Below are 115,343 nucleotides of genomic sequence, written 5' to 3'. Positions count from 1 at the left end.
AGCGGGTGCCTGAAGCTTCGCAGGGAGATGACTTCCTGGATGGCGAGGAGGGCAACGACAGGCTGATCGGCGGCGCGAAGGACGACCAGCTGTTTGGTGGCACCGGCGACGACGTGATCTGGGCCGACGACGGTGGACACATCGGTGGCGAGCCGGGCTCGTTCGACCCTGCGACGGACGGCAACGACTACGCGGACGGGGAGGAGGGCAATGACGTGTTGCTCGGCGAGGGCGGAAGCGACCAGCTCTTCGGAGGGGAAGGCAACGACACGCTGACGGGCGATGACATCGTGTCCCGCCTGCCGGCTTCGTTCCACGGCGCAGATGCACTGCACGGCGGCGATGGCGATGACAGCATGGTTGGCGGCGGCGGCGCCGACACGCTGACCGGCGGCCTGGGCAATGACAAGCTCTTCGGCGACGCAGACGACGTCCCGGTCCCCAACCAGGGTAACGACGTACTGGACGGCGGCGCAGGCAACGACTCCCTGCGCGGCTTCGGCGGCGACGACCAACTGGCCGGCGGCGAAGGCAACGACACCGTCCAGGGCGAAGCGGGCGACGACGTCGTGGCCGGCGGCGACGGCGACGACGATGTGCAGGGCGGCGACGGCGCTGACATCGTCGCAGGCGACGCGGGCAATGACATCGTCAGCGGCCAGGCCGGCAGCGACACCCTCGCAGGCGGAGACGGCAACGACGAACTGCAGGGCGGCGAGGACGCCGACGTGCTCACCGGCGACGCGGGCAACGACACGCTTTTCGGCCAGGCGGGCGACGACGCGCTGGATGGGGGTGCGGGCAACGACACGCTGCAGGGCGGCGTGGGTAGCGACACACTCACCGGCGACGGCAGCGACCTGCTGCTGGGCGAGGACGGCAACGACGTGCTCATGGCCACGGGCGGCGCGGCGGCCATGGACGGCGGCGCCGGAAACGACTGGCTGCAGGGCGGCGGCATCATGCTCGGCGGCCTGGGCGACGATACGCTGGTGGGCTGGGGCCCCGACGTGCAGGGCGGCGCGGGCAACGACACCTACGTGATCGAGCAGGTCGCGGGTAACGTGTGGCTCACCGACACGCAGGGCGTCTCCGATATCCGCATCACCGGCGCCACCGCGGCGACGATGACGATGGAGCCCTCGATGCCGCTGGACTTCGGCCAGCCCATCGACACGAACCTGCTGCGCCTGACGGTGGGTGGGCTCACGCTGGACACGCAGGGCCTGCTCTCCGGCGCCATCGGGACGATCGAGGTGAATGGCCGCGCCTACCAGGCCGCGGAGCTGTTCGGCCAGACCTTCATCTACGAGATGAGCAAGACCACCGGCGCCGCGGGAGCCGCGCTGCAAGGCGGCCGCGAGGCCGACACGCTCACCTCCACCGGGGGCGGCGCCACCCTCGCCGGCGGCGCGGGGGATGACACGCTCACGGGCAGTGGCGGCAACAACACCTACCGCTACAACGCCAACGACGGCGCGGACACGATGCAGGACGCCGGCGGAGGCACACTCGTGTTCGGTGCCGGCATCGGACAAGGCGACCTCAAGCTCTCCACCGACACCAACGCGATGGTCATCACGGTGGGCGCGGGCGCGGCAAATTCGATTCACCTCATGGGCTTCAATGCGGCCAGCCCCGCGCAGCCCACCGGAGTCTCCACCTTCAAGTTCGCCGACGGCAGCACGTTGACGCAGGCGCAACTGATCGCGCGCGGCTTCGACATCACTGGCACCGCTGCATCGGAGTCCTTGCAAGGCACCAGCCTTGCCGACCGCATGACGGGTGGCGCAGGCGCGGACACGCTCGCGGGCCACGCCGGCGCGGACGTGTACACCTTCAATGTGGGCGACGGTACGGACCTGATCGCCGACGGGGACACGGCGGCAGGCACGGGGGACGCGTTGGTGTTCGGCGCCGGCATCTCGCCCGCGGACATCGTGGGCCTGCGCACAGGCAACGACGTGACCCTGGTCGTCAGCGGAACGAGCGACCAAGTGACACTGCGCGGCTACTTCGCGAGCAACGCGGACACCGTGGAGCAGATCAGGTTCAACGACGGCACGACCTGGACCTCCGCCAACGTGCTGGCGGCCGTGGACGCAGGCAACGCACGCGACTGGACACTGACGGGCGATGCGGGGAGCAACATCCTCATCGGCCTGGGCGGCAACGATGTGCTATCCGGTCTTGGCGGCAACGACACGCTGCTGGGAGGTCCCGGCAACGACACGCTCGACGGAGGCATAGGCGACGACAGCCTGGCAGGTGGTGCGGGCAGCGACCTCTACCTCGTGAGCGGGTTGGGCGAGCAGGATCGCATCGACGAGGCCAACGGCGGAGACGCCGCCGGCGTCGATACGGTGCGCATGGACGCGATCGCCAGCACCCAGGCGAGCTTCTCGATCTACGGCAACGACCTGGGCGTTATGGATGCGACCGGCGTGGTGCGCCTGGTGGTGGCGAACCAGTACCTGGCCGGCAGCGCGGCCAACCAGGTCGAGCGCTTCGAATTCGCCGACGGCGTGGTGCTCACCGCCCAGGACGTTCAGGAGAAGCTGATGACGGGCGGGCGCGGGGCGGACTGGATCACGGGCAGTGCACTCAACGACGCCATGACCGGCGGCTGGGGCGGCGACACGCTCACGGCGGGCGCAGGCGCCGACACCCTGCACGGCAACCAGGGCAGCGACGGGCTGAACGGGGAGGCCGATGACGACCAGCTCTTCGGCGACGAAGCCGACGACACGCTGTTCGGCGGAGATGGCAACGACACGCTGGACGGCGGCACGGGCGCCGACCGCCTGGACGGCGGCCTGGGCAACGACGTGTACAGCTATGCCGCAGGCCAAGGCATGGACATCGTCACCGCGGACGCCGGCGGCGTGGACCGCGTGCAACTGGCGCCAGGCATCACCACGGCCAATGTGACGGTGCACCGCATCTCCTCGCCGCCGGCATCGGACCTTGCCTTCAAGGGCGACTCGCTGGTCGTCCAGCTGAACGGCGGCGGCGACCAACTGTGGATTGCCAACTACTTCGACCTCGCAGCGCCGGGCAACGTGGAAACCATCCGCTTTGCCGACGGCACGAGCTGGGACTACGCGACCGTCACCGCCAAGCTGGGCACGCAGGGCGGCACCGCCAACACGCTCACCGGCACGACGAAGGCCGACACCTTCACGGTCGATCACACCAACGACGTGATCAACGACACCACCACGACCGACGTCGACACGGTCAACGCGTCGGTGGGCTACCGCCTGCCCGCGAGCGGCACGGTCACCAATCTCACGCTCACCGGCTCGCTGGACCTCTTCGCGGTCGGCACCAAGGACAGCGCGGACACCTTGCGCGGCAACACCGGAAGCAACCGCCTCGAGTACCTCGGCGGCCCCTCGCTGCCGGGCGACACCCTGATTGGCGGTGCGGGCGACGATGTGTACGTGCTCAAGGCGGCCAACATGCCGGTGAACTACAACGAGCCGGCGACGATGGGGGGCGTGGTCATCACCGAGCTGGCCGGTGAAGGCGTGGACACGGTGCTCTCGGGTTACTGGTCCAACCAGCTTCCCGCCAACGCGGAAAACCTCATCCTCACCGTTCCCAACACCACCGACCCGCAAAGCTTCGGCTACAACCCCAACGGCGCGGGCGACTACACGCACCGGCAAACCGGCAACGCCCAGGACAACCTGATCGATACGACCGCCTACGAGGAACTGGCGACTTCGCAATCGTGGTACGCCCATCGCACCCGACCGCACTTCATCGGGGTGGCGGAGTTCCGCCTGGACGGCGGGGCGGGGGCGGACACGCTGGTGGGCGGGCGCATGAGCGACACCTACGTGGTGGACAACCCCGGCGACACGGTGGTGGAAACCGGCGTCACCCAGCAGGGGCTGGACTGGTCCAACGACACGGTGGAAACACCATACGCGACCTCCCTGCTTACGCAGTACCCCAACATCGAGAACGTGACGCTTGCGGGCTCCTCGCCCGTCGGCGCCACAGGCAACGCGCGGGCGAATCGACTCGATGGCTCGCAAAACGGCGCCGGCAACGCGTTGACCGGCGGGGCGGGCAACGATACCTACGTCGTCGGGCTGGGCGACACGGTAGTGGAGCGGGCCGGCGAGGGCACCGACACGGTGCTCGTCACCTCGGGCGCCAGCACGCACCTGGCCGACTATGCCAACGTGGAGAGCCTGCGCCTGCAGCCCGGGGCGGACAGCTCCAACGTGTACGGCACCCCCGGCGCGGACACGCTGACCGGCAACACCGCGAACAACCAGATCTGGGGCGACGCGGGCGAAGACTTCCTGGAAGACCAGTCCGACGACGTGCTTTATGTCGGTTGGGGCAGCGTGATCGAGAGCCGCGCGGCGCAGGACGCGGACGTGCTGTTCGGCGGTGCGGGTGACGACTTCCTGAGCAGCCGCGGTGGCGTGGACACGCTCGACGGCGGGGCCGGCGACGACAACCTGCGCGTCTATTACACCGGCCGCAGCGCCGTGCTGCGGTTGGGCCTGGGCGACGGGCACGACACCTTCATGCAGGATGCGGGTGCGCCCGTGGCGGTGACGGTCGAGCTCAAGGCGGGACTGGGTTTGGACGGTGTGCAATTCGCACCCGACGCGGGCCGCATCACCGTCAGCGTGGCGGACGGCTCGTCCGTGAGGATCGCCGACACGAACGCAGTGAGCCTGCGCCTGCCCGACGGCACGACCTTCGGCGCCGCCGAGATCGACATCATGAGCCGCACGAGCGACCGCACGACGCCGACGGCATTGGCGGACCTGCTGTACGGAACGCCCGGTGCGGACACCATCAACGCCTTGGCGGGCAACGACATCATCTACGGCGCGGCCGGAAACGACACGCTGACCGGGGGACAGGGCGCGGACGTGTACCGCTTCGGCAAGGGCTTCGGGCAGGACCTGGTGGACGACGTCGCGCCAGGCGGGGGCGGGACGGATGACGGCGCGATCGACACGATCGAGTTCGATGCGACGGCGGCCGTTGCGGACATTGCGGTGTCGCAGCAACTCACCAGCGGGTCGGCCAACCTGGTGCTGGCCATTGCATCGACCGGCGACACCCTGACGATTCAGCGCGAGTACGCAGCAGGCAACGCAGGCGCCGTCGAGCAAGTCAAATTCGCCGACGGCACGCTGTGGGACCTGGCGACCTTGAAGGGCAAGGTGACGGGCACCATCGGCACCGAAGCGGCGGACACGATGACGGCCCCGGCCACCAGCTACCGGCTCGAAGGCCGTGGCGGGAACGACACCCTCACCGGCGGTGCCGGCAACGACACGCTCGATGGCGGCACCGGCGCAGACAAGCTCACCGGGGGCACCGGCAACGACACGTACTACGTGGACAGCCTCACCGACCAGGTGGTCGAGGTGTCCACCGGCGGCACGCTGGACGTCGTCATCGCGGGCGTGGATGCTTACGTGCTGCCCACGGCCGTGGAGCGCGGGCAGCTTGCGGCGGGTACCGCGAACTGGAGCTTGACGGGATACACCACGGCCAACACTCTGGTGGGGAATGCGGGCGCGAACCGTCTGGACGGCGGCGCGGGTATCGACACGCTGCAAGGCGGCGCGGGCAACGACCTTTACATCGTCGACGTGGCCACCGACATCATCACCGAAGCGAGCGGCGAGGGCATCGACAGCGTGCAGGCGGCCGTCACCTTCACCCTCCCGGTCAACGTGGAAAACCTCACGCTCACCGGTACGGCGACCAAGCTCGTGGCCACCGGCAATGCCGGAGACAACCTCCTCATCGGCAACAGCGTCGCCAACACGCTGTCGGGCCTGGCGGGCAATGACCGGCTCGATGGCGGCGCAGGCAATGACTCGATGACGGGTGGTGCGGGCAACGACACCTTCGTCGTAGACGCGACGGGGGACACGACGGTGGAGGCTGCGGCAGGCGGCCTCGACACTGTCGAAACCAACCTGACCTGGACTCTCGGTACGGAGGTCGAAAAGCTTCTGCTCACCGGCGCCAATGCTGTCAACGGCACAGGCAACGCCTCCATCAACTGGCTCGTAGGAAACACCGCCAACAACACGCTCAACGGCCTTGCCGGCGCGGACGTGCTGCAAGGCGGCGCGGGCACCGACACGCTCACCGACACGGCCGGCAACGGCGCCTTCGACGGCGGGGCCGGCAATGATGTCCTGACGGCGGGCGCGGGCAACGACCTCCTGGCCGGGGGCATTGGCAACGACACCTACACACTCGGCGCCGGCGCGGACATCGTTGCGTTCGACAAGGGCGACGGCGTGGACACGATCAAGGCGCCGCTCTCGGGTGCAGGCCTGGGCGAGCTCAACGACGTGCTGTCGCTGGGCAAGATTCGCCTCGCCGACATCAACTTCTCGCGCGAGACGAACGATCTGGTGCTGCGCGTCACCGGCACAACCGACGCCATCCGCTTCACAAGCTGGTACGCCGCCACGGGAGACCAGACCTTCACCAAGCTGCAGGTGATGGTGGATTCCACCGCCGACTACCAGCCGGGAAGCACCGACGCCCTGTACGCGAGCCGCATCACGGTCCTCGACTTCAAGCAACTCGTGGCAGGCTACGACGCAGCCCGGGCGTCCAACCCGGCACTGGTGAACTGGTCCCCGCAGGAATCTTTGCTGCACACCGCGCGCCTCACGTCCAGCGACTCGCTCGCCCACGGCGGCAACCTCGCCTACCGCTACGCGGAAGACGGCGCGTTGGCCAACGTGCAGTACGAGGGCAGCACCGGCGAGCTCGCAGCCGTGGGCTTCGTCGGCACGCTGCAGGACATCCTGTACGGCTTGGTGAGCTAGCGCAAGAATGCACGCGGCGCGAGTCCGGGGGGCGAGCGGGCTCGCGGCCGCGCTGGTGGGGGCCGTGGTCGGGCCGGCACTGCAGTTGCAGCAGGAAGTGCTGTGGCCTTGGTGGGCCTACGCAGGCCTGGCGCTCGCCGGCGCCTCACTAGCCGCTTTGCGCCTTCGCTGGGCATGGCTCGTGGCCTTCGCGTTGCTGGCTTTCGCCGCCTGCGGCGCACGGTCCATTGCTTTCGAATCGCAAGCGCTGTCGCCCGCGCTCGAGGGCCGCGACATCGCGGTCACCGGCGTCATCGGCGCCATGCCGCAGGTGAACGAGGGTGGCGTTCGCTTCCGCCTCGAGGTGGAGTCCGCACAGGCGGCGGGCGAAGCTGTCCAGGTTCCTGGCGCGATCTTTCTGGGCTGGTACGGCGGGGCGTTCCTGGATGCCAACGGTGCAGCCGAGCAGCAGCGGCAGGCGGGCCCGCTGCGAGCCGGCGAGCGCTGGCGCATGACGGTGCGGCTGAAGGCGCCGCACGGCAACCGCAATCCGCACGGATTCGACTACGAGCTGTGGCTGTGGGAGCAGGGCCTGCAGGCGACAGGCTACGTGCGAGCCGGCCCTCACGACGCCCCTGCGCGGTTGCTGGCGGACACCTGGCGCCATCCCGTGGAGCGGGCGCGGCAGTCGGTGCGGGAGTCGATCTACGCCCATATCGCCGACCGCAAAACCGCGGGCCTGGTCGCCGCGCTGGTCGTCGGCGACCAGAACGCGATCGACCGCGCCGACTGGGACGTGTTCCGCGCGACGGGCGTCGCGCACCTCATGAGCATTTCCGGCCTGCACATCACCATGTTCGCGTGGGTCGCGTCGCTCGCGGTGGGTGGCTTGTGGCGGCGCAGCCTGCGTTTGTGCCTGGCCTGGCCCGCGCCCCACGCGGCGCTCGCCGGCGGCATCGTGCTGGCGACCCTGTACTCGCTGTTCAGCGGCTGGGGTGTTCCAGCGCAGCGCACGGTGTGGATGCTGGCGGCTGTGGGCCTGCTGCGTCTGTCGGGTGCGCGATGGCCCTGGCCGATCGTCTGGCTGCTGGCGGCGGCGGTGGTGATCAATATCGATCCCTGGGCCTTGATGCAGGCGGGGTTCTGGCTGAGCTTCGTCGCGGTCGGCGTCCTCTTCGCCGGCGACGGCGGGCCGCGCGAAGTGTCTCCGGCAACGCGGTGGGCCAGGCTCGGATCCACGGCGCTCGCCTCGCTGCGCGAGCAATGGGTCATCACGTTGGCGCTCACGCCGCTCACGCTGTTGCTCTTCGGACAGGTCTCGGTCGTGGGCCTCCTGGCCAACGCGGTGGCGATTCCCTGGGTGACGATCGTGGTGACGCCGCTCGCGATGGGAGGCGTCGCCGTGCCGGTGTCGTGGGATGCCGCGGCATGGGCCGTGCAGGCGCTCGGGATTTACCTCGCCTGGCTGGCGGCGTTTCCTTTCGCGGCCTGGTCCGCGCCGGCGCCCGCGCTCTGGGCAGCCGTGGCCGGCGTGGCAGGCGGCGGCCTCCTGGCGATGCGCCTGCCGCTGCACGCGCGGCTGCTCGGCGTGCCGCTGTTGCTGCCTGCGCTGCTGTGGCAAGTGGGGCGGCCCGCGGCCGGGCAGTTCGAGTTGCTGGCCGCGGACGTCGGGCAGGGCAACGCGGTCGTGGTTCGCACGGCCTCCCATACGCTGGTCTACGACGCCGGGCCGCGTTACGGCCCGGAAAGCGATGCGGGGCATCGTGTGCTCGTCCCCCTGCTGCGGTCGCTCGACGAGCACGTCGATACCGTGGTCCTCAGCCACCGCGACCTCGACCACACGGGCGGCGCCGCCGCGGTGCTCGCGATGCAACCGCAGGCCGCCCTGCTCAGCTCGATCGAGGACGGGCACGAGTTGCAGTCGCTGCGCCGGGCGATGCGCTGCATCGCCGGCCAGCGCTGGGCGTGGGACGGGGTCGATTTCCAGGTGCTGCATCCCGAGCAGGCGGACTACGACGTCGCCAACAAGTCCAATGCCATGAGCTGCGTGCTGCGCGTTGCGAACGCGGGCGCCAGCGCGCTGCTGGCCGGCGACATCGAGCAGCCGCAGGAGGCGCGCCTGGTGCAGGCGGGCGCCTTGTCTCCCGCGGATGTCTTGCTGGTCCCGCACCACGGCAGCAAGACTTCGTCGAGCGATGCCTTCCTCGAGGCGGTGCATCCGAAGATCGCGCTCGTGCAGGCGGGCTACCGCAACCGCTTCGGCCATCCGGCCGCGCTGGTCTTGCAGCGGTACGCGAAGAACGAGGTGCGCGTCGTCGATTCGCCGCATTGCGGCGCCGCGCTCTGGCGCTCGGCTTCGCCCTCGCGGATCCAGTGCGAGCGACAGGTCGCGCGCCGCTATTGGCACCACCGTCCCGCACCCGCGCCGGATGCAGATTCCTGATCCGCGAGCGAGCCCATCCGGCCTGGAAGTTGCTATCCTGTGGTCTGGAGAAAACGCAGCCCATGCACAAATTCGACGAGATGTTCGCCCAGTTGCCGGCTAGCGGCGGGATGCAGTTCCAGAGCCAGTCCCAGGGGGGGCAAAGCCAGGCGCAGGTGCAGGGCGTGCGCGACCACTACCGCCATTACGCGCAGTGGCTCGCCCGGCAGCCCGGCGACGCCATGCGCGCCCGCCGCGAAGAGGCGGAGATGATCTTTCGCCGCGTCGGCATCACCTTCGCCGTCTACGGCGCCAAGGACGAAGACGGCGCCGGCACCGAGCGCCTGATTCCTTTCGACCTCATTCCGCGCATCATTCCGGCGCACGAGTGGGCCGACATGGAAAAGGGCCTGGTCCAGCGGGTGACCGCGCTCAACCGCTTCCTGCACGACGTCTACCACGACCAGGAGATCCTGAAGGCCGGCGTGGTCCCCACCGAGCAGGTGCTGAACAACGCGCAGTACCGCAAGGAGATGATGGGCGTCTACACGCCGCACCACGTCTACTCGCACATCGCGGGCGTGGACATCGTGCGAGCGCCCAACGCGCAGGGCGAGGGCGAGTACTACGTGCTGGAGGACAACCTGCGCGTGCCCAGCGGCGTGTCGTACATGCTGGAGGACCGCAAGATGATGATGCGGCTCTTCCCCGACCTTTTCAGCTCGCACCGGGTCGCGCCGGTCATGCACTACCCGGACCTGCTGCTGGAAACCCTGCGCGCCTCGGCCCAGCCCGGCGCCGCCGACCCGACCGTCGTGGTGCTGACCCCCGGCATGTACAACAGCGCGTACTTCGAACATGCCTTCCTGGCCCAGCAGATGGGCGTGGAACTGGTCGAGGGGCAGGACCTCTTCGTGAAGGACCGTTTCGTCTACATGCGCACGACACGCGGCCCGAAGCGGGTGGACGTGATCTACCGCCGCGTGGACGACGACTTCCTGGATCCCTCGGTGTTCCGCCCGACATCGACCCTGGGCACCGAAGGCCTGGTCGACGCCTACCGTTCGGGCAACGTCACGATCTGCAATGCGATCGGCACGGGCGTGGCGGACGACAAGTCGATCTATCCCTACGTGCCCAAGATGATCGAGTTCTACCTCGGCGAGAAGCCGATCCTCAAGAACGTGCCCACCTACATGTGCCGCAACAAGGACGACCTTGCCTACACCTTGTCCAACCTGAAGGACCTGGTAGTCAAGGAAGTGCATGGCGCGGGAGGCTACGGGATGCTGGTGGGCCCTGCGGCGACGAACCAGGAGATCGAGGATTTCCGCAAGGCGGTGGAGGCCAACCCGGCCGGCTACATCGCCCAGCCGACGCTGTCGCTCTCCAGTTGCCCCACCTTCGTCGAAAGCGGCGTCGCGCCGCGCCACATCGACCTGCGGCCCTTCGTGCTCTCGGGCAAGGAAGTGCAGATGGTGCCGGGCGGCCTCACGCGCGTGGCGCTGAAGGAAGGCTCGCTGGTGGTGAACTCGTCGCAAGGCGGCGGCACCAAGGACACCTGGATCCTGGAGGTTTGAGGACATGCTTTCGAGAACCGCCGACCACCTCTTCTGGATGTCCCGCTACACCGAGCGCGCGGAAAACACCGCGCGCATGCTGGATGTCAACTACCAGACTTCGCTGCTGCCGCAGTCGGCGGCCGTGGCGCAAGTCGGCTGGCAGGGCCTGCTGTCCATCAGCGAGCTGATGCCGCGCTACACCGAAAAACATGGCGAGATCGACCCGCAGCGCGTGATGACGTTCATGGTCATGGACGAGAGCAATCCGTCGTCCATCGTCTCCTGCCTCAAGGCCGCGCGCGAGAACGCGCGGGCGGTGCGCGGCTCGCTCACCACCGAGGCGTGGGAAACGCAAAACCAGACCTGGCTCGAAGTCAATCGCATGATCCGCGCCGGCGAGTTCGAGCGCGACCCGGGCCAGTTCTTCGAGTGGGTGAAGTTCCGCTCGCACCTGTCGCGCGGCGTGACGGTGGGCACGATGCTGATGGACGAGGCGCTGCACTTCATGCGCCTGGGCACCTTCCTGGAACGCGCGGACAACACGGCGCGGCTGGTGGACGTGAAGTTCCACGCGGTGCAGAGCGACTTCTTCGGCGCGGCCAGCGAGAAGGACCTGGAATACGATTTCTATCACTGGAGCGCGATCCTGCGCAGCGTGTCCGGCTTCGAGATCTACCGCAAGGTGTACCGCGACGTGATCAAGCCCGAGCGCGTGGCCGACCTGCTGATCCTGCGCGCCGACATGCCGCGTTCGCTGCATGCGAGCCTGAACGAGGTGGTGAGCAACCTCGCGATGGTCGCCAACGACCAGTCGTCGGAGACGCTGCGCCGTGCCGGCAAGCTGCGCGCGGACCTGCAGTACGGCGACATCGACGAGATCCTGTCGAACGGGCTGCATGCTTTCCTCACGCAGTTCCTGGATCGCGTGAACGAGCTCGGCGCGCGCATCAGCCGCGACTTCCTGATTCCCGCCACCGCCTGAGCGGGCGGTCGGGGCTCACGCCTCCAGGCGGGCCAGCGCGCGCTGGAGGTTGGCGCGGGCCCGCGCTTCCAGCAGGTTGCGGAAATGTTCGGTACCGTAGAGGTGGGGGCGCGCCAGGAAGCGGCCGAGCACGCGCCTGCGGCCGGCCCGGAAATCGGCGTCCGGCACGTGCGCATATTCCCGGCGGATCTGCACGTCCGATTCGTCGAATCGCACCCGGTCCGCGCCCAGGATCGCCAGGTCGATGTCCACCAGCAGTTTCGCATCGGCGCCCTCGGGGACCGCCTGGTGCGTCGTGGCCATCACCAGCGCAAGCACGCGCGTGGCCAGCGCTTCATCGCCACCGGCGTCCCGCACGGATTGCGCCGCCCACTGCGCGCTGCGCAATTCGTTGTCGTCGCGATGCACGTCATAGAACGCATCGTGGAACCAGAGCCCCAGCGCCACTTCGCCGGGCGCGTGGGCCAGTGCCCGGACGCCATCGAAGAGGGCCATGCATTCGCCCAGGTGCTGCATCGTGTGATAGGCCCGGTGCGGCTCGCTCCAGCAGTCCACCAGCCGGCGGTGCACGGCCTCGTCGGCGGGCAAGCCGAGATCGTGCCATGCGCGCTGCCAGGCGTGCAGGTCCACGCTCACTCGCCGGCTCCGGTTGCCCCGCCGTTCACGGCGGCCTGCACTTCGCGCCCCAGTTCGATGACCGCCATCGCGTAGTAGCTCGACCAGTTGTAGCGCGTGATGACGTAGAAGTTCTCCGTGCCCGCGACGTACTGCGGCGGCGCGTCGCCGTTCTGCAGTTCGACCAGGGCCAGCGGCCCGGGGTGCTGGACCGCGGCGCCCTCGAGCACCGCGCCTTTCGCCATGAAGCTCGCGACGCTGAAGGTCGGCAGGATGTCGGGGGCGAGCAGCGCCTCCTTGTCGAGCCGCGCGGGATCGAACGTCACGGGGTAGTGCGTCGCCATGCCGGTCTGCCAGCCATAGCTCTTGAAGTAGTTGGCCACGGAGCCGATCACGTCGGCGTGGCTGCGCGCGAGGTCGATGCGCCCGTCGCCGTCGAAGTCGACGGCCCATCGCAACAGGCTGCTGGGCATGAACTGGGGCATGCCCATCGCGCCGGCGAAGCTGCCGAGCGGCTGCAGCGGGTCGCCGCCCGCGCGGCTTTGCATGAGGAGGAACTGCTCGAGTTCGCCCCGGAAGTAGGCCGAGCGTTCGGCCGCGCGCGGGTGCGTCGCCGGGAAGTCGAACGCGAGCGTGGCGAGCGCATCGATCACGCGGAAATTGCCCACCTGCTGCCCGTAGATCGTCTCCACGCCGACGATGCCGACGATGATCTCCGCCGGGACGCCGTACTGCCGCTCCGCGCGCTCCAGCGCCTGCTGGTTGTCCTGCCAGAACTTCACGCCCGCGCGGATGCGCGTCGCGTCGATGAAGCGGCTGCGGTACACGCGCCAGTTCTTGGGCGTGCCCACCGGGGGCGGCTGCATCAGGCGGCTCACCAGGGGGAGCATCTGCGCCTGCGCGATGGCCCGTCGCGCCCACTCGCGGTCGAATCCCTGCCGCAGCGCTGCCTCGTCGGCGAAGCGCATGGCATCTTCGTTGCCTTCGTAAGGCGTGCCGCGCGCACTGTTGCGCTCGGTCAGCTGCCGCTTGCGTGCGGACGTCTGCGCGTCCGCGCTGGCGGCGGTGGCCGCAAGGGCGAGCACGATCACTGCGGCGAAAAAGCGCATCAACGGGGCCAGGCGAGTTGTTTGAATTGGCGCTGCAGCGCGGCGAGGCCGGCCTGCGGCGTGCGGGCGTAGCGCTGCATTTCCAGCGCGAGCAGCCAGTCTGCCACGGCTTGCGCGCTCGTGCCGAAACGCGCGGTGACAAGCGTCGCGATTTGCCTCGGGGGCGCGGTGGGGGGAATGTCCAGGCCCGCCTCGTGCAGCCGCCGGCGCGTGCGCGCCAGCAGGCGCAGCCATGGGTCGTGCTGGCGGCGGTCCCAGAGCGTCCACGCGGCGCCGACGAGCGCGGTCGCCACCACCAGCGCGATCAGCACGTAGCTCAGGTCTTCCCAGCTCGGCGACTCGAAGCCGAGGTTCTTCAGCATGTCCAGCTGCTTGCTCTGCGTGTAGTTGAGCACCCACTGGTTCCAGCTGTTGTTCAGGGCGTCCCACGCGGCGCGGAAGTTGATCGCGAGTTCGGGCGTGACGTTGCCGAAGGCCGTCGCGAGCGCGCCGCGCGGCGGCTGCAGGCGCTGGAACGAGCCGGTGCGTCCCGGGGCGACCGCCGACGTGGGGTCGACGCGCACCCAGCCGCGGCCCGCCAGCCAGACCTCCGTCCACGCGTGCGCATCGCTCTGGCGCAGGACCCAGAAGCCATCCACCGAATTGCGCTCGCCGCCCTGGTAGCCGGTGACGACGCGCGCGGGAATGTCCATGGCGCGCATGAGCACGGCGAACGCGGACGCGATGTGTTCGCAAAAGCCTTCCTTGCGGTCGAACCAGAATTCGTCCGCGGTGTCCGCGCCGTAGACGCCGGGATCCAGTGTGTAGCGGTAGCCGCCGGTGCGCAGACGGTTGATGGCGGCCTGCACGAGCGCCGCGTTGCCGGCCCCCGAGAGGGCGGGGTCCTGCCGCATCTGGGCGGCGAGCGCGAGGGTGCGGGGGTTGAAGCCGGGCGGCAGTTCCGTGTATTGCGGCGGCAGCGCCACCGCGCTGACCTGCGGGCCATGGCGGAACACGGGATAGCTTTCCGCGCTGTAGCGCACGAGGTCGGTGATGGGGCGGCTCGCGACCCACTGCAATTCGCTGGTCATCACGCTGGCGAAGCCCGGGGTCACCGGTGGGTTCACCGCCGCGTCCATCACCATCAGCCAGGGACGGTTGCTGGGTTCCATGGTGACTTCGTAGCGCACCGGCGTGCCCGCGACTTCGAGCCGCGCATTGCCCGCCAGCACGGTGCTCGCGAACGAGCCCAGCCGGGGCTGCAGCGCCCGCCATTCGCGGCCGTCGAACGACGACAGCACCGGGCCGCGGAAATAGAGGTCGCTCTGCTGCGGCGTAGGCCCCTGGAACTTCACGCGCATCGCGATGGTTTCGTCGAGCGCGAGGCTCGCGAGGTTGCCGACCTGCATGGTGGCCGACAGGCCGCTGCGCCCGCTCATGGCGTCGCTCGGGATGCCCCACAGGGGCGCCAGGCGCGGGAACAGCACGAAGAGCACGGCCATGATGGGTGCGCCGAGCAGCGCCATCGTCCCCGCCGTGCGCGCGGCCTGCGCGAGCGGGGGCCTGCCGACGGGCATGTGCGCGTTGACCAGCGCGGTGAGCAGGCCCAGCAGCGCGACCAGCATGGCGGCCGCGGTGAGCAGCGACTGCGAGAAGAAGAAGTTCGTGAGCATCGTGAAGAAGCCCAGGAAGAAGATGACGAAAGCGTCGCGCCGCGCGCGCAGCTCCAGCGTCTTGAGCGCGAGCAGCACCACGAGCATGGTCACGCCGGCGTCGCGGCCCAGCACCGTCCGGTGCGTCATGAACGTCCCGGCCACCGCGATGACCAGCAGCGCGGCCAGCCACCACTTGCCTGGCAGCGGACGGCTGTTCACGGCGAGCCAGCCGCGCCACAGCAGCACGCCGGCCGCGAGGACACTGCACCAGACCGGCAGGTTCGCGACCTGCGGCAGCACGACCCAGCCGATCACGAGCAGCAGGAACAGCGTGTCGCGCGCCTCGCGCGGCAGCGCGTCGAGGCGGGCGAACGGGCTGGGCGCCGCGCTCAACATAGGGCGAGCGCCTCCAGGCAGCGCCGCTTGTGCGCCTCGCCGCTCGCGGGCTTGATCTCCTGGCCCGGCAGGCGCAGGCCGAAGTCCAGGCCGATCTTGTCGGCCTGGACCACCCACGCGGCCAGGCGGGAGAGCTTCGCCTCCACGCCCGCGCCGGCCTGCGCGTAGTCCAGCCAGAGCTCGTAGCGCTGGGCCTGCTGGGTGTCGCGGCTCACGAGTTCGTCGGCCTTCGCGGCCTTCTTCCACACCACGAGCTTCAAGGGATCGCCGCGCCGATACGCGCGCACGCCGTCGAATTCGCCGGTGCTGTTCACGCGCATGGCGGCCGCGCCGCCCGCGCGCGGCTCCCCGGGCGGCAGCGGCGGTGGGAAGGCTTCGGGCGCGGGATAGACCAGCACCTGCGCGGCAGGCCGCCAGACCGTCCACACGCGGAAGGTGCCGAGCGGAAAACGCGTCTCCGCCGTGAGCGGCGGCACGCGATGCAGGCCGCGGCGCTCGGGCTTGAAGGCGACGTGCACCGTCGCCATCGCCTGCGCCGGCACGTCCGTCCAGACCCAGCGGTCTTCATGCGTCGCTTCCAGGATGGCCATGCCGATCCCGTAGCGTGTCGTCTTGCGCGTGTTGGTGAGCTGCACGGTCAGCGTCGCGCTGGTGCCGGCGAACTGCGCTTCGGGCGATAGCAGGGACATCGTGAGCCCGCGCAGCGTCGCGTGGCACACGTGCATGCCCACCACCGCGCTGCCCGCGAGCAGGAAGGTGAGCAGGTAGCCCAGATTGAGCTGGTAGTTGATGGAGCCGATGAGCAGCAGCAGCATCGTCGCGCCCAGCATGAAGCCGGGGCGGGTCGGCAGGATGTACACGTTGCGCTGCGTGAGCGTCATGATGTCCGACAGCGGCAGGCGCGACTGCCACCACTGGCGGAAGCGCTGGCGCGTGAAGCGCACGGGATGCAGGACAGCCGTGTCCATGGCGGTCAGGGAAGCGGCACGGCGTCCAGCATGGCGCGCACCTGCTCGATCGGCCCGCGTCCGGCGTCGCCCACGGGCACCATGCGATGCGCCACCGTCTGCGGGAGGATGGACTGGACGTCGTCGGGTGCCACGTAATCACGCCCGCTCAGGAGTGCTTGCGCCTTCGCGGCGCGCACCACGGCGATGCCCGCGCGCGGCGACAGGCCCTGCAGGAACCAGCGGCCCGAGCGGGTGGCCGCGACGAGGTCCTGCACGTAAGTGAGGAGCGGCTCGGCCGCATGCACCTGCAGCACCTTCTGCTGGAGCATCTGCAGGTCCACGGGTGTCAGCGTGGATCGCATCGCTTCCACCATCCCGCGCCTGTCGGCGCCGGCCAGCAGTTCGCGTTCTGCCGCGCGGTCGGGATAGCCCAGCGAGATGCGCATCAGGAAGCGGTCCAGCTGCGACTCGGGCAGGGCGAAGGTGCCGAGCTGGTCGTGCGGGTTCTGCGTGGCGATCACGAAGAAGGGCGAGGGCAGGGCGCGCGTCTCGCCTTCCACCGTGACCTGCTTTTCTTCCATCGCCTCCAGCAGCGCGCTCTGGGTTTTCGGGCTGGCGCGGTTGATTTCGTCGGCCAGGAGGACCTGCGCGAAGACCGGGCCGGGGTGGAAGACGAAGGATTCCTTGGCGCGTTCGTAGATGGACACGCCCGACAGGTCGCTGGGCATCAGGTCGGCGGTGAACTGCACGCGCGAAAAATGCAGCCCGAAGGAGCGGGAGAGGGCGTGCGCCAGGGTGGTCTTGCCGACGCCCGGGACGTCTTCGATCAGGAGGTGCCCGCCGGCCAGCAGGCAGGCCACGCAGTCGCGCACCTGGGCGGGTTTTCCCACGAGCACCGTGTTAAGCTGGTCGAGGAGCGCCTTGAGTTTTTGTTGTGCTTCCATGAGGCATGACGTTATCCGAATTTGGACTGAGGTGAGCGCAGGTCATGAATAAAACCGGGTATTTCACGCACCCCGATTGCAGGCGGCACGAAATGGGCCCGGGTCACCCCGAGTGCCCCGAGCGGCTCGACGCGATCGAGGATAGGCTCCTTGCCAGCGGCGTGGGCGACGCCCTCGACCGCCGCGAGGCCCCCGAAGCTTCCACCGAGATCATCGAGCTCGCGCACAGCAAGATGCTGGTGAACGCGATCCGCGGCCTGCAAATGGAACTCGCGGAGCACATCGCCGCCGGCGGCCGCGGCTACGCCCAGATCGACCCGGACACGGCCATGAACCCCAGCTCCTGGAGCGCGGTGCTGCATGCCTGCGGCGCGGTGCTCGCCGCCACGGACGCGGTGATCGCGGGCGAGGTGCAGAACGCGTTTTGCGCCGTGCGCCCGCCCGGGCACCACGCCTGCCGCGATCGTTCCATGGGTTTCTGCATCTTCAACCAGGTCGCGGTCGGCGCGCTGTATGCATTGGAGCGGCACGGCCTGAAACGCGTCGCGGTGGTGGACTTCGACGTGCATCACGGCAACGGCACGGAGGACATCCTGGCCGGCGATGAACGCGTGCTGATGGTCGGCATCTTCCAGCACCCGTTCTACCCCGGCACCGGCTCACGGCCGCTCGGCGACAACATGGTGAACATCCCGGTGCCCGCCTACACCAAGGGCGACAGGATCCGCCAGATGATCGAGGAACAGTGGCTGCCCCGCCTCGAAGCCTTCAAGCCCGAGATGATCTTCATCAGCGCGGGCTTCGATGCGCACCGCGACGACGACCTCGGCCAGCTCGGGCTCGTGGAAGCCGACTACACGTGGATGACGGAGCGCATCAAGGAGATCGCCGCGAAGTACTCGAACGGGCGCATCGTGTCGTCGCTGGAAGGCGGCTACAACCTCGGCGCGCTGGCGCGCAGCGTCGAGGCGCACGTGCGATCGCTCGCCGACCTGTAGGGAGTCGCACATGGACCCGGCCGTCATCGAACAGAAGGACGCGCGCGGCATCGTGACGCTCACGATGAACCGCCCCTCCAGTTTCAATGCGCTCAGCGAAGAGATGCTGGGCGCCCTGCAGGCCGCGCTGGACCGCGTCGCGGGCGACGACACCGCGCGCGCCGTGGTGATCGCGGCGCACGGCAAGGCGTTTTGCCCAGGCCACAACCTGAAGGAAATGATCGCGCAGCCTTCGCTCGCCTACTACCAGCAGCTCTTCGCGCAATGCAGCCGCATGATGCTCACGATCCTCGCGCTGCCGGTGCCCGTCATCGCGCGCGTGCACGGCATCGCGACGGCGGCCGGCTGCCAGCTCGTGGCGCAGTGCGACCTTGCCGTGGCTTCCACCGAGGCGAAATTCGCGGTGAGCGGCGTGAACCTCGGGCTCTTCTGCTCGACGCCCAGCGTCCCGCTGCTGCGCAACATCCCGGCCAAGCAAGCCATGGAGATGCTGGTCACGGGCGAGTTCATCAGTGCGCGGCAGGCGATGGACCGCGGCCTCGTCAATCGCGTCGCCGCGCCGGACCAGCTCGACGCGGAGGTGGAAAGCCTCATCGCGAGCATCCTGGACAAGCCGCGCGAGGCGCTTGCGATGGGCAAGGAACTGTTCTACCGCCAGCGTGAGATGGGCATCGCGGCCGCCTACCAGCTGGCCAACCAGACCATGGCGGTCAACATGATGGACGCCTGCGCGCAGGAAGGCGTCGGCGCCTTCGCCGAAAAACGCAAGCCCGCCTGGAAGCAATGACGGAAGTCGACCAGTTGCTGCGCGACCTGGGCCACCCGGGCGCGCCGACGGAGCTGTTCGCGCTGGCGGGCTGCCTGCTGCTGGCGTTCGGCCTGTGCTGGCTTGCCGGGCGGCGCCAGCCGCCGGAATCCGTGTGGTTCGGCCGGGGGATCATCGACGGCCTGCTCTTTCCCCTGCTCGCGCTCATCTTCACCTACAGCGCGATCCTGTTGCTGGCGCAGCACCAGAAAATCGTGCTGCTCAAGATCGCGCTGCCGGTGCTGATTTCGCTGGCGGGCATCCGCTTCCTTGCACGTGTATTCACCCTCGTGTTCCCGGGGTCTGCCGTGGCGCGCCTGGTGGAGCGGCTCTTTTCCTGGCTCGCATGGATCGCCGCGGTGCTGTGGATCGTCGGCCTGCTGCCGCTCGTGATGGAGCAGATGGACGACATCCACTTCGCCTTCGGCAAGTCGAAGGTGAGCCTGCTCGTGATCGTGCAGGGCATCCTGTCGGCGGGCGCCGTGCTGGTCGCGACGCTGTGGATTTCGGCGGCGCTGGAGCGCAAGGTGCTGCGCGATGCGGTGCACGACCTGTCGCTGCGCAAGGTCGCGGCCAGCGCGATCCGCGCGGTGCTGCTGCTGGTGGGCCTGCTGTTCGCGCTGTCGGCCGTCGGCGTGGACCTCACGGCGTTGTCCGTGCTGGGCGGCGCCGTCGGCGTGGGGCTCGGGTTCGGCCTGCAGAAACTCGCCGCGAATTACATCAGCGGTTTCGTGATCCTCTTCGAGCGGTCGCTGCGCATCGGCGACACGGTGCGGGTCGACGCCTTCGAAGGCGTGGTGGTGGACATCAAGACGCGCTACACGCTGATCCGTTCGCTGGCGGGACGCGAATCGATCGTGCCGAACGAGAAGCTGATCACCGAGCGCATCGAGAATCTGTCCCTGGCCGATCCGCGCATCCTCGTCACCACGGAAGTGACGGTGGGCTACGACAGCGACGTCGATGCGGTGCAGGCGATCCTGGTCGATGCGGCGCGCACGACGGCGCGGGTCATCGAAGACCCAGCGCCCGCCGCGCGGCTCCTGAAATTCGGCGCGGACGGCCTGGAGTTTGCGTTGCAGTTCTGGATCTCGGACCCGATGAACGGCCAGACCAACGTGAAGTCCGACGTCAACCTCAAGATCCTCAAGGGGCTGCGCGAGGCGGGCATCGACATCCCGTATCCGCAGCGCGTCGTGCGCATCCTGGGCGATGCGGCTATTTCATCAGGGACGGCAGCCACAGGCTGAGCTGCGGGAAGGCGATGAGCATCGCCAGCATGAGCACCAGCACGAACACGAAGGGCCAGCAGCCCCGGTAGATCGCGCCGAGTCCCACCCCGGGCAGGAGGGCATTGAGCACGAACATGTTCATGCCCACGGGAGGCGAAATCAGGCCGATCTGCACCACCATCACGATCAGCACGCCGAACCAGATCGGGTCGAACCCGAGCGCGGTGACGATCGGGAAGAACAGCGGGATGGTGAGCAGCACCATCGTGAGCTCTTCCATCACCGTGCCCAGGACCACGTAGATGCCCATCATCGCGACGATGATCATGGTCGGCGAGAGGCCGCTGGTGGTGATGAGCGACTTCAGGTCGCCGGGCATGGACGTGAAGTTGACGAAGTTCGCAAAGAGCGTCGCCGCGATCAGCAGCGTGAACAGCATGGCGGTGGTGCGGGCCGACTCGACCAGCACTTCGTACAGGATGGCCCAGGTGAGGCGGCGCCGCGCGAGCGCGAAGACGAACGCGCCGAACGCGCCGAAACCCGCGCCTTCGGTGGCCGTGAAGATGCCGCCGTAGATGCCGCCCAGCACCACGATCACCAGCAGCAACACCCCCCAGATGCCGCGCAGCGCGGCCCAGCGCTCTGCCCAGGTGCTGCGCGCGCCGGGAGGCGCATGCTGCGGGTCGCGTGCCGTGATCCAGACGATGCCCAGCATCATCAACGCGGCGGACAGCAGTCCGGGCAGCACACCCGCGGCGAACAGCTTGCCGATGTTGGTTTCGGTGATGATCCCGTAGATCACCATGATGGTGGACGGCGGGATCATGATGCCCAGCGTGCCGCCGGCGGCAATCACGCCCATGGACAGCTCCTTGCTGTAGCCGAGCTTCGCCATCGACGGGTAGGCGACCTTGCCCATCGTGGCGGCCGTCGCGATCGAGGAGCCGCAGATGGCGCCGAAGCCGGCGCAGGCGACCACGGTGGCGTGCGCGAGGCCGCCGCGGCGGTGGCCGATGAAGGCGTACGCCGCCTGGAACAGCTCCTGCGCGAGGCCGGCGCGCGCGACGAAGTTGCCCATCAGGATGAAGAGGGGGATGACCGACAGCGTATAGGCGAAGCCCGTTTCGTAGACGACCTGCGCCGTGCTGGCGAGCGCAGGGTCCCAGCCGCGCGTGAGGCCGATGCCCGCGATGCCGACACCCGCCATGGAGAACGCGAGCGGCACGCGCAGCAGCGCGAGCGCGAAGATGATCGCGAAGCCCAGGAGCGCGGCGATCACAGTGCCGTTCCTTCGCCGTCCGCGAGTTCGGCCGGCGGCCGCACCATCAGGTACAGGTGCACGAGCCCCGAGATCGCGCACAGGATGCCCATGCCGTAGATGAAGGGCGCCTTGGCGAGCTTGAGCTGCGCCGTGGTCTCGCCGTTCTGCGCGAACTGCGCGCCCGTGTTCCACATCAGCCAGCCGAGCGCGAGCAAGGCGAGGGCGGACAGCAGGTGGATCGCGGCCTTCTGGAACTTCAGGACGCGGGGAGGCAGGTAGCTGTCCATCGAATCGAATACGACGTGCTCGCCGCGCAGCGACACGAGCGGGAGGGCCGCGAAGATGACGATCACCATGAGCAATTCCGTCATCTCCAGCGAGCCGGGGATGGAGTTGTCCATCAGCTTGCGGCCGGTGACGTCGGCGAACGTCAGCGCCATGATCGCGAAGAGCGCGGCCCCCGAAAGCAGGCCGCAGGCGAGAGTAAGGAGCTTTTTCAACCGGTCACTTTTCCTGCTTCGCGATTTCCGCGCGGAATTCGGCCAGCACCTTGGCCGGGTCCTTCAAGCCTTTGGCCGCCGCTTCGCTGACCCATTTCTGCTCCAGCGGCGCGGTCTTGGCCTTCACGTCGGCGACGAACTTCGCGTCGGCCTTGGTGATCTGCACCTGGTTGACCTGCATCAGCGCGGTCGCGCGGCGGTCCACGTTGTCCCAGGCGCGGCCGAAGATGCGCGCGGCCGGCTCGCCGGAGATCGCGTCGACCGCCTTCTTCTCGTCGGCCGTGAGCTTGTCGTAGCGGCCCTGGTTCATCATGAAGACGAAGCTGGTGTTGTACAGGCCGCCGGGGAAGGTCGTCGCGTACTTGATGATCTTGTCGATCTTGAAGGACTCGGTCGATTCGGCCGGGAAGAGCGTGCCGTCCATGACGCCGCCGGAGAGCAGTTCGTACGAATCGGGCGCGGGCTTGAGCGTCACGTTCATGCCGAGGTTCTTGGAAATCTCGTTGACCATGCCCCCGCCGACCCGGAACTTCAGGCCCTGCAGGTCTTCCACCTTGGTGATCGCGCGCTTGGTGTTGAACACGATGCCCGGGCCGTGGGTGAAGAAGGAGAGGACTTTCACGCCCTGGTGCTCGGCCATGAACTCCGGGTGCTTCGACGCGACCCGGTTGAAAGCCACCGAGATCGGCTCCGAGGTGTTGCCCAGGAAGGGGAATTCGGCCATCTGCGTGTAGACGAAGCGCCCCGGCGTGTAGCCGTGGACGGTGAACGAGACGTCGGCCAGGCCGTTCTTGATCGCGTCGAAAGTGCCCGGCGGGTTGGCCACGCCGCGCGGCAGGATGTTGCACTTCATCTTGCCCGCGGTGTTCTTCTCGAGCAGGTCGCACCATTCCTTTTGCGCGACGCTCATGCCGTGCGTGGGCGGCAGCCAGCTCGACACGGTGAGCACGGTCTGTGCGGAGGCGGGGCCGGCGAGCGCGGCGGCGGCGGCGAGGAAGAGGAAGGAACGTTTCATGCGAAAGACTCCAGGCGATGGGGTTGCTTTCGAATGTAAGGCCCTGCGGCAACGCCACCGGTCCAGACTTACCCGGATTCACCGACCGTGTGGTCGGGCAATTGTCATGACGCGGACAATCGCGCGGCGGGCACACGCGGAATCCCCACGGGGTCGTCCTATAATTAAAAAAGAACGACCGTTCGTTTTTCGATTTTGCAAATTCATTTGTCGTCCAATCGAACGGTGCGCGGCAGGTGCGCCCACTTAGAATTCCAGTTTACGTAAACGTCAATTCAAAACTCCCAGGAGCTGCAAGCCATGAAGGTTCTCGTACCGGTGAAACGGGTGGTCGACTACAACGTGAAGGTCCGCGTGAAATCGGACGGCACGGGCGTGGACATCGCCAACGTGAAGATGAGCATGAACCCGTTCGACGAGATTGCCGTCGAAGAAGCCGTGCGGCTCAAGGAAAAGGGCGTCGCGACGGAAGTGATCGCCGTGTCCTGCGGCCCGGCGCAATGCCAGGAAACGCTGCGCACCGCGATGGCGATCGGCGCCGACCGCGCGATCCTGGTGGAGACGACGGAGGAGCTTCAGCCGCTGTCCGTGGCCAAGCTGCTCAAGGCCGTGTTCGAGAAGGAACAGCCGGGCCTCGTGATCCTGGGCAAGCAGGCGATCGACGACGATTGCAACCAGACCGGCCAGATGCTCGCCGCGCTGCTGGACCTGCCGCAAGCCACGTTCGCCTCCAAGGTGGAAGTGGCCGACGGCAAGGCCAAGGTCACGCGCGAAGTGGACGGTGGCCTGGAGACCGTGTCCATCACGCTGCCGGCCATCGTCACCACGGACCTGCGCCTGAACGAGCCGCGCTACGTGACGCTGCCCAACATCATGAAGGCCAAGAAGAAGCAACTGGACAACTTCAAGCCGGCGGACCTGGGCGTGGACATCAAGGCCCACCTGAAGACGCTGAAGGTGAGCGAGCCGCCCAAGCGCTCGGCCGGTATCAAGGTGCCCGACGTGGCCACGCTGGTGGCGAAACTCAAGAACGAAGCCAAGGTGATCTGAGATGACTTCCCTCGTAGTAGCAGAACACGACAACGCGTCCATCAAGGGCGCGACCCTCAACACCGTCACCGCCGCCACGCAATGCGGCGGCGACGTGCACGTGCTGGTGGCGGGCCACAACGCCGCCGAAGCCGCGAAGCAGGCCGCGCAGATCGCCGGCGTCTCCAAGGTGATCCATGCCGAGGGCGAGCACTTCGCGCACGGCCTGGCCGAGAACGTTGCGGCGCAGGTGCTCGCGCTCGCCGGCAGCTACAGCCACATCCTCTTCCCTGCGACCGCCAGCGGAAAGAACATCGCGCCGCGCGTGGCGGCCAAGCTGGACGTCGGGCAGATCAGCGACGTGACGAAGATCGACAGCCCCGATACCTTCGAGCGGCCGATCTACGCGGGCAACGCGATCGCCACGGTGCAGAGCCTGGACGAGAAGAAGGTGATCACGGTTCGCACCACGGGCTTCGATCCGGCGGCCGCGACGGGCGGCAGCGGTTCCGTCGAGTCGGCGAGCGCTGTTGCCGACAGCGGCAAGAGCCATTTCGAAGGCAACGAGATCGCGAAGAACGACAGGCCCGAGCTCACCGCCGCGAAGATCATCGTGTCGGGCGGCCGCGCGCTCGGGTCTTCCGAGAAGTTCAATGAAGTGATGACGCCGCTGGCCGACAAGCTCGGCGCGGCCATGGGCGCGAGCCGCGCCGCGGTCGACGCCGGCTATGCCCCCAACGACTGGCAAGTCGGCCAGACGGGCAAGATCGTCGCGCCGCAGCTCTATATCGCCGCCGGCATCTCCGGCGCGATCCAGCACCTGGCCGGCATGAAGGATTCCAAGGTGATCGTCGCGATCAACAAGGATCCGGAAGCGCCGATCTTCAGCGTGGCGGACTACGGGCTGGAAGCGGACCTGTTCACGGCCATTCCGGAGCTGGTCAAGGCGCTGTGATCGCCGGGAGACATCGATGACCTACAAAGCGCCCCTCAAGGACATGCTCTTCGACATCGCGCATCTGGCGAACATCGGGGAGATCGCGAAGATGCCGGGCTTCGAGGAAGCCGGCTTCGACACCGCGCAGGCGGTGCTCGAAGAGTGCGCCAGGTTCAACGAGGGCGTGGTCGCCCCGCTCAACGTGGAGGGCGACCGCAACCCGTCGAGCTGGAAGGACGGCAAGGTCACGACGACACCCGGCTTCAAGGAAGCCTTCAGGCAGTACGCCGAGGGCGGCTGGCAGGGCTTGCAGCATCCGCAGGACTTCGGTGGGCAGGGCCTGCCGAAGACCATCGGCGCCGCCTGCGGCGAGATGATCAACTCCGCGAACCTGAGCTTCGCCCTGTGCCCTCTGCTGACGGACGGCGCGATCGAAGCGCTGATCACCGCCGGCTCCGACGAGCTCAAGGCCATCTACCTGGAAAAGCTCGTGAGCGGCCAGTGGACGGGCACGATGAACCTTACCGAGCCGCAGGCAGGGTCTGACCTCGCGCTCGTGCGCACGCGCGCGGAACCGCAACCCGACGGTTCGTACAAGGTCTTCGGCACGAAGATATTCATCACTTATGGCGAACACGACATGGCCGAGAACATCGTCCATCTCGTGCTCGCCCGTGTGACCGGCGCACCCGAAGGCGTGAAGGGCATCAGCCTCTTCGTGGTGCCGAAGTTCATGGTGGGCAAGGACGGCGCGATCGGCGCGCGCAACGACGTGCACTGCGTGAGCATCGAGCACAAGCTGGGCATCAAGGCTTCGCCTACCGCGGTCCTGCAGTTCGGCGACCATGGAGGCGCCGTCGGCTACCTCGTGGGCCAAGAGAACCGCGGGCTCGAGTACATGTTCATCATGATGAACGCGGCGCGCTATGCGGTGGGCGTGCAGGGCATCGCGATCGCGGAGCGTGCCTACCAGAAGGCGGTGGAATACGCGAAGGACCGCGTGCAGTCGCGCCCGGTGGACGGCTCGATGAGCGCGAGCGCGCCCATCATCCATCACCCCGACGTGAAGCGCATGCTGATGACGATGCGCGCCTCCACCGAGGGCTGCCGCGCGCTCGCGACGGTAGCGGCATCCGCCTATGACGCCGCGCACCACCATCCGGACAAGGAAGTGCGCCAGCAGAACCAGGCCTTCTACGAATTCATGGTGCCGCTGGTCAAGGGCTACAGCACGGAGATGAGCCTGGAAGTCACCTCGCTGGGCGTGCAGGTCCACGGCGGCATGGGCTTCATCGAGGAGACCGGCGCGGCGCAGTACTACCGCGACGCGAAGATCCTCACGATCTACGAAGGCACCACGGCGATCCAGGCCAACGACCTCGTGGGCCGCAAGACGGCGCGCGACGGCGGGCAGACCGCGAAAGCCATTGCCGCGCAGGTCGAGAAGACCGAGAAGGAACTCGCGAAGCGCGACAGCGTCGCCGCGAAGGCCGTGCACAAGCGCCTCGTCGCGGCCCGCACCGCGTTCGTCGAGGTCATCGATTTCGTTGCCGGCAATACCAAGGCTTCGCCCAATGCGGTGTTCGCGGGCTCCGTGCCCTACCTGATGCTGGCAGGAAACCTGATGGCCGGCTGGCAGCTCGCGCGCTCGCTGCTGGTGGCGGAAGACCTGCTGGCCAAAGGCGAGGACGGCGCTTTCATGCAGGCCAAGATCGCGACCGCGCGTTTCTACGCCGACCACGTCCTGGCGAAGGCGCCGGGCATCCGCGATGCGATCGTGGAGGGCGCTGACAGCGTCACCGCGCTCGCCCTCGAATCGTTCTGATCCTCACCCGAGAAAGCCGACATGTCGAAGTTGCCGAAGGCCCTGCAGAACCTCTCCCTTCCCGTGATCGGCTCGCCGCTGTTCATCATCAGCAACCCGAAGCTGGTGATCGAGCAGTGCAAGGCCGGCATCATCGGCTCGATGCCCGCGCTGAACGCGCGGCCCGCCGCGCAGCTGGACGAGTGGCTGCACGAAATCACCGAGACGCTGGCTGCGTACAACCGCGCCCACCCGGACAAGCCCGCGGCGCCGTTCGCGATCAACCAGATCGTGCACAAGAGCAACGACCGGCTGGAACACGACATGGAGATGGTCGTGAAGTACAAGGTGCCGGTGATCATCACCTCGCTGGGCGCACGCACGGACGTGAACGACGCGATCCACAGCTACGGCGGCATCGTGCTGCACGACATCATCAACAACACCTTCGCGAAGAAGGCGATCGAGAAGGGCGCGGATGGCCTGATCGCCGTTGCCGCCGGCGCGGGCGGGCATGCAGGCGTGAAGAGTCCCTTCGCGCTGGTGCAGGAAATCCGCCAGTGGTTCGACGGCCCGATTGCGCTGAGCGGCGCGATCTCCACCGGCGGCGCGGTGCTCGCGTGCCAGGCGATGGGCGCGGACTTCGCGTATATCGGTTCGGCGTTCATCGCCACGCACGAGGCGCGCGCGAGCGACGCGTACAAGCAGGCCATCGTCGACGGGACCTCCGACGACATCGTCTATTCGAGCCTCTTCACCGGCGTGCACGGCAACTACCTCAAGCCGTCCATCATCGCGGCCGGGATGGACCCGGACAACCTGCCCGACGGCGACGTGAAGACGATGAACTTCGCGGGCGGCGAGGGCAGCAAGTCCAAGGCCTGGAAGGACATCTGGGGCTGCGGCCAGGGCATCGGTGCTGTGACGGAAGTGGTGGCTGCCGGGGCGCTGGTGGAGCGCCTGCGCCGCGAGTATGAAGAGGCGAAGCGCCGCCTGCTGCCGCGCGAGCAACTCGCGGCCGCGTGACCGGCCCGCGGCCGCGCTCAGTCGTGCGGCCGGAAGCGGATCGGGAATCGCGGCACGACACTCCCGTCGGTGTCGCGCGGCAGGACTTCCGTCTTGTCGATCGCGCGCAGCACGGCGTCGTCCCATGACTTGACGCCGCTCGATTCGAGCAGCCGCTTTCCGACGATGGTGCCGTCCGGCGCGACGCGGATCTCGACCTCCGTCGCCGGGTTGCCCGAGATCACATCGGTGAACACGATGTTCGGCTTGATACGTGCCGCGATGCGGCCCGCGTAACTCGCGGAAGGCCCGCTGGAGCGCAGCGCAGTGCCGCTCGAAGTGGGGCCGCCCGTCGCGTTGGCGAGGCCCTGCGCGCGCTTGATCTGCTCGTCGCGCCTGGCCTGCCGCTGCTTCTCTTCCTCCTGCTGCAGCTTGCGGGCCTTGGCCTGCTTCTGCTCGTCCTCGCGGCGCTTGCGCTCGTCGGCTTCCTTTTTCGCGGCGAGTTGTTCGCGCTTGAGGTCTTCCTGCCTTTTTCGCGCCTCGATCTTCTTTTGCCGCTCGAGTTCTTCCTGCCGCTCGCGTGCGAGCTCCTGCCGCTTCTTCTCGCGCTCCAGGGCGATGTCGGGCGCCTTGGGCGCGACGACGGGCGGGGGCGGGGGCGTCTCGACTTTCTGCTGCGGCTCGGGCGGCGGTGGAGGCGGCGGCGGCGGCTCGACCAGCTTCGGCGCGGCCTGCTGCGGCGTGCTCGACCAGAGCTCGGCTTCGGCGGACAGGTTCTCGACGTCTCGGTTCCAGCGGATGCCCCAGGTGAGCGCGGCCATGAGCAGCAGGTGCGCGATGACGGCGAGCACGAAGGCGCGGGTGACGCCGGGTTCGTGCGGCGGCGAGAAGTCGATCCGGTCGCTGCTCGCGGGCATCGCTATTTCGCCAGCTGGACGGACAGGCCGACGCGCTGGACGCCGGCGCGCTGCAATGCGTCCATCACCTTGACCACGTTCTCGTATTTCACGTTGCGGTCGGCGCTGATCACGACCGCGCTGCTGCCGGCGGGCTTGCCGGCCTGCGCCTGGAGGATGGTGGGCGCGATCGCTTCGATGGGCACGCGCGTGGTCCTGTCGGCGATCTTGACGTCGAGGCCTTCATCCTTGCCGATGACGACCTGGATCACCTGGTCCGGCTGGCGGGCGCCCTTGCCGACCGTGGGCAGGTCGATCATGCTGGGCGTGATCAGCGGCGCGGTGACCATGAAGATGATCAGCAGCACCAGCATCACGTCGATGAACGGGACCATGTTGATCTCGCTCATCGTGCGGCGGTGGCCGCGTCCGCGGTGGGCGGTGGCCGGCATCTAGTGTCCCGACGCGGATTGCGCGCCCAAGTTGCGCTGCAGGATGTTGGAGAACTCCTCGATGAAGGTCTCCAGGTGGATGGACACCCGGTCGATATCGCGCGCGAAGCGGTTGTAGGCGACGACGGCGGGGATGGCGGCAAAGAGGCCGATGGCTGTCGCGACCAGTGCCTCGGCGATGCCCGGGGCGACGGTGTTGAGCGTCACGTTCTGCAAGGCGCCCAGGCCGGTGAAGGCGTGCATGATGCCCCAGACCGTGCCGAACAGGCCCACGTACGGAGACACCGAGCCCACGGAAGCGAGGAAAGACAGGTGCGTCTCGATCGCGTCCATCTCGCGCTGGTAGCTCGCGCGCATCGCGCGGCGCGCGCCGTCGAGCAGGGCGCTGGTGTCGATCACGCGGCGCTCGCGCAGCTTCTGGTACTCCCGCATGCCGCTGGCGAAGATGCGCTCCATCGGCCCGGCGAGCTTGGCGTTCTGCGCGGCCGCCGCGAACAGGTCGTTCAGGCTGGTGCCGGACCAGAACTCCTTTTCGAAGTCGTCGTTCAGGCGGTTGACGCGCTTGAGCGAGAACAGCTTGCGGAAGATGGCCGCCCAGCTGGAGATCGACACGCCGACCAGCAGCAGCATGACGAGCTGGACCACCCAGCTCGCATTGAGCACCAGTTGCAGTATCGACAGGTCCGGATTCATCGTTCGAGGGCTTCCAGGAGTGTGGGCGGGATTCTCGCAGGCTTCAGGCCCGCTGCATCGACCCAGCCGATGCGGATCGTTCCGTCGCAAAGCAGGACGCGGGTGGACCGGTCCATGGCCTGCTGGGCAATTATGAGAGACGCCCGGCCCCTTTCTTCGATGCGGGCGGTAACAAGAAGTTCGTCGTCCAGGCGCGCGGGACGGTGGTAGCGGACGGAAGTTTCACCGACCACGAAGATTCCGCCGGTCGTTTCGCGCAGGCTGCTTTGCTCGATGCCCAGCGACCGCAGCCACTCCGTGCGTGCGCGCTCGAAGAACTTCAGGTAGTTCGCGTAGAAGACGATACCGCCCGCGTCGGTGTCTTCCCAGTAGACGCGGACGGGGAACTCGAAAGCCATCGCGATCAGGCGAGCATCGCGCGCAGGCGCGCCGCCGACTCCCGCAATTGCGCCATGGAGTTGGCGGTGGAAAAGCGGATGAAGTGCCCCGTCTCCGCTACGCCGAAGTCACGGCCCGGCGTGACGGCGACGTGCGCGCGCTTCATGACTTCGAAAGTGAAGTCCCAGCTGTCCTTGATGCCGAGCTTCTCGCAGGCACGGGAGCAATCGGCCCACGCGTAGAAGGCGCCGTCGGGAATGACGGGCACGTCGAGGCCCATTGCCTGCAGCTCGGGGATGAAGAAGTCCCTGCGCGCCTTGAATTCCGACCGGCGCCGCTCGTACTCCGCGAGACTCCCGGGTTCGAAGCAGGCCAGGGCGGCGTGCTGCGCGATCGCGCTCGGGCAGATGAAGAGGTTTTGCGCCAGCTTTTCGATCGCGAGCGCCACCGGTTCCGGCGCGACGACCCAGCCCAGGCGCCAGCCGGTCATGTTGAAGTACTTGGAGAAGCTGTTGATGCTGATGACCTGGTCGTCCAGCGCCAGCGCGCTGTGGCCGAAGGTGTCTTCGTAGCTGAGTCCCAGGTAGATCTCGTCGATCATCGTCACGCCGCCCCTGCGGCTCACCACGTCGTGGATGCGCCGAAGTTCGTCGGGGTGGATGGAGGTGCCCGTCGGATTGGACGGGGAGGCCAGCAGCACGCCTCGCGTGTTGCCCGTCCAGAGCTCCTCGATCTTCGCGGCGGTGAGCTGGTAGCGTTCCGCGGCCGTGGCGGGAATGCGCACCGGCTCGCCCTGCGCGACGGTGACGAAGTGGCAGTTGCACGGGTAGCTCGGGTCGGGCATCAGGATGCGCTCTCCGCGCTCGATCAGCGCGAGGCATGCCAGCTGCAGCGCGGCGGACGCGCCCGCCGTGACGACGATGCGCTTCGGCGAGACGTCGACCTTGAAGCGGTCGCGATACCACTGGCTGATGCGCTCGCGCAACGGCTCGAGTCCCGTGGCCTGCGTGTACTGGGTCGCGCCGTCGCGGATTGCACGGGCCGCGGCTTCCTGGACGAGCGGCGGTGCGGTGAAATCGGGCTCGCCGATGTTCAGGAAGATCATCGGGCGGTCGGTATGGGCGACTTCCCGCGCCAGCCGGGAGGCCGCCTTGGCGACTTCCATGACGTAGAAGGGTTCGATGCGTTCGATCAGGCTCGCGATTCTCATGGCTGAAATTAGATCACGCCCGGCGGGCTCAGGGCGTGGCGGCTTCGAGAGGCAGTGCGGTCTCGCCGACGGGCAGGTCCAGCCAGACGCCGCGGGCGGTCGGCGTGGTGGCCACCGGCGAGGACGCGGCGACGCGCCATCCCTTGGGCAAGTGCAGAGGCAGTGACTTGATCGCGGCAGGGCTGCGAACCAGCACGCGCGGCGTGCCGTCGGCCACCTGGACGTCCGCCTGTATCCCGTCGCGCGCTTCCCACCACCGCGCGAATTCGCCCAGCGGACCGATCCATGCGCCGGCTTCCTTCATGCGCGCGACGAAGGAATGCTGGAAGCGCAACTTGTCGTCCATCACGTTCGGGTGGATGAGCAACACGCACATGCCCCCGTAGGCCGACAGGCGCTGCGCGATCTCCAGTGCCCGCGGAAGCAGCGCCGTGTCCATCGGGCGCACCCGTTCGTCTTCGAGCGTGATGGGGAACTCCCATACAGGAACCGGCGCCTGTCCGTCGCGGTGGTGCGAGAGCTGGAAGGGCAGGTGCGAAAGCACGATGCCGGAAGCGACCGACGAGCTGTAGCGATAGCTTGTCGCCTGCAGGGCTTCGGGGAGAGAAAAGGGGTACTCGAGATAGCCGGGGCGAAACGCCTCCACCGCGCTGCCGGGCGCCGCGTGCTGGAGCAGGAACCGGCTCACGCGAAGCTCCGCGAGGAGCGTTCCGCCTTCGGTCTGCTCCCGGGACCGCACGAATGGCGCATAGGTCGGGTACTGTTCGCTGCCGGTCCCCATCGGGAATTTCGAGAAGACGGGCGAATGCGACACCGAGTGGCTCGCGATCTCCGCTCCTTCGCCCTGCAACGCGCGCACGCCGGCGATGCCGTCCGCACCGAAGAAGGCCTGGTCCACCCAGTCCCGCACGTACTTCGTCTGGATGAAGTACGTCGCGCGCACCTGCTGCGCCGCCTCGGCCTTCGCATACGCGAGGCCGTTGCGGATCGACTGGTTGTAGTCGACGTCGTGTGTCAGGACCACGCTGAGCGATTTGTCCTGCGGCACGGTGCCTAGCGTCACGGCGAGCGGCTCCGCTTCGCGGTAGAGCTGCCGCATCCAGCGCAGCAGCAGGTCCACGCCGGGTTCGTAGGCATTGATGTATTCGCGTCCCTGGCGGCGGCCCTGCTGCGTGGACGCGATGAAGGCGCCGACGTCCAGGCCCATGGCGTAGGCGCGGCCGGAGCCTGCGTGGTGCGAGGTCAGCGCAGCCTGCCCGTCCTCGAAGCGGGCCATGACCGTGGCGGTGCTCACACGCATCGCGTAGCCCGGCGAGCCTTGCGTCGCGCCGGCGCCGACGAGAGGGATGTCCTGCTCCTGGGGGGCGGTGAATCCCCACAGGGCCGCGGCCCCGGGGTCCCATGCGAGCTTCTTGCGGCCTTGCACGGCATCGACGCCCGCGAGCCCGAAGAGATCGTTCAATCCCGCGCCCAGGACCTCGAAGCCGACGAGCGTGCCGCCGCTCGTGACGTGCTGGCGCAAGGCGAGCGATGCCGCCGTGTCGACCCGGGCCCCGGAGATCGTCGGGTAAGCGAGGATCATGCGGTGCCGCACAGCCTCCTGCGCGTCGCTCGTAACGATGAAGGGGACCCCGATGCTCTTGAGGCCGAAGGCGAGTCCGAGCCAGGATGATGCAGGGTCGGTGAGATAGATTGCGAGCCTGCTCGAGCCGCCGACGGCAAAGTCTTGCGGCCGGGCCGAAACCGGGGTGATCCGTGCGGAAGCGCCCGGCGGACCGGACAGGCCGGGAATGCGCAGCACCGGATCGAGCGCGTGCCGAAGCAGCAATACGGCCGCCACGAGGGCCGCAGCCAGCAACGCCAGCCAGACTGCGCGGCTGTGCAGGAGCTTGGGCATCGCGGCGGTCAGCCCTTGGCTTTGCCGCTGGCCTTGTCCGCTTCCACCTCCGCGGCGCGCAACTGCGGCGCGAGGCCGTTGAGCACCGCGTTCACGTATTTGTGGCCGTCCGTGCCGCCGAATTCCTTCGCGAGTTCGATGCACTCGTTGAGTACCACGCGCCACGGAACGTCGGCTGCGTGCTTGAACTCCCAGGCGCCGATCCACATGACCGAGTGTTCGATGGGAGAGATTTCCTCGAGCTTGCGATCCAGCAGCGGGACGATGAGCGCATCGAGTTCCGCTGCCTCGTCCACGCAGCCATGCAGCAGCGCGTCGTAATGCACGGAGTCGGCCTTGTGGAAGCCGGCGAGGTCCCGGGTGAAGGTGTCGATGGACTGCGCGTCGTTGCGCCCGACGAGATATTGGTAGAGCGCCTGCAGCGCGAATTCGCGTGCGCGGCTGCGGGACGATTTGGACGACGCCTTGCGGGCGCCGGTGGACGTGCGCTTGTCGGCGCTCATCCGAGCTCGTCCAGCAGGTTGCACATCTCGACGGCCACGCGCGCGCCGTCGCGGCCCTTGTCCACCTGGCGGGCGACCGCCTGCTCCATGTTCTCCGTGGTGAGGATCACGTTGGCGATGGGCAGCTGGTAATCCAGCGAGATGCGCGTCACACCGGCCGCCGATTCATTGGCGACCAGCTCGAAGTGGTAGGTCTCGCCGCGGATGATGCAGCCGAGCGCGATGAGTGCGTCGTAGCGGTCCTTTTCCGCCATCGCCTGCAGGGCCACCGGCACTTCCAGTGCGCCCGGCACTTTCACGTGTTCGATGTCGCCCGCGGCAACGCCCAGCGCTGCGAGTTCCTCCAGGCAGGCGCGCGCGAGCGCGTCCGTGACGGATTCGTTGAAGCGTGCCTGCACGATGCCGATGCACAGGCCTTTACCGTCGAGCGGGCCGGACTGGCCCTTGTCTGCGCCGAACATGGATGGTGTCTTTCCTTGAAATTATTTCGGGGCGATGTGCCCGGTGATCTCGAGCCCGTAGCCGGCCATGCTGGGCATGCGGCGCGGGTTGCCCATGAGGTGCATCCGGTGCACGCCGCATTCGCGCAGGATCTGCGCGCCAATGCCGTAGGTGCGCAGGTCCATGCGGCCGCGCTCCGGCGCCTGCGAGGGGCGGGCGGTGCCTTCGAACTGCGCGAGCAGCTGGTGGGCGTCCTCGCCGCAATTGAGCAGCACGGCCACGCCCTGGCCCTGCGCCGCGATGTGCTTCAGGCTGGCGTCCAGGCCCCACGAGTGCATGGAGCGGTTGACCTCCAGCGCGTCCAGCACGGACAGGGGTTCGTGGACTCGTACCGGCACCGAATCCTGCGGCGACCACTTGCCGCGCACGAGCGCGAGGTGCAGGCCCTGGCTGGGTTTGTCCTTGAACGCGTGGGCGGTGAATTCGCCATACGCCGTCTGCAGCGGACGCTCGCCGATTTTCTCGACGAGCGTGTCGTGGCGGCTGCGGTGTTCGATCAGGTCGGCGATGGTGCCGATCTTCAGGCCGTGCTCCGCTGCGAACACCTGCAGGTCCGGCAGGCGCGCCATGGTGCCGTCGTCCTTCATGATTTCGCAGATGACGGCGGCGGGCGTGAGGCCGGCCATCGCGGCGAGGTCGCAGCCTGCTTCGGTGTGCCCGGCGCGCATCAGCACGCCGCCGTCCACCGCCTGCAGCGGAAAGATGTGGCCGGGCTGCACGAGGTCTTCGGCGCGCGCATCCTTCGCCACGGCGGCTTGCACAGTGCGTGCGCGGTCGGCGGCGGAGATGCCTGTCGTCACGCCTTCGGCCGCTTCGATCGAAACCGTGAAGGCCGTGGCGTGCTTGGTCCCGTTGCGCGTGGCCATGGGGGGCAGGCGCAGGCGCTCGCAGCGTTCGCGGGTGAGCGTAAGGCAGATCAGGCCGCGGCCGAAACGGGCCATGAAGTTGATCGCTTCGGCATTGACGTGCTCCGCGGCGAGCACCAGGTCGCCCTCGTTCTCGCGGTCTTCCTCGTCGACCAGGATGACGATGCGCCCCGCGCGCATGTCGGCGACGATGTCCTCCACCGGCGAGATGGGAACGGCGGTTCCGCTGGAGAGGGCTGTCATTCGGGGGCTTTCAAGGGGATCGCGCCGGCCGCGAGCATCCGCTCGACGTAACGCGCGATCAGGTCGATTTCGAGGTTCACCCGGCTGCCTTCGCGCAAGGCGTGCAGGGCGGTGTTTTCCACGGTGTGGGGAATGAGGTTGATGCTGATCTCGCAGCCGCGGTCGCTGTCGGTCGTGGAGTTGACGGTGAGGCTGACGCCGTTGACCGTGATCGAGCCCTTGTACGCGAGGTATTTGGCAAGGCTCCGGGGTGCGAGCACACGCAGCTCCCAGCTTTCCCCGACCTGCGCGAAGCGCGTCACCGAGCCCACGCCATCGACGTGGCCGGCGACGATGTGGCCGCCCAGGCGGTCGTGGGCGCGCAGGGCTTTTTCGAGGTTGATGGGGCCCGGCTCGGCCAGGCCCGCCGTCTTGTCCAGGGATTCGGCAGAGATTTCGATGTCGAACCGGCGCTGCGCGGGCTCCAGGCGCGTGACCGTCATGCAGGCGCCGTTGAGCGCGATGCTGTCGCCGAGGCCCACGTCATCGAGGTAGCCGGCAGGGCATTCGATTTGAAGGCGCTTGCCGTGCTGCAAAGAGCTACCCAGGTCGTGGACGGCGGCGATGCGCCCCACGCCGGTGATGATTCCGGTGAACATCCCCGCATTTTCGCAGGGAAATCAATGGAAGCTGTCCCGGCCGGGAATACGGGCGAGGATTCGCAGGTCGGAGCCGATGCGTTCGGTGGAGAAAAACTCCAGCTCCAGCGCCTCGGACAGGGAAGTGAGCGGCCCGAAATTCGCCATTCCGCGCCCTTCCCCCAGCAGCTTGGGGGCGAAGTAGGCGAGCAATTCGTCGACGAGGCCCTCCCGGATCAGCGAGCCATTGAGCTTGTGGCCGGCCTCGACGTGCAGTTCGTTGACCTCGCGCGAGGCGAGGTCCGACAGCATGGCCGCGAGGTCTACTTTTCCGCCGGGGCCCGGCAGGTGGACGACGGTCGCCCCAGCGGCTTCCAGCGCCGCCTGGCGCTCCTGCGAGTGCGCCGCGCAATAGACCAGCTTGCGCCGTGCGGGTTGCAGGATCAGCGAATCGACCGGAATCTCAAGGCGGCTGTCGACGATCACGACGTCCGGCTGGCGCCCCACGGGGACCCGGCGGACATCCAGGCGGGGGTTGTCCTCCAGCACGGTGCCGATTCCCGTCAGTACGGCGCTGGCGCGGGAGCGCCAGGCATGGCCGTCCGCCCGGGCCGCCTCGGAAGTGATCCACTGGCTGGCGCCATTGTTCAGCGCGGTGCGGCCGTCCAGCGAAGCGGCGATCTTCAGGCGGACCCAGGGGGTGCGGCGCACCATGCGGCTGAAGAACCCGATATTGAGTTCGCGCGACTCGGCAGCGCCTGGGCCGGTTTCCACCCGGACGCCCGCGGCTCGCAGGCGCGCAAAACCCTGGCCGGCGACGAGGGGGTTGGGGTCGGGCAGGGAGGCGACCACCTTCGAAACGCCCGCGGCGGCAAGCGCGTCGCAGCAGGGCCCGGTGCGGCCGTGGTGCGAGCAGGGCTCCAGCGTGACGTACGCCGTGGCGCCCTTCACTGTGCGGCCCCGGGCCGCGGCGTCCCTCAAGGCCATGATTTCCGCGTGAGCCTGTCCGGCCGCCTGGGTATGACCCTCGCCCAGGAGTTCGCCATCCGCCGACACGAGGACGCAGCCGACCCGGGGGTTGGGGTCGGACAGGCCGATGGCCTTCACGGCGAGCGCCAGGGCCCGGTTCATCCAGATGTCGGTGGGTTGCATGGCGGCTTATTTTGCTGCAATGCGACGGATGTCACGCCGCGCGAGCCACTTGGCGCGGCAAGCCGACCGGTTGTCGGGCGGGCGATGGCGCCGGGGACCGGCCCGGTTATGGTTCGGCCCATTCATGATGACTAGAGGATCGGGCATGCATCACGTCAAGACGAGGGGTTTCACGCTGATCGAACTGATGATCGCGGTGGCGATCGTCGCGGTCCTGACGAGCATCGCCTACCCTTCTTACACCAGCCATATCAAGAAGGGCGTGCGCCGCGCGGCGCAGGCCCAGATGATGGACCTCGCCAATCGCGAGCAGCAGTATCTGCTGGCCAACCGGGCCTATGCCTCTTACAGCACGCTGACGACGGCGGGATACGGCTTCCCCAGCGACCTCAGCGCCAAGTACACGCCCAGCATCACGACCGCCACATCGACTTTCACGATCACCTTCACGGCCATCGGCACCCAGGCGAGCGACGGCAACCTGACGCTCAACAGCTCCGGGGTCAAGGCGCCCGCTTCCAAGTGGTGAGAGCCATGCGCAGTATCTCTTCGCGCCAGGCTGGCGCATCCATGGTCGAAATCCTGGTCACGATGGTGATCATCGCCTTCGGGTTGCTGGGGATGGCCGGTCTGCAGGTGCGCATGCAGACCTCCGAACTCGAGTCCTACCAGCGCAGCCAGGCGTTGCTGCTGCTCAACGACATGGCCAATCGCATTGCCGTCAACCGGAACAATGCATCGAGCTACGTCATCGCGGCGACGTCGCCGACTGGAACCCCCGTGACCTGTCCGACCACGACATCGACTACCGTGCAGCGCGACCTGGGCGAGTGGTGTCAGGCCCTGCAGGGCGCGGCCGAAACGTCCGGTACCTCCAAGGTCGGCGCCATGATCGGCGGCCGGGGCTGCGTGGAACTGGTCGGTTCCGACTACATGATCACCGTGGCGTGGCAGGGCATGACCCCGATCTCCGCGCCGCCGACGTCGGTGGCATGTGGCGCCAATGCGTACGACTCGCCCGGGACGCCCTGCATCAACGACTTGTGCCGCCGGGTCGTGACCACGCTCGTGCGGATAGCGACGCTATGAACCGGGTCCAACGCCTTCGCGCGCAGTCGGGCTTCAGCCTGATCGAGTTGATGGTGTCGCTCGTGATCGGGCTGTTCATCGCGATCGCCCTGGTGTCGCTGCTGATCAATGTCAATCGCAACAACAGTGAGTTGAGCAAGACCAACCGCATCATCGAGAACGGGCGGTTCGCCGTGCAGATGTTGACTGCGGATCTCGGCCACGCGGGGTTCTGGGCGGGGCATGTGCCCAAGTTCGACGACCTGACCAATACGGCCGTGCCGACCGACGTACCCACGGGCATACCCAACCCCTGTGTTTCGCTGGCCATTTGGGGCGACCCCTACAAGACGAACCTGCTGGGTATCCCGGTGCAGGCCTACGAAATTCCTTCGCCCGTTCCGTCACCGACACTTTCTGTGTGTGCGACGAGGGTGCTGAACCCCCAGCCGAACACCGACGTCCTCTTCGTCCGCCATGCGGAGACCTGCATCGCCGGCGTGGACACCAATTGCCCAGCACAAGTCGTCGGAGATGTTTACTTCCAGGAAGCTCTGTGCACGACAACGACCTCCGTTAACTACACGACGACGGTTTCCATCATTGGAACGGACACGTTCACGCTGAAAAAGCGCGATTGCACGACGACCGCGGATTTGTACAGGTTCGTCTCGAACATGTATTACATCCGGGACTACGCTGTCACGGCGGGCGACGGAATTCCCACTCTCATGCGATCTCAATGGAACGGAACCAGCTTCCCCGCTGCACAAGCGGTCGTGGAAGGCGTTGAGGGTTTTCGTGTCGAGATCGGCGTCGACAATGTGAGCGACAGCGGCGCGGCCGCCAACTTCACGCAGGCGGTCATCTGGGCCAATAACGCCAATCTCAATTCTCCGACGAACCGTGGCGACGGATTGCCGGATGGGGCCTACATACGATGCACGACCGCAGCCCCCTGTACCGTCGCACAGTTGATGAACGCTGTGGCCGTGAAGGTCTACTTGCTGGTCCGAAGCGAAAACAAGTCGCCAAACTTCATAGACGGTAAGGCTTATTGCCTGGCCAGTAGCTGCCCGACGGCGGCGGACAAGATGGGGCCGTTCAATGACGGATACAAACGGCATCTATTCATGCAAACGATCCGGCTGACCAACGTCTCATCGCGGAGGGAGACGCCATGATGCGATCTGCCCAGCGCGGCGCGACGCTCATCATCGGGCTGATCATGATCGTGCTCATCACGCTCATCGTGGTGAATGCCTTTACCCTCAGTTCGTCCAACATGAAATCGGTGGGAAACATGCAGGCGCGAGACGAGTCCCTGGCCGCCGCGAACGAGGCGTTGGAACTGGTGACGAGTTCGGCATTCACGGACTCGCCAGTGGCGCAAGCAATCAACGTAGACCTGAACAAGGATGGCACCACCGATTACTCGGTGGATATCGCGCAACCGGTGTGCGCGCGCGCGACCGCGTCGACGACAGGCGGGCCCAGCGACGTGGAGCTTGGCGCAGCGCTGACGTCGTCGGCCAAATGGAATACCGAGTGGGATTTGCAGGCGACCGTTTCGGACGCACTTACCGGTGCGAAGGTCATCGTCAGGCAGGGCGTGCGCGTCCTGCTGACGGATACGCAGAAAACCGCAGTTTGCCCGTGACAGGTACAAGGAGCTTCTAAATGCGACGATTTTCAATCAAGGCAATGCTGACGGCGATGGCACTGGTGCTGTGCCAGTTCACGGCGCACGCCGAGGACATCGACCTGTTCGTGGGGGCAACTCCCTCGAATTCGACGGACATGCCCAACGTGTTGTTCATCATCGACAACACCGCCAACTGGAACAGCGCATTCACCAATGAAATGGCGGCATTGAAGTCGGTGTTCGACGCCCTGCCGGTGAACAAGTTTCGCATCGGCATCATGTTGTTCACAGAGACGGGCGGTGGCAACAGCGGCAACGACGGCGGATACATTAGGGCCGCCATGCGGACGATGGATGCCACCAACAAGGGAAAATATTCGGCGCTGGTCGCCAGCATCGACCAGACCGCGGACAAGTCCAACGGCGGCAAGGCCGCGCTGGCGATGGAGGAGGCCTACAAGTATTTTTCCGCGGGCACCCCTTGGGCAGGTAACAACAAGAACAAGGCTGACTACACAGGCAATACAAGTGGGACCGTGGCATCGAATGCCGTCTATGCCCTTGCGGCGAACGCATTGGGAAGCAAGACCGGAACGACTTACACGAGTCCCATCGTGTCCGGAAGTTGCGGTAAGAACTACATCATTTTCGTGAGCAACGGCGCCGCACAAGACAATGCGTCGGACCTAAGCCACACTGGAAGCGCACTCACCGCAGCTGGCGGCAGCATTTCGCAGATCACGTTGAACCCCAGCGGCTCGCAGGACAACTACGCGGACGAGTGGGCCCGTTTCATGCGCACGAGCAGCTACGGCATCACGACCTACACACTGGACGTGAACAAGGTGACCACGGGCCAGGGCCCCGGCTGGACCGCATTGCTGAAGAGCATGGCCGGGGTTTCGCTGGGCAAGTACTTCGACGTGGCCAGCACGGGCAGCCAGATCCTGGATGCGCTCAATGACATCCTGTCGGAAATCCAGTCGGTGAACAGCGTGTTCGCATCGGTGAGCTTGCCAGTCAGCGTGAACACCCAGGGGCAGTACATCAACCAGGTCTACATCGGGATGTTCCGGCCGGACCAGGATGGCAACCCGCGATGGGCGGGCAACCTGAAGCAGTACAAGCTGGGCGGGGTGAACATCGAGACCCAGGACGCCGACAGCAAATCGGCCATCAACACCACGACAGGGTTCATCACGGAGTGCGCCCGAAGTTTCTGGACGCCATCCACGGTGGACACCGAATGGACATTCCGGCCGCAGGGAGGGTGTCTCACGGTAGCCAACTCCAATGCATCGAACTATCCGGACGGCAACGTCGTGGAAAAGGGCGCGCAAGCGTACAAGTTGCGAGCCAACACATCGCGCATCGTCAAAACTTGCAGCGCGACGATGTCCAGTTGCCAGGGCAGCAGTGCACTGGTCGACTTCAGCAGTGCCAACGTGACGCAAGCCCAGCTCGGGGCGGCCAGCACGACGGAGCGCGACAACATCATCAGCTGGGCCATCGGTGCCGACAACAAGGACGATGAAAACCAGGACGGCAGCGGAACGGGCAGGCGCTTGTCCATCCACGGGGACGTTGTCCACTCGAGGCCGGTTGCGGTGAATTTCGGAACGGATGCTTCGCCGGTGGTGGGTGTGTTCTATGGGGCCAACGACGGCATGCTTCGCGCGGTGAACGGCAACCGGACTGCGGCGATCGGGAGCATCCCTGCCGGTGGCGAGATGTGGGCCTTCATGCCGCCCGAGTTCTACGGATCGATCAAGCGCCTGCGGGACAACACGACCCGCATCAGCTTCCCGGGCAATAGCGCAGGCACGCCGACGCCCGCGGCGAAGAACTACGGCATGGATGGCCCGATCACGGCCTTCAAGGGAACCGTCGGCGGTTCCTCGAAAGTGATTCTGTACGGCACAATGCGCCGTGGTGGCCGGTCTATCTATGCATTCGACGTGACCGCGACGGGTACGACACCCTCCACCCCCACCTTCAAGTGGCGTATCGGTTGCCCGAATGCCGCGAACGATACCGGTTGCACGACCGACATGTCCGGCGTGGGCCAGACTTGGTCATCGCTCAAGACCATGTATGCCACGGGTTACGGCTCCGGCACGGCGCCGCTGATGATCATGGGTGGCGGCTACGACACCTGCGAGGACACTGACTCGCTGACGACGGGCGGCGCGAACCATGCGTGCACCAGCAGCACGAAAGGCAACAAGGTCTATGTGCTCGACGCGGATACAGGTGCTGTCGCCCGCGCATTCGATACGGACCGCGCCGTGGTGGCGGACTCGACACTCGTTGTCGATACCGCGGGCAAGATCCAGTATGCCTACACGGCCGACCTCGGTGGCAACGTTTATCGCATGACTTTCGGCACTGGCGGCACTGCCACGTGGACCATCACGAAGATCGCCAGCCTTGGCTGCGACACCGTGGCCTCCTGTACCGCCCCGCGCAAGTTCATGTTCGCGCCCAGTGTGGTGACGACTGACAGCAATTTCTACTACGTCATGCTGGGCTCGGGGGATCGGGAAAAGCCGCTGAACTATTACGCGTCCGCTGCCTCCGTCACGAACTACTTCTTCATGATCAAGGACAAGCCCAGCGACGCTGCCTGGAGCACGGACACCGCCAATTGCATCTCCGGCACCGCTTTCTGCAAGGCTTCCCTATATGGAATCACCGACAACACGACGCCGACGGCTGCTCAGCTGGCGACGAAGAAGGGCTGGTATCTGGCACTCCACAGCACGGAGCAGGTGGTCACGACTGCCGTGACATTGTTCGGTACAGTGAACTTCAGCACGCACCAGCCAGCGGTCGCCGGCGCCAATACCTGTGCGTCTAACTTAGGCACCACCTTGCTGTACAAAGTCAACTACCTGGATGCCGCATCGGCCAACGGGACCAACAATCGCTACGAAGACGTCGCGGGCGACGGCCTCCCGCCTTCGCCGGTCGCGGGACAAGTGACGCTGGATGACGGAACCACCGTGCCGTTCTGCATCGGGTGCAGCAAGGATTCCGCCTTGCAGGGTTCCAAGCCCGGTTCGCTCAGCTCGGTGATCCAGCCGAAGAACCGTCTCTACTGGTATATCCAGAAGTAAGACGATGCCGCAGTACCCATCGCTCGATCACACGCCCGTGCGCCCGGCGCGGGTGCGCGGCTTCACGCTGATCGAGCTGATGGTCGCGATGGCCATCATCGCGATCCTCGCGGCATTCGCCGGCCCCTCGTTCAACTCGGCCTTGCTGAGCAACAAGCTGACGAGCTATGCGAACACCTTCGTGTCCAGCGCGATGCTGGCCAGAAGCGAGGCGATCAAGCGAAACTCGGTTGTGCGTGTGTGCCGCTCTTCCAATGGAACGAGCTGCGCGACCTCAGGCACGTGGCAGCAGGGATGGATCGTCTTCAACGACGCGAACAACGACGCACTGGTGACCACCGGGGAAACCATCATTTCGGTCCAGCCTGCGTTGTCCGCGGATTACAACTTCACGGGGGGCTCCTATAACGTGGCGTTCCAGTCGACGGGTGGGTTGTCTGCCGCACTGACGCTCACGTTGTGCCGAGCATCACCTGTCGGCAACCAGGAACGCACAGTCAAGGTCAGCGCCACCGGGAGGGCGTCCGTCGACACAAGCCGCAACGGCGTGTGCCCCTGAGGTCGCCGGAAATTTTTCACAAACGTTTGGGTGAAATTTCAGAAGTGAAATAGTTCGTTCTGGCTAATCATTTAGCCATGAACAAACTCAATACCTCTCCCCGTATTTCGAGCTTCCGCGCGGCACGGTTCATGCCCCGATCCAGCATGGGCGGCTTCACGCTCATCGAACTCGCCATCGTCGTGGCCATCGCTTCGATCCTGGTGAAGGTCTCTTTGCCTCCCATGGCGTCCGTATTCAAATCCGTTCGCCTGACCTCGGCTTCGAACGCGTTCCTTTCGCATCTTCATCTTGCGCGCGCCGAGGCGATCAAGCGCAATTCCCGTGTCGTGCTGTGCAAATCCCGGGACGGGGAAAGGTGCGCGGAGGATGGCGGTTGGGAGCAAGGCTGGATCGTGTTCCACGACGCCGATGACAACGCCGTCCGCGATGCGGGCGAAGATTTGATCGAGCGGGCGAGCGCCCTGGCACGGGGAATCAAGCTCACGGGCAATGCGACGGTGGCCCGTTACGTGTCGTTCGCGGCGACGGGTGGCACGAAACTGGTGGGGGGCGGGTTCCAGGCGGGCACACTGACGGTGTGCGCGGAATCGGACGTAGCGTCGGAAGGAAGACAGATCGTGATCAACGCGGCGGGCAGGCCGCGTGTCCACAAGGCATCCCTTGCGTCCTGCCCCTGACGCCTACTTTCTCACTTCATCCACCAGCGTCTTGAATTCGTCGATGTCCTCGAAGCTGCGATAGACGCTGGCGAAGCGGACATAGGCGATCTTGTCGAGCTTCTTCAGTTCGCGCATCACGAGTTCGCCGATGCGGTTGGACGGGATTTCGCGAACGCCGAGGCTGAGGAGCTTCTCCTCGATCCGCTCGACGGCGCCGTCGATCTGGTCGGTGCTCACCGGCCGCTTGCGCAGCGCAAGGTTCATGGAGGCCAGCAGCTTGGCGCGTTCGTAGTCGATCCGCCGGCCGTCCTTCTTCACCACGGCAGGGAAGGCTACGTCGGGCCGCTCGTAGGTGGTGAACCGCTTTTCGCAGCTGGCGCACTGGCGGCGGCGGCGGATAAAGTCCCCGTCCTCCGCCACGCGGGTTTCCACCACCTGGGTGTCCGCGTTGCTGCAGAAGGGGCACTTCATGGGATCAGCGATAGACCGGCAGACGCCGGGTGAGCGCGTTCACCTTTTCCCGTACTGCAGCGATGTTGTTCGCATCGCGCGGGTTGTCCAGGACGTCGGCGACGAGGTGGGCCGTCATCCGCGCTTCTTCTTCCTTGAAGCCGCGCGTCGTCATCGCCGGCGTGCCGATGCGCACGCCGCTCGTCACCATCGGCTTTTCCGGGTCGTTGGGGATCGCGTTCTTGTTGATCGTCATGTGCGCATCGCCCAGGACCGCTTCCGCTTCCTTGCCGGTGATGCCCTTGGCGCGCAAGTCCACCAGCATCACATGGCTTTCGGTGCCGCCGCTCACGATGCGCAGTCCGCGCTCTACCAGCGTCTGCGCCACGACCCGCGCGTTCTTCACGACCTGCTGCTGGTAGGTCTTGAACTCGGGCTCGAGGGCTTCCTTGAACGCCACGGCCTTGGCCGCGATGACATGCATCAACGGGCCGCCTTGCAGTCCGGGAAAGATCGCGCTGTTGATCGCTTTCTCGTGCTCGGGCTTCATGAGGATGAACCCGCCGCGGGGCCCGCGCAAGCTCTTGTGCGTGGTGGAAGTCACCACGTCCGCATAAGGCACGGGATTCGGGTACTCGCCGGCGGCGATCAGCCCCGCGTAGTGGGCCATGTCCACCATGAAGATCGCGCCGACGTCCTTCGCCACCTTGGCGAATCGCTCGAAGTCGATGCGCAGCGAATAGGCCGAGGCGCCCGCGATGATCAGCTTGGGCCGGCTCTCGTGGGCCTTGCGCTCCATGGCGTCGTAGTCGATGGCCTCCTTGGCGTCCAGGCCGTACGAAACCACGTTGAACCACTTGCCGCTCATGTTGAGCGCCATGCCGTGCGTAAGGTGGCCGCCCTCGGCGAGGCTCATGCCCATGATCGTGTCGCCGGGCTTGAGGAAGGCGAGGAAGACGGCCTCGTTGGCCTGGGCGCCGGAATGCGGCTGCACATTGGCTGCGGCCGCGCCGAAGATCCGCTTCACGCGGTCGATCGCGAGTTGTTCGGCGACGTCGACGTTCTCGCAGCCGCCGTAATAGCGCTTGCCGGGGTAGCCCTCGGCGTACTTGTTGGTGAGTTGGGTGCCTTGCGCGGCCATCACGGCCGGGGAGGCGTAGTTTTCGCTGGCGATCAGCTCGATGTGCTCTTCCTGGCGCTTGTTTTCGGCCAGGATGGCGGCCCACAACTCGGGGTCGGTTTGCTCGACGAGGATATTTCGTTGGTACACGGCAGTCCTTTTAGACGGTGGTCCTTGTAGCGAAACAAGGGCTGCCCAGGCGAACGGCTGAACGCCGGGCGACCGGCGGTGCGCTTCCCAGTGGTTGGGCGGGTGATTCCGCGGAGTCCACGTCAGCGCGGCCCTCCGGGGGAGGCCGCGCCTATCGCCAGTCGCGCACCCGCCAAGTGTAGCGGACGCGGCGACGGCCCTCAGGACACCGTGGCGATCTTCTCCTCGAGCGCCGGAGCCGGGGGCTCGATCGGCGCGACCGTGCGGATCACGGCAGGCGGTGGCAGGGGAACGGCCCGGCCGGAGGACACGAGTTTGAGGCGCGCATGCTCGGCCATCACCTTGTCCGCATAACCACCGTCGTCGCCGAGGTTGCCCGCGCCGACGTAGAACTTGAGCCCGGCCTGCAGGCCGCCGGCGCGCTGGATACATTCCTGCAGCACCTTCACGCCCACGCGCAGGTTGGTCACCGGGTCGAATGCGGCCAGGTTGCCGCCGAAGTTCTCGTATTTGTCCTTGTGCACGCCCGTCATGACCTGCATGAGGCCTTGGGCGCCGACGTTGCTCTGCGCGAACGGATTGAAGCCCGACTCGATGGCCATCACCGCGAGGATCAGCGTGGGGTCCAGTTTTTCGCGTTTGCCGATGTCATAAGCTTCAGCAACCAGTGCGCTGAGGGGTTCCGGCGCCACACGGTACTTCTTGCTGAGCCAGTAGGCCACGGCGGCCTGCTGCTTGGGCAGGTCCTTGGGATTCGCCGCGGTGGCGCGGTCGATCGCATCCAGTTCGATGGGCATGCCCACGGCAGCGACCTGGCGCGCCTGGAGCCAGCTCATCAGCTTGGATTCGCCAGCCTGACGCAGGTCAGGTCTGGCAGTGAGGGTGATCGCACAGAACACAGTGGCAAGCCCGACGAGGGCAAAGCCGTTGTGCGTGATCTCGAAAAAGCCCTGGGCAACATCGGACGCGAAGGCCCGCAGGCCATCGGCCGTTCTTCCTAGCGCTGTCATAGCACTTCCTTTCTACGCGCGGAGCGAGGTTGCAACACCGCAGGGCGGCATCACTTCCGGAACTCCTCGTTTGGATTGGTACGCCATCGATTCGTGGGGAGTCCTGCTGGACTCGTCGCCTCGATTCGACTTAGCCGGGTTAGGCAGCGGATTCGGGTTGTCCCTAGTGCTTTTGCAGGGGACGGGCGAATTCTAGGGGCCTGCCTAATAACAAGTCAAGAATATAAAATAGAGTTTTAATTCAATATTTACATGTTGAAAAGCTAATTTACCCGTGTGCCTCTGCCATTCCCTGTCGGCCGAATGGCGCTTTCTCTGTCAGACAAGCGCTTACATCCGCAGGACTGGATCCAGCGCTGGCGCGGCTTTGGGCGCGCGGAATTGCGGACTGTATTCAAGATTGTGGGTCGCTGCTGAGGCACGATGTCAATGCAAGGCTTCCAATCACGCCTCGAACCGCCATTAAGAAAGGTGCCTTGAAAAGACCCCCTGGGTCGCCTAATTTCACGAAGCCCGATCCTTCGGGTGTCAGCCGGTAGGGCCGCTCACGCGGTAGCCCCGGCCCCACTTGGGAGCAATCCGTTGCTCCCGGCGCAACCGGGGACGTCGAAACTCCCTGGTTGCGAACCCAGGCGGCTAAAGACTTTACGTCGGCCGTCAAGCCCGGCAGGCGGTTTGGCTACCTGTCCGGGCTTTCTCTTTTGGGGTGCCCGCTTCGCCCGGATCGATTCGCGGCGAGAATAGCGGTTTGCCCGTTCCGCAACGGGTTTGCCAACGCTCCCGCAGACCGAAAATCAGTGAATCAAGCCACTCTCAAATCCACCGACACCCACGCCCTGGACACGCTGACCGGCGGCGCCTTTACCGCTCCCACTTCCGGTGAGCGCGCCGCTCGCGTGCGCGAATGGCTCGCCTCCGATCCGGCCGTGGAGCAGATGCAGGAAGTGTTCCGCGAGTTGAGCGGACGCGACAAGGGCGCGGCCAAACTGCTGCGGGAGCGCCTCGACGAAATCAAGCGGAGCCGGGGCCAGGAAGCGATCGCGGCCGAGTGGGCAGAAAAGGCCCAGGCCTTGCTCGGGCAGCCCAAGCTGAACATCGCCGATGCGATGGCGTGGCAGCGCGATGCCGCCAAGGCGGGTGCTCCCCTGAGCCGCGACCCGCTCGCGACCTTGAAGGGGCAGCTGGCTGACCGGATCAAGGGCATCGAGGACCTCCAGCACCGTGTGCAGGTGCAGCGTGAGGCCGCTGTGCTGCTGGCCCAGCGCATCGAAGTGCTCTCCACCAAGTCCTGGCGCGACGCACAGGCCGCCGCCGCGGCGCTGGGAACGGATGTGCCGGATTGGCAGGCGCAAGCCCAGTCCCTGCTGCAGGATTCGAACTGGGCGAGCGTGGATACGCGCTTTCCGCCGCTGCTGGACGCATCGCGCGCGCAGTTGCAGGCGGTGTGGGACGCATTCCAGAGTGCGCTGGCCCAGGCGCAAGCGGCTGCCCAGGACCCGGCAGCCCCGCTTCCTCCGGTGCCCGTGTGGGCCGACGAACTGCGCGTCCTCCGGGGCGTTGCCGTGGAGCCGGTCGCCAAGCCGTCGCGGCCCAAGGTCGATCCGGAGGCGCGTGCGCGCGCCAATGACGTGGTGCGGGAGGCGCTCGCCAGGCTGGAGCAGGAAATCGCCGAGGGCCATGGAAAAGCCAGCGCCGGCGCCGCGGCGGCGCTGCGAAACGCACTGAAAGAACACGGCAAGCTGGTCGACGACAAGATCGAGAACCAGGCCCACGCCGCGCTTTCCGCCGCGGGCGAACTGGAAGGCTGGCAGCGCTGGCGCGCCGACCAGCTGCGCCAGGAACTCGTCGCGAAGGCGGAGGGCCTGTTCGAGCATCCCGCGCCGGTGGAAGGCCAGGAGCCGCAGCCGCCCAAGCCGCGCTTCGGCGGCCGCAAGATGCAGGAGCAATTGCGCGCACTGCGCGACCAGTGGAAGCAGACGGACCAGGGGGGCGTGCCGAACCATGCGCTCTGGAAGCGCTTCGACGACGCCTGCAACGAGGCATACAAGGTCGTCGAGGCCTGGCTGGACAAGGTCAAGGCCGAATCCGCCGAGCACAAGGCACAGCGCGTCGCGTTGATCGACGAGGTGAAAGCCTGGGCCGCCGCGAATACGACGGCGCTGGATGGCGATTGGAAGGGCTTCAACCGGATCCTCCACCAGTTCGAGAACCGCTGGCGCGAGGCCGGGCACCTGAGCGAGAAGGCGTTCGCCGAGATGCAGTCGTCGTGGAAGGAAGCCATCCACGCCGCCTACGCGCCGCTCGAAGCCGTGCAAAAGGAAAGCCTCGAGCGACGCCACGCCATGATCGAGGATGCGAAGGCGCTCGGCGCGGCTCCCCAGTTGCGCGTGGACGCCGTACGCGCGCTGCAGCAGCGCTGGCAACAGGAAGCGCAGACCATCCCGCTCGACCGCAAGCACGAGCAGAAGCTGTGGGATGCGTTCCGCAAGCCGATCGACGAGGCCTTCAATCGCAAGGATCAGGAGCGCGAGAAGGCGGCTTCGGCGCTCAGCGACCGCGATCGCGTGGTGCTCGAGGCGTCCAAGGCGCTGGAAGCCGCGAACGCCAGCGGCGACGCGCAGAAGATCAAGACGGCGATCGCGGCGCTGGATGCAGCGCTGCGTGGCCAGGCGCAAGCGGCCGCGGCGGTGCAAGCGGCAGGCGTGCCCGAGGCAGCGGCTCCCGCCCCAGCCGGTGACGCTGAAGCAGGGGCCGACGCAACGCCGGCCGCGGCTCCCGATGACGCTGCGCAAGCGAACCCGGATGCCCCGGCGCAAGTTGCGGGCGAGCCCGCGCCGCCTCCGAAGCCGGCGCCCAAGCCGGTCAAGGCCATGCGCGGCGACGACCGCCCCGGCATGAAGAAGGCCGAGCCGATGCCGCAAGGCCGCGGCGGGAAGTTCGGCGACCGCAAGCCCGGCATGGGCGGCAGACCGGGCGACCGCGGCGCGCCGCGCGACGCCCGTGGCGATGGCCGTTTCGGTGGCGGCCGCTTTGGCGATCGCGAGGCGGCGGAAGACCGCGGACCGCGCCTGGGCGACGTCGCCTTCCGCGCCCAGCGCGAGGCGCTGGAGCACGCACAGTCAACCCTGAAAAAACTCGCTGCGCAGGCACACGGCGAGGCCTTGACCCAACTGCTGACGGCGTGGGAACAGCGCGCGGCCGACCAGGTGCCGTCCGTCCAGGAGTTGGGCAAGTCCGTGACTCCCGCAGTGCGGACGTCCTGGGTGCAGGCGATCGGCGCGAGCGCGGGTGCACTTCCGGGCGAAGCGCTGCTGCGGCTGGAGATCGCCGCCGAGTCGCCGACACCCGCGGACCAGATATCCGCCCGCCGCATGTTGCAGTTGCAGCTGCTGACTCGCCGCAACGATCCATCGCCGGCGCAAACCTGGGGACAGGACACGGCGCGTGTTTTCGCAGGCGCCTATGAAGCCGGCGCGGCACGCCGCCTGCAGGCCGTGCTCAAGGTGCTGCTGCGAGGCTGATCAACCCCGCGCGGGCTGGAAGAAGCTGTCGAAGAGCGGCACCAGCGGCGGAAATTCCTGCGCGAACCGTTCGCGGCGGACGAAATACGCTTCGCACGCCACCGCGAAGAACTCGTCGATGGCTGTCGCACCGTAAGGGTCCAGCCATGTCGGCTCTCCACTAAAGCGCTCCGCGATCGCCACCTTCTCGCGGAACGCTTCGAACTGCGCTTCGAGTGTCTCGATCCAGTGCCTGCGCGCGGCGCGAGAGGGCAGGGGAGGGCAACCATCGGCGCGTCCATCCCGCATGTCCAGCTTGTGCGCGAATTCGTGGATCACCACGTTGTAGACCGCATCGGCGGATTCGCGGGCTTCCTCCACGTCCCGCCAGCTCAGCGTCACCGGTCCCTGGTCCATCGCTTCGCCGGACAGCACTTCGTCCCAGTGATGCACGACGTGGTCTTCGTCCGTGTGCTCGCGATGGGCAACGACTTCGTCCGCATGGACGACGATGCCGACGAAGTCGTCGTACCAGTCGAGTCCCAGGTTCAGCACCGGAAGCACGGCCTGGACCGCAATCGACAGCGCCACGCGATCCGTGATGACGAACCCCCCGGCCCCGTTGAATTCCTTGCTCGCAAGAAACTCCCCGGACAGCTCCCGCAAGCGTGCGAGGTCGTGCGGCGGCCGGGAAGCGATGAAGGGGAAGCGGCCCGCCACCTCGTTCCAGAGCGCATCCGGAATGTCCACCCTTGCGCGGCGTTTGCGCAGCCAGCCGAACATCAGGACAACGCGACGCGCCGCGCTCCGGCGGTGTCGATGCGAAGGGCTTCCAGGCGCGCCGGCGTGGCAGCGGCATCCCAGTCGCTCAGCACGATGCGCCGCCACACTTCCAGCGGGTGGTCCGCCGGTTTGTGCGTGTGGCCGTGGATCAGCACCTGCGACTGCGTGGCGCGCATCCACGTCGCCGCCGCGGGGCCATCGACATCGGCGTAGTCGGTCATGGACGCCTTCGCCGCTTCGCTTTGTGCGCGGAGGTCGCGCGCGATGGCCTTGCGCTGCGGCAGCGGGCGCGCAAGGAAATCCTTCTGCCACTGCGGTGCGCGGACCTGCTCGCGGAATTTCAGGTAGTCCACATCCGCGAGGCACAGCGCATCGCCGTGCGTGAGCAGCCAGCGGGTCCCGGCGAAATCCAGTGCGGTGGGGTCGTCCAGCAAGGTCGCGTGGCAATCGCGCATGAACTGCTCCCCGACAAGGAAGTCGCGGTTGCCGTGCATGAGATACACCGCGAGCCGCTCGGACGCTTCGCGGATCACGGCGCCGCAATCGGCTTCCAGCCCCGGTTCGCGGGCGGCGTCGTCGCCGACCCACACTTCGAACAAATCCCCGAGGATGAACACCGCGTCGGCCGGCGTGGCCGCCATGTAGCGGCGCCACGCGGCAAGCGTTTGGGGCTCCGACTGCTGCAGGTGCAGGTCCGAGATGAAATCGATGGCGCGCCAGTGCGCGGGCGCCTCCAGCAGGGCGAACCCGGGAAGCGCCGCTGGCCCGACCACGGCGCTTCGCGTCAGAGCGCGACGGCTTTTTCGATCACGACGTCTTCCATCGGCACGTCGTCGTGGAAGCCCTTGCGGCCGGTCTTCACCGCCTTGATCTTGTCGACCACGTCCGTGCCGCCGACGACCTTGCCGAACACCGCGTAGCCCCAGCCCTGTGCGCTCGGCGCGGTATGGTTGAGGAACTCGTTGTCCGCGACGTTGATGAAGAATTGCGAGGACGCGGAGTGGGGCGCCTGCGTGCGCGCCATGGCCACGGTGTAGTTCTTGTTCTTCAAACCGTTGTTGGCTTCGTTCTCGATCGGCTCGTCCGTCGGCTTTTGCGACATGCCGGGCTCGAACCCGCCGCCCTGGACCATGAAGCCTGGGATCACGCGGTGGAAGATCGTGCGGTCGTAGTGGCCCTTTTTCACGTACGACAGGAAGTTCGCGGTGGACTTGGGCGCCTTGTCGGCATCCAGCTCGAGGGTGATGACGCCGTAATTGGCGATGTGAAGTTCGACTTTCGGATTGCTCATGGGATGCTCCTTGCCTGTTACTTGACCAGCGTGGCCGATGTGATGACGACCGGCGTGCGCGGCACGTCGGACTGGAAGGGACCGGCCGCGCCCGTGGGCATGGCCTTGATCTTGTTGACCACGTTCATGCCGCTCACGACCTTGCCGAAGACGGTGTAGCCGAAGAGCTGTGGGGCATTGACGAGGCGCGAACGGGGCTCGTTCTCGTAGACGCGGCCGCGGTATTCGAATCGCGGCACCGGGTCGCCGGGCGGGATCACCACCGGGTCCAGGTTGGGGTTGTCCTTCACGTTGATGAAGAACTGCGCCGTCGCGGAGTGCGGATCGTTCGTGCGCGCCATCGCGATGGTGCCGGTGACGTTGCGGGGGCCGCCCTTGGCCAGCGCTTCCTGGCCTTCGTGCTGGACGGGCGGGCGCGTGGGTTTTTCCACATAGCTCGCATTGAAGCCGCCGCCCTGGATCATGAAGTTGTCGATCACGCGGTGGAAGATCGTGCCGTCGTAATGCTTGTCCTTCACGTACTGCAGGAAGTTCTCGACGGTCTTCGGGGCCTTGTCGGGGTAGACCTCGACGACGATGTCGCCCGCGGTGGTGGCGAACTTCACGCGGGGCGCGTCCTGCGCGGCTGCCGCCGATAGCGCCGTGGCCAGGCTCGAAGCCACGGCGAGGGCCGCGAGGCGGCGCGTCATTGTTGCCATGTACCAGTCACTCCTTGAAAAAATACCGGTTGCGGAAAAAATGGGTGTCACTGCGCCGGCCGGGCGGGCATGAACATCTCGCGGATCAGCGCGAGCTTGGGCGCCACGCTCCTGTTGGCGGGCGCGAGCTGCTGCGCGCGCGCGTAGGAACGCCCCGCGAGACGCGCATAGACGTCCCCCAGGTTTTCATGTGCCGTGGCATACGACGGGTTGCTGCGCAGGGCGGTTTCCAGGGCCGTGCGCGCCTTGTCGAAGTCGCTTTGCGCGGCATACAGCACGGCGAGGTTGTTGTAGGGCTCCGGCAGCTCCGGATACTCTTCGGTCAGGGCCGTGTAGGTGGCGATGGCCTCCGCGGTGCGGCCGGCTTCCGCCTGCATGACGCCCTTGAGGAAGCGCATCTGCGGATCGCGCGGCTTGGCCGCGAGGTACTGGTCCGCGCGCGCCATCGCCTCGGCCGGCTTGCCGGAGCGCATGAGCTGGGTCACGTCCGCGTAGTCGTCCGCGCGTGCCGTCAGGGGCGCCGCCCATGCGGCGGCGAACGCTGCCAGGCACAGCACGCGGGGGAGGATGGAGGAGCTACGCATCATCGAATTGCCGGCCGGGATCGCGTGTGACAAGCCTCGGCGGAGAGCTATATACTGCGTTCGATTGTAGCCGCCGACCCCGTGCGCGGGCTCCCGGCAGAGGCAAGACACACAACACGAAGAGCGTCGCCACAAGCAGCGCCAAAGCGGACCGGTACTCCCAACTCATGAGCCTGCGCATCCACAACACGCTCTCGCGTGCCCTGGAAGATTTCACCCCGATCGAACCGGGCCATGTGCGCATGTACCTGTGCGGCATCACGGTCTACGACGATTGCCACGTGGGCCATGCGCGCTGCAACATCGCGTTCGATGTCGTGCAGCGCTGGCTGAAGGCCAGCGGTTACAACGTCACCTTCGTGCGCAACATCACCGACATCGAGGACAAGATCATCCGCCGCGCGGTGGAGAACGGCGAGACGGTGCGCGCTCTGACCGATCGCATGATCGTGGAGATGTACCGCGACTTCGACGCGCTCGGCATCGAGCGGCCGACGCACGATCCGCGCGCGACGGACTATGTTCCGCAGATGCTCGACATCGTGAAGCTGCTCGAGGACAAGCGGCTGGCCTACCGTTCGGACAACGGCGACGTGAATTACGCCGTCCGCCGCTTCCCGGGCTACGGCAAGCTGTCGGGCAAGTCGCTGGACGAGCTGCACGCCGGCGAGCGCGTGGCCGTGCTGGAAGGCAAGGAAGACCCGCTCGACTTCGTGCTGTGGAAGTCCGCCAAGCCCACCGAGCCCGGCGACGCGAAGTGGGACAGCGCGTACGGCAAGGGCCGCCCGGGTTGGCACATCGAGTGCTCGGCCATGGCCTGCGCGCTGCTCGGGCGCACCTTCGACATCCACGCCGGCGGCGCGGACCTGCAGTTTCCGCATCACGAGAACGAGATCGCGCAGAGCGAGGGCGCCTTCGGCCAGCCGCTTGCGAACCTGTGGATGCACAACGGATTCCTGAACATCGACAACGAGAAGATGTCGAAGTCGCTGGGCAACTTCTTCACCATCCGCGAGGTGCTGGAGAAATTCGACGCGCAGACGCTGCGGTTCTTCATGGTCCGCACGCACTACCGCAGCCCGATCAACTACAGCGATGTGCACCTGGAAGATGCGCGCAGCGGATTGCGCCGCCTCTATACCGCGCTCGACCACGTCTCTCCCGCGCAGGTGTCGATCGACTGGACACAGCCGCACGCCGCGCGTTTCAAGGCCGCGATGGACAACGACTTCGCGACGCCGGAGGCGATGGCGGTGTTGTTCGACCTGGCGGCGGAAGTCAATCGCGGCAAATCGCCCGAAGCGGCCGGTCTTCTGAAGGCGCTGGGCGGCTGCCTCGGGATCCTTCAGGGCGACCCGAAGGCATTCCTGCAGGCGGGCTCGCAACTGGACGAAGCGACGATCGCGGCGCTGATCGATGAACGCAACGCGGCCAAGAAGGCGCGCGACTTCGCACGCGCCGACGCCATCCGGGACGACTTGTTCGCCAAAGGCGTGGTGCTGAAAGATTCGGCCGCCGGCACGACCTGGGAGGCCGCGCCTTGAGCGACCAGCCCGTGCTCGCCACACCCGATTACTGGGAAGAGGCCTGCCGCCATCTCTCGCGCAAGGACCGCGTGCTCAAGCGCCTGATCCCGCAGTTCGGCGACGCGTGCCTGCAGTCGCGCGGAGACGCCTTCACGACGCTCGCCCGCAGCATCGTGGGCCAGCAGATTTCCGTGAAGGCCGCACAGACGGTGTGGGACCGCTTCGCCAAGTTGCCGCGCCGCATGAACCCGGCCAGCGTGCTCAAGCTGAAAGTCGACGACATGCAGGCCGCGGGCTTGTCGGCCCGCAAGATCGAGTACCTCGTCGACCTGGCGCTGCACTTCGACTCGGGCGCCATCCACGTGGACGCCTGGAAGACCATGGGCGACGAGGAAATCATCGCCGAACTCATCGGTATCCGCGGCATCGGCCGCTGGACCGCCGAGATGTTCCTCATCTTCCACCTGATGCGGCCGAACGTGCTTCCGCTGGACGACATCGGCCTCATCAACGGCATCAGCCGCAACTATTTTTCGGGGGAGGCGGTGAGCCGCAGCGACGCGCGGGAAGTGGCCGCCGCCTGGGAGCCTTACCGCAGCGTCGCCACTTGGTATATTTGGCGCTCGCTGGACCCGTTACCGGTCGAATATTGACGGGTTCATGCCCAGAACAGGCAAGGAGCACACCTTGGCAAAGAAGACATTCCTCGATTTCGAGCAGCCGATCGCGGAGCTCGAAGGCAAGATCGAAGAGCTGCGCTACGTGCAGACTGAATCCGCCGTCGACATCTCCGAGGAGATCGACCAGCTCTCCAAGAAGAGCCAGCAGCTCACGAAAGACATCTACAGCGACCTGACGCCGTGGCAGATCACCAAGATCGCCCGGCATCCGGAGCGCCCCTACACGCTCGACTACATCAATGAAATCTTCACGGATTTCATCGAATTGCACGGCGACAGGCATTTCTCGGACGATCTCTCGATCATCGGCGGCCTCGCGCGATTCAACGGCAACGCCTGCATGGTGCTGGGCCAGCAGAAGGGCCGCGACACGAAGGAGCGGGGCCTGCGCAATTTCGGCATGAGCCGGCCGGAGGGGTATCGCAAGGCGCTTCGCCTGATGAAGACGGCAGAAAAATTCAAGCTGCCCGTCTTCACCTTCGTCGACACGCCGGGCGCTTATCCCGGCATCGACGCCGAGGAGCGCGGGCAGTCCGAGGCGATCGGCCGCAACATCTTCGAGATGGCGCAGCTGGAAGTGCCCATCATCACCACGGTGATCGGGGAGGGCGGCTCCGGTGGTGCGCTGGCGATTTCCGTGGCCGACCAGGTGCTGATGCTGCAGTACTCGATCTATTCCGTGATCAGCCCGGAAGGTTGCGCGTCCATCCTCTGGAAAACCTCGGAGAAGGCGCAGGACGCAGCGGATGCGATGGGCATCACCGCGCACCGCTTGAAGGCGCTGGGGCTGGTGGACAAGATCGTGAACGAGCCCGTGGGCGGCGCGCATCGCGACCACAAGCAGATGGCGGCCTTCCTCAAGCGCGCGCTGAACGACGCATGGCGCCAGCTGGCAGACCTGAAAGTCCGCGAACTGCTGGACCGCCGCTACGAGCGCCTGCAAAGCTACGGGCGCTTCAACGACACGAAGGCCGACGCCCGCTAGGCTTCAGTCGTATTTGTAGGCCAGCTCGGTCTCGATCGTCAGCACTTCGTCGACCGGCTGGAATTTCCAGTTCGACACGGCGTCCACCGAGACGCGATTGAGCGACCGGTTGGTGCTGGAGACGACTTTCACGTTGCCGGTCGATCCATCGGGATTCAACTCGAAGAGCACGCGGACCACCCCGGACGGCTTCTCGCGCAGCAAGGCGGGAGGCAGCTTCGGGTCATCCGTTCGCACCGGGATCACCTCGCGCCGCACCACGGCCGCGATCGGCTCGGCCTTCGGGGCGATTGAGGCGACGGGGACGGGGTCGGGAACTGGAGCGGGCGCCACCACGGGAGCGGCTGCCGCGGGTGCCGCCGCCGCTGCGGGCGCGGGCCTGGCGCTCGCGGTCTGCTCCGGCGGCGAGGGCTTCTTCGCTTCCGCAGGCGCGGCAACCGGGGCCGGCGCAGGCTTGGCGCGGGTGGGCGCGTTGGCGTTCTGCAGGATGAAGCGGTACGGGCTGTTCGCCTGGCGCTGTGCGGCTTCGCTGGGGGCGGCACCGCCGGCCGCAGCCGCTGCGGACGTCTGCGCGAAGGCGGCTTGCGTCATCCCTGCTGTCAATGTGATGGCCAAAACCAGTCCTGGGGTCAGGACGCTGGCGCTGCCGGCCTTGTGGGCCTGGGCGCCGATTCGTTCCGTGTGCATGCGTTACCTCTTGATACGCGTGTGATTCTATGGGTGGCGGTGCCGTGGTCTTGTTGGGGTAACCGTGTACTTCCGACCGGTGTTACACAGCGTCCGATAATCGGCGAATGCACCTAGCAGGATCGATGCCCGCGCTGCCCGCGGCCGTGGCGTTCAGCGGCGGCGCGGACTCCACCGCGCTGCTGGTGCAGTGCGTGCGGGCGTGGCCCGGACAGGTCCACGCCATCCACGTCCATCACGGCTTGCAGGCCGCCGCGGACGGATTCGTGCGGCACTGTGAACGGATGTGCGCGCTCTGGGATGTGCCGCTCCACGTCGAGCACGTCGATGCGCGGCATGCGCCCGGAGAAAGCCCGGAGGACGCCGCACGCAACGCCCGGTATGCGACGCTGGCAGCCAGTGCGCGAGGTGCCGGCCTGGCATCGGTGCTCCTGGCGCAGCACGCGGACGACCAGGTAGAGACCATCCTCCTTGCCCTGAGCCGCGGGGCCGGCCTTCCGGGGTTGGCGGCGATGCCGCGCAGCTTCGAGCGGCACGGCATGCGCTTCGAGCGGCCGTTGCTGGACGTGCACGCGCAGGAGATTCGCGACTGGCTGCGAAGCGAGGGCATCGACTACGTCGAGGACCCCACCAACACGGACACCGCCTTCACGCGCAACCGCATCAGGCGGGACCTGTTGCCCGCGCTTGCAACCGCCTTTCCACAGTTCCGGGAAACCTTCGCGCGATCCGCGCGGCATGCGGCGCAGGCCAACGGGTTGCTCACTGCCTTGGCGCAAGAGGACCTCGCGCGTGCAGGCAGCCCGCCGGCGATCGATGCCCTGCGTTCCCTGGCGCGAGCCCGGCAGGCCAACCTGCTGCGCCATTGGCTGCGCCAGTCGCACGGCGCGGCCCCCAGCACCGCGCAGCTCGAGGAACTGCTCGACCAGGTCGAGGCCTGTTCGACGCGCGGGCATGCGATCCGCATCAAGGTCGCGAAGGGCTTCGTCGAGCGTACCGGCGCACACCTGAGCTTCACGGCGCCTCCGGTCGCCTAGGTATAATCCCGAGGCTTTCCACGGCGCATGGCGCCGCTGCGGCGGCCCTCGCGGCCGTCACCACCCCTTCCGTTTTCCATCTCCCTTCCGATGGCATTGATCGTTCACAAATACGGCGGCACGTCGATGGGCTCCACCGAGCGCATCCGCAACGTCGCCAAGCGGGTCGCCAAGTGGCACCGTGCCGGCCACCAGATGGTGGTCGTGCCCAGCGCCATGAGCGGCGAAACCAATCGCCTGCTCGGCCTCGCCAAGGAACTCTCCCCGGCGCGCGAAACCGATGCGATGGCGCGGGAGCTCGACATGCTGGCCGCCACCGGCGAGCAGGCGTCTTCCGCGCTGCTGGCGATCGCGCTGCAGGCCGAGGGGCTCCCTTCCGTGAGCTATGCGGGCTGGCAGGTGCCGATCAAGACGAACAACGCGTACACCAAGGCGCGCATCGAGTCGATCGACGACAAGAAGGTGCGCGCGGACCTCGCGGCGGGCAAGGTCGTGATCATCACGGGCTTCCAGGGCGTGGACGACCACGGGCACGTGACCACGCTCGGGCGCGGCGGCAGCGATACGTCGGCCGTCGCGGTCGCCGCGGCCATGAAGGCGGCGGAATGCCTCATCTACACCGACGTGGACGGCGTCTACACGACCGACCCGCGCGTGGTGCCGGAGGCGCGGCGCCTCACGAGCATCAGTTTCGAGGAAATGCTGGAGATGGCGTCCATGGGCTCGAAGGTCCTGCAGATCCGCTCCGTGGAATTCGCGGGCAAGTACCGCGTGCCGCTGCGCGTGCTGTCCAGCTTCACGCCCTGGGACATCGCCATTGAAGAAGAAGCCGCCTCCGGCACCCTGATCTCTTTCGAGGAAGACCTGCAAATGGAACAAGCCGTCGTTTCCGGCATCGCGTTCAACCGCGACGAGGCCAAGATTTCCATCCTGAGCGTGCCCGACAAGCCCGGCATCGCCTACAACATCCTGGGCGCCGTCGCCGACGCGAACATCGAGGTCGACGTCATCATCCAGAACATCGCCAAGGACGGCAAGACCGACTTCAGCTTCACGGTGCACCGCAACGACTACGCGCGTACCGTGGACCTCCTGAAGACCAAGGTGCTCCCCGCCCTCGGCACGGACCACATCGAAGGCGACACGCGCATCTGCAAGGTGAGCATCGTGGGCATCGGCATGCGCAGCCACGTGGGCATCGCCGCCAAGATGTTCCGGTCGCTGTCGGAGGAGGGAATCAACATCCAGATGATCTCCACCAGCGAGATCAAGACCTCGGTCGTGATCGACGAAAAGTACATGGAACTGGCAGTCCGCGCCCTGCACCGGGCCTTCGACCTGGACCAGCCGGCCGCCTGAAGAGCTGCCTGATGGGGCATAATCCATCCCACAGGAAACGTGACCGAGTGGCCGAAGGTGCTCCCCTGCTAAGGGAGTATGGGGTGTAGAGCCTCATCGAGGGTTCGAATCCCTCCGTTTCCGCCAAGATGCACCCAAGGAGCCCCGAGAGATCGGGGCTTTTTACATTCCGCCATGCCCAGTCCCGTCACCCTCGTCTTCGCGGCCCTCAGCTTCATCGTCACCTTCACGGTCGCGCGCCTGGTTGCGAAATGGTGGAAGCGCCGCCAGGGAGAGAAGAAGGTGCAGGCGGAAGACAAATCGCAAAGCCGGCAGGTGCGGCGAGCGAAGGCACGGCGCGCCGGCCGCCCATGAAAAAGCCGCCCCGAAGGCGGCCTTCTTGGTGCAGGAAAGCGCTCAGTCCTGCGCGGCGACCGCTTCGCGCATGCGTTCCAGCGCGCTCGGGCCTTCGGCCGCCTTCGCAGACACCGATTCGTGCGTGCGCACGTTGCGTTGGGCCTGTGTCTGCGCCTGCGCCTGCAGGCCATAAGACGCCGCGGTGACTGCCAGGATCATCGGGAGGCGTTGCAGGATCGATGTCGTCCTGTTCTCGTTCATAAAAAAACTCCAATACGTTGCTTGCGGCAAGTATGGAGGCGCAGCATGTCATGGCCGTGACGGGCTTGCTCGCCATTGCGGGTCGGAGATGTCCGACAGCGGGATCAGGCGGGCGCGGGCTTCACCGCGGCCAGCTTCCATGCAGCGAGCTGTCGCACGAGCACCGGCACACCGAGCGCCGCGCCCACGAGCGTCACGACCAGACCCGGCGCGATGAGCAGCATCGCCGAGGCGAGACAGAGCAGCTGCTCCCAGCGTTTCATCTCCACGAGCAGGAACCTGCTCAGCGCCGCAGCGAGCATCACGATGCCGAGCACGCAGCCCACGAAGGTGATCGTGAAGTCGTAGACCGTGAACCCCTTGGCCACGAGCAGGAGCGAGGGCGAAAAGACGAACACGAACGGCACCAGGGCCTTCGCGAGCCCCAGGCGGAACGCCATGTTGCCGGTCTTGAACGGGTCGCTCCCCGCCATGCCCGCGGCCGCGTATGCGGCGAGTGCCACGGGCGGCGTGATGTCCGCGAGCACGCCGTAGTAGAAGACGAAGAAGTGCGCCACCAGCGGCTCCACGCCCAGTTGCACCAGCGTCGGCGCGGCGACCGTGACCATGATGATGTAGGTCGCCGTGGTGGGCACGCCGCATCCCATGAGGATGCAGACGACGCCCGTCATGAGCAGTGCCGCGAAGAGCGTCAGCACGCGCATGTCCACCATGAAGGCCGGGAGGATGGCGGCGACGCCGCCCGCCATGGCCTGCGCCCAGCTCGTGATGATGAAGCTGATCTTGAAGCCGACGCCGGTGAGCGTGACGACGCCGATCACGATGCCCACCGTGGCGGCAGCCGCGCCCACGGCCAGCGCGTACTTCGCGCCGGTTTCGAACGCCTCCACGAGCGCGGCGTGCGAAACGCGGCCGGTGATGCCGGCAAGCTTCCATCCGGCCAGCGCGATCGCGACAGCGACGCCGAAAAGCACCAGCTTGATCGTCTCGGTGTGGGCGCCCAGCTCCGCGAAAGCGATGACGGCCAGGATCACGTGCAACACGACGAACAGGGCCCAGTTGGCGGGCCGGTTGCCCGTGGTGCGCGTCGTGATGCCGACGATGACGCAGGAGGAAATTCCCGTGAACGCCGCGAGGTAGGGCGTGCGCCCCGTCACGATCAGGCCGATCAGCAGGAACAGCGGGATGAGGGTCGGCCAGCGCTGGCGCAGCGACTCCTTCAGCTTCGGCATTTCATCGGCGGTGAGGCCGCGCAGGCCATAGCGCTTCGCCTCGAAATGCACCTGCATGAATACGCCGAAGAAGTGCATGAAGGCGGGGATGATGGCCGCGACGATGATGGTCTGGTAGGAGACGTTGAGGAACTCCACCATCAGGAAGGCGGCCGCGCCGAGCACCGGCGGCGTGATCTGCCCGCCGGTGGAAGACGCCGCTTCCACTGCCGCCGCGAATTCCCGCCGGTAGCCGACGCGGATCATCGCGGGGATCGTGAGCGAGCCGACCGTCACCGCGTTCGCCACCGACGAACCCGAGAGCATGCCGAACATCGCGGAGCCGAAGACACTCACCTTGGCCGGGCCGCCGGCGTAACGGCCCGCGATGCTGGAGGCGATGTCCAGGAACAGTTGCCCCAACCCCACCCGCGTTGCCATCACGCCGAACAGCACGAAGTGGAAGACGTAGGTCGCCACCACGCCCACCGCCACGCCGTAGATGCCCTGGCTGGTGAGGTACTGGTGGTTGATCATCTGGCTCCAGCTCGCGCCCGCGTGCTTGAGCAGCCCGGGGAAGTACGGGCCCGCCAGCGCGTACACGGTGAAGCCGATCGCGATCATCGGCAGCGGCCAGCCCATGGATCGGCGCGTGGCTTCCAGCAGCAGCACGAAGAGGATCGTGCCGAACACCACGTCGATCGTGTCGGGGTTACCGATGCGGAAGGCGAGGTCGTTGAAAACCCAGGGGATGTAGAGCACGCTCACCGCGATGGCGATGGCGAACATCCAGTCCATCAGCGGCACGCCGCCGATGAAATTGAATCCGCGCCGGGGAGGCTGGTCGTTGTCGTCCTTGCTGGCGGCGAAGACCAGGAAGATCAAGCCCAGCACGAACGCGAGGTGCACCCCGCGGTGCGTGGTCTCAGGCAGCAGGCCGAAGCCGGCCGTGTAGTAATGGAAGCACGACAGCGCGATCAGCAGCCACCGGACGATCTGGCGCGCCGGCGTGGCCGTCGGCCGGAATCGCATCTCCGGATCGAATTTTTCCTCGAGCTCCTGGAGTTTGCCCGGGTCCAGCGTGGCGGCCGTGTCGCTCATGAATCGCGCTTACTTCAGCAGCCCGGCTTCCTTGTAGAACCGCTCGGCGCCCGGGTGGAACGGAATGCCCACGCCCTGCACCGCATTCTCCTTGGTGATGAACTTGCCCTTGGCGTGGCCGGCGGCCAGCGTCTTCTGCGTGGAGTCCATGAACATCGCCTTGGTGACCTGGTAGACGGTTTCGGTGTCGACCTTGGCGCTGGTGACGAGCTGCGCACCGACCGCGAGCGTCTGCACCGCGGGGACGTCCTTGTAGGTGTTGGCCGCGATGTTGTCGACCGCGAAGTACGGGTTGGCTTTGCGCAGGCCGTCGGCTTGCGGACCGGTGAGCGGCACGAGCTCGATGCCCGCGCCGCTGGAGGCGAGCTCGGTGATCGCGCCCGCCGGTGCGCCTCCCACGAAGAAGAAAGCGTCGAGCGCACCGTCGCGCATCTTGTCGCCGGCCTGGTTGGGCTTGATGTACTCGGGTTTGATGTCCGTTTCCTTCACGCCATAGGCGGCCAGCACCATGCGGGCGTTGATCAGCGTGCCGGAGCCGGGTTCGTCGAGCGCGACGCGCTTGCCCTTGAGGTCCGCCACCGTTTTAATGCCGGAGCCCTTCTTCACGACGAGATGGATGCTCTCGGGGTAGAGGTTGGCGATCATGCGCAGGTCGGTGATCTTCGGCTTGCCCTCGAAGGCGCCGGTGCCGGTGTAGGCCCAGGTGGCGACGTCCGACTGGGACATGCCCGCTTCCATCGCGCCGCCGGCGACGGCGGTCACGTTGGCGAGCGATCCGTTGCTGGCCTGGGCGGTGGCCACGAGCTTGCCGGGCTGCGACACGGCGTTGGCGATCATGCCGCCCACCGGGTAGTAGGTGCCGGCGGTGCCGCCGGTCCCGATGCGGAAGAATTGCTGGGCGTGCAGGGGGCTGCTGAGGGCGGCTGCGGCGACGAGGGCGCTCGCGAGGAACTTGAACTTCATGGGGTACTCCTGTGGGACGTGACGCGGCAGTACATCACGGGAGCCCGTGCGTCTTGCCTAGTGAAAGCCCCAAGCACCCAACGTGCCAGCCCGCTCAATCGTCCGGCTTGTCGTCCACCGACGCGCTCCAGCGGTCGCCCCAGCCGCGCTGCACCTGGTCGAGGTCGCGGCGTCCGCGCTTCGTGGGGCGCCCCTGCTCGATCGAGTGCGCGGGCTCCGGGGCGATGCGCCGCTGCTCGGCCGCCCGCTCGCGCGCGGCGACGCTGTCGGCGGTTTCCTCATAGAGCTGTTGGGCGGTGGGCGCCGGGCCGCGCGTGCCCGACAGCCCCTTGACCGTCACGGTGCGGCTCACGTTGCCGTGGCGCAGCGCCACCGTGTCGCCGACCTTCACTTCGCGCGCCGGCTTCACCTCCGCGCCATTGACTTCGACGCGGCCCTTGACGATTTCCTCGCTGGCGAGCGTGCGCGTCTTGTAGAAGCGCGCCGCCCACAACCATTTGTCGATTCGCAATCTGTCCATCACGCGGGATTTTGCGCCAGCGGCAGCCGCACGGTGGCGTCCAGGCCTTCGATGCGGCCATGTGTTTCACGATTTTCGAGTTGTACCGTCCCGCCGAGCGCCCGCACGATCTCGCTGCAAATCGCCAGGCCTAGCCCGGATCCGCTGCGGACATTGCCCGGCGAGAAGGGCTGGAACAGTCGCGCGCGCAGCTCAGCCGGGATGCCCGGCCCGCTGTCGGAGATGGTCAATGCCGAGCTGTTGGCGTCCGCGACGACCCGCACGGCGAGCGGCCGGCCCGGCGGCGAGTGCTTGATCGCGTTGTGCAGCAGGTTGCGCGTGAGCTCGCGCAGCATCCATTCGTGGCAGCGCATCGGCGCGGGCGTGGTGTGGATCTCGAAGTCGAGGTCCTTGTCGGCGATCAGCGGAGAGAGCTCCAACGCCACGGAGCGAACGATCTCCGCGAAGTCGTTGAGCGATTCGTCGGGCTGCTGCCGCAGCTGCTCGACCTTGGCGAGCGACAGCATCTGGTTGGCGAGCGTCGTGGCGCGGTCCACGGTTTCGTTGATCTCCGTGAGCGCCTGGCGCGGCTCGATGTCGCCGTGCAGCGCGGACTGCACCTGCGTCTTCAGCACCGCGAGCGGCGTGCGCAGCTGGTGGGCGGTGTCGCGCACGAAGCGTTTCTGGTTCTCCAGCAGGTGCGAGAGCCGCGACATCACCTGGTTGGTCGCGTGCACCAGGGGCAGCAGCTCGCGGGGCGCGTCCGGCGCCTCGATCGGCGTCAGGTCGCCCTCGGGCCGCTGCTCCATCTGCGCGCTCAGGCGGCGCACCGGGCGGGTCGCGCGCTGCACGACGAGCACCGCGACCGCCGCGATGACCGCGACCAGCACCGCCTGCCGCCACAGCGTATCGACCAGGATCTTGCGGGTGAGCGTGTGGCGCAGCTCGAGCGTCTCGGCCACCTGGATCACCGCCATGCCGCGGCCGTCCTGGCCGGCGACGGGCTGCAGCAGCACCGCCACGCGCACCGGCTCGCCGCGGAACACGTCGTCATAGAAGTCCACCAGCGCCGCATAGGTGTTGTGCGTGGGGAGGGTGCCCCGCCAGAACGGCAGCTCGTCGAAGCCCGACACGATCCGCCCGTCGCGCGTGGACACCCGGTAGAACATGCGGCTCTGGTTGTCCGCCTCGAAGGCCTCCAGCGCGGCATAGGGGACCGTCACGCGAAGCTGCGCCGCTTCGTCGAACCCGTGCACTTCCAGCAGTTCCCCGATGGATTTGGTGGAGGCGAGCAAGGTCCGGTCGTAGGCCGTGTTCACCGCCTGCAGCGTCTGGTGGTAGAGGCTGAACGCATTCACCAGGATGAACAGGCCGACGGGCACGAGGATGCCCAGCAGCAGGTTGCGGCGGAGCGACCGGCGCCGGCTCGTCTCGCTCATCCCTGGGCCTTGAGGAGGTAGCCCAGGCCGCGCAGGGTCATCAGCGTGGTGCCCGTGCCCGCGAGCTTCTTGCGCAGGCGGTAGACGACGACTTCGACGGCTTCGTAGTGGACATCGGCCTCGCCGGGAAAGACCAGTTCGAACAATCGCTCCTTGCTCACCGCGTGGCCGGGCTTGGCCATCAGCGCCTGCATGAGCGCCAGCTCGCGCGGCGTGAGTTCCAGTACATCCTTGCCGAGGTAGATCGCGCCGCTGCTGCGCTCCCAGCGCAGCGCGCCGAGCTGCATCGATCCCTCGGGCGTGGCGGCGGGCGCGCGCCGCAGCAGGGCCCGCAGCCTGGCCTCGAGCTCGTCGAGGTCGAAGGGCTTGGCGAGATAGTCGTCCGCTCCGCTGTTCAGGCCGATCACGCGGTCGCCCACCGTTCCCCGCGCTGTGAGGATGAGCACGGGAGTGCGGGAGCCCGCCTTGCGCGCCGACTCCAGCACGTCCAGGCCGTCCATGCCCGGCAGGGTGAGGTCGAGCAGCACCACGTCGGGCGCGGCCGCGGACCAGCGCTGCAGCGCTTCGCGTCCGTCGCCGCAGGCGGTGACCTCGAAGCCGCGGCGCCCGAGCGCGCGCTGCAGGGTGGCCTGCATGGAAGGGTCGTCCTCGACCAGGAGCAATTTCATCGGTGCGCCGAGGTTAGCCGAGCGCTGCCGCCAGTGCCCGGTCAGTACTTTCCCCAATGCCGCGGACAGCCGAATGACAGCGAGTCAGCGCATGATTCCCGGTGTTGTCAAAAACCAAGGAGACGTGATGCGTCGCGATATGTTCCTCAAGTCGATGGCCGCGCTCGCGGCTGCCGGCGCCCTGCCGTTGTCCGCCCGCGCGGCCAACACCATCAAGATGATGATTCCTGCCAACCCGGGCGGCGGCTGGGACACCACCGGGCGCGCGCTCGGCAAGGCGATGCTGGAGGCCAAGAGCGCCGACAGCGTGGTCTACGAGAACAAGGGCGGCGCCGCCGGCGCGCTGGGCCTCGCGCAGTTCGTCCCCGGCTCCAAGGGCGACCCGAACGCGATGATGGTCATGGGCGCCGTCATGCTAGGCGGCATCATCACCGGCAAGCCGCCGGTGGACCTGAAGACCTGCACGCCGATCGCGCGCCTCACGAGCGAATACAACGTGTTCGTGCTGCCGGCCAACTCGCCCTTCAAGACGATGGCCGACGTGGTCGCGCAGCTCAAGAAGGACCCGGGCAGCGTCAAGTGGGGCGGCGGCTCGCGCGGCTCCACCGAGCACATTGCCGCGGCGATGATTGCCCAGCGCGTCGGCGCGGACCCGTCCAAGATCAACTATGTCGCGTTCCGCGGCGGCGGCGAGGCCACGGCGGCCATCCTGGGCGGCAACGTCACGGTGGGCGGCAGCGGCTACAGCGAGTTCGCGGAGTACATCAAGGCCGGCAAGATGCGCGCGATCGCCGTCACCTCGGCGCAGCGCCTGAAGGGCATCGACGTGCCGACGCTCAAGGAGCAGGGCATCGACGTGGAGATCGGCAACTGGCGCGGTGTCTACGGCGCCCCCGGGATCACCGCCGAGCAGCGCAAGCACCTGACCGACGCCGTGCTGGCCGCGCTCAAGACCAAGTCCTGGCAGGAATCGCTCGAGAAGAACGACTGGACGCCGGCGGTCATGACAGGCCCCGCGTTCGACAAGTTCGTGGACGACGAATTCGCCAGCTTGCGCGCTACGATGGTGAAGTCCGGAATGATCTGATCCCCGGGGCCTCCACCCCACGCGACGCCCGGACCGAGTGCCGGGCGTTTTTCTGTAACCCCTGGAAAGCAGGACTGCGATGACAACTCCAACACCCCAAGCAGTACGCCTTCAGACGCTGGTCGGCGCGGGCATCCTCCTGATCGGCCTGGCCCTCGCGGGCGGCGCGATCTCCATTCCTTCGGCCGCCGGCTACGGCGGCATCGGCCCCAACTTCCTGCCGTGGCTGGTGGCGGGCGTGCTCGCCCTCTGCGGCGTCATGATCATTCGCGAGGCGCGCACAGGCGGCTTTCGCAACATGGCCGAGCCTTCCGGCGCGCCCCAGGGCGACTGGGTGGCCTTCGCATGGGTGTCCGCCGGGCTGCTCGCCAATGCGGCGCTCATCACCACGATCGGCTTCATCCTGAGTTGCGCGCTGTGCTACATGCTGGCGGTGCAGGGCCTGCGCCGCGCGGCCGGGCAGGACGCCGGGCGTCCGCGCACGCTGCTCATCGACCTGGGGACCGGCCTCGCGATTTCGGCGCCGGTGTTCTGGGCCTTCACGCAATTCCTGGCCATCAACCTGCCGGGCCTCACTTCCACCGGCTGGATCTGACATGGACATCCTCAATGCACTGATGCACGGGTTCGCCACGGCGATCACGCCCGTCAACCTGCTCTGGGCCCTGGTGGGCTGCGTCCTCGGCACGGCCGTGGGCGTGCTGCCGGGCATCGGCCCCGCCGTCGCCGTCGCGATGCTGCTGCCCATCACCGCGAAGGTCGACGTCACGGCCTCGATGATTTTCTTCGCGGGCATCTACTACGGCGCGATGTACGGCGGCTCGACCACCTCCATCCTGCTGAACACGCCGGGGGAAACCGCGAGCATGGTGACCGCGCTGGAGGGCAACAAGATGGCCAAGAGCGGGCGCGCGGGCGCGGCGCTCGCCACGTCGGCCATCGGCTCGTTCGTCGCCGGCACCATCGCCACCATCATCGTCACGCTCTTCGCGCCGTACGTCGCGGAGTTCGCGGTCAAGCTGGGCCCGCCGGAATACTTCCTGCTCATGGTCCTCGCGTTCACCACCGTGAGTGCCGTGCTCGGCGCGAGCGCGCTGCGCGGCATGACCTCGCTGTTCATCGGGCTGGCCGTGGGCCTCGTCGGGCTCGACCAGATTTCAGGCCAGGCGCGCTACACGCTCGGTGTGCCCGAACTGCTGGACGGCATCGAGATCGTGCTGGTGGCGGTGGGCCTGTTCGCCGTCGCGGAAGTGCTGTACGCGGCCTTGTACGAAGGACGGGTGGCGGAGACGCAGAACAAGATGAGCAAGGTCTACATGACCAAGCTCGACTGGAAGCGATCCATCCCGGCATGGCTGCGCGGCACCGCGATCGGCGCGCCCTTCGGCTGCATCCCCGCGGGCGGCACCGAGATCCCGACCTTCCTGAGTTACGCCGTCGAGAAGAAGCTCGCGAAGGGCGAGCACAAGGCGGAGTTCGGAACGAAGGGCGCGATCGAGGGCGTGGCGGCCCCGGAAGCCGCGAACAACGCCACGGTCACCACCGCGCTCATTCCGCTGCTGACGCTGGGCATCCCGACCTCCAACACCACCGCGATCCTGCTGGGCGCCTTCCAGAACTACGGCATCCAGCCCGGCCCGCAGCTCTTCACGACCTCCGCGGCGCTGGTCTGGGCGTTGATCGCATCGCTCTACATCGGCAACGTCATGCTGCTGATCCTCAACCTGCCGATGGTGGGCCTGTGGGTGAAGCTGCTGAAGATCCCCAAGCCGCAGCTCTACGCCGGCATCCTGATCTTCGCGACGGTGGGTGCCTACGGCATGCGCCAGAGCGCGTTCGACCTGGTGCTGCTCTATGGCATCGGCCTCATCGGCATCCTGATGCGGCGCTTCGACTTCCCGACCGCGCCCGTGGTGGTGGGGATGATCCTCGGGCCGCTCGCCGAAGCGCAGATGCGCAACGCGGTGTCCATCGGGGAGGGCAGCGGCATGATCTTCCTGCAGCGGCCGATGTCCGTCACGCTGATCGTGCTGATCCTTGCCGTGCTGATCGTGCCGCGCGTCGCGAAGGCGCGGGCCGAGCGCGCCGCGAAGGCGCTGCTCGAGTAACCGCGGGTCAGACCATCCCGGACAGGTACATGATCGCGCGCAGGCTGGAGAATTCGTATTCCACGAATTCGTCGAATTCCCGGCCCGTGAGCAGGGCAGGGGTCCAGCCGTTCTTGGCCAGGGCCTCGGTCCACGACTTCGTTTTCGTGGCGGCGATCACGGCCTGGGTCAGCGCGTCGCGTTCCGCGGCCGAGATGCCCGGGGCGCCGTAGATGCCGCGCCAGTTGCCCAGCACCACGTCGTAGCCCTGTTCCTTCATCGTCGGGATGGCGATGCCGGGCAGGCGCTTTTGCGAGGTGACGGCGATCGGGCGCATCTTGCCGGCTTCGATGTACTCCGCGAATTCGCTGTAGCCGCTGCCGCCCACGGTGACGTTGTTGCCCAGAATCGCGGCGACCGCCTCGCCGCCGCCCCGGAAGGCGACGTAGTTCACTTTCTTCGGATCGACGCCGATGCCGCGTGCCAGCATGCACGCCGCGATGTGCTCGGTCGAGCCGCGCGAGCCGCCGCCCCATTTCACGCTGCCCGGGTCCTTCTTCAACTGCGCGACGACGTCCTTCATGGTTTTGAAGGGCGAGGCGGCCGGCACGACGAAGACGTTGTATTCGCTCGTGAGCCGCGCGATCGGCGTGCACTGCGACAGCTGAACGGGCGGCTTGCCCGTGATGATGCCGCCCAGCATCACTGCGCCCATCATCATGGCGGCGTGGGGGTCGCCCTTCGCCGCATTGACGAACTGCGCGAGCCCGATGATGCCGGCGGCGCCGCCCTTGTTGTCGTACTGGACCGAGTCGAATGCCTTCGAATCGACCAGCGAGCGGCCGAAGGCGCGGCCCGTGGTGTCCCAGCCGCCGCCGGGGTTGGCGGGAATCATCATCTTCAGCACGGGCGCGGCGCGGGCCGCCGAGGGCAGCGCACCGGCCGCGGCCAGCGCGGCGATGGACTTCAGGAATTCATTTCGACGCATAGGAGTCTCCTCACGATAAAAAAACTGGTGGAGGACCATGGTCGTGCCGCCGACTGTCGATCCCCTGTCAACGGGCCCGGCGAAGATCGGGACAAACCCGCATCCGCGGCGGCACCCGCACGGTAGGATCGCCCGATGACCGCATCGACACCCGCGCACAGCCTGCCCCTGGACGGCCAGGGCATCCTGGAGCTCGCCGCGCGTTCGATGTTCCACCTGTTCTCCGACATCAGCCAGGGCATGTTCCTCGTGGACCGCACCGGGCGCATCGTCTGGCTGAACGAAGGCTACAAGCGCTTCCTGCCGGCGCTCGGCTTCTCGTCGGTCGATCAGTTCCTGGGCCACATGGTGGAAGACGTCGTCCCCAACACGCAGATGCGCCGCGTGCTCGACACGGGCAAGCCCGTGCTCATCGACCTGCTCACGAACCGCGCGGGCACCTTCGTGGTGAGCCGCATTCCGCTGCGCGACGACAAGAGCGGGGAGTTGATCGGCGCGATCGGCATCGTCCTGTTCGACCATCCGGAGACGACGCTCCAACCGCTGATCCACAAGTTCGCGAACCTGCAGCGCGACCTGGACGATGCGCGCCGCGAGCTCGCGACGCAGCGGCGCAACAAGTACACGCTCGCGAGCTTCGTCGGCGGCAGCGCGGCCGCCGTGGAGGTCAAGCGACAGGCGCGGCGGGCCGCCTTGTCCTCCAGCCCCGTGCTGCTGCTCGGCGAAACCGGCACCGGCAAGGAACTGCTCGCGCATGCGATCCACGCGGCCTCGGCGCGCGCCGCGGGCCCGCTGATCAGCGTGAACATCGCCGCGGTGCCCGACACACTGCTCGAGGCCGAGTTCTTCGGCGTGGCACCGGGCGCGTTCACCGGCGCGGATCGCAAGGGGCGCGATGGCAAGTTCAAGCTGGCCGATGGCGGGACGCTGTTCCTCGACGAGATCGGCGACATGCCGCCCAGCCTGCAGCCCAAGCTCCTGCGCGCGCTGCAGGAAGGCGAGATCGAGCCGCTGGGCTCGAACAAGCTGATCCCCTTCGATGCGCGCGTCATCGCCGCAACCTCGCGCGACCTTGCCACGCTGGTGCGCGAAGGCAAATTCCGCGAAGACCTGTTCTATCGCCTGAACGTGCTGCCGATCCGCGTGCCCGCGCTGCGCGAGCGCCGCACCGACATTCCCGCGCTGGTGGAGGTGCTCACGGAGGACATGGCCCTGCGCAGCGGAACGGCGCCGCCCGAAGTCGGGCCGGATGCGCTCGCCTTGCTGGCCGCGCAGAACTGGCGCGGGAACATCCGCGAATTGCGAAATGTGCTGGAGCAGGCCGCGATGCGCAGCGACTCCCAGCGCATCGACGTCGCCGATCTGGAGGAGGTGTTGCGTGAATCCGGCGTCCGCAGGATCGCGCCGCCGCTGCAGCTCGCCGAGCCCGCGGAGCGCTCGCCCGCGTCCGTGCTGAGGCCCCTCGCGCAGCAGGTGGCGGAGCTCGAGCGGCAGGCGATCGCGTCGGCAATGGCTGCGACTGGAAACAACAAGCTCGCGGCCGCCAAGCTGCTCGGGATCTCGCGCGCCAAGCTCTATGAGCGGCTGGATCAGATGTCCGAATTTCAGGCAGTGTCTTGAAATCAGGCAGAATCGGTTGTCTGAATTTCAGGCAAACTAGCGTGAGGGTTCGAAAAAACCCTTGTAAATCAACGCGCCCCACTTTGGCACGGCTCATGCATTGGGTTGGTGCCAGTTTTGCAGTTCAACAATAAGGAGACAACGATGCACCGTCGCACCTGGGTGGCTTTGGCCGCGCTTGCCGCATCCGCTTTCGCACTTCCCCAAGCCTTCGGCCAAGGCAAGGAAATCAGGATCGCCCACATCTACAGCCGCACCGGCCCGCTCGAGGCCTACGGCAAGCAGACCGCCACCGGCCTGATGATGGGGCTCGAATACGCCACCGGCGGCACCATGACCGTCAACGGCCGCAAGATCACCGTGATCGAGAAGGACGACCAGGGCAAGCCCGACCTCGGCAAGTCGCTGCTGGCGGCTTCCTACGGCGACGACAAGGTCGACCTCGCCATCGGCCCGACGTCCTCCGGCGTCGCGCTCGCGATGCTGCCGGTCGCCGAGGAATACAAGAAGATCCTGCTGGTCGAGCCCGCCGTGGCCGATTCGATCACCGGCGAGAAGTGGAACAAGTACATCTTCCGCACCGGCCGCAGCAGCTCGCAGGACGCGATCTCCAACGCCGTGACCGTGGACCAGCCCGGTACCGCCATCGCGACGCTGGCCCAGGACTACGCCTTCGGCCGCGACGGCGTGAAGGCGTTCAAGGATGCGATCAAGAAGTCCAAGGTCGTCCACGAGGAATACCTGCCGCAGAACACGACGGACTTCACCGCCGGCGTGCAGCGCATCATCGACAGGATGAAGAACGAGCCCGGCCGCAAGGTGATCTTCGTGATCTGGGCCGGCGCCGTGCCGCCGTTCGCCAAGCTCGCGGACATGGACCTGAAGAAGCGCTACAACATCGAGGTGGCGACGGGCGGCAACATCCTGCCGGCCATGGTGCCGTACAACAACTTCCCGGGCATGGAAGGCGCGAGCTACTACTACTTCGGCTTCTCCAAGAACCAGGCGAACCTCTGGCTCGTCACCAACCACTACACGCGCTTCAAGAGCCCGCCGGACTTCTTCACGGCCGGCGGCTTCTCGGCCGCGATGGCGCTGGTGGCCGCGCTCAAGAAGACCAATGGCGACACGGGCACGGACAAGCTGATCTCGGCCATGGAAGGCATGAGCTTCGACACGCCCAAGGGCACGATGACCTTCCGCAAGGAAGACCACCAGGCGATGCAGTCGATGTACCACTTCCGCGTGGCCCCGGGCGCGCGCCCCGGCGCGATGCCCGACCTTCACCTGGTGAAGGAAATCAAGCCGTCCGACATGGACGTGCCGATCCGCAACAAGCGCTAGGCGCGAGCCGCTTCCATAGGGGCGGCCGCCCCTCTTTTTGTTTCGTCGACTCGAGGACCCCCGGAGACAAGGGGGACGGATTGTTTTTGCCAACTTTCCAGAACATGAGCCTGCTTGCCACCAAGGACCTGACCATCCGCTTCGGCGGCCACGTGGCGGTCAACGCCGTGACCTGCGCTTTCGAGCCGGGGACGCTGACCGCCATCGTGGGCCCGAACGGCGCGGGAAAGACCACCTATTTCAACCTCATCTCCGGCCAGCTCAAGGCGAGCGCGGGGCAGGTCACGCTCGACGGGCGCGACCTATCCGGCCTGTCGCCCTCGCAGCGCACGCGCGCGGGGCTCGGCCGGGCGTTCCAGCTCACCAACCTGTTCCCGCGTCTCTCCGTGCTGGAGAACGTGCGGCTCGCCGTGCAGGCGGCGCGCGATGGCGCGCACCGCCGGGGCTTGAACCTGTGGAGCATCTGGAGCGACCACCGCGCGCTGATGCAGCGCGCGGACGAGGTGTTGAACGAGGTGAACATGGCGGACAAGGAAAATGAGCTGGTTGCGAACCTGCCGCACGGCGACCAGCGCAAGCTGGAAGTCGCGCTGCTCATGGCGCTGGAGTCGAAGGTGTTCATGTTCGACGAGCCGACCGCGGGCATGAACGCGGCGGAAGCGCCCGTCATCCTGAACCTGATCCGCAAGTTGAAGCAGGACCCGACCAAGACCATCCTGCTGGTGGAGCACAAGATGGACGTCGTGCGCGAGCTCGCCGACCGCATCATCGTGCTGCACAACGGCACGCTCGTGGCGGACGGCGACCCGGCGACAGTGATCGCATCGCCCATCGTGCAGGAAGCCTACCTGGGCATCGCGAAGGAGGCGGCATGAGCAAGGACCTCCTCACGCTGAAGGGCGTGCACACGCACATCGGGGCGTACCACATCCTGCACGGCGTGGACCTTACGGTCCCGCGCGGCCAGCTCACCATGCTGCTGGGCCGCAACGGCGCCGGCAAGACGACGACGCTGCGCACCATCATGGGCCTGTGGAAGGCGTCGCAGGGGCGCATCGAATTCAACGGCACGGACATCACGGCGCTCGCGACGCCGCAGATCGCGTCGATGAACGTCGCCTACGTGCCGGAGAACATGGGTATCTTCTCCGACCTCACGGTGAGGGAGAACATGCTGCTCGCGGCCCGTGGCGCGAAGCATGCCGGGCAGATGGACGATACGCGGCTGAAGTGGATCTTTTCCCTCTTCCCCGCGGTCGAGAAGTTCTGGAACCATCCGGCCGGCAAGCTGTCGGGCGGTCAAAAGCAGATGCTGGCGGTCTCCCGCGCGATCGTCGAGCCGCGCGAGCTCCTGATCGTCGACGAGCCGAGCAAGGGCCTCGCGCCCGCGATCATCAACAACATGATCGATGCGTTCGCGCAGCTCAAGGCGAGCGGCGTGACGATCCTGCTGGTGGAGCAGAACATCAATTTCGCGAAGCGCCTGGGCGACACGGTCGCGGTGATGGACAACGGTGTCGTCGTTCATTCGGGCTCGATGAAGGAGCTCGCCGAAGACGAGAACTTGCAGCACTCGCTGCTGGGGCTGGCGATATGAACAAGTTCGATTTCGACTGGAAGCCGATGGCGCTCGTGCCGCTGCTGGCGATCCTCGTGTTTCCCTTCATCGGCTCGGGCTCGACCTGGGTCACCCTGACCGTCGCGGGGCTCGCGATGGGGATGATCATCTTCATCATCGCCTCGGGCCTCACGCTGGTGTTCGGCCTGATGGACGTGCTGAATTTCGGCCACGGCGTGTTCATTGCGCTCGGTGCATTCGTCGCAACGAGTGTCCTCGGCTCGATGGGCGACTACACCTCGTCAGAAAGCCTCTGGATGAACATGCTCGCCGTCCTGCCCGCGATGGTGGTGGCGATGCTCGTCGCGGGCGCCGTCGGCCTGGCCTTCGAACGCTTCATCGTGCGGCCCGTCTACGGCAACCACCTCAAGCAGATCCTCATCACCATGGGCGGGATGATCATCGGCGAGGAGCTGATCAAGGTCATCTGGGGCCCGCTGCAGATCCCGCTGCCGCTGCCCGAAGGCATGCGCGGCACGCTGCTGCTCGGCGATGCGGGCATCGAGAAGTACCGCCTGATCGCGGTGGTCGTCGGGGCCCTGGTGTTCTCCGTGCTGCTGTGGGTGCTGACCCGCACCAAGATCGGCCTGTTGATCCGCGCCGGCGTGCAGGACCGCGAGATGGTCGAATCGCTCGGCTACCGCATCAAGGTCCTCTTCATCGGCGTGTTCGTCGTGGGCAGCGCGCTCGCGGGGCTCGGCGGCGTCATGTGGGGGCTGTACCAGCAGAACGTGACGCCGCAGATGGGCGCGCAGGTCAACGTGCTGATCTTCATCGTGCTCATCATCGGCGGGCTCGGCTCGACGACCGGTGCGCTGATCGGCGCGCTGCTGGTGGGACTCATGGCGAACTACACGGGCTTCCTCGTGCCGAAGGCGGCGCTCTTCTCCAACATCGCGTTGATGATGGCCATCCTGCTGTGGCGCCCGCAGGGCGTCTACGCGTTGAGCAAGTGAGGGGGACGAACATGCTCGCTCGAATCCTCTCCAACGACTACCCGCGCAACCGCGTGCTGGCCGTGCTGCTCGTCGCCATCCTGCTGGCGCTGGCGTTCACGCCCTTCATCTTCCCGGGCGTGAAGGCGCTGAACGTGGCCGCGAAGGTGCTGGTCTTCGTCGTGCTGGTCGCCAGCTTCGACCTGCTGCTCGGCTATACCGGCATCGTGAGCTTCGCGCACACGATGTTCTTCGGCATCGGCGCCTACGGCGTCGCCATCGCCTCCACCCGCATGGGGCCGGGCTGGTCCGCCATCGTCGTGGGTGTCGTCGTCGCGCTGGCGCTCTCCTTCGTGCTGGCGCTCGCAGTCGGGCTGTTTTCGCTGCGCGTGCGCGCGATCTTCTTTTCGATGATCACGCTCGCCGTCGCGTCGGCCTTCCAGACGCTCGCATCGCAGCTCTCGGACATCACCGGCGGCGAGGACGGCCTCACGTTCAAGATGCCGGAAGTGCTCTCGCCGGGCTTCCAGTGGTCCGAAACGCCTTTCCTGGGCGCCTCGCTGGACGGACGGCTGATCTGCTACTACCTGCTGTTCGCGCTCTCGCTGCTGTTGCTGCTGGCGCTGCTGCGAATCGTCAACTCCCCCTTCGGCCGCGTGCTGCAGGCCATCCGCGAGAACGAGTTCCGCGCGGAGGCGATCGGTTATCGCGTGGTCGTCTACCGCACGATGTCGAGCATCCTGTCGGCGCTTTTCGCGACGCTCGCGGGCGCGATGCTCGCGATCTGGCTGCGCTACAACGGGCCCGAGACCTCGCTGTCCTTCGAGATCATGCTGGATGTCCTGCTCATCGTCGTCATCGGCGGCATGGGGACGATCTACGGCGCGGCGATCGGCGCGGCGCTGTTCCTCGTCGCGCAAAGCTACCTGCAGGATCTGCTCAAGCTCGCGAGCGATGCGGCCTCCGGCCTGCCCTGGCTGTCGGCACTGCTGTCGCCGGACCGCTGGCTGCTGTGGCTCGGCCTGCTGTTCGTCCTGTCGGTTTACTACTTTCCCACGGGAATCGTCGGGCGGCTGCGCGCGATGCGCGCCTCCGCCTGACGCCGGATTCGATGTCACAACCAGGAGACAAGCCTTGAAGAAGACCACCAAGCTCAACCGCGCGACGACGCGCATTGCATCCGTTTCTGCACTGAGTGCCGCGGCCCTGGTGGCCTGCGGAGGCGGAGGAGGGGATTCGGCCGGGAACGTCCTGCCGGAAGGGGTGACGCCGGTGTCCGTCACGACCTACTCGGCCACGACCGTGGGCAGTGGGGCCACCGCCGCGACGCAGGACCTGCTCACGGGCGGCATTGGCAAGACCGGCCTGGGTGCGGCAGCGGCGCCGGCGTATGCGGATGCCGCGAACCCGACGGCGCTGGAACTGCGCCGCAATGCGCTGTATTCCAACTACCGCGGCATCCTCGACGCCAGCGCGGGCGGCGGATACGGCACGTTCTACGGCCCCAATGTCACGGTGACCGGCGCGGTCACGACAGGCGAAGGTCTGATCCCCGGCCGTGAATACGTTGCCGTGCTCGACGACGGCACCGGCCGCAAGCGCGTCACGATGGCCGTGCAGGTGCCCGACAGCTTCGACATCGCCAACCCCTGCATCGTGCTCGGCCCGTCCTCCGGCTCGCGCGGCGTCTACGGCGCGATCGGCACCGCCGGCGAGTGGGGCCTGAAGCACGGCTGTGCCGTCGCGCTCACCGACGCGGGCAAGGGCATGGGCCTGTACGACATGACCGACGATACGGTCAACAGGATCGACGGCACGCGCGCCACGCGCGCCGCGGCCGGCTCGCTCAGCCACTTCGCCGCGAACATCACGGATGCGGCAAGGGCCGCGTACAACGCGCTCTTCCCGAACCGCCTCGCGCTCAAGCAGGTGCATTCGCAGATGAACCCCGAGAAGGATTGGGGCACCGACACGCTGGCGGCGGCGAAGTACGCGCTCTACGTGCTGAACGACCGCTACGGCACGGCCGAAATCCCCGTTCGGTTCAGCGCGGCGAACACCCTCGTGATCGCCGGCTCGGCGTCCAACGGCGGCGCCGCGGTGATCCATGCGGCGGAGCAGGACACCACGGGCTTGATCGACGGCGTGGTCGCAACCGAACCCGTCACCGAGATGCCGACGGCCGCCGGTTACGGCATCCAGTTCAACGGCGTGGCCGTGACCGGCTACGGCCGCACGCTTGCCGACTACGTGACCTACGGCAACCTGTACCAGCCCTGCGCCGCGCTGGCTGCGCCCGCGGCGCTGACGGAGACGGGCTCGTTCTTCAACTACATGGGCTTTGCGGGGATGACGGCGCGTGCCACCGCGCGATGCGATGGGCTGGCCGCCAAGGGATTGGTCAGCGGTGCCGATACGGCCGCGCGATCGCTCGATGCGCTGAACAAGCTGCGCAATTTCGGCTGGACGCCGGACAACGACCAGATGCACAACGCGCACTACGGCCTCGGCAACGGGCCGATCCTCGCGGCGATGTACCCGGTGATGTACGGCAAGTTCTCCGTGACGGACAACGTGTGCAACACGAGCTTCGCCCAGGTCGACGCGACGGGCAACGTGATCGCGCCCCTCGCCACCAAGGCATTGAGCTTCGCCACCGGGAACGGCACGGCCAACGGCGCCCCGGCCAGCGTGGTCTACAACAACGCCGTCGGCGGCGCCAAGGCCTGGCAGTTCGCGGTGTCCCCGTCCACCGGCGTCGCGGATTTCGGCCTGGACAATGCCTTGTGCCAGCGTGCCCTGGTGACCGGCACCGATCCCGTCACCGGCGCTGCACTCACCGCGTCTTCCACGCCGACCGCGGCGCAGAGCGCGGCCGTCCAGGCAGGCATCGCCGAGGTGCTGCTGAACGGCAACATGCGCGGCAAGCCGGCGATCATCGTCGCGGGACGCAGCGATGCGCTGGTGCCGGTCAACAACAACGCCCGGGCCTACACCGCCTACAACCGCGTCGTCGAGGGGGCCGCATCGAAGTTGCGCTACATCGAGGTGACGAACGCCCAGCATTTCGACACGTTCAATTCGCTACCGGGCTGGGACACGCGTTTCGTGTCGTTGCACCCGTACTTCAACCAGGCGATGGATGCGATGTACGCCAACCTGAAGAACGGCGCGCCGCTGCCAGCCAGCCAGGTCGTGCATACGTCGCCGCGTGGCGGAACGAACGGCGCTGCGCCCGCAGCCACGGCGGCCAACCTGCCTCCGATCAGCGCGTCGCCGGCGGCGGCCAACCAGATCGGGTTCAGCGGCACGTCGCTGGCCGTCCCCAACTGAGCCGAGCTGCCCGTGGTGCCCTACGAATCACGCTACGCGACTTGCGCAGGACGCGAAATCCATTTCACGGAGTGGGGCGCCCGGAACGGCCCCACGGTCATCGCATGGCACGGCCTGGCACGTACGGGCCGCGACATGGACGAACTCGCGGCGCACCTGTCGAGCCGCTATCGCGTGATTTGTCCGGACACGATCGGGCGCGGCCTGAGCCAGTGGAGCGCCGATCCGCACAACGAGTACCGGCTCTCGTTCTACACGCGCATCGCCGCGGAATTGCTGGATCGCCTGGGCATCGGGGAAGCCCATTGGGTGGGCACCTCGATGGGCGGCGCGATCGGCACGGTGGCGGCGGGAGGCTTGGCGGAGCCGGGGCTGAAAACGCGCATCAAGAGCCTGGTGCTGAACGACAACGCGCCGCGGCTGGCCGATGCGGCCGTGGCGCGCATCCGGGCCTATGCCGGCAATCCGCCGGCCTTCGACACCGTCCTGGAACTGGAAGCGTTCTACCGGCAGGTCTACAAGCCATTCGGCTGGCTGAGCGATTCGCAGTGGCGGCGGCTGGCCGAGACATCCACCCGCCGCTTGCCCGATGGCCGTGTGACGCCGCATTACGACCCGCAGATGGTGCGGCAGTTCACGGACCATCCGAACGACTACGACTTGTGGACGCACTACGACGCGATCGACATCCCCGTGTTGTGCCTGCGCGGCGAGGACTCGGACCTGGTGCTGCGCGATGCGACCGAGGAGATGATGCGGCGCGGGCCGGGGAGCAAGGGTCTGGCGCGTGTCGTGGAGATCGCCGGGTGCGGTCACGCGCCGGCGCTGAACGTCCCCGAACAACTCGACCTGGTGACCGCGTTCATCGACGGGCACGAGGCCGCAGCGCGAGCGCCCGCCCCGAAAGTGGCTAGTGCGATGCGCCCCTAGCGAGCGCCAGCGTCCTCGATCGTTCCAGCGCTTCCTTGTCCGGCGTCTCGCGTGTCGGCCATCCCGCCAGGTGGCGTTCGGCCACCCCCGCCAGCGCGGCGACGCCGCCCTGGTCGTCGTTGAGGCACGGGATATAGCGAAACTCCTTGCCGCCGGCCTGCAGGAACGTGTGCCGGCCCTCCATCGCGATCTCCTCCAGCGTCTCCAGGCAGTCGGACGTGAAGCCGGGGCAGATCACGTCGATGCGCGCACCCTTCTTGCCGAGCGTCCGCAGTGTTGCGTCGGTGTAGGGCTCGAGCCATTTCGCCTTGCCGAAGCGCGACTGGAAGCTCACCGTGAAATCCTGCTGCGCGAGTCCCAGTTTGCCGGCGACCAAGCGCGCCGTCTTGTAGCACTCGCAGTGGTAGGGGTCGCCGAGATGGAGCGCGCGCTCGGGCACGCCGTGGAAACTCATCACGAGCTGCTCCGGGCGGCCGTTGGCGCGCCAGAACAGTTCGAGCTTGCGCGCGAGGGCCGCGATGTAGCCCTCGTCGTTGTGATAGCGATTGACGAACCGGATCTCCGGCAGGTGGCGGATGCGGGAGGACCACTGCGTCACGGCATCGACGATGCTGGCGGTCGTCGTGCCCGAGTACTGCGGATACGCAGGCAGGACGAGGATGCGTGTCGCGCCCTCGGCCTTCAGCGCGTCGAGTTGAGAGGCGATCGAGGGCGATCCGTAGCGCATCGCATGGCGCACCATGACGCGGTGCCCGTTCTCGCCCAGCTTGCCCTGCAGCAACTTGGCCTGCTTCTCGGTCCAGACGCGCAGCGGCGAGCCGTCGGAAGTCCAGATGCTGGCGTACTTGGCCGCGGACTTGCCCGAGCGCAAGGGCAGGATCACGCCGTGGAGCAGGGGCAGCCACAACGCCCGCGGAATCTCCACCACGCGGGGATCCGACAGGAATTCGGCGAGATATCGGCGCACCGCCGGTGCCGTCGGCTCGTCCGGCGTGCCCAGGTTGCAGTAGAGGATGCCGGTTGTCGGCGCCGTGCCATGCGTGAAGTCGGGTTCGGGCCGGAATGAAATTGCCATTGCGCTATTCTCGACGACATGTTGGATCTGCAAAGAATCAAGGCGATTTCGCTGGACCTGGACGACACGCTGTGGCCGATCCTGCCGACGATCGAGCGGGCCGAGAAGATGCTGCACGACTGGATGGTGGACCACGCCCCCATGACGGCGGCGCTCTTCTCCAGCCCGTCCGCCCTGCGCGAGATCCGCGACCATATGGCCGCGAACCGTCCCGACCTCAAGAACGACCTGAGCGCCGTGCGCCGCGAGTCGATCCGCCTCGCGCTCTACCGCGCCGGTGAAAACCCGCTGCTCGCCGAGCAGGCCTTCGAGGTGTTCTTCGCGGCACGACAGCGCGTCACGCTCTTCGACGACGCGCTGCCGGCGCTCGCGTATCTCGCCGAGCGCTTCCCGCTGGTCACCATCTCCAACGGCAATGCCGACGTGGGCCGCGTGGGCCTGGGCGCCTATTTCCGCGCGACGATTTCCGCGCGCGAATTCGGTGTCGGCAAGCCCGACCCGCGCATCTTCCATGCGGCGGCAGGCGCGCTGGAGCTGACGACGGACAGCATCCTGCACATCGGCGACGACGCCACGCTCGACGTGCTGGGCTCCATCAACGCGGGCATGCAGGCCGCCTGGGTGAACCGATCGGACCATCTCTGGCCGCATGAGCAGCAGCCGCACCTCACGCTCAGCAACCTCACCGAGCTGTGCGAGCTGTTCAAGGCCCAGGCGTAGGAGGCCTACATCCGGCCCAGTGCCTGCACTTTCCACGCCAGCCAGAGCTTGCGCAGCGGCGTCAGGCTCACGCGCTGGTGCAGGACCTTGAAGTCGTCGCTCTCGATCTCGCGCAGCAGGGTGCGGTAGATGCTGGCCATCATCAGCCCGGGCTTCTGGTTCTGCCGATCCGCGGGCGGCAGCAGCGCGAGCGCCTCGTCGTAGAGCGCATGCGCGCGTTGCGCCTGGAAGCGCATGAGCGCGGTGAAGCGGTCGGAGTAGGTGCGCGAAAGAAACTCGTGCGCCTTCACGTCGAACTGCTGCAGCTCACTCACGGGCAGGTAGATGCGGCCGCGCATCGCGTCCTCCCCGACGTCGCGGATGATGTTGGTGAGCTGGAACGCCAGGCCCAGCTTGTGCGCGTAGGCCGTGGTGGCCGGGTCGGTCTGCCCGAAAATGCGCGCCGCGACCTCGCCCACCACGCCGGCCACCAGGTGGCAATACCGCTCCAGCGCGGCGAAGTCCAGGTAGCGCGTCTGCTCCAGGTCCATCCGGCAACCTTCGATGACCGCGTGCAATAGCCGCTCCTCGATGCCGAATTCAGCCGCGCACGGCATCAGCGCCTGCATCGCCGGGTGGCTCGGCTCGCCGCGGAAAGACTTCGCGACTTCGGCCTGCCACCATGCCAGCTTGGTTTGCGCCACGCCCAGGTCGGTGACCTCGTCGACGACGTCGTCCACTTCGCGGCAGAACGCATAGAAGGCGGTGATGGCCGCGCGGCGTGGCTTGGGCAGGAACAGGAAGGCGTAATAGAAGCTGCTTCCGGAGGCCGCGGCCTTCTCCTGGACGTACTGTTGCGGTGTCATTGCGACCGATTGTCCCATCGGCGCGCTCACGCCGATGCCGCGCCGTCCTCGAACATGCGGCGCAGCGGGCCGCGGCTCGCGAAGGTCACGGCGATGCGCAGCAACAGGGAGCGGACTTGCGAGCGGGGCACCTTGACCGGGCGGCTGTCCGTACTCGCCCGCTGCTCGAGGAGGGCGAGCGTGCGGATGCCGATGAGGGCGGGCAGCGCCGTTGCGGCGCGCACGCGCCGGCTGTGCACGGCGTCGGCATACCGGCTGCCTTGGGCAAGCCCGGTGTGGGCGTGTTCGAGCCACTTCCTGCGGACGGCAGGTATCCCCAGCGCCGCCACTTCGTCGGCCGGCAGGTAGCAGCGGCCTGCGGCTGCATCGGCCTCGGCATCGCGCAGGATGTTCACGAGCTGGAGGGCCTGGCCGTACCGGCGGCCGAGGTTGCGCATCTCGTCCAGGGGCAACGCCGCGAAGTGGGGCAGGTGGCGATCGCACAGGGCGGTCCAGAACTCCCCCACGCAGCCGGCCACGAGGTAGGTGTACTCGTCGAGCTCGGCCGCGTTCGCGAGCGACACGATCCGGCCGGGGTCGGCAAAGCGCTGCACATCGAGCGCCTGGCCCCGCGTGATGTGCCGGAGCACCGCCCGGACATCGGCCCTGTCGTCCGCATCCAGTGCGGACAACGCGTCCAGGCACGCGGGCAGGGCGAGGATCAAGGCGCGTTCGTCGGCGTCGGACTGCATCGGCGCGAAGGATTCAGCGATCTGCCGGACTTCACGCCCGGGGTCGGCCAGATCGCCGCTCACGGCGGCCGCCCAGGCAGAGAGTTTGGTGCCGCGCTCGGCGGCGGGAACCTGCGACGTGTCGGCTAGCGTGTCCGCCGCGCGTGCGAGCAGGTAGGCCACCGCGACCGGAGCTCGCACGGCCCGCGGAAGCAGGCGGATCGACAGGTCGAACGATCGCGAAACGGACCGCAGCAGTCGCGCCAGATCGGGCGATGAAGGGGCGGCGGGGGGCGTTTCTGCGTCCATGGAACTGCACGGGATTGTCGCTTGACAAGGCTCGGCAATTACCCTAGATTACTAACCAGTCAGTCATTAAGAAGCAAGTCGCCTACTACTTTCTGCTAAGGTTGCATGATGCCGCACCAACTTCCTCACTCATCCAACTTCTTGGCGTTCAGCTTCGCTCTTGCAACCGCACTGGCCTTGTCCGCCTGCTCCAAATCCGAACCGCCTCAAGAGCCCGTCCGCGCCGTGAAGGTGATGTCGGTCGGCGTCGCAACGTTCCAGTCCGACCATGAATTCGCGGGCGAGGTCAAGCCCCGCGTCGAGTCCCGTCTCGGCTTTCGCGTGGCGGGCAAGATCGTCCGACGCCAGGCCGAACTCGGCCAGCACGTGAAAGCCGGCCAGGTGCTCGCGCAGCTCGACCCGCAGGACTATCGCCTCGCCGCCGACGCGGCCCGTGCGCAAGTGGCCGCAGCCGCGACGAACCGCGACCTCGCCGCCGCCGACTACAAGCGCTACGCGGCGCTCAAGGACCAGAATTTCATCAGCGGCGCCGAACTCGAGCGCCGCGACACCACGCTCAAGGCCGCGCAGGCGCAGCTCGACCAGGCGAAGGCACAGCTCTCGTCGCAGGGCAACCAGGCCGCCTACACGACCCTCGTGGCCGACGTGTCCGGCGTGATCACTTCGATCGACGCGGAACCCGGGCAGGTCGTCACTGCAGGCATGCCGATCGTGCGCATCGCGCAGGACGGCCCGCGTGACGTGCTCTTCGCCGTGCCGGAAGACAAGGTGGCGGCCATCAAGACCGGCTCCGAAGTGACGGTGCGCGGATGGGGCAAGGACGCCGAGCTCGCGGGGACGGTGCGCGAGGTGGGTGCGAGCGCGGACCCGGTGACGCGGACCTTCCCGGTCAAGGTCTCGCTGGCGGACACCGCAGCGCCGCCGGCCCTGGGTACCACCGTGTCGGTCGTGCCGCGCGCGCTCAGCATGGCGGGCGCACCGGTCATCAAGGTGCCCACCAGCGCGCTTCGCAAGGAAGGCGCGGGCACCGCGGTGTGGGTGCTCGACAAGCAGACCATGACCGTGAAGTCGCAGGCCGTGCAGATCGCCACCGCCGACGGCAACGACGCGGTGATCTCCTCGGGCCTGCAGCCCGGGATGCTGGTCGTGTCAGCCGGCGTGCACGTGCTGTCGCCGGGCCAGAAGGTGACGATCTACCAGGACCGGTCCGCGCAAGGCGCGGCCGTCGCCGCCGCTTCCGCCAACAAGTGAGGCGCGCATGAGCGACACGCACGACGACGCGCCGGCTCCCGGCTTCAATCTCTCCCGCTGGGCGCTGGAGCACAAGGCGCTCACGCTGTACCTGATGATCGCGCTGATGGTACTGGGCATCTCGGCCTACTTCCAGCTGGGGCAGGACGAGGACCCGCCGTTCACTTTCCGCGCGATGGTCGTGCGCACCTACTGGCCCGGCGCGACCGCGCAGCAGGTGGCCGAGCAGGTGACGGACAAAATCGAACGTACGCTGCAGGAAGCGCCGTACGCGGACAAGATCCGCAGCTATTCCAAGCCCGGCGAGTCGCAGATCATCTTCCAGATCAAGGATTCCTCGAAGCCCGGGGACGTCGCGAACGTCTGGTATACCGTGCGCAAGAAGATTGGCGACATGCGCTTCACGCTGCCCGGCGGCATCCAGGGCCCGTTCTTCAACGACGATTTCGGCGACGTGTACGGCGTGATCTACGCGCTCGAATCGGACGGCTTCAACTACTCCGAGATGAAGAACTTCGCGGACGACGTGCGCCAGCAGCTGCTGCGCGTACCCGACGTCGCGAAGGTGGAACTCTTCGGCGCGCAGGACGAGAAGCTCTACATCGAGATTTCGCAGAAGCGCCTGGCGCAGCTCGGCCTCGACTTCAACCAGGTGCTGGCCCAGCTCGGTCAGCAAAACGCGGTGGAGTCCGCCGGTGCGGTGCAGACGCCGCTCGATATCGTGCAGGTACGCGTGGCCGGCCAGTTCGAGGCGCCGGACGAGCTGCGCGCCATGCCGATCCGCGGCACCTCGGGCAGCCAGCTGAAGCTGGGCGACATCGCCGAGATCAAGCGCGGCTATGTGGATCCGCCGGTGGTGAAGGTGCGCCACCAGGGCAAGGAAGTGATTGCGCTGGGCGTGTCGATGGCCAAGGGCGGCGACATCATCCGCCTCGGGCATTCGCTCAAGGCGTCGTTCAACAAGATCCAGGACGGCCTGCCCGCGGGGGTGCAGCTCGTGCAGCTCCAGGACCAGCCGCGCGCGGTGGCGAGCTCGGTCAACGAATTCGTGCGCACGCTCGTCGAAGCCGTGGTGATCGTGCTGGCGGTGAGCTTCATCGCGCTCGGGCTGCACAAGCGCCCGGATGCCGCATCGCTGCCCGTGTGGAAGCGCTGGTACGTCGACATGAGGCCCGGCCTGGTCGTGGGCATCACGATCCCCCTGGTGCTCGCCGTCACCTTCCTCGCGATGGACTTCTGGGGCATCGGGCTGCACAAGATTTCGCTCGGCTCGCTCATCATCGCGCTCGGCCTGCTCGTGGACGACGCGATCATCGCGGTCGAGATGATGGTGCGCAAGATGGAGGAGGGCTACGACAAGGTCCGCGCCGCCACCTTCGCCTACGAGATCACCGCGATGCCCATGCTCACGGGTACGCTCATCACCGCGACGGGCTTCCTGCCCATCGGAATGGCGAAATCCACGGTCGGCGAATACACCTTCGCGATCTTCGCGGTGACGGTCGTCGCGCTGGTGCTCAGCTGGTTCGTTTCGGTGTACTTCGTGCCCTACCTGGGCAACGCGATCCTCAAGGCCAAGCCCGCGACGGGCGAGCACCACGAGCACTTCGACACGCCGTTCTACCGCAACTTCCGCAAGGTCGTGAACTGGTGCGTCGCGCATCGCTGGCTCACCATCGGCGCGACGCTCCTCATCTTCGCGCTCGGCATCGTCGGCATGGGGAAGGTGCAGCAGCAGTTCTTCCCCGATTCCAGCCGGCCGGAAGTCATGGTCGAGGTCTGGTTTCCGGAAGGCACCTCCTTCGCCGCGAATGAAAGCGTCACGCGCAGGGTGGAAGAGCGCCTGCGCCTTGAGTCCGGCGTGACCTCGGTCAGCACCTGGGTCGGTTCCGGCGTCCCCCGGTTCTACCTTCCGCTGGACCAGGTGTTCCCGCAGAGCAACGTCTCGCAATTCATCGTCATGCCTTCGGACCTGAAGGTGCGCGAAACCCTGCGCGTGAAGCTGCCGACCCTGCTGGCCCAGGAATTCCCCGAAGTGCGCGGCCGCGTGAAGCTGTTGCCCAACGGGCCGCCCGTGCCTTACCCGGTTCAGTTCCGTGTCGTCGGCGGTGACCCGGCGGCGCTGCGCGAGCGTGCCGAAGAGGTGAAGGCCGCGATGCGCGCAAGCCCGAACACGCGTGGCGTCAATGACAACTGGAACGAGTCGGTGAAGGTGCTCCGCCTGGAAGTCGACCAGAGCAAGGCGCGCGCGCTGGGGGTGACGAGCCAGTCGATCGCGCAGGCTTCCAAAACCATCCTTGCGGGCACCACGGTAGGCCAGTTCCGCGAGGGCGACAAGCTGATCGACATCGTGCTGCGCCAGCCGCTGGACGAGCGCAACGCGATCACCGATATCGCGAACGCCTACCTGCCCACGTCCTCGGGCAAGTCGATCCCGCTGACGCAGATCGCCAAGCCGGTGTTCACGTGGGAACCGGGCGTGATGTGGCGCGAAAACCGCGACTACGCCATCACCGTGCAGTCGGACATCGTCGAAGGCCTGCAGGGCGCCACCGTCACCAACGAACTGCTGCCGAAGCTCAAGGCGCTGGAAGCCAGGTGGCCCGTGGGCTACAAGATCCAGGTGGCCGGCGCGGTGGAGGAGAGCAGCAAAGGGACGGATTCGATCTCCGCCGGCGTCCCGATCATGGTGTTCATCATGCTCACGCTGCTGATGCTGCAGTTGCACAGCTTCTCCCGCACGATGCTCGTGCTGCTGACGGCGCCGCTGGGGCTGGCCGGGGTCGCCGGCGCGCTGCTGCTGCTGAACCGACCCTTCGGCTTCGTCGCGCTGCTCGGCTTCATCGCCCTGGCGGGGATGATCATGCGCAATTCAGTGATCCTGGTCGACCAGATCGAGCAGGACCGCGCCAAGGGCATTCCGGCCTGGGACGCCATCGTGGAATCGGCGGTGCGCCGCCTGCGCCCGATCGTGCTCACGGCCGCCGCGGCGGTCCTGGCGATGATTCCGCTGTCCCGCTCGGTGTTCTGGGGCCCCATGGCGGTGGCCATCATGGGCGGGCTGATCGTGGCGACGGTGTTGACCCTGCTGTCGCTGCCCGCGATGTACGCGGCCTGGTTTCGCGTGAAACGCCCGGAAGCTGCCCCCGCAGTCGCGTAAAATATCGGGTTGACCGGATTCGAGCGGGCTGCCGGGTTCTCCTGGCGGCCCGCTTTTCCCTTTCAAGCAGGCGCGCGGGTGGCGAAATTGGTAGACGCACCAGGTTTAGGTCCTGACGCCAGCAATGGTGTGGGGGTTCGAGTCCCCCCCCGCGCACCAAAGCCCATTTATCAAGAGAGAGCATCATGGCCGTGAACGTAGAAACCCTCGACAAGCTGGAGCGCAAGATCACCCTGACGCTGCCTGCCAGCGCCATCCAGTCCGAAGTCGACGCGCGCCTGCGCAAGATCGCCCGCAGCGCCAAGATGGACGGCTTCCGCCCGGGCAAGGTGCCGATGAAGGTCGTGGCCGAGCGCTACGGCTACTCGGTCCACTACGAGGTGATGAACGACAAGGTCGGCGAAGCCTTCGCCCAGGCCGCCAACGAGGCGAACCTGCGCGTCGCCGGCCAGCCCCGCATCACGGAAAAGGAACAGGCGCCGGAGGGTGAGCTCGCGTTCGACGCGGTGTTCGAGGTGTTCCCCGAGATCAAGCTGGGCGACCTCTCCAGCGCCGAGGTGGAGAAGTTTTCCGCCGAGGTGACGGACGACGCCATCGAGCGCACGGTCGAAATCCTGCGCAAGCAGCGCCGCACGTTCGCGCAGCGCCCGCAGGCCGAGGCCGCGCAGGACGGCGACCGCGTCACGGTGGACTTCGAGGGCAAGATCGACGGCGAGCCCTTCTCCGGCGGCAAGGCCGACGACTTCCAGTTCCTCGTCGGCGAAGGCCAGATGCTCAAGGAATTCGAGGAAGCCGTGCGCGGCATGAAGCAGGGCGAGAGCAAGACCTTCCCGCTCGCCTTCCCGGCCGACTATCACGGCAAGGACGTCGCCGGCAAGCAGGCCGACTTCATGGTCACCGTGAAGAAGATCGAATCCGCCAACCTGCCGGAAGTCAACGAAGCCTTCGCCAAGTCGCTGGGCATCCCCGACGCGACGGTCGAGGGCCTGCGCGGCGACATCCGCAAGAACCTCGAGCGCGAGGTCAAGTTCCGCCTGCTGGCCCGCAACAAGCAGGCCGCGATGGACGCGCTGGTCGGCCAGGCCGAGCTGGACCTGCCGAAGTCGAGCGTGCAGTCCGAAGTCGACCGCATGATCGAAGGCGCCCGCGCCGACCTGAAGCAGCGCGGCATCAAGGACGCCGACAAGGCGCCGATCCCCGACGACATCTTCCGCCCGCAAGCCGAGCGCCGCGTGCGCCTGGGCCTGGTCGTCGCCGAGCTGGTCCGCACGCAGGACCTGCGCGCCAAGCCCGAGCAGATCAAGGCCCACGTGGACGAGCTGGCCGCGAGCTACGAGAAGCCGGCCGAAGTGGTCCGCTGGTACTTCAGCGACCGCCAGCGGCTGGCCGAAGTCGAGGCGATCGTGATCGAGAACAACGTCACCGACTACATCCTGTCGAAGGCGAAGGTCACCGAGAAGGTGCTTTCGTTCGACGAACTCATGGGTGAACAGGCCAGCTGACGCCGGGGCGGACCGTGTCCGCCATCCCTGCCGTCATGACAGGCAAAGAGGGGCTTGCGGTCCGCGCCGCAGGCCCCATCTGCTTTTGGCGATAAAGTATCCCCACTGAAACCGGAGTTCCTTTCCCATGAGTGCACTTGAAACCCAGGCCCTCGGCATGGTGCCGATCGTCATCGAGCAGTCGGGCCGCGGCGAGCGCAGCTACGACATCTATTCGCGCCTGCTGCGCGAGCGCGTGATCTTCCTCGTGGGTCCCGTGAACGACCAGACGGCCAACCTCGTCGTGGCGCAGCTCCTGTTCCTGGAGAGCGAGAACCCCGACAAGGACATCTCGTTCTACATCAACTCGCCGGGCGGCAGCGTGAGCGCCGGCATGGCGATCTATGACACCATGAACTTCATCAAGCCCGACGTCTCCACCCTGTGCACCGGCATGGCCGCGAGCATGGGTGCGTTCCTGCTGGCGGCCGGCGCCAAGGGCAAGCGTTTTTCTCTGCCCAACTCGAAGGTCATGATCCACCAGGTGCTGGGCGGCGCCCAGGGCCAGGCGACGGACATCGAAATCCACGCGCGGGACATCCTCAAGACCAAGGACACGATGAACCGCATCCTGGCCGAGCGCACCGGGCAGCCGCTGGAGAAGGTCGCGCGCGATACCGAGCGCGACTACTTCCTCGACGCCGAGGAGGCGAGGGCCTATGGCCTCGTCGACCAGGTGATCGCCAAGCGTCCGTAACCTGCGCGGTTGCACCGCAACAAACGGCGCTCCCAGACGGGGCGCCGTTGTTTTTTTCACAGGTCCAGGACCTCGCGGGCGCCCCGGCGCCTGCTCAGCCATGGCGGCCTGCCGTCTTTGGTTATCATTCAAACTCAAGTCACAAGGTAGATGTAATGGCCGAGAAAAAAGGCTCATCCAGCGAAAAAACCCTTTACTGCTCGTTCTGCGGCAAGAGCCAGCACGAGGTGAAGAAGCTGATCGCCGGGCCTTCGGTCTTCATCTGCGACGAGTGCATCGATCTTTGCAACGAGATCATCCGCGACGAGCTGCCGATGGGGGACGAAACGCGCGAGGCGCGCGGCGACCTGCCCACCCCCAGCGAGATCAAGGCCAACCTGGACAACTACGTGATCGGGCAGGAGCCCGCGAAGCGTTCGCTGTCCGTGGCCGTCTACAACCACTACAAGCGCCTTCGCCACAAGGAAAAGGCCAAGAAGGACGAAGTCGAGCTCACCAAGAGCAACATCCTCCTGATCGGCCCCACCGGCTCCGGCAAGACGCTGCTCGCGCAGACGCTGGCGCGCATGCTGGACGTGCCTTTCGTGATGGCGGACGCCACCACGCTGACGGAAGCCGGCTATGTGGGCGAGGACGTCGAGAACATCATCCAGAAGCTGCTGCAAAGCTGCAACTACGAAGTCGAGCGCGCGCAGCGCGGCATCGTCTACATCGACGAGATCGACAAGATCTCCCGCAAGTCCGACAACCCCTCGATCACGCGCGACGTGTCGGGCGAGGGCGTGCAGCAGGCGCTCCTGAAGCTGATCGAAGGCACCATGGCCAGCGTGCCGCCGCAGGGCGGGCGCAAGCATCCCAACCAGGACTTCCTGCAGATCGACACGACCAACATCCTGTTCATCTGCGGCGGCGCTTTCGCCGGCCTCGAGAAGGTGATCGAGCAGCGCACCGAATCGTCGGGCATCGGCTTCGGCGCGGCGGTAAAGAGCAAGGCCCAGCGCAGCCTCACCGACGTGTTCCGCGAAGTCGAGCCGGAAGACCTGATCAAATTCGGCCTCATCCCCGAACTCGTCGGCCGCATGCCGGTCGTCGCGACGCTGGCCGAGCTGAGCGAAGAAGCCCTGGTGCGCATCCTGACCGAGCCCAAGAACGCGCTGGTGAAGCAGTACGGCAAGCTCCTCGCCATGGAAGGCGTGGACCTCGAGATCCGCCCGAACGCTCTGCGCGCCATCGCCAAGAAGGCGCTCGCGCGCAAGACCGGCGCCCGGGGCCTGCGCTCCATCCTGGAGCAGTCGCTCATCGACACGATGTTCGAATTGCCCAACACCGCCAACGTCGACAAGGTGGTCGTCGACGAGTCGACGATCGAGGAGAACAAGCCTCCGCTCCTCGTCTATCGCGAAGCGGCCAAGAAGGCTTGAGGTTTTCTAGCCTCTTCGGACTACGGGGGCGCGGCTTGCATCAATTTTTTGCCGCTGGTTGCCCCCAAGGTCCCGCCGACGGGTTGAAAATGCACCCGCCCGGTCCATATTCGACTGGTAGAACAAAGGATCTTCATGTCCGGACATATTCCCCTGCCAGCTGACCCGATCGACCTGCCGCTGCTTCCGCTGCGCGACGTCGTCGTCTTCCCGCACATGGTCATTCCGCTCTTCGTGGGCCGCCCGAAGAGCATCAAGGCGCTGGAAGCCGCCATGGAGGCCGAGCGCCGCATCATGCTGGTCGCCCAGAAGGCCGCCGCGAAGGACGAGCCTGCCGTCACCGACATGTTCGAGGTCGGCTGCGTCTCCACCATCCTGCAGATGCTGAAGCTCCCCGACGGTACCGTGAAGGTCCTGGTCGAAGGCCAGCAGCGCGCGCGTGTCAACCGCATCGAAGACGGCGAAGCGCACTTCACCGCCAACGTGACCCCGGTGGTCGGAGAAAAGGACGTCAAGTCCAGCGAGATCGAGGCGCTGCGCCGCGCCGTGATGCAGCAGTTCGACCAGTACGTCAAACTCAACAAGAAGATCCCGCCCGAGATCCTCACCTCCATCTCCAGCATCGACGATCCGGGCCGCCTGGCCGACACGATCGCCGCGCACCTGCCGCTCAAGCTCGACAACAAGCAGGTCGTGCTCGACCTTGCCGACGTGAAGGGCCGGCTCGAGAACCTCTTCGAGCAGATCGAGCGCGAGGTCGACATCCTGAACGTCGACAAGAAGATCCGCGGCCGCGTGAAGCGCCAGATGGAAAAGAACCAGCGCGATTTCTACCTCAACGAGCAGGTCAAGGCCATCCAGAAGGAGCTCGGCGAGGGCGAAGAGGGCGCGGACATCGAAGAGATCGAAAAGAAGATCAAGGCCGCGAAGATGCCCAAGGAGGCCAGAAAGAAGGCCGACGCGGAACTCAAGAAGCTCAAGCTGATGTCGCCCATGTCCGCCGAGGCGACCGTGGTGCGCAACTACATCGAGGTGCTCACGGGCCTGCCGTGGGCCAAGAAGACCAAGATCAAGCACGACCTCGGCCACGCCGAAGACGTGCTGAACTCCGACCACTACGGCCTGGACAAGGTCAAGGACCGCATCCTGGAATACCTCGCGGTGCAGCAGCGCGTGGACAAGGTGAAGGCGCCCATCCTGTGCCTCGTCGGCCCCCCGGGCGTCGGCAAGACCTCGCTGGGGCAGTCGATCGCCAAGGCGACCGGCCGCAAGTACGTGCGCATGGCCCTGGGCGGCATGCGCGACGAGGCGGAGATCCGCGGGCATCGCCGCACCTATATCGGCGCACTGCCGGGCAAGGTGCTGTCCAACCTCAACAAGGCCGGTACGCGCAACCCGCTGTTCCTGCTCGACGAGATCGACAAGCTCGGCACGGACTTCCGCGGCGACCCGTCGAGCGCGCTGCTCGAAGTGCTGGACCCGGAGCAGAACCACAAGTTCGGCGACCACTACGTCGAGGTCGACTTCGACCTGTCGGACGTGATGTTCGTCGCGACCTCCAACTCGATGAACATCCCGCCGGCCCTGCTGGACCGCATGGAAGTCATCCGCCTCTCGGGCTACACCGAGGACGAGAAGACCAACATCGCGATCAAGTATCTGCTGCCCAAGCAGATGGCCAACAACGGCGTGAAGGAAAGCGAGTTGCTGGTGACGGAAGACGCCGTGCGCGACGTCATTCGCTACTACACGCGAGAAGCCGGCGTGCGTTCGCTCGAGCGCGACCTGGGCAAGATCTGCCGCAAGGTGGTCAAGGGCCTGCTGCTGAAGAAATACACGCCGCAGGTGGTCGTGAATGCCGAGAACCTCAACGAATTCCTGGGCGTTCGCAAGCACACTTACGGGCGCGCCGAGAACCAGAACCAGGTGGGCCAGGTGGTCGGCCTCGCATGGACCGAAGTCGGCGGCGACCTGCTGACGATCGAAGCCGCGCTGATGCCGGGCAAGGGCGTCATCACCACGACGGGCTCGCTCGGCGACGTGATGAAGGAATCCGTGTCCGCGGCGCGCACCGTGGTGCGCAGCCGCGCGAAACGCCTGGGCATCGCCGATGAAGTGTTCGAGAAGAAGGACATGCACATCCACGTGCCCGATGGCGCGACGCCGAAGGACGGCCCGAGCGCGGGCGCCGCGATGACGACCGCCATCGTGTCGGCGCTCACCGGCATCCCGGTGCGCGGCGACGTCGCGATGACGGGCGAGATCACCCTGCGCGGTGAAGTCACCGCCATCGGCGGCCTGAAAGAAAAGCTGCTGGCCGCGCTGCGCGGCGGCATCAAGACGGTGCTCATCCCCGAGGAGAACACCAAGGACCTGCAGGACATCCCGGACAACGTGAAGAGCGGCCTGGAAATCATCCCGGTGAAGTGGATCGACAAGGTGCTGGAGGTGGCGCTCGAGCGCCACCCCACGCCTCTCGCCGAAGACGATGCGGTGGTGGCGGCAGCCATCCCCACGAAGCCGGATGTCTCGCAACCGAAATCCGTGAAGCACTGAAAAACGCAGTTGAAAACCGGGCCAAAAAATGCGCTATAATTCGAGGCTCGAAACGCGGGAATAGCTCAGTTGGTAGAGCGCAACCTTGCCAAGGTTGAGGTCGAGAGTTCGAGACTCTTTTCCCGCTCCATATTTCGAAAAAGGGAAGCCCAGGCTTCCCTTTTTTCTGGGTCACTGGCGCGATAGCAAAGCGGTTATGCAGCGGATTGCAAATCCGTTTAGCTCGGTTCGACTCCGGGTCGCGCCTCCAGTCAAAAGCAGCCCCGCCAACTTTGTTGCCCCGGGGCTGCTTCGTTTTTTGTTCCACAATGCCATCGGGGGCCTCGATGGTGAAATTGGTAGACACAGCGGACTTAAAATCCGCCGCTTGCTTCACGGCAGCGTGCCGGTTCGATTCCGGCTCGGGGCACCAGAAAGAGAACTCGGGTACACGCATGTCCAGCTACAACGCTCCCTTCGAAATCCATGTCCACGGCGACGTGCCCCTGCGCCCGGAAGTCACCTACAACGATCTGCAGGAGGCGCTGAAGCCCCTGTGGAAGTACGCGGGCGCCAAATCGCTGGCCTCCGCGGCCGAGAGCACCTACGAGGAAGAGCCCGGCATCAAGTTCGACGCCGCGGAGCACCTGCTGCAGATGTGCTGGACGATCCCCGGTGACGAGGATTTCCGCCAATCGCTCGACGAGATGTGCATGAGCCTGAACGACCTGGCGGAGCAGGGCGCCGCGATCGAAGTGACTTTCTACGACGCTGAATTCGACGACGAGGAAGATGCGCCGGAGGGCGAGGCGCGCGACGACTTCATCATGCTCTTCGTCGGCCCCAATCCCGCGGCGATCATGCAGGTCCAGCGCGACCTGCTCGTCGAGGACGTCGTGAACCTGATGGAGCGCCATTTCGACGGTTCGGAGCTGAGCGGCGTGGTCGCGGAAATCGACAAGCTCTTCTCCCAGCGCTTCGACGCGCTGGTGAATTCGCTGGAAATCGGCAAGCCACCGCGCGGAAGCGGCGGGCCGGGACACGGCGGCGGGCGCCGCCCCCGGCATTTGCACTGAGGTGAGAACGCGGCCACGAGGCCGCGTCCCTTTTGGAGGAGTCGTAAGTGGCGCTGTTTTCCCAGGATGCCCTGAACCCCGGCGTGCGCAAGCGCAAAGTCTTCGGCTGGGCGATGTACGACTTCGCCAATTCCGGCTACACCACGGTCGTCATCACCGCCGTGTTCGCGGCCTACTTCGTCGGCGGCATCGCGCAGAAGGCCGAATGGGCGACTTTCGCGTGGACGGCGGCGCTCAGCGTCTCCTACGCCATCGTCATGTTCACGATGCCCAGCATCGGCGCCTACGCCGACCTGCGCGCGGCCAAGAAGAAGCTGCTGGCGATCTTCACGGCCTGCTGCGTGCTGTCCACCGCGGCGCTGGCGCTCGCCGGCCCCGGCAGTGTGGCTCTGGCCATCTTCCTCATCGTCGTCTCCAACACCTTCTATTCCTATGGGGAGTCGCTCACGGCGGCCTTCCTGCCCGAACTCGCGCGGCCAGACGCACTCGGCAAGGTGAGCGGCTGGGGCTGGAGCTTCGGGTACTTCGGGGGCATGCTCGCGCTCGGGCTGTGCCTCGGCTACGTGATCTGGGCGCAGGGCCACGGCATCAAGGCGGAAAGCTTCGTGCCCGTGACGATGCTCATCACCGCCGTGCTTTATGGCGCGGCCGCGCTCGTCACCTTCTGGCTGCTTCGTGAACGCGCGCAACCCAACCCGCAGGCGCTGCGCCAGGGTGGGCTCAAGGCGTCGTTGCAGCAACTGCATGCCACGTTTCGCCAGGCGAGGCAGTTCTGGGACTTCATGTGGCTCCTGCTGTGCGCCGTGTTCTACCAGGGCGGCGTCGCCGTGGCGATCACGCTGGCCGCGATCTACGCGGAGACCGAGATCGGCTTCAAGCAGCAGGAGACGATGGTGCTGATCTTCGTCCTGAATCTCGCGGCCGCGGGCGGCGCCTTCGCATGGGGCTACCTGCAGGACCGCATCGGCCACAAGATCGCGCTGGGCAGCACGCTCGTGGGCTGGATCGCGACCTGCGTGATCGCCGCCATCACCACGACCAAGGGAGGCTTCTGGTGGGCGGCCGCCATCGCCGGGCTCTGCATGGGGTCCAGCCAGTCGGCCGGCCGCGCGCTCGCCGGCATGTTCGCGCCGGCGCAGCAACTCGCCGAGTTCTACGGGCTGTGGACCTTCGCGATCCGCCTCGCGAGCATCATCGGCCCGCTCAGCTACGGCGCCATTGCCTGGGCGACCGGCGGCAACCAGCGGCTGGCGATCCTGTCGACGACGGTGCTTTTCATCGCCGGGCTGGCACTGCTGGTGCCGGTGAACGTTGCGCGAGGCCGCGCGGCGGCGCTCGCGGCCGGCGGGGACGCCGCCTAGGCGCCCTTGCGCTCGAGCGCGCGCTGCACGGTGGCCTGCAGCTGGTTGCGCATCACCTTGCCCATCTCGTTGCGCTGGATCTTGTCGATGCGCGCGATGGAGATCTTCGGCAGGCGCGGGAAGGCCTTGGTGTACGCCTGCTGCAGCGGTTCATCCGCGAAGCCGTCGCCCGGCACGATCGCCACCCACGGCCGCTGGCGGTCCTCTTCGCCGAGCGCGAACACCGCCATGTCCTGGATACCCGGGCAGGCGGACAACGCCTGTTCGATGAGCTCCGGCGCGATCTTCACGCCGCCCAGGTTCATCAGCTCGCGGGTGCGGCCCAGGATCGTGAGGCCGCCGCCCTGCGCATCGAACATGCCGGCGTCGCCCGGGTAGAACCAGCCGTCGCGGTAGGCCTCGTCGGTCACGCCGGGCTCGTCGGCATAGCCGTCGACCATGCCTTCGGCGCGCATACGCATCTCGCCCATCGTGCCATGCGGCACCTGGTTTCCCTGCTCATCGACGATCTGCACTTCGGCCGTGGACAGCACATAGCCGATGAAGCCGGGCCGCTCTTCCGCAAGTGATGCATGCGTGACCGCGATGCCGCCGGCTTCCGTCGAGCCGTACATGACGAAGAGCGACTGCGACAGGCGCAGGCGCGCGGCGCGGCTGAGGGCGGGCGGCAGCGTGCTGCCCGCCACGAAGATCTGCGGCTGCTGCCAAGGCCAGTAGTCCTTCGGGAGCGCATCCATCAGGGCGGAAAGCTGGCCCGTGGACAGCATCAGGACATTGGCCCGGTGCAGCAGCAGGTCGGACATCGGCTGCTCCGGCGCGAACGAGGCCAGCACCACGGTGCCGCCACCCGACCAGCAGGCGATGAGCATCATGAAGCCGCCGATGGTGGCGGTGCCCATGGTCGTGAGCAGGCGCGCCGTGGTGTTCAGGCCGTGCATACGCGCGGTGCCGCGGATGCGGTCGCGGATGTCGCCGTAGGAGAGGATGGCCTTTTTCGGCGTGCCGGTCGTGCCCGAGGACACGACCATGCGGCAGGGCGCGCTGCGTTCGAAGCGGGTGTCTTCGAAGGGCGGCAGTGCGTCGGCGTCGGGCCCCAGCCAGCGCGCGCCCGCTTCGATCGCGTCGCGCCCCGGCAGGGCGGCCGGACGGTCGCTCACGACGCGCTGCACCTTGAGGAAGTCGAGCTCGCGGGCGGATTCGGTCACGGATACCGACACGACGCCCATGCGCGCGAGCCCGAGGATGACGAGCCAGCGCAGGTACTGCTGGTGCACGTGCACCGCGACCCGGCTGCCCGGCACGAGGTTCGCGCCGCGCAGGTGCCGCGTCACTTTCTCGACGTCGGCGCAGAAGGTTCGGTAAGTGATCTCGCGGCCATCGACGCTCACGGCGATGGCGTTGGGATTCAGGCGGGACTGGAAGAGGATGCCTTCGTAGACCGAAGGAATGAGATTGGGACTGGACATCGCGGGCGTTATACAGAAATCACAGCCACCGGTCCACTGCGGCGCGCAGGGCGGGCAGAGAGCCGGTGGCATCGAGGCTCAGCATTGCGGCCCCTGCCGTGCGCAGCAGGCCGGCTTCGCCCAGCAGCCGGCGCGTCTGACGCGCCACCGGTTGCCCCGTATCGATGAGCTTCACCTGCGGGCCGCAAACGGACGCGAGCTCGCGCGTTGCGAACGGGTAGTGCGTGCAGCCGAGGACCAGCACATCGGTCTGTCCCTCTTGTGTCCCGAACGGGCCGACCGCCTGTGCATATTGCGCGCACTGGCGCGCGATCCTGTCCGCGTCCTGCGCTTCAATCGCGTCCGCCAGGCCATCGCATGGCTGCAGGCTGAAGGTAGCCTGCCCGGCGAGCGATGCGTGCAGCTGCCTGAACTTTGCGCTGCCGAGGGTGCCCCGCGTGGCAAGCACGCCGATGCGGCCGGTGCGGCTGGCCGCCACGGCAGGCTTGAGCGCGGGCTCGACACCGACCACCGGCAGGTCCGCGTGTTCCGCACGCACCACGTGCACCGCGGCGGCCGTCGCGGTGTTGCATGCGATGACGAGCGCCTTGACGGCATGCGCCGCGCGCAGGCGCTCCACCACGGCGCGAGTGCGGTCCACCACGTAGGCATCGCCACGCTCGCCGTACGGCGCATGCGCCGTATCGGCGAAATAGACGAAGTCTTCGTGCGGCAGCTCGGCGCGCAGCGCCTTCAGGACGCTCAGCCCGCCGATGCCGCTGTCGAAGACGCCGATCAAGCCGCCGCGACCGGGATGCTCTTGAACTGCCCGGTGGCGATCTTCTTTTGCCACTCGGCGGGGCCGGTGGTGTGCGCGCTGACGCCGCCCGCATCCACGGCCACGGTGACGGGCATGTCCACCACGTCGAATTCGTAGATCGCTTCCATGCCGAGGTCGGCGAAGCCGATCACCTTCGCGGTCTTGATCGCCTTGGACACGAGGTAGGCCGCGCCGCCCACCGCCATCAGGTAGGCACTTTTGTGCTGCTTGATGGACGCGATGGTCTCCGGCCCGCGCTCGGCCTTGCCGATCATCGCGATGAGCCCGGTCTGCCCGAGCATCATGTCCGTCCACTTGTCCATGCGGGTCGAGGTGGTGGGGCCCGCGGGGCCGACGGCCTCGCCCTTCACCGGATCCACCGGGCCGACGTAATAGATCACGCGGTTCGCGAAATCCACCGGCAGCTTCTCGCCCCTGGCGAGCATGTCCTGGATGCGCTTGTGCGCGGCGTCGCGGCCGGTGAGCATCTTGCCGTTCAGCAGCAGCGTGTCGCCGGCCTTCCAGCTCGCGACCTCTTCCTTCGTGAGCGTGTCGAGGTTCACACGGCGGCTCTTCGTTGCATCGGGCTTCCACTGCACGTCCGGCCACAGGTCCAGCGACGGCGCGTCGAGGTACACCGGGCCGGAGCCGTCCAGCACGAAGTGCGCGTGGCGCGTCGCGGCGCAGTTGGGAATCATCGCGACGGGCTTGCCCGCGGCGTGGGTCGGGTACATCTTGATCTTGATGTCGAGCACGGTCGTGAGGCCGCCCAGGCCCTGCGCGCCGATGCCCAGCGCGTTGACCTTCTCGTACAGCTCGAGGCGCATCTCTTCCAGCTTGTTCTTCGGGCCGCGCGCGAGGAGCTCGTACATGTCGATGTCGTCCATCAGCGATTCCTTGGCGAGCAGCATCGCCTTCTCCGCGGTGCCGCCGATGCCGATGCCCAGCATGCCGGGCGGGCACCAGCCCGCGCCCATCGTAGGCACGGTCTTGAGCACCCAGTCGACGATGGAGTCGCTCGGGTTCAGCATCGCGAGCTTGCTCTTGTTCTCGCTGCCGCCGCCCTTGGCCGCGACGGTGATGTCGACCTTGTTGCCGGGCACGAGCTCCGTGAAGATCACCGCAGGCGTGTTGTCCGTGGTGTTCCTGCGGTCGAACTGCGGGTCCGCGACCATGGAGGCGCGCAGCGTGTTGTCCGGATGGTTGTAGCCGCGGCGCACGCCTTCGTTGACGGCGTCTTCCAGGCTGCCGGAGAAGCCTTCGAGCCGCACGTCCATACCGACCTTGAGGAACACGTTGACCACGCCGGTGTCCTGGCAGATCGGCCGGTGGCCCGTGGCGCTCATCTTGCTGTTGGTGAGGATCTGCGCGATCGCGTCCTTGGCCGGCGCCGACTGCTCGCGTTCGTAGGCGCGGGCGAGGTGGGCGATGAAATCGGCGGGGTGGTAGTAGGAGATGTACTGCAGCGCGCCGGCGATCGATTCGATCAGGTCGCCGGCCTTGATGGTGGTCGTCATGGTCTTGCGGAAGGGGGGTAAGGATGAGCTCCGCCGATTATCCCAGACGGGTCGGCGGCCCTTTCCAGAGGAGGGCGTGCGCCCTTTGCCTTGCCGCCCAAGCAGGAGCAGAATCCCTTTCCCCGCCGGCGCGAGGGGAATGCTCGGTTGAAGCGCCTATCCAAGGAGGTCAGCGACATGCGGCTCAACTTACTCGCGGCGGCTGCCGCGCTCTCGTGCGGTTTGATGGCTCCCACCCTGGCCCACGAAGTCGAGGAAGGGCAGGGGCAACTCGGCAAGGTCAACTTCGCCAATTCCTGCGACGCCAAGGTGCAGAAGGAATTGCAGCGGGCCGTGGCGATGCTGCACTCGTTCTGGTTCAACGCCGGCGAGGCGGCCTTCCGCCACGTGCTCGCGGACGATCCCAGCTGCGGTGTGGCCACCTTCGGCATCGCGGCGCTGCTCATGAACAACCCGCTCGCGGGGCAGGGCGCTTCGCCGCAGGCAGCGGCGGCGGCGCAGGCCGCCATCGAGCAGGGCCGGCGCGTGGGCGCGAAGACGCAGCGCGAGCGCGACTACATCGAAGCCGTCGCCGCCTATTACGACGATTTCGCGAACAAGCCCGAGCGCGCCCGGCAGGCCGCGCGCGCGAAGGCCTTCGAGGCGCTGGCCGCCCGCTACCCCGACGACGACGAGGCGCAGATCTTCGCCTCGCTCTACATCGCGGGCACGCAGTCGCAGGCCGACCAGACCTACGCGGCCTACCTGAAGGCCGCGGGCGTCCTGGAAAAGCAGTTCGAGAAATACCCCGACCACCCGGGCGTCGCGCATTACCTGATCCACAGCTACGACGCGCCGCCCATCGCGCAGAAAGGGTTGACAGCCGCCCGGCGCTACGCGGGCCTGGCGCCGGACGCACCGCACGCGCTGCACATGCCCTCGCACATCTTCACGCGGGTCGGCGCCTGGCAGGACTCGGTGTCCACCAACCGCCGCTCGGCCGATATCGCCAAGAAGGACGGCAACGGCAACGAGGCCTTCCACGCGGCCGACTACATGGTCTATGCGCAGCTGCAGATGGGCCGCGACAAGGCGGCCCGCGAAGTGCTCGACGAATTCGCACGCGAGGTGAAAGCCAATCCGGTGGCCTTCGTCGGGCCGTACGCCGCGGTCGCGATGCCCGCGCGGATGGCGCTCGAGCGGGGCGACTGGAAGACGGCCGCGGCGCTGCCGGTGCAGAACACCCCCTACCCGTTCTGCGAGGCGATCACGACCTTCAGCCGCGCGCTCGGCGCGGCGCGCATGGGCGACACGGCGGCCGCCGAACAGGAGGCGCAGCGGCTGGAGGCGCAGCACAAGGCGCTGGTCGAGGCGAAGAACAACTACTGGGCGACGGAAGTCGAGATCCAGCGCCTGGCCACTGCCGCCTGGATCGCGCGCTCACGCAAGCAGGACGACGAAGCGCTGCGGCTCATGCGCGCGGCGGCCGACATGGAGGATCGCAACGAAAAGCACATCGTGACGCCGGGGCGCGTCGTGCCCGCGCGCGAGCTGCTGGGTGAGATGCTGCTGGAGGTCCGGCAACCGGCAGCGGCGCTCAAGGAGTTCGAGCTGTCGCAGGTACGCGAACCCAACCGCCTGCGCGGCTACGCCGGCGCGGCCGCGGCCGCCGAGATGGCGGGCGACCGCGACAAGGCCAGGCTGCTGCATGCGCGGGTGGTCGAGCTCACGCGCGACGCGGATACGCCCTTGCCCGAGGTCACGCGCGCGAAGACCTACCTGGCTTCGCGGTAAGTGCCGATGCTGCGGCGCGGCTTCGTGGCGCTGGGCCTGGCCGTCGCGGCGTGGGGGCCGCGCGCGGCGCCGAGCGGCGACGGCGACGATGAAGCCCTGCTCGCCGACGCGGACTACACGGCCGCTCGCGCCGCGCTGCAAGCCGGCGATGCGGCAGCGGCCGTCCCGCGCCTGCAGCAGGCGCTCAAGCGCTTCCCGGACAGCGCGGATGTGCACAACGAGCTGGGCTTCGCGCATCGCAAGCTCAGGCAGTTCGACAAGGCCTTCGAGCACTACCGCCGCGCGCTGCAGATCGAGCCGCGGCACCGCGGCGCGCACGAGTACATCGGCGAGGCGTACCTGATGGTGGGCGACCTGCCGGCGGCCGAGCGCCACCTGGCCGCGCTGCGCTCGATCTGCCTGCTGTCCTGCGAAGAGCAGCGCGACCTTGAAAAAGCAATTGCCGAGTATCGGGTTCGTGGTACACAACGCTGATCCCCATTCCGGACAGCACCATGAACACCCGCATCGAAAAAGACACCTTCGGCCCGATCGAAGTTCCCTCGGACCGCCTCTGGGGCGCGCAGACGCAGCGCTCGCTGCAGAACTTCGACATCTCCGGCGAGCGGCAGCCGAAGGAGATCATTCGCGCACTGGTGCAGATCAAGCGCTCGTCCGCCGTCGTCAACCACCTCATGGGCTTGATGGACGACAAGAAGGCGTCCGCCATCATCGCCGCCGCGGACGAAGTGCTGCGCGGCGAGCACGACGATGAATTCCCGCTCGTGGTCTGGCAGACCGGCTCGGGCACGCAGACCAACATGAACGTCAACGAGGTCCTGGCGAACCGCGCGAGCGAGCTTTTGGGCGGCGAGCGCGGGGAAGGGCGCCTGGTGCATCCCAACGACGACGTGAACAAGAGCCAGTCGTCCAATGACGTGTTTCCCACCGCCATGCACATCGCGGCCGTGGACGGCATCCGCAACAAGCTGCAGCCCTCGCTGATGAAGCTCAAGGCGACCCTCGCGGGCAAAGCGGAAGAGTTCCGGGACGTCGTGAAGATCGGCCGCACGCATCTGCAGGACGCGACGCCGCTCACGCTCGGCCAGGAGTTCTCGGGCTACGCCGCGCAGCTGGAACAGGCGGACCGCCACCTGCACGCCACGCTGCCGCACCTGTGCGAACTGGCGTTGGGTGGCACCGCCGTGGGCACGGGCCTGAACGCACCCGATGGGTACGCGGAGAAGGCGGCGGCCGAACTCGCGCGCCTCACGGGCTTGCCTTTCGTCACAGCGCCCAACAAGTTCGAGGTGATGGCGGCGGCCGATGCGCTCGTCAACGCACACGGCGCGCTCAAGACGCTCGCGGCCGGCATGATGAAGATCGCGAACGACGTGCGCTGGCTGGCCAGCGGACCCCGCAGCGGCATCGGCGAGCTGTCCATCCCCGAGAACGAACCGGGGTCCTCCATCATGCCCGGCAAGGTCAACCCCACGCAGAGCGAAGCGGTGACGATGCTGTGCTGCCAAGTCTTTGGCAACGACGTCGCCATCAATTTCGGCGGGGCGTCGGGCAACTTCGAGCTGAACGTGTTCCGCCCGATGATCGCGCACAACTTCATGCAGAGCGTGCGCCTCCTGGCCGACGGCATGCGCAGCTTCAACGACCACTGCGCGGTGGGAATCACCGCCAACCGCGATCGCATCGCGGAGCTGGTGGACCGCTCGCTGATGCTCGTCACGGCGCTCAACCCGCACATCGGCTACGACAAGGCCGCGCAGATCGCCAAGAAGGCGCACAAGGAGGGCACCAGCCTGCGCGAGGCGGCCGTCGCGTCGGGTCACGTCACCGGGGAGCAGTTCGACCAATGGGTACGCGCGCAGGACATGGTCGGCAGGAAGTCCTAAATCCCGCGCGGCCGTTTCCTTAAGTCCTCGGTGTTTACTCTATGGCTTGAACTGTTGACACTTTGACTCGGCACTCCCAGAATGCGTTGAGGTTCAAACTGACCGCCACCTGAGGAGACATGCCATGCGAGGAAAGTTCGCCGTCGCAGCGCTGGTCGCTGCCGCGCTGATTCCGTTGACGGGCGCGGCGCAAGCCCCGGCCCCCTATGACGCGACCCCCCAGCTGGTGGCCGCGGCCACCAAGGAAGGCAAGGTCGTCTGGTATTCCGCGACCGACGTGAAGGTCGCCGAGAAGCTCGCGAGCGCGTTCGAGGCCAAGTACCCCGGCATCAAGGTGCAGGTCGAACGCGCGGGCGCCGAGCGCCTCTTCCAGCGCATCAACCAGGAATACGGCAGCAAGATCCACGCGGTGGACGTCATCGAGACCTCCGACGCCGTGCACTTCATCCACTTCAAGAAGAACGGCTGGCTGCAGCCGGCCGTGCCGAGCGACGTCGCGAAGTACTGGCCCAAGGATCAGCGCGACCCCGACGGGCAGTTCGCCGTCTACCGCGCGCACCTCTCCATCATCGCGTACAACACCAAGCTGGTGCAGAAGGCCGACGCACCCAAGAGCCACGCGGACCTGCTCAACCCGAAGTGGCAGGGCAAGCTCGTGAAGGCGCACCCGGGCTACAGCGGCACGATCATGACGGACACGCAGGCGCTGTCGCAGGCGCTGGGCTGGGGCTACTTCGAAAAGCTCGGCAAGCAGAAGGTGATGCAGGTGCAGTCGTCCACCGAGCCGCCGAAGAAACTGGCGCTGGGCGAGCGCGCCGTGATGGCCGACGGCAACGAGTACAACGTCTTCCTGCTCAAGGAAGCGGGCGAGCCGATCGAGCCTGTCTACGCGACGGAAGGCAGTTCGCTCGTCGTCGGCAATGCGGCCCTGCTCAAGAACGCGCCCAATCCGAACGCCGCGCGCCTGTTCTATCACTTCATGTTCACCCGTGAAGCGCAGCAGGCCAACAGCGACGTCGGCGGCCTGCGCTCCTTCCACCAGGAAGTGAAGGAGAAGGCCGGGCGCACGCCGCTCTCGCAGATCAAGCTGCTGAACCCGGATGCCGCCGCGCTGGAGAGCCAGGTCGAGACGATCAAGAAGAAGTACGAAGAATATTTCGGAACCTGAGGCGATGGCAGACGCGCTCGCCGCCAGCTCCCCCGCACCCGCGCCCGCCTTTCGACTCGACCTCTTCCGCCCGGCGTTCGTGCTGCTCGTCGCGGTGCTGGCGGCGCTGGTGCTGCTGCCGCTCGGCTGGCTGCTGTACTACAGCCTCGTCGACAAGAACGGCGCCTTCACGCTCGCGAACTTCGCGAGCCTGCTCACCGACGCGACGATGCGCAAGCCCTTCGTGGTCGCCATCGGCATGGCGCTGGGCGTGGGCGTGCTGTCCTGCGCGATCGCGACGCCGCTCGCCTGGCTCGTGTCCCGCACGGACCTGCCGGGCCGCCGCGTCGTGCGCGCGCTGGTGACGGCGTCCTTCGTGACGCCGCCGTTCCTCGGCGCGATCGCCTGGGAAATCCTCGCGGCGCCCAACAGCGGCCTCATCAACGTGCTGTATCGCTACATGACGGGCGCCGAGTCCGACGCGCACCTCGTGGACATCTATACCTTCGAAGGGCTGGTGTTCGCGATCTCCTGCTACACCTTCCCGTACGTCTTCACGCTGGTCGCCAACGGGCTCGACCGCGTGCCCTCCGATTTGGAGGACGCCTCTTCCATCCTGGGCGGCCGTGCGATGACGACGCTGCGCCGCATCACCATCCCGCTGGTGCTGCCTGCGATGCTCGCGGGCTCGCTGATCGCGATCCTGCAGGCGCTCACGATGTTCGGCTCGCCCGCGATCCTTGCGCTGCCGGCGGGCTTTCACGTGATCACGACGAAGATCTGGAGCCTGTTCCAGTTCCCGCCCAAACCGGGGCTCGCCGCCGCGGCGGCGCTGCCGCTGCTGCTGATCACCGTGCTGCTGCTGCAGGGCAAGGCCTGGATACTCGGCCGCAAGGGCTATACGGTGCTGGGCGGCAAGAACGGCGAGGCACGGCTGACGGCGCTGGGCAAGTGGATGCCGGCCGCAATCGCCTTCGCCGTGATCGTGCTGTCGCTCACCGTGCTGCTGCCCTATGCCGCGCTGCTGAAGGCGTCGCTCACGCGCAAGGTGTCGGACCCGCTCACGTGGTCCACGATTACGCTGCACAACTTCGAATTCGTGTTCTTCGAGTTCTCCGCGACGAAGCTCGCGATGCGCAACACCTTCCTGCTCGGCTTCCTCACCGCGACCCTCGGCACCGCGATCGCGCTGGTGACGGCGTACATCGTCTCGCGCAATTCCTCGCGCGGCGCGAAGCTGCTCGGCATGCTCGCCACCGCGCCGGTCGCGATCCCGGGCATCGTGCTGGGCGTCGGCGTGTTCCTCACCTATTCGCACCCCCAGCTCATGCTGTACGGCACGCTGTGGATCCTGCTGATCGCCTTCCTCACCATCGAGATGCCGGCGGGCTACCAGCAGATGTCCGCGGCGTTCCACGGCATCCACCCCGAGCTGGAGGAAGCGAGCCGCATCCTCGGCGCGAGCCGGCTCGCGACCTTGCGCCGCATCACCGCGCCGCTGCTGCGCACGAGCGTGATCGCGACCTGGTGCTTCGTCTTCATCGGCACGATCCGCGAGCTGTCCGCGACCATCCTGCTCACGACCGCCAACACCAAGCTCGTCTCCGTGATCATCTACGACCTGAACGAGAGCGGCGACCTGGGCGCGATTTCCGTGCTGGGCATCATGCTGCTCGCGGTGTCGTTCACCATCGTCTTCATCGCCAACCGCCTGCCGGTGCTGGGCGGCCAACGCATGGTGGGCCTCCGATGAGCGCGCCGACCGACACGACAACCAAGAGCAGGAGCGACCCCATGGGTTTGGAGCTGAAGGGCCTCACCAAGCGATACGCCGGCGTGCCCGTGGTCGACGGCATCTCGCTGTCGATCGGCAAGGGGCAGCTGGTGTGCCTGCTGGGGCCCTCGGGCTGCGGCAAGACGACGACGCTGCGGCTCATCGCGGGCTTCGCGCAGCCCGACGCCGGCGAGATCCTGGTGGGCGGGCGGCGCGTGTCCTCGCCCGAAGGCAGCGACGCGCCCGAGCGGCGCAACATGTCGATGATCTTCCAGAGCTACGCGCTCTGGCCGCACATGACGGTGTACGAGAACGTCGCCTACGGCCTGCGCCTGCGCAGCCTCCCGAAGGACGAGATCGCGCGCCGAACCGACACCATCCTCGCGGCGACGCACCTCGAGCAGCTCGCGCAGCGCTACCCGGGCGAGCTCTCCGGCGGGCAGCAGCAGCGCGTGTCGCTGGCGCGCGCGCTGGTGATCGAGCCGGAGACGCTTCTGCTCGACGAGCCGCTCTCCAACCTCGACGCCAACCTGCGCGAGGAGATGCGCTTCGAGATCCGCCGCCTGCACGACAAGTTCCGCTACACCACCGTCTACGTCACGCACGACCAGGCCGAGGCGATGACGACCGCCGACCTCATCGTCGTGATGAACCAGGGCGCGATCGAGCAGGCGGGAACGCCGGAAGACATCTACCAGCGGCCGCTCACCGAATTCGTCGCCCGCTTCATAGGCGGCACCAACGTCTTCAAGGGCCGCGCGAACGGCGCCGGGTCCGTCGAATGCGGCGGCGGGCTGGTGCTGCGCTGCGCGAGCGGCGACTTCGCGCAACAGGGCGACACCAGCGTCTCCGTGCGGCATCACGACGTGCAGCTCGCGGCCGCGGCCGCGGGCGGCGGGCAGGTCAACGGGATGGCGGGTACCGTCGCGCGGCACGTGTACCTGGGCGCGCACCGCGACTACCTCGTCACCCTTGCGAACGGCGACACCGTCCGCGCCGTCACGCCGGTCGACGTGCGCTTCGACGCCGGCGACGCGGTGTGGCTGCACTTCCCGCCCGAGCATTGCCGCGCGCTTGCGCGCTGACGCCCCGATTTCGAACGACAACGCAACCCAAGGAAACCAGCCCATGTCATCCACCGAATCGCGCAAACCCGGCGACCACCTGACGCGCTATGTCGCGGAGTTCATCTGCGGCGCGAAACTGCAGGACCTGCCGCAGGATGTCGTGGCGCTCGGCAAGAAGTCGATCCTCGACGGGCTGGGCCTCGCATTGTCCGGGGGCGCCACGCCGCTGGGCGGCATGGTCCGCCGCCACTTCGACGACCTCGGCCTGGGGCAGGGGGCCGCGACGGTGATCGGCACGGACCGCAAGGTCGCGCCGCGCTTCGCCGCGTTCGCCAATGGCGTGGGCATCCACGCCGACGACTACGACGACACGCAGCTGGCCGTCGCCACCGATCGCGTGTACGGCCTGCTCACGCATCCCACCGCGCCGGCGCTCCCCGCCGCGCTGGCCGTGGCGGAGCTGCAGAAGGCGAACGGCGCCGCGGCGATGCTCGCCTACCACCTCGGCGTGGAGGTCGAGTGCAAGATCGCCGAGGCGATCAACCCGCGCCATTACCAGACGGGCTTCCATGCCACGGCCACCTGCGGCACGTTTGCCGCCGCCGCCGCGGCATCGAAGCTGCTGGGGCTCGACGTGGAGCAGACCTGTCGTGCCTTGTCGATTGCCGGCAGCCAGTCGGCGGGCCTGCGCGAGAACTTCGGCACGATGACCAAGCCCTTCCATGCGGGCCGCGCATCGGAGAGCGGCGTGGCCGCCGCGCAGTTCGCGATGTACGGCTGGACGGCGACGGACAAGATCCTCGAAGCGCCGCGCGGCTTTTTCAGCGCGGCTGGCGGCGGCTACGATGCGAATGCGATCGCCGGCAAGCTCGGCCAGCCCTGGACCATGGCGGACCCGGGCGTGTCGATCAAGCCGCATCCGTCCGGCTCGCTCACGCATCCCGGCATGACGGAGATGCTGCGCCTGATCCGTGCGAACCAGATCCAGGCCAAGGACGTCGTGCGCGTGCGCGTCGGCACCAACCACAACATGCCCAACGCGCTGATCCACCACCGGCCGACCAACGAGCTGCAGGCCAAGTTCTCCATGGAATTCTGCATGGCGATCCTCTTGCTCGAGGGCCGCGCGGGCCTGGGCGAATTCACCGACGAGGTCGTGCTGCGCCCCGACGTGAAGGCGATGATCGAGAAGATCGACTTCGTCGTGGACAAGGACGCCGAGGCGGCGGGCTATCACAAGATGACCACGATCATCGACATCGAGATGGCGGACGGCCGCAAGATCTCCGGCCGGTCGGACTTCGGCAAGGGCAGCCCGGCCGATCCGATGAGCTACGAGGAAGTCGCCAACAAGTTCCGGGAGAACGCCGCCTATGCGAAGTTCCCGGAGAAGCAGGCGGAGTCGGTCGTCGCCATGGTGCGCGAACTGGAGACGCTGCCTTCCATCGACAAGCTGATGGCGGCGCTCACGCGATGAGCGGCCTGCCCATCCTCGGCCTGATGCTGGGCGACATGACGGGCATCGGCCCGGAGATCAGCGCGAAGCTGCTGGCGGCGGGTGCGTTGAAGGACGCCGCGCGCATCGCGGTGATCGGCGATGCGCGGGTGCTGGAGATGGGCTGCGCCGACGCGGGGGTGAAGCCCGAATGGCGCACCTACGGCGCCGTGCGCGACATCGACTGGTCCCGCCCGGAAATCCCGGTGGTGGACCTCGGCAACATCGACCCCGCCACCCTCCCGCGCGGCGAGCTCTCGCCCGAGTCGGGCCGGCTCACCGGCGAGACGCTCAAGCACATGATCGACCTTGCGCTGGCCGGGGAGCTGCAGGGCATCTGCTTCGCGCCGCTGAACAAGGCGGCGCTGCATCGCGGCGGCTGGAAGTACCACGACGAGCACCAGATGTTCGCCGCGCTGACGCGCCATGAAGGCTTCTTCGGCGAGATGAACGTCATCAAGGAGTTCGCGACCTTCCGCGTGACGTCCCACGTCTCGCTGCGCGAAGCCGTGAACATGATCTCGCCGGACCGCATCACGGCCGCCGTGCGCCTGGCCGACACCACCTTGCGCGCCAACGGCGTCGCGGCCCCGCGCATCGCGGTGGCCGCGCTCAACCCGCACGGCGGGGAGGGCGGCCTCTTCGGCGACGAGGAGATCACCATCATTCGCCCCACCGTGGAGCGGCTGCGCGGCGAAGGCATCGGCTGCGTGGGGCCCGTGTCGTCCGACGTGATCTTCCTGAAGGCGCTCAAGGGCGAGTACGACGGCGTCGTGATGATGTACCACGACCAGGGGCAGATCGCGACCAAGCTGCTCGGCTTCAACAAGGGCGTCACCGTCACGGCGGGCCTCAAGACCGTGTTCACGACGCCCGCGCACGGCACGGCCTTCGACATCGTCGGCCAGGGCAAGGCCGACACCGGCGCCCTGGAGAGCGCGCTGCGCATCGCGGCGCGGATGGCTGCTGCACGGATGGCTGCAACGGGGTAAGCTCGGCGCCCATGGCGCTCCCCGACACAGCCGTCGTGTTCCTCGCCCACCAGTGGGGCGAGGCGATCGGCCAGCGCTTCCTCCGCCTGCGCAGGGAACTCGGCGCCTTCGCCGATTGCTTCGTCCTGCTGCACGACGACCAGGGGCCGGTCCGGCAGCAGTGGACGGCCTTCCTGCAGTCCCGGGACCTGGCCGGGGCGCTGGTCCCGTTCGACGACCGGAAGCTGCCGGGCGACCTCGGCTGGGGCTACTTCGGCCGCTCGCACATCCTGGCCAACACCCATTTCCCGCTCATGTGGTTCGCACGCGGCAAGCCGTACGCGTGGTACTGGCAGGTCGAGTCGGACGTGGAGTACCGCGGGCACTGGCAGGCCTTCATGTCGGCCTACCGCGAGAACCCGGCCCCGCTGCTGGTCACCCACATCCATCGCCACGGCGAATGGCCCACCTGGACCTGGTGGCGCTCGCTCACCGTGCCGGTGGAGGTGGAGTTGAAGGACGACGCCCTGTACAAGGGCTTCTTCCCGGTGTTCCGCATTTCCAGGCCGGCGCTGGACGCCGTGGAGGGCGCGCACCGGCGCGGGTGGAGCGGGCACTTCGAGGTGCTCATTCCCACCCTGCTGGTGCGCCAGGGCTTCACCATCCAGGACCTGCGCGCGACCCTCCCGTGCTACGTGGGCCAGAGCCAGAACCCGTGCCCGATCCTGCCGATCCAGGCGACGATGCGCTGGCGCCCGCCGATCTCGCGCGGGGAATTCATGCACCGGGGCAACGGGCCCCTGCTGTTCCACCCGGTGAAGGAAAACTGGTCCTTCGACGGCGGGAAGGTGGTGCAGTGGGAGGGCCCGGCCCCGCTCGAAGCGCGCGACTAGTGCCTGCGCTCGGCGATCCCCGACATGATCTTGTCGGTGTAGGCGATCGCGATGGCCGACAGCAGGAAGGTGATGTGGATCGCCGTCTGCGCGATCAGCACGCGGTCGGAGTAGTTGTCCGCGTTGATGAAGGTCTTGAGCAGGTGGATCGACGAGATGCCGATGATCGCCGTCGCGAGCTTCACCTTCAGCACCGACGCATTCACGTGGCTCAGCCACTCCGGCTGGTCGGGGTGGCCCTCGAGGTTCATGCGGCTCACGAAGGTCTCGTAGCCGCCCACGATGACCATGATCAGCAGGTTGGAGATCATCACCACGTCGATGAGCGCGAGCACCACCAGCATGATCACCGTCTCGTTCAGCGAGGTGATCGCCACCGTCTGCTTGTAGCCGATGCTGGTGATCAGCTTCTGCAGCGCGTCCTGGCTGCCGAACGCGGCCTCCAGCAGGTGGACCAGTTCCACCCAGAAGTGGAAGACGTAGACGGCCTGCGCGGCGATCAGGCCGAGGTAGAGCGGCAGCTGCAGCCAGCGGCTCGCGAAGATGAGGCCGGGCAGGGGCCGCAACGGGGAGGCGACCTTCGGGGTGTGGGGGGGTGGTGTATCGAGCATCGTGCGCGATTGTAGATATCCGGCAGGGCCCGCCGGTTGGGAGTAAATTGGCGCGTGCCCCCCGGTCCGGTGCGCGTCAGTGCGATGTAAGTGGTATGCCTGACATTACCGGCCAGTCCAACTGATCGCGGAGACAAGAACCATGAGCAACAACATCGAGTCGGTCCTGGTCGAAAACCGGGTCTTCCCCCCGTCCGACGCCGCCATGAAGGGCGCGCGCATCTCGGGCATGCCGGCGTACGAGGCGCTGTGCAAGGAAGCGGAGAAGGATCTCGAAGGCTTCTGGGCGCGCCACGCCCGGGACAACATCGTGTGGACGAAGCCCTTCACGAAGACGCTCGACGAGTCGAACGCGCCCTTCTACAAGTGGTTCCACGACGGCGAGCTCAATGCCTCGGCCAACTGCCTGGACAAGCACATGGGCACCGCGGTCGAGAACAAGACGGCGATCATCTTCGAGGCCGACGACGGCGCCGTCACGAAGATCACCTACAAGGAACTGCTCGGCCGCGTGAGCCAGTTCGCCAACGCGCTGAAGGCGCAGGGCATCAGGAAGGGCGACCGCGTCATCGTGTACATGCCGATGACGGTGGAAGGCGTGATCGCGATGCAGGCCTGCGCGCGCATCGGCGCGACGCACAGCGTGGTGTTCGGCGGCTTCTCCGCCAAGGCGCTGAACGAGCGGATCATCGACGCCGGCGCGGTCGCGGTGATCACCGCCAACTTCCAGATGCGCGGCGGCAAGGAGCTTCCGCTCAAGTCCATCGTGGACGAAGGCATCGCGATGGGCGGCTGCGACACGCTCAAGAGCGTGCTCGTGTTCATGCGCACGCCCACGGCCTGCAACATGGTCGCGGGACGCGACAAGACCTTCACCGAGATGCTGCAGGGCCAGTCCGGCGAGTGCAAGCCCGAGCCGGTGAACGCGGAGCACCCGCTCTTCATCCTCTATACGTCCGGCTCCACCGGCAAGCCCAAGGGGGTGCAGCACTCCACCGGCGGCTACCTGCTGTGGGCCAAGCTCACGATGGACTGGACCTTCGACATCAAGTCCACCGACGTCTTCTGGTGCACCGCGGACATCGGCTGGATCACCGGCCACACCTACGTGGCATACGGACCGCTCGCCGCGGGCGCGACGCAGGTGATCTTCGAGGGCATCCCCACCTACCCGAACGCGGGCCGCTTCTGGGAGATGATCCAGAAGCACAAGGTGACGGTGTTCTACACGGCGCCCACCGCGATCCGCTCGCTGATCAAGGCGGCGGAAGGCGACGAGAAGATCCACCCGAAGCGCTACGACCTCTCGAGCCTGCGCATCCTCGGAACGGTGGGCGAGCCGATCAACCCCGAAGCGTGGATGTGGTACCACAAGAACGTGGGCGGCGAGCGCTGCCCGATCGTGGACACCTTCTGGCAGACGGAAACCGGCGGCCACGTGATCACGCCGCTGCCGGGCGCGACGCCGACGGTGCCGGGCTCCTGCACGCTGCCGCTGCCGGGCATCATGGCCGCGATCGTGGACGAGGCGGGCCACGACATCCCGAACGGCGCGGGCGGCATGCTGGTGATCAAGCGCCCCTGGCCGTCGATGATCCGCACGATCTGGAACGACCCGGAGCGCTTCAAGAAGAGCTATTTCCCCGAGGAGATGGGCGGCAAGCTGTACCTCGCCGGCGACGGCGCGGTGCGCAACAAGGAGAACGGCTACTTCCGCATCACCGGCCGCATCGACGACGTGCTCAACGTGTCGGGCCACCGGCTCGGGACGATGGAGATCGAGTCGGCGCTCGTCTCCAAGACCGACCTTGTCGCGGAAGCGGCCGTGGTCGGGCGCCCCGATGACCTGACGGGCGAAGCGGTCTGCGCGTTCGTGGTGCTCAAGCGCTCGCGGCCCACGGGCGACGAGGCGAAGCAGATCGCGACGGAGCTGCGCAACTGGGTGGCCAAGGAGATCGGCCCGATCGCCAAGCCCAAGGACATCCGCTTCGGCGACAACCTGCCCAAGACGCGCAGCGGCAAGATCATGCGCAGGTTGCTGCGGTCCATCGCGAAGGGCGAGGCGATCACGCAGGACACGTCGACGCTGGAAAACCCGGCGATCCTGGAGCAGTTGGCGGAGAAGCTCTGAGGATTTCTTTGGACGCAGAATTCGCAGAGGTGACGCAGAAGGAAGCCCAGAAAAGAACCACAGGAATTTGTTTTGAATTCTTCTTGTCTTCCTTCTGCGTCACTTCCGCGAATTCTGCGTCCATAAAAAAGGCCCGCATGTCGCGGGCCTTTCGTCGTGTCGAACCGGAGTTACTTCTGCGTCAGCACCCAGGCGGCGAGCTTCTTGGCTTCCGCCTCATTCACCTGCGTGTTCGCGGGCATGGGCACGGGGCCCCAGACGCCGGAGCCGCCTTTCTGGATCTTCACGGCCAGCTTGTCCGCGGCGTCCTTCTGGCCGGCGTACTTGGCGGCGACGTCCTTGTAGGCGGG

The 115,343-nt window shown here is 66.9% G+C and carries 98 protein-coding genes, 5 tRNA genes and 1 riboswitch (2 of these 104 only partly in view); of the genes, 60 read left to right on the top strand and 43 right to left on the bottom strand.

Going from position 1 to position 115,343, the window contains the following annotated elements; genetic code table 11:
* The 4 genes from I5803_RS22315 to I5803_RS05880 form a co-directional block, all read left to right on the top strand.
* A protein-coding gene (locus I5803_RS22315; RefSeq protein ID WP_290429084.1) for a calcium-binding protein crosses the window boundary here: on the top strand, positions 1-6,842 show its 3' portion. It extends 994 nt beyond the left edge of the window; 6,842 of the gene's 7,836 nt are visible here — the last part of the coding sequence; the start codon falls outside the window, past its left edge; it ends in the stop codon at positions 6,840-6,842.
* A gap of 7 nt (positions 6,843-6,849) precedes the next feature.
* A complete protein-coding gene (locus tag I5803_RS05890; RefSeq protein ID WP_196985456.1) occupies positions 6,850-9,264 on the top strand; it encodes a DNA internalization-related competence protein ComEC/Rec2 in 2,415 nt (804 codons plus the stop codon).
* A gap of 62 nt (positions 9,265-9,326) precedes the next feature.
* Complete coding sequence (locus I5803_RS05885) at positions 9,327-10,823, top strand: circularly permuted type 2 ATP-grasp protein (protein WP_196985455.1); 1,497 nt, start codon at positions 9,327-9,329, stop codon at positions 10,821-10,823.
* A 4-nt stretch (positions 10,824-10,827) separates the two neighbouring features.
* On the top strand, positions 10,828-11,787 hold the full coding sequence (locus I5803_RS05880; protein WP_196985454.1) for an alpha-E domain-containing protein: 960 nt from the start codon (positions 10,828-10,830) through the stop codon (positions 11,785-11,787).
* A 15-nt stretch (positions 11,788-11,802) separates the two neighbouring features.
* Here the strand turns inward: I5803_RS05880 and I5803_RS05875 are convergent, their stop codons facing one another.
* From I5803_RS05875 to I5803_RS05855, 5 genes are read right to left on the bottom strand one after another with little or no spacing between them, the layout of a single operon-like run.
* The gene (locus tag I5803_RS05875; RefSeq protein ID WP_196985453.1) at positions 11,803-12,423 is read right to left on the bottom strand and encodes an HD domain-containing protein; all 621 of its coding nucleotides are present in this window, start codon (positions 12,421-12,423) and stop codon (positions 11,803-11,805) included.
* Positions 12,420-13,511, bottom strand: a complete 1,092-nt coding sequence (gene mltB, locus I5803_RS05870; protein ID WP_196985452.1) for a lytic murein transglycosylase B — start codon at positions 13,509-13,511, stop codon at positions 12,420-12,422. Before mltB ends, I5803_RS05875 begins: the two co-directional genes overlap by 4 nt.
* Positions 13,511-15,541 (bottom strand): transglutaminase TgpA family protein, encoded by a 2,031-nt coding sequence (locus I5803_RS05865; RefSeq protein WP_196985451.1) that lies wholly within the window; start codon positions 15,539-15,541, stop codon positions 13,511-13,513. Before I5803_RS05865 ends, mltB begins: the two co-directional genes overlap by 1 nt.
* The gene (locus I5803_RS05860) at positions 15,535-16,509 is read right to left on the bottom strand and encodes a DUF58 domain-containing protein (RefSeq protein WP_196985450.1); all 975 of its coding nucleotides are present in this window, start codon (positions 16,507-16,509) and stop codon (positions 15,535-15,537) included. Before I5803_RS05860 ends, I5803_RS05865 begins: the two co-directional genes overlap by 7 nt.
* Positions 16,510-16,514: 5 nt before the next feature.
* On the bottom strand, positions 16,515-17,435 hold the full coding sequence (locus I5803_RS05855; RefSeq protein WP_196985449.1) for an AAA family ATPase: 921 nt from the start codon (positions 17,433-17,435) through the stop codon (positions 16,515-16,517).
* A gap of 44 nt (positions 17,436-17,479) precedes the next feature.
* Between I5803_RS05855 and I5803_RS05850 the strand changes: the two genes are divergently transcribed.
* From I5803_RS05850 to I5803_RS05840, 3 genes are read left to right on the top strand one after another with little or no spacing between them, the layout of a single operon-like run.
* On the top strand, positions 17,480-18,433 hold the full coding sequence (locus tag I5803_RS05850; RefSeq protein ID WP_196985448.1) for a histone deacetylase family protein: 954 nt from the start codon (positions 17,480-17,482) through the stop codon (positions 18,431-18,433).
* A 10-nt stretch (positions 18,434-18,443) separates the two neighbouring features.
* Positions 18,444-19,220 (top strand): enoyl-CoA hydratase, encoded by a 777-nt coding sequence (locus I5803_RS05845; RefSeq protein WP_196985447.1) that lies wholly within the window; start codon positions 18,444-18,446, stop codon positions 19,218-19,220.
* The gene (locus I5803_RS05840; protein ID WP_196985446.1) at positions 19,217-20,488 is read left to right on the top strand and encodes a mechanosensitive ion channel family protein; all 1,272 of its coding nucleotides are present in this window, start codon (positions 19,217-19,219) and stop codon (positions 20,486-20,488) included. The genes I5803_RS05845 and I5803_RS05840 overlap by 4 nt, the downstream gene beginning before the upstream one ends.
* Here the strand turns inward: I5803_RS05840 and I5803_RS05835 are convergent.
* The 3 genes from I5803_RS05835 to I5803_RS05825 are packed head-to-tail and all read right to left on the bottom strand — an operon-like array spanning position 20,457 to position 23,246.
* Entirely contained in the window at positions 20,457-21,749 is a 1,293-nt protein-coding gene (locus I5803_RS05835; protein ID WP_196985445.1) for a TRAP transporter large permease, read from the bottom strand. The two genes, I5803_RS05840 and I5803_RS05835, sit on opposite strands and share 32 nt — an antisense overlap.
* Positions 21,746-22,231 (bottom strand): TRAP transporter small permease, encoded by a 486-nt coding sequence (locus I5803_RS05830; RefSeq protein ID WP_231402344.1) that lies wholly within the window; start codon positions 22,229-22,231, stop codon positions 21,746-21,748. The genes I5803_RS05835 and I5803_RS05830 overlap by 4 nt, the downstream gene beginning before the upstream one ends.
* Before the next feature lie 4 nt (positions 22,232-22,235).
* Positions 22,236-23,246 (bottom strand): TRAP transporter substrate-binding protein, encoded by a 1,011-nt coding sequence (locus I5803_RS05825; RefSeq protein ID WP_196985444.1) that lies wholly within the window; start codon positions 23,244-23,246, stop codon positions 22,236-22,238.
* 300 nt (positions 23,247-23,546) lie between these two features.
* Between I5803_RS05825 and I5803_RS05820 the strand changes: the two genes are divergently transcribed.
* From I5803_RS05820 to I5803_RS05805, 4 genes are read left to right on the top strand one after another with little or no spacing between them, the layout of a single operon-like run.
* Positions 23,547-24,296 carry an electron transfer flavoprotein subunit beta/FixA family protein gene (locus tag I5803_RS05820; RefSeq protein ID WP_196985443.1) on the top strand — a complete coding sequence of 250 codons (750 nt, stop codon included), beginning with the start codon at positions 23,547-23,549 and terminating at the stop codon, positions 24,294-24,296.
* A 1-nt stretch (position 24,297) separates the two neighbouring features.
* A complete protein-coding gene (locus tag I5803_RS05815) occupies positions 24,298-25,230 on the top strand; it encodes an electron transfer flavoprotein subunit alpha/FixB family protein (RefSeq protein ID WP_196985442.1) in 933 nt (310 codons plus the stop codon).
* Between the two features lie 16 nt (positions 25,231-25,246).
* Positions 25,247-27,037 (top strand): acyl-CoA dehydrogenase, encoded by a 1,791-nt coding sequence (locus I5803_RS05810; RefSeq protein ID WP_196985441.1) that lies wholly within the window; start codon positions 25,247-25,249, stop codon positions 27,035-27,037.
* Between the two features lie 21 nt (positions 27,038-27,058).
* Positions 27,059-28,042: an NAD(P)H-dependent flavin oxidoreductase gene (locus I5803_RS05805; protein ID WP_196985440.1), complete on the top strand. Its 984-nt coding sequence runs from the start codon at positions 27,059-27,061 to the stop codon at positions 28,040-28,042.
* Between the two features lie 17 nt (positions 28,043-28,059).
* Here I5803_RS05805 and tolA read toward each other — a convergent pair whose 3' ends face one another.
* The 11 genes from tolA to ribD are packed head-to-tail and all read right to left on the bottom strand — an operon-like array spanning position 28,060 to position 37,429.
* On the bottom strand, positions 28,060-28,938 hold the full coding sequence (tolA, locus tag I5803_RS05800) for a cell envelope integrity protein TolA (RefSeq protein ID WP_196985439.1): 879 nt from the start codon (positions 28,936-28,938) through the stop codon (positions 28,060-28,062).
* A gap of 2 nt (positions 28,939-28,940) precedes the next feature.
* Entirely contained in the window at positions 28,941-29,369 is a 429-nt protein-coding gene (locus I5803_RS05795) for an ExbD/TolR family protein (protein ID WP_196985438.1), read from the bottom strand.
* Positions 29,370-30,062, bottom strand: a complete 693-nt coding sequence (gene tolQ / locus I5803_RS05790; RefSeq protein ID WP_196985437.1) for a protein TolQ — start codon at positions 30,060-30,062, stop codon at positions 29,370-29,372.
* Entirely contained in the window at positions 30,059-30,460 is a 402-nt protein-coding gene (gene ybgC, locus I5803_RS05785) for a tol-pal system-associated acyl-CoA thioesterase (protein WP_196985436.1), read from the bottom strand. Before ybgC ends, tolQ begins: the two co-directional genes overlap by 4 nt.
* A gap of 5 nt (positions 30,461-30,465) precedes the next feature.
* The gene (locus I5803_RS05780) at positions 30,466-31,650 is read right to left on the bottom strand and encodes a pyridoxal phosphate-dependent aminotransferase (RefSeq protein WP_196985435.1); all 1,185 of its coding nucleotides are present in this window, start codon (positions 31,648-31,650) and stop codon (positions 30,466-30,468) included.
* Positions 31,651-31,678: 28 nt separating this feature from the next.
* Positions 31,679-33,547, bottom strand: a complete 1,869-nt coding sequence (locus I5803_RS05775; protein WP_196985434.1) for a polysaccharide deacetylase family protein — start codon at positions 33,545-33,547, stop codon at positions 31,679-31,681.
* An 8-nt stretch (positions 33,548-33,555) separates the two neighbouring features.
* Positions 33,556-34,050 (bottom strand): transcription antitermination factor NusB, encoded by a 495-nt coding sequence (gene nusB, locus I5803_RS05770; RefSeq protein ID WP_196985433.1) that lies wholly within the window; start codon positions 34,048-34,050, stop codon positions 33,556-33,558.
* The gene (gene ribH, locus I5803_RS05765) at positions 34,047-34,511 is read right to left on the bottom strand and encodes a 6,7-dimethyl-8-ribityllumazine synthase (RefSeq protein WP_196985432.1); all 465 of its coding nucleotides are present in this window, start codon (positions 34,509-34,511) and stop codon (positions 34,047-34,049) included. Before ribH ends, nusB begins: the two co-directional genes overlap by 4 nt.
* A gap of 21 nt (positions 34,512-34,532) precedes the next feature.
* Positions 34,533-35,660, bottom strand: a complete 1,128-nt coding sequence (ribBA, locus tag I5803_RS05760) for a bifunctional 3,4-dihydroxy-2-butanone-4-phosphate synthase/GTP cyclohydrolase II (protein ID WP_196985431.1) — start codon at positions 35,658-35,660, stop codon at positions 34,533-34,535.
* The gene (locus I5803_RS05755) at positions 35,657-36,298 is read right to left on the bottom strand and encodes a riboflavin synthase (RefSeq protein WP_196985430.1); all 642 of its coding nucleotides are present in this window, start codon (positions 36,296-36,298) and stop codon (positions 35,657-35,659) included. The genes ribBA and I5803_RS05755 overlap by 4 nt, the downstream gene beginning before the upstream one ends.
* A gap of 21 nt (positions 36,299-36,319) precedes the next feature.
* The gene (gene ribD / locus I5803_RS05750) at positions 36,320-37,429 is read right to left on the bottom strand and encodes a bifunctional diaminohydroxyphosphoribosylaminopyrimidine deaminase/5-amino-6-(5-phosphoribosylamino)uracil reductase RibD (protein WP_196985429.1); all 1,110 of its coding nucleotides are present in this window, start codon (positions 37,427-37,429) and stop codon (positions 36,320-36,322) included.
* Positions 37,430-37,574: 145 nt separating this feature from the next.
* On the opposite strand from ribD, the gene I5803_RS05745 reads away from it, so the two are divergent.
* The 7 genes from I5803_RS05745 to I5803_RS05715 all read left to right on the top strand — a co-directional run bounded on the left by I5803_RS05745 (position 37,575) and on the right by I5803_RS05715 (position 44,500).
* Positions 37,575-37,958, top strand: coding sequence for a type IV pilin protein (locus tag I5803_RS05745; RefSeq protein ID WP_196985428.1), 384 nt, complete (start codon positions 37,575-37,577; stop codon positions 37,956-37,958).
* Positions 37,959-37,963: 5 nt separating this feature from the next.
* Positions 37,964-38,518, top strand: coding sequence for a type IV pilus modification protein PilV (gene pilV, locus I5803_RS05740; protein ID WP_196985427.1), 555 nt, complete (start codon positions 37,964-37,966; stop codon positions 38,516-38,518).
* Positions 38,515-39,681: a PilW family protein gene (locus I5803_RS05735; protein WP_196988470.1), complete on the top strand. Its 1,167-nt coding sequence runs from the start codon at positions 38,515-38,517 to the stop codon at positions 39,679-39,681. Before pilV ends, I5803_RS05735 begins: the two co-directional genes overlap by 4 nt.
* The gene (locus I5803_RS05730; protein WP_231402343.1) at positions 39,678-40,157 is read left to right on the top strand and encodes a pilus assembly PilX family protein; all 480 of its coding nucleotides are present in this window, start codon (positions 39,678-39,680) and stop codon (positions 40,155-40,157) included. The genes I5803_RS05735 and I5803_RS05730 overlap by 4 nt, the downstream gene beginning before the upstream one ends.
* A gap of 20 nt (positions 40,158-40,177) precedes the next feature.
* Entirely contained in the window at positions 40,178-43,261 is a 3,084-nt protein-coding gene (locus I5803_RS05725) for a pilus assembly protein (RefSeq protein ID WP_196985426.1), read from the top strand.
* Positions 43,262-43,265: 4 nt separating this feature from the next.
* Positions 43,266-43,820 (top strand): GspH/FimT family pseudopilin, encoded by a 555-nt coding sequence (locus I5803_RS05720; RefSeq protein WP_196985425.1) that lies wholly within the window; start codon positions 43,266-43,268, stop codon positions 43,818-43,820.
* Positions 43,821-43,897: 77 nt separating this feature from the next.
* A complete protein-coding gene (locus I5803_RS05715; protein ID WP_196985424.1) occupies positions 43,898-44,500 on the top strand; it encodes a GspH/FimT family pseudopilin in 603 nt (200 codons plus the stop codon).
* 3 nt (positions 44,501-44,503) lie between these two features.
* Here I5803_RS05715 and nrdR read toward each other — a convergent pair whose 3' ends face one another.
* From nrdR to I5803_RS05700, 3 genes are all read right to left on the bottom strand, one after another.
* On the bottom strand, positions 44,504-44,953 hold the full coding sequence (gene nrdR, locus I5803_RS05710; RefSeq protein ID WP_196985423.1) for a transcriptional regulator NrdR: 450 nt from the start codon (positions 44,951-44,953) through the stop codon (positions 44,504-44,506).
* Positions 44,954-44,957: 4 nt separating this feature from the next.
* Positions 44,958-46,202 carry a serine hydroxymethyltransferase gene (gene glyA / locus I5803_RS05705; protein ID WP_196985422.1) on the bottom strand — a complete coding sequence of 415 codons (1,245 nt, stop codon included), beginning with the start codon at positions 46,200-46,202 and terminating at the stop codon, positions 44,958-44,960.
* A gap of 36 nt (positions 46,203-46,238) precedes the next feature.
* A riboswitch (ZMP/ZTP riboswitch) is annotated at positions 46,239-46,377 on the bottom strand.
* Positions 46,378-46,402: 25 nt separating this feature from the next.
* Positions 46,403-47,212, bottom strand: coding sequence for a lytic transglycosylase domain-containing protein (locus I5803_RS05700; RefSeq protein ID WP_196985421.1), 810 nt, complete (start codon positions 47,210-47,212; stop codon positions 46,403-46,405).
* Between the two features lie 797 nt (positions 47,213-48,009).
* Here I5803_RS05700 and I5803_RS05695 point away from each other — a divergent pair.
* Entirely contained in the window at positions 48,010-50,733 is a 2,724-nt protein-coding gene (locus tag I5803_RS05695; RefSeq protein ID WP_354001626.1) for a DUF349 domain-containing protein, read from the top strand.
* Here I5803_RS05695 and I5803_RS05690 read toward each other — a convergent pair whose 3' ends face one another.
* The 5 genes from I5803_RS05690 to I5803_RS05670 are packed head-to-tail and all read right to left on the bottom strand — an operon-like array spanning position 50,734 to position 54,071.
* Entirely contained in the window at positions 50,734-51,495 is a 762-nt protein-coding gene (locus I5803_RS05690; RefSeq protein ID WP_196985420.1) for a M90 family metallopeptidase, read from the bottom strand.
* Complete coding sequence (locus tag I5803_RS05685; protein ID WP_354001625.1) at positions 51,495-52,268, bottom strand: UDP-2,3-diacylglucosamine diphosphatase; 774 nt, start codon at positions 52,266-52,268, stop codon at positions 51,495-51,497. The genes I5803_RS05690 and I5803_RS05685 overlap by 1 nt, the downstream gene beginning before the upstream one ends.
* Positions 52,269-52,279: 11 nt before the next feature.
* The gene (locus I5803_RS05680; protein WP_196985419.1) at positions 52,280-52,786 is read right to left on the bottom strand and encodes a peptidylprolyl isomerase; all 507 of its coding nucleotides are present in this window, start codon (positions 52,784-52,786) and stop codon (positions 52,280-52,282) included.
* Between the two features lie 17 nt (positions 52,787-52,803).
* Positions 52,804-53,484, bottom strand: a complete 681-nt coding sequence (locus tag I5803_RS05675; protein WP_196985418.1) for a peptidylprolyl isomerase — start codon at positions 53,482-53,484, stop codon at positions 52,804-52,806.
* A gap of 47 nt (positions 53,485-53,531) precedes the next feature.
* Positions 53,532-54,071, bottom strand: a complete 540-nt coding sequence (locus I5803_RS05670) for a tetratricopeptide repeat protein (protein ID WP_196985417.1) — start codon at positions 54,069-54,071, stop codon at positions 53,532-53,534.
* A 164-nt stretch (positions 54,072-54,235) separates the two neighbouring features.
* Here I5803_RS05670 and cysS point away from each other — a divergent pair, with 164 nt between their 5' ends.
* The 3 genes from cysS to I5803_RS05655 are packed head-to-tail and all read left to right on the top strand — an operon-like array spanning position 54,236 to position 57,259.
* Positions 54,236-55,612, top strand: a complete 1,377-nt coding sequence (gene cysS, locus I5803_RS05665; RefSeq protein ID WP_196985416.1) for a cysteine--tRNA ligase — start codon at positions 54,236-54,238, stop codon at positions 55,610-55,612.
* On the top strand, positions 55,609-56,247 hold the full coding sequence (locus I5803_RS05660) for a DNA-3-methyladenine glycosylase family protein (RefSeq protein WP_196985415.1): 639 nt from the start codon (positions 55,609-55,611) through the stop codon (positions 56,245-56,247). Before cysS ends, I5803_RS05660 begins: the two co-directional genes overlap by 4 nt.
* Before the next feature lie 34 nt (positions 56,248-56,281).
* Complete coding sequence (locus I5803_RS05655) at positions 56,282-57,259, top strand: acetyl-CoA carboxylase carboxyltransferase subunit alpha (RefSeq protein WP_196985414.1); 978 nt, start codon at positions 56,282-56,284, stop codon at positions 57,257-57,259.
* A 3-nt stretch (positions 57,260-57,262) separates the two neighbouring features.
* Here I5803_RS05655 and I5803_RS05650 read toward each other — a convergent pair whose 3' ends face one another.
* Positions 57,263-57,850 (bottom strand): energy transducer TonB, encoded by a 588-nt coding sequence (locus I5803_RS05650; RefSeq protein WP_231402342.1) that lies wholly within the window; start codon positions 57,848-57,850, stop codon positions 57,263-57,265.
* Between the two features lie 203 nt (positions 57,851-58,053).
* Here I5803_RS05650 and tilS point away from each other — a divergent pair, with 203 nt between their 5' ends.
* From tilS to I5803_RS05630, 4 genes are all read left to right on the top strand, one after another.
* Positions 58,054-58,983 (top strand): tRNA lysidine(34) synthetase TilS, encoded by a 930-nt coding sequence (tilS, locus tag I5803_RS05645; protein ID WP_196985412.1) that lies wholly within the window; start codon positions 58,054-58,056, stop codon positions 58,981-58,983.
* A 90-nt stretch (positions 58,984-59,073) separates the two neighbouring features.
* Positions 59,074-60,342 carry an aspartate kinase gene (locus I5803_RS05640; RefSeq protein ID WP_196985411.1) on the top strand — a complete coding sequence of 423 codons (1,269 nt, stop codon included), beginning with the start codon at positions 59,074-59,076 and terminating at the stop codon, positions 60,340-60,342.
* Positions 60,343-60,375: 33 nt separating this feature from the next.
* Positions 60,376-60,468: transfer RNA gene (locus I5803_RS05635), tRNA-Ser, on the top strand.
* Between the two features lie 48 nt (positions 60,469-60,516).
* On the top strand, positions 60,517-60,696 hold the full coding sequence (locus I5803_RS05630) for a hypothetical protein (RefSeq protein ID WP_196985410.1): 180 nt from the start codon (positions 60,517-60,519) through the stop codon (positions 60,694-60,696).
* Positions 60,697-60,738: 42 nt separating this feature from the next.
* Here the strand turns inward: I5803_RS05630 and I5803_RS05625 are convergent, their stop codons facing one another.
* The 6 genes from I5803_RS05625 to I5803_RS05600 form a co-directional block, all read right to left on the bottom strand.
* On the bottom strand, positions 60,739-60,939 hold the full coding sequence (locus I5803_RS05625; protein WP_196985409.1) for a hypothetical protein: 201 nt from the start codon (positions 60,937-60,939) through the stop codon (positions 60,739-60,741).
* Positions 60,940-61,043: 104 nt separating this feature from the next.
* Complete coding sequence (locus I5803_RS05620; RefSeq protein ID WP_196985408.1) at positions 61,044-63,251, bottom strand: TRAP transporter permease; 2,208 nt, start codon at positions 63,249-63,251, stop codon at positions 61,044-61,046.
* 9 nt (positions 63,252-63,260) lie between these two features.
* Positions 63,261-64,214 (bottom strand): TAXI family TRAP transporter solute-binding subunit, encoded by a 954-nt coding sequence (locus I5803_RS05615; RefSeq protein ID WP_196985407.1) that lies wholly within the window; start codon positions 64,212-64,214, stop codon positions 63,261-63,263.
* Between the two features lie 94 nt (positions 64,215-64,308).
* Complete coding sequence (locus tag I5803_RS05610) at positions 64,309-64,734, bottom strand: RNA-binding S4 domain-containing protein (protein ID WP_196985406.1); 426 nt, start codon at positions 64,732-64,734, stop codon at positions 64,309-64,311.
* On the bottom strand, positions 64,734-66,152 hold the full coding sequence (locus I5803_RS05605) for a sensor histidine kinase (protein WP_196985405.1): 1,419 nt from the start codon (positions 66,150-66,152) through the stop codon (positions 64,734-64,736). The genes I5803_RS05610 and I5803_RS05605 overlap by 1 nt, the downstream gene beginning before the upstream one ends.
* Complete coding sequence (locus tag I5803_RS05600; protein WP_196985404.1) at positions 66,149-66,820, bottom strand: response regulator transcription factor; 672 nt, start codon at positions 66,818-66,820, stop codon at positions 66,149-66,151. Before I5803_RS05600 ends, I5803_RS05605 begins: the two co-directional genes overlap by 4 nt.
* A gap of 127 nt (positions 66,821-66,947) precedes the next feature.
* On the opposite strand from I5803_RS05600, the gene I5803_RS05595 reads away from it, so the two are divergent.
* The 3 genes from I5803_RS05595 to I5803_RS05585 all read left to right on the top strand — a co-directional run bounded on the left by I5803_RS05595 (position 66,948) and on the right by I5803_RS05585 (position 70,015).
* Positions 66,948-67,907 carry a Bug family tripartite tricarboxylate transporter substrate binding protein gene (locus I5803_RS05595; RefSeq protein ID WP_196985403.1) on the top strand — a complete coding sequence of 320 codons (960 nt, stop codon included), beginning with the start codon at positions 66,948-66,950 and terminating at the stop codon, positions 67,905-67,907.
* Between the two features lie 79 nt (positions 67,908-67,986).
* Positions 67,987-68,502, top strand: coding sequence for a tripartite tricarboxylate transporter TctB family protein (locus I5803_RS05590; protein WP_196985402.1), 516 nt, complete (start codon positions 67,987-67,989; stop codon positions 68,500-68,502).
* A gap of 1 nt (position 68,503) precedes the next feature.
* The gene (locus tag I5803_RS05585) at positions 68,504-70,015 is read left to right on the top strand and encodes a tripartite tricarboxylate transporter permease (protein WP_196985401.1); all 1,512 of its coding nucleotides are present in this window, start codon (positions 68,504-68,506) and stop codon (positions 70,013-70,015) included.
* 7 nt (positions 70,016-70,022) lie between these two features.
* Here the strand turns inward: I5803_RS05585 and I5803_RS05580 are convergent, their stop codons facing one another.
* A complete protein-coding gene (locus I5803_RS05580) occupies positions 70,023-70,982 on the bottom strand; it encodes a tripartite tricarboxylate transporter substrate binding protein (RefSeq protein WP_196985400.1) in 960 nt (319 codons plus the stop codon).
* A gap of 135 nt (positions 70,983-71,117) precedes the next feature.
* On the opposite strand from I5803_RS05580, the gene I5803_RS05575 reads away from it, so the two are divergent.
* The 8 genes from I5803_RS05575 to I5803_RS05540 all read left to right on the top strand — a co-directional run bounded on the left by I5803_RS05575 (position 71,118) and on the right by I5803_RS05540 (position 80,762).
* The gene (locus tag I5803_RS05575; protein ID WP_196985399.1) at positions 71,118-72,602 is read left to right on the top strand and encodes a sigma-54 interaction domain-containing protein; all 1,485 of its coding nucleotides are present in this window, start codon (positions 71,118-71,120) and stop codon (positions 72,600-72,602) included.
* A gap of 144 nt (positions 72,603-72,746) precedes the next feature.
* The gene (locus tag I5803_RS05570) at positions 72,747-73,946 is read left to right on the top strand and encodes a substrate-binding domain-containing protein (protein WP_196985398.1); all 1,200 of its coding nucleotides are present in this window, start codon (positions 72,747-72,749) and stop codon (positions 73,944-73,946) included.
* Positions 73,947-74,050: 104 nt separating this feature from the next.
* Positions 74,051-74,821 (top strand): ABC transporter ATP-binding protein, encoded by a 771-nt coding sequence (locus I5803_RS05565; protein WP_196985397.1) that lies wholly within the window; start codon positions 74,051-74,053, stop codon positions 74,819-74,821.
* Entirely contained in the window at positions 74,818-75,543 is a 726-nt protein-coding gene (locus I5803_RS05560) for an ABC transporter ATP-binding protein (protein WP_196985396.1), read from the top strand. Before I5803_RS05565 ends, I5803_RS05560 begins: the two co-directional genes overlap by 4 nt.
* Complete coding sequence (locus tag I5803_RS05555; protein WP_196985395.1) at positions 75,540-76,520, top strand: branched-chain amino acid ABC transporter permease; 981 nt, start codon at positions 75,540-75,542, stop codon at positions 76,518-76,520. Before I5803_RS05560 ends, I5803_RS05555 begins: the two co-directional genes overlap by 4 nt.
* 11 nt (positions 76,521-76,531) lie before the next feature.
* On the top strand, positions 76,532-77,599 hold the full coding sequence (locus I5803_RS05550) for a branched-chain amino acid ABC transporter permease (protein ID WP_196985394.1): 1,068 nt from the start codon (positions 76,532-76,534) through the stop codon (positions 77,597-77,599).
* Between the two features lie 34 nt (positions 77,600-77,633).
* Positions 77,634-79,832: a 3-hydroxybutyrate oligomer hydrolase family protein gene (locus I5803_RS05545; RefSeq protein ID WP_196985393.1), complete on the top strand. Its 2,199-nt coding sequence runs from the start codon at positions 77,634-77,636 to the stop codon at positions 79,830-79,832.
* 15 nt (positions 79,833-79,847) lie between these two features.
* Positions 79,848-80,762 carry an alpha/beta fold hydrolase gene (locus I5803_RS05540; RefSeq protein ID WP_196985392.1) on the top strand — a complete coding sequence of 305 codons (915 nt, stop codon included), beginning with the start codon at positions 79,848-79,850 and terminating at the stop codon, positions 80,760-80,762.
* Here the strand turns inward: I5803_RS05540 and hemH are convergent.
* The gene (gene hemH, locus I5803_RS05535) at positions 80,743-81,837 is read right to left on the bottom strand and encodes a ferrochelatase (RefSeq protein WP_196985391.1); all 1,095 of its coding nucleotides are present in this window, start codon (positions 81,835-81,837) and stop codon (positions 80,743-80,745) included. The two genes, I5803_RS05540 and hemH, sit on opposite strands and share 20 nt — an antisense overlap.
* An 18-nt stretch (positions 81,838-81,855) precedes the next feature.
* Between hemH and I5803_RS05530 the strand changes: the two genes are divergently transcribed.
* Positions 81,856-82,557 carry an HAD family hydrolase gene (locus tag I5803_RS05530; RefSeq protein WP_196985390.1) on the top strand — a complete coding sequence of 234 codons (702 nt, stop codon included), beginning with the start codon at positions 81,856-81,858 and terminating at the stop codon, positions 82,555-82,557.
* 5 nt (positions 82,558-82,562) lie between these two features.
* Here I5803_RS05530 and hpnD read toward each other — a convergent pair whose 3' ends face one another.
* Both hpnD and I5803_RS05520 read right to left on the bottom strand, forming a co-directional pair.
* Positions 82,563-83,402 (bottom strand): presqualene diphosphate synthase HpnD, encoded by an 840-nt coding sequence (gene hpnD, locus I5803_RS05525; RefSeq protein ID WP_196985389.1) that lies wholly within the window; start codon positions 83,400-83,402, stop codon positions 82,563-82,565.
* A gap of 26 nt (positions 83,403-83,428) precedes the next feature.
* On the bottom strand, positions 83,429-84,421 hold the full coding sequence (locus I5803_RS05520; protein ID WP_196985388.1) for a phytoene/squalene synthase family protein: 993 nt from the start codon (positions 84,419-84,421) through the stop codon (positions 83,429-83,431).
* A 108-nt stretch (positions 84,422-84,529) separates the two neighbouring features.
* On the opposite strand from I5803_RS05520, the gene I5803_RS05515 reads away from it, so the two are divergent.
* From I5803_RS05515 to I5803_RS05460, 12 genes are all read left to right on the top strand, one after another.
* Positions 84,530-85,672, top strand: a complete 1,143-nt coding sequence (locus tag I5803_RS05515) for an efflux RND transporter periplasmic adaptor subunit (RefSeq protein ID WP_196985387.1) — start codon at positions 84,530-84,532, stop codon at positions 85,670-85,672.
* Positions 85,673-85,679: 7 nt separating this feature from the next.
* Positions 85,680-88,832: an efflux RND transporter permease subunit gene (locus I5803_RS05510; RefSeq protein WP_196985386.1), complete on the top strand. Its 3,153-nt coding sequence runs from the start codon at positions 85,680-85,682 to the stop codon at positions 88,830-88,832.
* 72 nt (positions 88,833-88,904) lie between these two features.
* Positions 88,905-88,991: transfer RNA gene (locus tag I5803_RS05505), tRNA-Leu, on the top strand.
* Between the two features lie 26 nt (positions 88,992-89,017).
* A complete protein-coding gene (tig, locus tag I5803_RS05500) occupies positions 89,018-90,334 on the top strand; it encodes a trigger factor (protein WP_196985385.1) in 1,317 nt (438 codons plus the stop codon).
* A gap of 127 nt (positions 90,335-90,461) precedes the next feature.
* Complete coding sequence (clpP, locus tag I5803_RS05495; RefSeq protein ID WP_196985384.1) at positions 90,462-91,070, top strand: ATP-dependent Clp endopeptidase proteolytic subunit ClpP; 609 nt, start codon at positions 90,462-90,464, stop codon at positions 91,068-91,070.
* A gap of 155 nt (positions 91,071-91,225) precedes the next feature.
* Entirely contained in the window at positions 91,226-92,491 is a 1,266-nt protein-coding gene (gene clpX, locus I5803_RS05490; RefSeq protein ID WP_196985383.1) for an ATP-dependent Clp protease ATP-binding subunit ClpX, read from the top strand.
* Positions 92,492-92,626: 135 nt separating this feature from the next.
* The gene (lon, locus tag I5803_RS05485) at positions 92,627-95,047 is read left to right on the top strand and encodes an endopeptidase La (protein WP_196985382.1); all 2,421 of its coding nucleotides are present in this window, start codon (positions 92,627-92,629) and stop codon (positions 95,045-95,047) included.
* 54 nt (positions 95,048-95,101) lie between these two features.
* Positions 95,102-95,177, top strand: a tRNA-Gly gene (locus I5803_RS05480).
* A gap of 46 nt (positions 95,178-95,223) precedes the next feature.
* Positions 95,224-95,297 (top strand) — tRNA-Cys (locus tag I5803_RS05475).
* 70 nt (positions 95,298-95,367) lie between these two features.
* A tRNA-Leu gene (locus I5803_RS05470) sits at positions 95,368-95,459 on the top strand.
* Between the two features lie 22 nt (positions 95,460-95,481).
* A complete protein-coding gene (locus I5803_RS05465; protein WP_196985381.1) occupies positions 95,482-96,102 on the top strand; it encodes a DUF6806 family protein in 621 nt (206 codons plus the stop codon).
* Positions 96,103-96,149: 47 nt separating this feature from the next.
* Positions 96,150-97,463: an MFS transporter gene (locus I5803_RS05460; protein WP_196985380.1), complete on the top strand. Its 1,314-nt coding sequence runs from the start codon at positions 96,150-96,152 to the stop codon at positions 97,461-97,463.
* Here I5803_RS05460 and I5803_RS05455 read toward each other — a convergent pair.
* From I5803_RS05455 to I5803_RS05445, 3 genes are read right to left on the bottom strand one after another with little or no spacing between them, the layout of a single operon-like run.
* Positions 97,460-98,929 (bottom strand): class I adenylate-forming enzyme family protein, encoded by a 1,470-nt coding sequence (locus tag I5803_RS05455; RefSeq protein ID WP_196985379.1) that lies wholly within the window; start codon positions 98,927-98,929, stop codon positions 97,460-97,462. The genes I5803_RS05460 and I5803_RS05455 overlap by 4 nt on opposite strands.
* A 19-nt stretch (positions 98,930-98,948) precedes the next feature.
* The gene (murI, locus tag I5803_RS05450; RefSeq protein WP_196985378.1) at positions 98,949-99,707 is read right to left on the bottom strand and encodes a glutamate racemase; all 759 of its coding nucleotides are present in this window, start codon (positions 99,705-99,707) and stop codon (positions 98,949-98,951) included.
* Entirely contained in the window at positions 99,704-101,245 is a 1,542-nt protein-coding gene (locus I5803_RS05445) for a fumarate hydratase (RefSeq protein ID WP_196985377.1), read from the bottom strand. The genes murI and I5803_RS05445 overlap by 4 nt, the downstream gene beginning before the upstream one ends.
* Positions 101,246-101,422: 177 nt before the next feature.
* Between I5803_RS05445 and I5803_RS05440 the strand changes: the two genes are divergently transcribed.
* From I5803_RS05440 to I5803_RS05400, 9 genes are all read left to right on the top strand, one after another.
* Complete coding sequence (locus I5803_RS05440) at positions 101,423-103,018, top strand: hypothetical protein (protein WP_196985376.1); 1,596 nt, start codon at positions 101,423-101,425, stop codon at positions 103,016-103,018.
* A gap of 6 nt (positions 103,019-103,024) precedes the next feature.
* The gene (locus tag I5803_RS05435) at positions 103,025-103,492 is read left to right on the top strand and encodes a tetratricopeptide repeat protein (RefSeq protein ID WP_231402577.1); all 468 of its coding nucleotides are present in this window, start codon (positions 103,025-103,027) and stop codon (positions 103,490-103,492) included.
* 20 nt (positions 103,493-103,512) lie between these two features.
* Positions 103,513-104,904, top strand: coding sequence for a class II fumarate hydratase (fumC, locus tag I5803_RS05430; protein WP_196985374.1), 1,392 nt, complete (start codon positions 103,513-103,515; stop codon positions 104,902-104,904).
* A gap of 124 nt (positions 104,905-105,028) precedes the next feature.
* A complete protein-coding gene (locus I5803_RS05425; protein ID WP_196985373.1) occupies positions 105,029-106,072 on the top strand; it encodes an ABC transporter substrate-binding protein in 1,044 nt (347 codons plus the stop codon).
* A gap of 4 nt (positions 106,073-106,076) precedes the next feature.
* Positions 106,077-107,804 carry an ABC transporter permease gene (locus I5803_RS05420; RefSeq protein ID WP_196985372.1) on the top strand — a complete coding sequence of 576 codons (1,728 nt, stop codon included), beginning with the start codon at positions 106,077-106,079 and terminating at the stop codon, positions 107,802-107,804.
* Positions 107,801-108,910: an ABC transporter ATP-binding protein gene (locus I5803_RS05415; protein ID WP_231402340.1), complete on the top strand. Its 1,110-nt coding sequence runs from the start codon at positions 107,801-107,803 to the stop codon at positions 108,908-108,910. The genes I5803_RS05420 and I5803_RS05415 overlap by 4 nt, the downstream gene beginning before the upstream one ends.
* A 43-nt stretch (positions 108,911-108,953) precedes the next feature.
* Positions 108,954-110,369, top strand: coding sequence for an MmgE/PrpD family protein (locus I5803_RS05410; RefSeq protein ID WP_196985371.1), 1,416 nt, complete (start codon positions 108,954-108,956; stop codon positions 110,367-110,369).
* Entirely contained in the window at positions 110,366-111,379 is a 1,014-nt protein-coding gene (locus I5803_RS05405; protein WP_196985370.1) for a PdxA family dehydrogenase, read from the top strand. The genes I5803_RS05410 and I5803_RS05405 overlap by 4 nt, the downstream gene beginning before the upstream one ends.
* An 11-nt stretch (positions 111,380-111,390) precedes the next feature.
* Positions 111,391-112,251, top strand: coding sequence for a hypothetical protein (locus tag I5803_RS05400; RefSeq protein WP_196985369.1), 861 nt, complete (start codon positions 111,391-111,393; stop codon positions 112,249-112,251).
* On the opposite strand, the gene I5803_RS05395 is transcribed toward I5803_RS05400, so the two are convergent.
* Positions 112,248-112,862, bottom strand: a complete 615-nt coding sequence (locus I5803_RS05395; protein ID WP_196985368.1) for a YqhA family protein — start codon at positions 112,860-112,862, stop codon at positions 112,248-112,250. The genes I5803_RS05400 and I5803_RS05395 overlap by 4 nt on opposite strands.
* Before the next feature lie 142 nt (positions 112,863-113,004).
* Here I5803_RS05395 and acs point away from each other — a divergent pair, with 142 nt between their 5' ends.
* Complete coding sequence (gene acs, locus I5803_RS05390) at positions 113,005-114,993, top strand: acetate--CoA ligase (protein WP_196985367.1); 1,989 nt, start codon at positions 113,005-113,007, stop codon at positions 114,991-114,993.
* A 170-nt stretch (positions 114,994-115,163) separates the two neighbouring features.
* Here the strand turns inward: acs and I5803_RS05385 are convergent, their stop codons facing one another.
* Positions 115,164-115,343, bottom strand: the 3' portion of a protein-coding gene (locus I5803_RS05385) for a c-type cytochrome (protein WP_196985366.1). 123 nt of this gene lie beyond the right edge of the window; 180 of the gene's 303 nt are visible here — the last part of the coding sequence; its start codon lies beyond the right edge, outside the window; the stop codon is at positions 115,164-115,166.

The organism is Caenimonas aquaedulcis, assembly GCF_015831345.1.
GTDB classification, from domain to species: Bacteria; Pseudomonadota; Gammaproteobacteria; order Burkholderiales; family Burkholderiaceae_C; genus Ramlibacter; species Ramlibacter aquaedulcis.
This window is presented reverse-complemented; position numbering and strand designations above follow the sequence as displayed.

Coding starts and splice junctions, on each gene's coding strand:
- I5803_RS05890 (WP_196985456.1), top strand. CDS start 6,850: ATGCACGCGGCGCGAGTCCGGGGGGCGAGCGGGCTCGCGGCCGCGCTG.
- I5803_RS05885 (WP_196985455.1), top strand. CDS start 9,327: ATGCACAAATTCGACGAGATGTTCGCCCAGTTGCCGGCTAGCGGCGGG.
- I5803_RS05880 (WP_196985454.1), top strand. CDS start 10,828: ATGCTTTCGAGAACCGCCGACCACCTCTTCTGGATGTCCCGCTACACC.
- mltB (WP_196985452.1), bottom strand. CDS start 13,511: ATGCGCTTTTTCGCCGCAGTGATCGTGCTCGCCCTTGCGGCCACCGCC.
- I5803_RS05865 (WP_196985451.1), bottom strand. CDS start 15,541: ATGTTGAGCGCGGCGCCCAGCCCGTTCGCCCGCCTCGACGCGCTGCCG.
- I5803_RS05860 (WP_196985450.1), bottom strand. CDS start 16,509: ATGGACACGGCTGTCCTGCATCCCGTGCGCTTCACGCGCCAGCGCTTC.
- I5803_RS05855 (WP_196985449.1), bottom strand. CDS start 17,435: ATGGAAGCACAACAAAAACTCAAGGCGCTCCTCGACCAGCTTAACACG.
- I5803_RS05850 (WP_196985448.1), top strand. CDS start 17,480: ATGAATAAAACCGGGTATTTCACGCACCCCGATTGCAGGCGGCACGAA.
- I5803_RS05845 (WP_196985447.1), top strand. CDS start 18,444: ATGGACCCGGCCGTCATCGAACAGAAGGACGCGCGCGGCATCGTGACG.
- I5803_RS05840 (WP_196985446.1), top strand. CDS start 19,217: ATGACGGAAGTCGACCAGTTGCTGCGCGACCTGGGCCACCCGGGCGCG.
- I5803_RS05825 (WP_196985444.1), bottom strand. CDS start 23,246: ATGAAACGTTCCTTCCTCTTCCTCGCCGCCGCCGCCGCGCTCGCCGGC.
- I5803_RS05820 (WP_196985443.1), top strand. CDS start 23,547: ATGAAGGTTCTCGTACCGGTGAAACGGGTGGTCGACTACAACGTGAAG.
- I5803_RS05815 (WP_196985442.1), top strand. CDS start 24,298: ATGACTTCCCTCGTAGTAGCAGAACACGACAACGCGTCCATCAAGGGC.
- I5803_RS05810 (WP_196985441.1), top strand. CDS start 25,247: ATGACCTACAAAGCGCCCCTCAAGGACATGCTCTTCGACATCGCGCAT.
- I5803_RS05805 (WP_196985440.1), top strand. CDS start 27,059: ATGTCGAAGTTGCCGAAGGCCCTGCAGAACCTCTCCCTTCCCGTGATC.
- tolA (WP_196985439.1), bottom strand. CDS start 28,938: ATGCCCGCGAGCAGCGACCGGATCGACTTCTCGCCGCCGCACGAACCC.
- I5803_RS05795 (WP_196985438.1), bottom strand. CDS start 29,369: ATGCCGGCCACCGCCCACCGCGGACGCGGCCACCGCCGCACGATGAGC.
- tolQ (WP_196985437.1), bottom strand. CDS start 30,062: ATGAATCCGGACCTGTCGATACTGCAACTGGTGCTCAATGCGAGCTGG.
- ybgC (WP_196985436.1), bottom strand. CDS start 30,460: ATGGCTTTCGAGTTCCCCGTCCGCGTCTACTGGGAAGACACCGACGCG.
- I5803_RS05780 (WP_196985435.1), bottom strand. CDS start 31,650: ATGAGAATCGCGAGCCTGATCGAACGCATCGAACCCTTCTACGTCATG.
- I5803_RS05775 (WP_196985434.1), bottom strand. CDS start 33,547: ATGCCCAAGCTCCTGCACAGCCGCGCAGTCTGGCTGGCGTTGCTGGCT.
- nusB (WP_196985433.1), bottom strand. CDS start 34,050: ATGAGCGCCGACAAGCGCACGTCCACCGGCGCCCGCAAGGCGTCGTCC.
- ribH (WP_196985432.1), bottom strand. CDS start 34,511: ATGTTCGGCGCAGACAAGGGCCAGTCCGGCCCGCTCGACGGTAAAGGC.
- ribBA (WP_196985431.1), bottom strand. CDS start 35,660: ATGACAGCCCTCTCCAGCGGAACCGCCGTTCCCATCTCGCCGGTGGAG.
- I5803_RS05755 (WP_196985430.1), bottom strand. CDS start 36,298: ATGTTCACCGGAATCATCACCGGCGTGGGGCGCATCGCCGCCGTCCAC.
- ribD (WP_196985429.1), bottom strand. CDS start 37,429: ATGCAACCCACCGACATCTGGATGAACCGGGCCCTGGCGCTCGCCGTG.
- I5803_RS05745 (WP_196985428.1), top strand. CDS start 37,575: ATGCATCACGTCAAGACGAGGGGTTTCACGCTGATCGAACTGATGATC.
- pilV (WP_196985427.1), top strand. CDS start 37,964: ATGCGCAGTATCTCTTCGCGCCAGGCTGGCGCATCCATGGTCGAAATC.
- I5803_RS05735 (WP_196988470.1), top strand. CDS start 38,515: ATGAACCGGGTCCAACGCCTTCGCGCGCAGTCGGGCTTCAGCCTGATC.
- I5803_RS05730 (WP_231402343.1), top strand. CDS start 39,678: ATGATGCGATCTGCCCAGCGCGGCGCGACGCTCATCATCGGGCTGATC.
- I5803_RS05725 (WP_196985426.1), top strand. CDS start 40,178: ATGCGACGATTTTCAATCAAGGCAATGCTGACGGCGATGGCACTGGTG.
- I5803_RS05720 (WP_196985425.1), top strand. CDS start 43,266: ATGCCGCAGTACCCATCGCTCGATCACACGCCCGTGCGCCCGGCGCGG.
- I5803_RS05715 (WP_196985424.1), top strand. CDS start 43,898: ATGAACAAACTCAATACCTCTCCCCGTATTTCGAGCTTCCGCGCGGCA.
- nrdR (WP_196985423.1), bottom strand. CDS start 44,953: ATGAAGTGCCCCTTCTGCAGCAACGCGGACACCCAGGTGGTGGAAACC.
- I5803_RS05700 (WP_196985421.1), bottom strand. CDS start 47,212: ATGACAGCGCTAGGAAGAACGGCCGATGGCCTGCGGGCCTTCGCGTCC.
- I5803_RS05690 (WP_196985420.1), bottom strand. CDS start 51,495: ATGTTCGGCTGGCTGCGCAAACGCCGCGCAAGGGTGGACATTCCGGAT.
- I5803_RS05680 (WP_196985419.1), bottom strand. CDS start 52,786: ATGAGCAATCCGAAAGTCGAACTTCACATCGCCAATTACGGCGTCATC.
- I5803_RS05675 (WP_196985418.1), bottom strand. CDS start 53,484: ATGGCAACAATGACGCGCCGCCTCGCGGCCCTCGCCGTGGCTTCGAGC.
- I5803_RS05670 (WP_196985417.1), bottom strand. CDS start 54,071: ATGATGCGTAGCTCCTCCATCCTCCCCCGCGTGCTGTGCCTGGCAGCG.
- cysS (WP_196985416.1), top strand. CDS start 54,236: ATGAGCCTGCGCATCCACAACACGCTCTCGCGTGCCCTGGAAGATTTC.
- I5803_RS05650 (WP_231402342.1), bottom strand. CDS start 57,850: ATGACGCAAGCCGCCTTCGCGCAGACGTCCGCAGCGGCTGCGGCCGGC.
- tilS (WP_196985412.1), top strand. CDS start 58,054: ATGCACCTAGCAGGATCGATGCCCGCGCTGCCCGCGGCCGTGGCGTTC.
- I5803_RS05640 (WP_196985411.1), top strand. CDS start 59,074: ATGGCATTGATCGTTCACAAATACGGCGGCACGTCGATGGGCTCCACC.
- I5803_RS05630 (WP_196985410.1), top strand. CDS start 60,517: ATGCCCAGTCCCGTCACCCTCGTCTTCGCGGCCCTCAGCTTCATCGTC.
- I5803_RS05625 (WP_196985409.1), bottom strand. CDS start 60,939: ATGAACGAGAACAGGACGACATCGATCCTGCAACGCCTCCCGATGATC.
- I5803_RS05620 (WP_196985408.1), bottom strand. CDS start 63,251: ATGAGCGACACGGCCGCCACGCTGGACCCGGGCAAACTCCAGGAGCTC.
- I5803_RS05615 (WP_196985407.1), bottom strand. CDS start 64,214: ATGAAGTTCAAGTTCCTCGCGAGCGCCCTCGTCGCCGCAGCCGCCCTC.
- I5803_RS05610 (WP_196985406.1), bottom strand. CDS start 64,734: ATGGACAGATTGCGAATCGACAAATGGTTGTGGGCGGCGCGCTTCTAC.
- I5803_RS05605 (WP_196985405.1), bottom strand. CDS start 66,152: ATGAGCGAGACGAGCCGGCGCCGGTCGCTCCGCCGCAACCTGCTGCTG.
- I5803_RS05600 (WP_196985404.1), bottom strand. CDS start 66,820: ATGAAATTGCTCCTGGTCGAGGACGACCCTTCCATGCAGGCCACCCTG.
- I5803_RS05595 (WP_196985403.1), top strand. CDS start 66,948: ATGCGTCGCGATATGTTCCTCAAGTCGATGGCCGCGCTCGCGGCTGCC.
- I5803_RS05590 (WP_196985402.1), top strand. CDS start 67,987: ATGACAACTCCAACACCCCAAGCAGTACGCCTTCAGACGCTGGTCGGC.
- I5803_RS05585 (WP_196985401.1), top strand. CDS start 68,504: ATGGACATCCTCAATGCACTGATGCACGGGTTCGCCACGGCGATCACG.
- I5803_RS05580 (WP_196985400.1), bottom strand. CDS start 70,982: ATGCGTCGAAATGAATTCCTGAAGTCCATCGCCGCGCTGGCCGCGGCC.
- I5803_RS05575 (WP_196985399.1), top strand. CDS start 71,118: ATGACCGCATCGACACCCGCGCACAGCCTGCCCCTGGACGGCCAGGGC.
- I5803_RS05570 (WP_196985398.1), top strand. CDS start 72,747: ATGCACCGTCGCACCTGGGTGGCTTTGGCCGCGCTTGCCGCATCCGCT.
- I5803_RS05565 (WP_196985397.1), top strand. CDS start 74,051: ATGAGCCTGCTTGCCACCAAGGACCTGACCATCCGCTTCGGCGGCCAC.
- I5803_RS05560 (WP_196985396.1), top strand. CDS start 74,818: ATGAGCAAGGACCTCCTCACGCTGAAGGGCGTGCACACGCACATCGGG.
- I5803_RS05555 (WP_196985395.1), top strand. CDS start 75,540: ATGAACAAGTTCGATTTCGACTGGAAGCCGATGGCGCTCGTGCCGCTG.
- I5803_RS05550 (WP_196985394.1), top strand. CDS start 76,532: ATGCTCGCTCGAATCCTCTCCAACGACTACCCGCGCAACCGCGTGCTG.
- hemH (WP_196985391.1), bottom strand. CDS start 81,837: ATGGCAATTTCATTCCGGCCCGAACCCGACTTCACGCATGGCACGGCG.
- I5803_RS05530 (WP_196985390.1), top strand. CDS start 81,856: ATGTTGGATCTGCAAAGAATCAAGGCGATTTCGCTGGACCTGGACGAC.
- hpnD (WP_196985389.1), bottom strand. CDS start 83,402: ATGACACCGCAACAGTACGTCCAGGAGAAGGCCGCGGCCTCCGGAAGC.
- I5803_RS05520 (WP_196985388.1), bottom strand. CDS start 84,421: ATGGACGCAGAAACGCCCCCCGCCGCCCCTTCATCGCCCGATCTGGCG.
- I5803_RS05515 (WP_196985387.1), top strand. CDS start 84,530: ATGCCGCACCAACTTCCTCACTCATCCAACTTCTTGGCGTTCAGCTTC.
- I5803_RS05510 (WP_196985386.1), top strand. CDS start 85,680: ATGAGCGACACGCACGACGACGCGCCGGCTCCCGGCTTCAATCTCTCC.
- tig (WP_196985385.1), top strand. CDS start 89,018: ATGGCCGTGAACGTAGAAACCCTCGACAAGCTGGAGCGCAAGATCACC.
- clpP (WP_196985384.1), top strand. CDS start 90,462: ATGAGTGCACTTGAAACCCAGGCCCTCGGCATGGTGCCGATCGTCATC.
- clpX (WP_196985383.1), top strand. CDS start 91,226: ATGGCCGAGAAAAAAGGCTCATCCAGCGAAAAAACCCTTTACTGCTCG.
- lon (WP_196985382.1), top strand. CDS start 92,627: ATGTCCGGACATATTCCCCTGCCAGCTGACCCGATCGACCTGCCGCTG.
- I5803_RS05465 (WP_196985381.1), top strand. CDS start 95,482: ATGTCCAGCTACAACGCTCCCTTCGAAATCCATGTCCACGGCGACGTG.
- I5803_RS05455 (WP_196985379.1), bottom strand. CDS start 98,929: ATGTCCAGTCCCAATCTCATTCCTTCGGTCTACGAAGGCATCCTCTTC.
- I5803_RS05445 (WP_196985377.1), bottom strand. CDS start 101,245: ATGACGACCACCATCAAGGCCGGCGACCTGATCGAATCGATCGCCGGC.
- I5803_RS05440 (WP_196985376.1), top strand. CDS start 101,423: ATGCGGCTCAACTTACTCGCGGCGGCTGCCGCGCTCTCGTGCGGTTTG.
- I5803_RS05435 (WP_231402577.1), top strand. CDS start 103,025: ATGCTGCGGCGCGGCTTCGTGGCGCTGGGCCTGGCCGTCGCGGCGTGG.
- fumC (WP_196985374.1), top strand. CDS start 103,513: ATGAACACCCGCATCGAAAAAGACACCTTCGGCCCGATCGAAGTTCCC.
- I5803_RS05425 (WP_196985373.1), top strand. CDS start 105,029: ATGCGAGGAAAGTTCGCCGTCGCAGCGCTGGTCGCTGCCGCGCTGATT.
- I5803_RS05420 (WP_196985372.1), top strand. CDS start 106,077: ATGGCAGACGCGCTCGCCGCCAGCTCCCCCGCACCCGCGCCCGCCTTT.
- I5803_RS05415 (WP_231402340.1), top strand. CDS start 107,801: ATGAGCGCGCCGACCGACACGACAACCAAGAGCAGGAGCGACCCCATG.
- I5803_RS05410 (WP_196985371.1), top strand. CDS start 108,954: ATGTCATCCACCGAATCGCGCAAACCCGGCGACCACCTGACGCGCTAT.
- I5803_RS05405 (WP_196985370.1), top strand. CDS start 110,366: ATGAGCGGCCTGCCCATCCTCGGCCTGATGCTGGGCGACATGACGGGC.
- I5803_RS05400 (WP_196985369.1), top strand. CDS start 111,391: ATGGCGCTCCCCGACACAGCCGTCGTGTTCCTCGCCCACCAGTGGGGC.
- I5803_RS05395 (WP_196985368.1), bottom strand. CDS start 112,862: ATGCTCGATACACCACCCCCCCACACCCCGAAGGTCGCCTCCCCGTTG.
- acs (WP_196985367.1), top strand. CDS start 113,005: ATGAGCAACAACATCGAGTCGGTCCTGGTCGAAAACCGGGTCTTCCCC.